This window comes from Tenacibaculum bernardetii (assembly GCF_029125915.1).
Lineage (GTDB): Bacteria > Bacteroidota > Bacteroidia > Flavobacteriales > Flavobacteriaceae > Polaribacter > Polaribacter bernardetii.
This window is the reverse complement of sequence record NZ_JAQJCU010000004.1, coordinates 1-115343: the sequence shown is the minus strand read 5'-3', so window position 1 is coordinate 115343 and position 115343 is coordinate 1. Positions and strand designations below refer to the sequence as shown.

111 protein-coding genes and 2 tRNA genes (1 of these 113 running past the window's edge) are annotated in these 115343 nt (G+C 31.3%); 57 read left to right on the top strand and 56 right to left on the bottom strand.

Annotated elements, in window-relative coordinates:
- From P2G10_RS04740 to P2G10_RS04680, 13 genes are all read right to left on the bottom strand, one after another.
- Nucleotides 1-64, bottom strand: partial view of a rhodanese-like domain-containing protein gene (locus P2G10_RS04740; protein WP_275315412.1) — the beginning only. The gene continues 320 nt to the left of window position 1, outside the view; only the first 64 of its 384 coding nucleotides appear in the window; it begins with the start codon at nucleotides 62-64; its stop codon lies off the left edge, out of view.
- Between the two features lie 6 nt (nucleotides 65-70).
- The gene (locus tag P2G10_RS04735) at nucleotides 71-1477 is read right to left on the bottom strand and encodes an MBL fold metallo-hydrolase (protein WP_275315411.1); all 1407 of its coding nucleotides are present in this window, start codon (nucleotides 1475-1477) and stop codon (nucleotides 71-73) included.
- Nucleotides 1478-1485: 8 nt separating this feature from the next.
- Complete coding sequence (locus P2G10_RS04730; RefSeq protein ID WP_275315410.1) at nucleotides 1486-3216, bottom strand: SulP family inorganic anion transporter; 1731 nt, start codon at nucleotides 3214-3216, stop codon at nucleotides 1486-1488.
- Nucleotides 3217-3251: 35 nt separating this feature from the next.
- Nucleotides 3252-4565, bottom strand: a complete 1314-nt coding sequence (locus P2G10_RS04725; protein WP_275315408.1) for a hypothetical protein — start codon at nucleotides 4563-4565, stop codon at nucleotides 3252-3254.
- Nucleotides 4566-4584: 19 nt separating this feature from the next.
- Entirely contained in the window at nucleotides 4585-5607 is a 1023-nt protein-coding gene (gene ruvB, locus P2G10_RS04720) for a Holliday junction branch migration DNA helicase RuvB (protein ID WP_275315407.1), read from the bottom strand.
- A 151-nt stretch (nucleotides 5608-5758) separates the two neighbouring features.
- Nucleotides 5759-7546, bottom strand: a complete 1788-nt coding sequence (locus P2G10_RS04715) for a cytochrome c oxidase subunit I (protein WP_275315406.1) — start codon at nucleotides 7544-7546, stop codon at nucleotides 5759-5761.
- 27 nt (nucleotides 7547-7573) lie between these two features.
- Nucleotides 7574-8581 (bottom strand): cytochrome c oxidase subunit II, encoded by a 1008-nt coding sequence (locus tag P2G10_RS04710; protein WP_275315405.1) that lies wholly within the window; start codon nucleotides 8579-8581, stop codon nucleotides 7574-7576.
- Nucleotides 8582-8615: 34 nt separating this feature from the next.
- Nucleotides 8616-10178, bottom strand: coding sequence for a quinol:cytochrome C oxidoreductase (locus P2G10_RS04705; protein WP_275315404.1), 1563 nt, complete (start codon nucleotides 10176-10178; stop codon nucleotides 8616-8618).
- 22 nt (nucleotides 10179-10200) lie between these two features.
- A complete protein-coding gene (locus P2G10_RS04700) occupies nucleotides 10201-10749 on the bottom strand; it encodes a c-type cytochrome (protein WP_218772115.1) in 549 nt (182 codons plus the stop codon).
- Between the two features lie 9 nt (nucleotides 10750-10758).
- Nucleotides 10759-11286 (bottom strand): DUF3341 domain-containing protein, encoded by a 528-nt coding sequence (locus tag P2G10_RS04695; protein ID WP_275315403.1) that lies wholly within the window; start codon nucleotides 11284-11286, stop codon nucleotides 10759-10761.
- Nucleotides 11276-12676, bottom strand: a complete 1401-nt coding sequence (nrfD, locus tag P2G10_RS04690; protein ID WP_218772113.1) for an NrfD/PsrC family molybdoenzyme membrane anchor subunit — start codon at nucleotides 12674-12676, stop codon at nucleotides 11276-11278. Before nrfD ends, P2G10_RS04695 begins: the two co-directional genes overlap by 11 nt.
- A gap of 27 nt (nucleotides 12677-12703) precedes the next feature.
- Entirely contained in the window at nucleotides 12704-15844 is a 3141-nt protein-coding gene (locus P2G10_RS04685) for a TAT-variant-translocated molybdopterin oxidoreductase (protein WP_275315402.1), read from the bottom strand.
- A gap of 31 nt (nucleotides 15845-15875) precedes the next feature.
- Nucleotides 15876-17165: a c-type cytochrome gene (locus P2G10_RS04680; protein ID WP_275315400.1), complete on the bottom strand. Its 1290-nt coding sequence runs from the start codon at nucleotides 17163-17165 to the stop codon at nucleotides 15876-15878.
- Between the two features lie 215 nt (nucleotides 17166-17380).
- Here P2G10_RS04680 and P2G10_RS04675 point away from each other — a divergent pair, with 215 nt between their 5' ends.
- Nucleotides 17381-17743, top strand: a complete 363-nt coding sequence (locus P2G10_RS04675) for an SPOR domain-containing protein (protein WP_275315398.1) — start codon at nucleotides 17381-17383, stop codon at nucleotides 17741-17743.
- 79 nt (nucleotides 17744-17822) lie between these two features.
- Here P2G10_RS04675 and P2G10_RS04670 read toward each other — a convergent pair whose 3' ends face one another.
- Both P2G10_RS04670 and P2G10_RS04665 read right to left on the bottom strand, forming a co-directional pair.
- Entirely contained in the window at nucleotides 17823-19721 is a 1899-nt protein-coding gene (locus tag P2G10_RS04670; protein ID WP_275315396.1) for an amidophosphoribosyltransferase, read from the bottom strand.
- 76 nt (nucleotides 19722-19797) lie between these two features.
- A complete protein-coding gene (locus P2G10_RS04665) occupies nucleotides 19798-20724 on the bottom strand; it encodes a PfkB family carbohydrate kinase (protein ID WP_275315395.1) in 927 nt (308 codons plus the stop codon).
- A gap of 73 nt (nucleotides 20725-20797) precedes the next feature.
- Between P2G10_RS04665 and P2G10_RS04660 the strand changes: the two genes are divergently transcribed.
- The 6 genes from P2G10_RS04660 (at nucleotide 20798) to P2G10_RS04635 (ending at nucleotide 25086) form a co-directional block, all read left to right on the top strand.
- A complete protein-coding gene (locus tag P2G10_RS04660; protein ID WP_275315393.1) occupies nucleotides 20798-21223 on the top strand; it encodes a SufE family protein in 426 nt (141 codons plus the stop codon).
- Nucleotides 21224-21234: 11 nt separating this feature from the next.
- A complete protein-coding gene (locus P2G10_RS04655) occupies nucleotides 21235-21555 on the top strand; it encodes an iron-sulfur cluster assembly protein (protein WP_275315392.1) in 321 nt (106 codons plus the stop codon).
- A gap of 83 nt (nucleotides 21556-21638) precedes the next feature.
- Nucleotides 21639-22148: a DUF2480 family protein gene (locus P2G10_RS04650; RefSeq protein ID WP_218772105.1), complete on the top strand. Its 510-nt coding sequence runs from the start codon at nucleotides 21639-21641 to the stop codon at nucleotides 22146-22148.
- 19 nt (nucleotides 22149-22167) lie between these two features.
- Entirely contained in the window at nucleotides 22168-23019 is an 852-nt protein-coding gene (locus P2G10_RS04645; RefSeq protein ID WP_275315391.1) for a DUF3078 domain-containing protein, read from the top strand.
- 69 nt (nucleotides 23020-23088) lie between these two features.
- Nucleotides 23089-23928 (top strand): DUF3078 domain-containing protein, encoded by an 840-nt coding sequence (locus P2G10_RS04640; protein WP_218772103.1) that lies wholly within the window; start codon nucleotides 23089-23091, stop codon nucleotides 23926-23928.
- A gap of 90 nt (nucleotides 23929-24018) precedes the next feature.
- On the top strand, nucleotides 24019-25086 hold the full coding sequence (locus P2G10_RS04635; protein ID WP_218772102.1) for a CNNM domain-containing protein: 1068 nt from the start codon (nucleotides 24019-24021) through the stop codon (nucleotides 25084-25086).
- Between the two features lie 343 nt (nucleotides 25087-25429).
- Here P2G10_RS04635 and P2G10_RS04630 read toward each other — a convergent pair whose 3' ends face one another.
- The 12 genes from P2G10_RS04630 to P2G10_RS04575 all read right to left on the bottom strand — a co-directional run bounded on the left by P2G10_RS04630 (nucleotide 25430) and on the right by P2G10_RS04575 (nucleotide 39832).
- Nucleotides 25430-28111, bottom strand: coding sequence for a TonB-dependent receptor (locus P2G10_RS04630; RefSeq protein WP_275315390.1), 2682 nt, complete (start codon nucleotides 28109-28111; stop codon nucleotides 25430-25432).
- Nucleotides 28112-28149: 38 nt separating this feature from the next.
- Nucleotides 28150-28881 (bottom strand): energy transducer TonB, encoded by a 732-nt coding sequence (locus P2G10_RS04625; protein WP_218772100.1) that lies wholly within the window; start codon nucleotides 28879-28881, stop codon nucleotides 28150-28152.
- A gap of 153 nt (nucleotides 28882-29034) precedes the next feature.
- Nucleotides 29035-29715, bottom strand: coding sequence for an energy transducer TonB (locus tag P2G10_RS04620; protein WP_275315388.1), 681 nt, complete (start codon nucleotides 29713-29715; stop codon nucleotides 29035-29037).
- Nucleotides 29716-30013: 298 nt separating this feature from the next.
- Complete coding sequence (gene hflX / locus P2G10_RS04615; RefSeq protein WP_275315387.1) at nucleotides 30014-31219, bottom strand: GTPase HflX; 1206 nt, start codon at nucleotides 31217-31219, stop codon at nucleotides 30014-30016.
- Between the two features lie 609 nt (nucleotides 31220-31828).
- Nucleotides 31829-32188 (bottom strand): Na(+)-translocating NADH-quinone reductase subunit F, encoded by a 360-nt coding sequence (locus P2G10_RS04610; protein WP_275315386.1) that lies wholly within the window; start codon nucleotides 32186-32188, stop codon nucleotides 31829-31831.
- Complete coding sequence (locus P2G10_RS04605; protein ID WP_255554388.1) at nucleotides 32188-33540, bottom strand: DEAD/DEAH box helicase; 1353 nt, start codon at nucleotides 33538-33540, stop codon at nucleotides 32188-32190. The genes P2G10_RS04610 and P2G10_RS04605 overlap by 1 nt, the downstream gene beginning before the upstream one ends.
- Nucleotides 33541-33777: 237 nt before the next feature.
- Entirely contained in the window at nucleotides 33778-35091 is a 1314-nt protein-coding gene (nqrF, locus tag P2G10_RS04600) for an NADH:ubiquinone reductase (Na(+)-transporting) subunit F (protein WP_275315385.1), read from the bottom strand.
- On the bottom strand, nucleotides 35091-35849 hold the full coding sequence (gene nqrE, locus P2G10_RS04595) for an NADH:ubiquinone reductase (Na(+)-transporting) subunit E (protein ID WP_218772094.1): 759 nt from the start codon (nucleotides 35847-35849) through the stop codon (nucleotides 35091-35093). Before nqrE ends, nqrF begins: the two co-directional genes overlap by 1 nt.
- Nucleotides 35850-35880: 31 nt before the next feature.
- Entirely contained in the window at nucleotides 35881-36525 is a 645-nt protein-coding gene (locus P2G10_RS04590; RefSeq protein WP_218772093.1) for an NADH:ubiquinone reductase (Na(+)-transporting) subunit D, read from the bottom strand.
- Nucleotides 36526-36527: 2 nt separating this feature from the next.
- The gene (locus P2G10_RS04585; RefSeq protein ID WP_275315384.1) at nucleotides 36528-37268 is read right to left on the bottom strand and encodes a Na(+)-translocating NADH-quinone reductase subunit C; all 741 of its coding nucleotides are present in this window, start codon (nucleotides 37266-37268) and stop codon (nucleotides 36528-36530) included.
- A 2-nt stretch (nucleotides 37269-37270) separates the two neighbouring features.
- A complete protein-coding gene (locus tag P2G10_RS04580) occupies nucleotides 37271-38476 on the bottom strand; it encodes an NADH:ubiquinone reductase (Na(+)-transporting) subunit B (protein WP_218772091.1) in 1206 nt (401 codons plus the stop codon).
- Nucleotides 38477-38479: 3 nt separating this feature from the next.
- Nucleotides 38480-39832 (bottom strand): Na(+)-translocating NADH-quinone reductase subunit A, encoded by a 1353-nt coding sequence (locus P2G10_RS04575; RefSeq protein ID WP_275315382.1) that lies wholly within the window; start codon nucleotides 39830-39832, stop codon nucleotides 38480-38482.
- Between the two features lie 157 nt (nucleotides 39833-39989).
- Between P2G10_RS04575 and P2G10_RS04570 the strand changes: the two genes are divergently transcribed.
- Genes P2G10_RS04570 through P2G10_RS04560 form a run of 3 tightly spaced genes read left to right on the top strand, consistent with a single transcriptional unit; the run spans nucleotide 39990 to nucleotide 42763 of the window.
- Nucleotides 39990-41210, top strand: a complete 1221-nt coding sequence (locus tag P2G10_RS04570) for a type IX secretion system plug protein (protein ID WP_275315380.1) — start codon at nucleotides 39990-39992, stop codon at nucleotides 41208-41210.
- Between the two features lie 51 nt (nucleotides 41211-41261).
- Nucleotides 41262-41648: a Co2+/Mg2+ efflux protein ApaG gene (apaG, locus tag P2G10_RS04565; RefSeq protein WP_275315379.1), complete on the top strand. Its 387-nt coding sequence runs from the start codon at nucleotides 41262-41264 to the stop codon at nucleotides 41646-41648.
- Nucleotides 41648-42763, top strand: coding sequence for a DUF3667 domain-containing protein (locus P2G10_RS04560; RefSeq protein WP_275315377.1), 1116 nt, complete (start codon nucleotides 41648-41650; stop codon nucleotides 42761-42763). The genes apaG and P2G10_RS04560 overlap by 1 nt, the downstream gene beginning before the upstream one ends.
- Here P2G10_RS04560 and P2G10_RS04555 read toward each other — a convergent pair.
- Nucleotides 42741-43451, bottom strand: coding sequence for an NRDE family protein (locus tag P2G10_RS04555; protein ID WP_218772086.1), 711 nt, complete (start codon nucleotides 43449-43451; stop codon nucleotides 42741-42743). The two genes, P2G10_RS04560 and P2G10_RS04555, sit on opposite strands and share 23 nt — an antisense overlap.
- 196 nt (nucleotides 43452-43647) lie before the next feature.
- On the opposite strand from P2G10_RS04555, the gene pruA reads away from it, so the two are divergent.
- The 11 genes from pruA to P2G10_RS04500 all read left to right on the top strand — a co-directional run bounded on the left by pruA (nucleotide 43648) and on the right by P2G10_RS04500 (nucleotide 56127).
- Nucleotides 43648-45273, top strand: a complete 1626-nt coding sequence (gene pruA, locus P2G10_RS04550; RefSeq protein WP_275315376.1) for an L-glutamate gamma-semialdehyde dehydrogenase — start codon at nucleotides 43648-43650, stop codon at nucleotides 45271-45273.
- Between the two features lie 149 nt (nucleotides 45274-45422).
- Complete coding sequence (locus tag P2G10_RS04545) at nucleotides 45423-48257, top strand: M16 family metallopeptidase (RefSeq protein ID WP_275315375.1); 2835 nt, start codon at nucleotides 45423-45425, stop codon at nucleotides 48255-48257.
- A gap of 118 nt (nucleotides 48258-48375) precedes the next feature.
- Entirely contained in the window at nucleotides 48376-49290 is a 915-nt protein-coding gene (locus P2G10_RS04540; protein WP_275315374.1) for a glutaminase, read from the top strand.
- A gap of 113 nt (nucleotides 49291-49403) precedes the next feature.
- Complete coding sequence (locus tag P2G10_RS04535) at nucleotides 49404-49712, top strand: helix-turn-helix domain-containing protein (RefSeq protein ID WP_275315373.1); 309 nt, start codon at nucleotides 49404-49406, stop codon at nucleotides 49710-49712.
- On the top strand, nucleotides 49702-51003 hold the full coding sequence (gene dcm / locus P2G10_RS04530) for a DNA (cytosine-5-)-methyltransferase (RefSeq protein WP_275315372.1): 1302 nt from the start codon (nucleotides 49702-49704) through the stop codon (nucleotides 51001-51003). Before P2G10_RS04535 ends, dcm begins: the two co-directional genes overlap by 11 nt.
- Nucleotides 50996-51934 (top strand): hypothetical protein, encoded by a 939-nt coding sequence (locus tag P2G10_RS04525; RefSeq protein WP_275315370.1) that lies wholly within the window; start codon nucleotides 50996-50998, stop codon nucleotides 51932-51934. The genes dcm and P2G10_RS04525 overlap by 8 nt, the downstream gene beginning before the upstream one ends.
- Before the next feature lie 31 nt (nucleotides 51935-51965).
- Complete coding sequence (chrA, locus tag P2G10_RS04520; protein WP_275315369.1) at nucleotides 51966-53087, top strand: chromate efflux transporter; 1122 nt, start codon at nucleotides 51966-51968, stop codon at nucleotides 53085-53087.
- 68 nt (nucleotides 53088-53155) lie between these two features.
- Nucleotides 53156-54394 (top strand): DEAD/DEAH box helicase, encoded by a 1239-nt coding sequence (locus P2G10_RS04515; RefSeq protein WP_275315368.1) that lies wholly within the window; start codon nucleotides 53156-53158, stop codon nucleotides 54392-54394.
- 266 nt (nucleotides 54395-54660) lie between these two features.
- Complete coding sequence (locus P2G10_RS04510; RefSeq protein ID WP_218772078.1) at nucleotides 54661-54990, top strand: ArsR/SmtB family transcription factor; 330 nt, start codon at nucleotides 54661-54663, stop codon at nucleotides 54988-54990.
- Nucleotides 54991-55038: 48 nt separating this feature from the next.
- The gene (locus P2G10_RS04505; RefSeq protein WP_275315365.1) at nucleotides 55039-55506 is read left to right on the top strand and encodes a DUF6428 family protein; all 468 of its coding nucleotides are present in this window, start codon (nucleotides 55039-55041) and stop codon (nucleotides 55504-55506) included.
- A gap of 18 nt (nucleotides 55507-55524) precedes the next feature.
- Nucleotides 55525-56127, top strand: a complete 603-nt coding sequence (locus P2G10_RS04500) for an arsenate-mycothiol transferase ArsC (protein WP_218772076.1) — start codon at nucleotides 55525-55527, stop codon at nucleotides 56125-56127.
- Here P2G10_RS04500 and rsmG read toward each other — a convergent pair whose 3' ends face one another.
- On the bottom strand, nucleotides 56128-56757 hold the full coding sequence (gene rsmG, locus P2G10_RS04495) for a 16S rRNA (guanine(527)-N(7))-methyltransferase RsmG (RefSeq protein WP_218772075.1): 630 nt from the start codon (nucleotides 56755-56757) through the stop codon (nucleotides 56128-56130).
- Nucleotides 56758-56903: 146 nt separating this feature from the next.
- Here rsmG and P2G10_RS04490 point away from each other — a divergent pair, with 146 nt between their 5' ends.
- Complete coding sequence (locus tag P2G10_RS04490) at nucleotides 56904-57995, top strand: fatty acid desaturase family protein (protein WP_275315364.1); 1092 nt, start codon at nucleotides 56904-56906, stop codon at nucleotides 57993-57995.
- A gap of 25 nt (nucleotides 57996-58020) precedes the next feature.
- Nucleotides 58021-59208, top strand: a complete 1188-nt coding sequence (locus P2G10_RS04485) for a pyridoxal phosphate-dependent aminotransferase (RefSeq protein ID WP_275315362.1) — start codon at nucleotides 58021-58023, stop codon at nucleotides 59206-59208.
- Nucleotides 59209-59297: 89 nt separating this feature from the next.
- Here P2G10_RS04485 and P2G10_RS04480 read toward each other — a convergent pair whose 3' ends face one another.
- Both P2G10_RS04480 and P2G10_RS04475 read right to left on the bottom strand, forming a co-directional pair.
- On the bottom strand, nucleotides 59298-59513 hold the full coding sequence (locus P2G10_RS04480) for a hypothetical protein (protein ID WP_275315360.1): 216 nt from the start codon (nucleotides 59511-59513) through the stop codon (nucleotides 59298-59300).
- Nucleotides 59514-59721: 208 nt separating this feature from the next.
- Nucleotides 59722-60204, bottom strand: a complete 483-nt coding sequence (locus tag P2G10_RS04475; protein ID WP_275315359.1) for a retropepsin-like aspartic protease — start codon at nucleotides 60202-60204, stop codon at nucleotides 59722-59724.
- Nucleotides 60205-60319: 115 nt separating this feature from the next.
- Here P2G10_RS04475 and P2G10_RS04470 point away from each other — a divergent pair, with 115 nt between their 5' ends.
- Complete coding sequence (locus tag P2G10_RS04470) at nucleotides 60320-61084, top strand: TatD family hydrolase (protein ID WP_275315358.1); 765 nt, start codon at nucleotides 60320-60322, stop codon at nucleotides 61082-61084.
- Nucleotides 61077-61577, top strand: a complete 501-nt coding sequence (locus P2G10_RS04465; protein ID WP_275315357.1) for a methylated-DNA--[protein]-cysteine S-methyltransferase — start codon at nucleotides 61077-61079, stop codon at nucleotides 61575-61577. The genes P2G10_RS04470 and P2G10_RS04465 overlap by 8 nt, the downstream gene beginning before the upstream one ends.
- Nucleotides 61578-61614: 37 nt before the next feature.
- On the opposite strand, the gene P2G10_RS04460 is transcribed toward P2G10_RS04465, so the two are convergent.
- Nucleotides 61615-62067 (bottom strand): nucleoside deaminase, encoded by a 453-nt coding sequence (locus P2G10_RS04460; RefSeq protein ID WP_275315356.1) that lies wholly within the window; start codon nucleotides 62065-62067, stop codon nucleotides 61615-61617.
- A 63-nt stretch (nucleotides 62068-62130) separates the two neighbouring features.
- On the opposite strand from P2G10_RS04460, the gene P2G10_RS04455 reads away from it, so the two are divergent.
- From P2G10_RS04455 to P2G10_RS04375, 17 genes are all read left to right on the top strand, one after another.
- Nucleotides 62131-62895 (top strand): UDP-2,3-diacylglucosamine diphosphatase, encoded by a 765-nt coding sequence (locus P2G10_RS04455; protein ID WP_275315355.1) that lies wholly within the window; start codon nucleotides 62131-62133, stop codon nucleotides 62893-62895.
- A gap of 98 nt (nucleotides 62896-62993) precedes the next feature.
- Nucleotides 62994-63983: an AAA family ATPase gene (locus P2G10_RS04450; RefSeq protein WP_275315354.1), complete on the top strand. Its 990-nt coding sequence runs from the start codon at nucleotides 62994-62996 to the stop codon at nucleotides 63981-63983.
- Nucleotides 63984-64057: 74 nt separating this feature from the next.
- Nucleotides 64058-64921: a DUF58 domain-containing protein gene (locus tag P2G10_RS04445; RefSeq protein ID WP_275315353.1), complete on the top strand. Its 864-nt coding sequence runs from the start codon at nucleotides 64058-64060 to the stop codon at nucleotides 64919-64921.
- A gap of 30 nt (nucleotides 64922-64951) precedes the next feature.
- Nucleotides 64952-65869 (top strand): hypothetical protein, encoded by a 918-nt coding sequence (locus P2G10_RS04440; RefSeq protein WP_275315352.1) that lies wholly within the window; start codon nucleotides 64952-64954, stop codon nucleotides 65867-65869.
- The gene (locus P2G10_RS04435; protein ID WP_275315351.1) at nucleotides 65856-66863 is read left to right on the top strand and encodes a vWA domain-containing protein; all 1008 of its coding nucleotides are present in this window, start codon (nucleotides 65856-65858) and stop codon (nucleotides 66861-66863) included. Before P2G10_RS04440 ends, P2G10_RS04435 begins: the two co-directional genes overlap by 14 nt.
- A 3-nt stretch (nucleotides 66864-66866) precedes the next feature.
- Entirely contained in the window at nucleotides 66867-67907 is a 1041-nt protein-coding gene (locus P2G10_RS04430; RefSeq protein ID WP_275315350.1) for a vWA domain-containing protein, read from the top strand.
- A gap of 17 nt (nucleotides 67908-67924) precedes the next feature.
- Nucleotides 67925-68719 (top strand): tetratricopeptide repeat protein, encoded by a 795-nt coding sequence (locus P2G10_RS04425; RefSeq protein WP_275315349.1) that lies wholly within the window; start codon nucleotides 67925-67927, stop codon nucleotides 68717-68719.
- Nucleotides 68720-68770: 51 nt separating this feature from the next.
- A complete protein-coding gene (locus P2G10_RS04420; RefSeq protein ID WP_275315348.1) occupies nucleotides 68771-70531 on the top strand; it encodes a BatD family protein in 1761 nt (586 codons plus the stop codon).
- Nucleotides 70531-71283, top strand: coding sequence for a tetratricopeptide repeat protein (locus P2G10_RS04415; RefSeq protein WP_275315346.1), 753 nt, complete (start codon nucleotides 70531-70533; stop codon nucleotides 71281-71283). The genes P2G10_RS04420 and P2G10_RS04415 overlap by 1 nt, the downstream gene beginning before the upstream one ends.
- A 57-nt stretch (nucleotides 71284-71340) precedes the next feature.
- Complete coding sequence (locus tag P2G10_RS04410) at nucleotides 71341-71640, top strand: hypothetical protein (protein WP_275315344.1); 300 nt, start codon at nucleotides 71341-71343, stop codon at nucleotides 71638-71640.
- 108 nt (nucleotides 71641-71748) lie between these two features.
- Nucleotides 71749-73617, top strand: a complete 1869-nt coding sequence (locus tag P2G10_RS04405) for a SulP family inorganic anion transporter (RefSeq protein ID WP_275315343.1) — start codon at nucleotides 71749-71751, stop codon at nucleotides 73615-73617.
- 4 nt (nucleotides 73618-73621) lie between these two features.
- On the top strand, nucleotides 73622-74257 hold the full coding sequence (locus tag P2G10_RS04400; protein ID WP_275315342.1) for a carbonic anhydrase family protein: 636 nt from the start codon (nucleotides 73622-73624) through the stop codon (nucleotides 74255-74257).
- A gap of 369 nt (nucleotides 74258-74626) precedes the next feature.
- On the top strand, nucleotides 74627-74935 hold the full coding sequence (locus P2G10_RS04395) for a hypothetical protein (protein WP_275315341.1): 309 nt from the start codon (nucleotides 74627-74629) through the stop codon (nucleotides 74933-74935).
- Nucleotides 74936-74989: 54 nt separating this feature from the next.
- A complete protein-coding gene (locus P2G10_RS04390) occupies nucleotides 74990-75754 on the top strand; it encodes a GLPGLI family protein (protein WP_275315339.1) in 765 nt (254 codons plus the stop codon).
- Between the two features lie 28 nt (nucleotides 75755-75782).
- Complete coding sequence (locus tag P2G10_RS04385) at nucleotides 75783-76538, top strand: GLPGLI family protein (protein ID WP_275315338.1); 756 nt, start codon at nucleotides 75783-75785, stop codon at nucleotides 76536-76538.
- Nucleotides 76539-76663: 125 nt separating this feature from the next.
- Nucleotides 76664-77428, top strand: a complete 765-nt coding sequence (locus P2G10_RS04380; RefSeq protein WP_275315336.1) for a GLPGLI family protein — start codon at nucleotides 76664-76666, stop codon at nucleotides 77426-77428.
- Nucleotides 77407-80079: a carboxypeptidase-like regulatory domain-containing protein gene (locus P2G10_RS04375; RefSeq protein WP_275315334.1), complete on the top strand. Its 2673-nt coding sequence runs from the start codon at nucleotides 77407-77409 to the stop codon at nucleotides 80077-80079. The genes P2G10_RS04380 and P2G10_RS04375 overlap by 22 nt, the downstream gene beginning before the upstream one ends.
- Before the next feature lie 35 nt (nucleotides 80080-80114).
- Here P2G10_RS04375 and P2G10_RS04370 read toward each other — a convergent pair whose 3' ends face one another.
- Nucleotides 80115-80648 (bottom strand): CvpA family protein, encoded by a 534-nt coding sequence (locus P2G10_RS04370; RefSeq protein WP_275315333.1) that lies wholly within the window; start codon nucleotides 80646-80648, stop codon nucleotides 80115-80117.
- Between the two features lie 114 nt (nucleotides 80649-80762).
- Here P2G10_RS04370 and P2G10_RS04365 point away from each other — a divergent pair, with 114 nt between their 5' ends.
- Nucleotides 80763-81119, top strand: coding sequence for a hypothetical protein (locus tag P2G10_RS04365; RefSeq protein WP_275315331.1), 357 nt, complete (start codon nucleotides 80763-80765; stop codon nucleotides 81117-81119).
- A 101-nt stretch (nucleotides 81120-81220) separates the two neighbouring features.
- Here P2G10_RS04365 and P2G10_RS04360 read toward each other — a convergent pair whose 3' ends face one another.
- Nucleotides 81221-82015, bottom strand: a complete 795-nt coding sequence (locus tag P2G10_RS04360) for an SDR family oxidoreductase (RefSeq protein ID WP_275315330.1) — start codon at nucleotides 82013-82015, stop codon at nucleotides 81221-81223.
- 125 nt (nucleotides 82016-82140) lie between these two features.
- Between P2G10_RS04360 and P2G10_RS04355 the strand changes: the two genes are divergently transcribed.
- Nucleotides 82141-83514, top strand: a complete 1374-nt coding sequence (locus tag P2G10_RS04355; RefSeq protein ID WP_275315329.1) for a TlpA disulfide reductase family protein — start codon at nucleotides 82141-82143, stop codon at nucleotides 83512-83514.
- Between the two features lie 55 nt (nucleotides 83515-83569).
- Here P2G10_RS04355 and P2G10_RS04350 read toward each other — a convergent pair whose 3' ends face one another.
- Together P2G10_RS04350 and P2G10_RS04345 are read right to left on the bottom strand one after the other, a co-directional pair.
- Complete coding sequence (locus P2G10_RS04350; RefSeq protein WP_218772050.1) at nucleotides 83570-83929, bottom strand: YraN family protein; 360 nt, start codon at nucleotides 83927-83929, stop codon at nucleotides 83570-83572.
- A 3-nt stretch (nucleotides 83930-83932) separates the two neighbouring features.
- Nucleotides 83933-84844 (bottom strand): S66 peptidase family protein, encoded by a 912-nt coding sequence (locus P2G10_RS04345; RefSeq protein WP_218772049.1) that lies wholly within the window; start codon nucleotides 84842-84844, stop codon nucleotides 83933-83935.
- Nucleotides 84845-85035: 191 nt separating this feature from the next.
- On the opposite strand from P2G10_RS04345, the gene metG reads away from it, so the two are divergent.
- The 4 genes from metG to P2G10_RS04325 all read left to right on the top strand — a co-directional run bounded on the left by metG (nucleotide 85036) and on the right by P2G10_RS04325 (nucleotide 91844).
- Nucleotides 85036-87171, top strand: coding sequence for a methionine--tRNA ligase (gene metG, locus P2G10_RS04340; protein WP_275315328.1), 2136 nt, complete (start codon nucleotides 85036-85038; stop codon nucleotides 87169-87171).
- 64 nt (nucleotides 87172-87235) lie between these two features.
- Entirely contained in the window at nucleotides 87236-87775 is a 540-nt protein-coding gene (locus tag P2G10_RS04335; RefSeq protein WP_275315327.1) for a type II toxin-antitoxin system antitoxin SocA domain-containing protein, read from the top strand.
- Between the two features lie 5 nt (nucleotides 87776-87780).
- Complete coding sequence (locus tag P2G10_RS04330; RefSeq protein WP_275315326.1) at nucleotides 87781-89685, top strand: hypothetical protein; 1905 nt, start codon at nucleotides 87781-87783, stop codon at nucleotides 89683-89685.
- A gap of 26 nt (nucleotides 89686-89711) precedes the next feature.
- The gene (locus P2G10_RS04325; RefSeq protein ID WP_275315324.1) at nucleotides 89712-91844 is read left to right on the top strand and encodes a Tex family protein; all 2133 of its coding nucleotides are present in this window, start codon (nucleotides 89712-89714) and stop codon (nucleotides 91842-91844) included.
- Between the two features lie 116 nt (nucleotides 91845-91960).
- On the opposite strand, the gene P2G10_RS04320 is transcribed toward P2G10_RS04325, so the two are convergent.
- The 3 genes from P2G10_RS04320 to P2G10_RS04310 form a co-directional block, all read right to left on the bottom strand.
- Nucleotides 91961-94843 (bottom strand): TonB-dependent receptor plug domain-containing protein, encoded by a 2883-nt coding sequence (locus tag P2G10_RS04320; RefSeq protein ID WP_218772046.1) that lies wholly within the window; start codon nucleotides 94841-94843, stop codon nucleotides 91961-91963.
- 29 nt (nucleotides 94844-94872) lie between these two features.
- Nucleotides 94873-95670 (bottom strand): energy transducer TonB, encoded by a 798-nt coding sequence (locus P2G10_RS04315; protein ID WP_275315323.1) that lies wholly within the window; start codon nucleotides 95668-95670, stop codon nucleotides 94873-94875.
- A 127-nt stretch (nucleotides 95671-95797) separates the two neighbouring features.
- Nucleotides 95798-96133, bottom strand: a complete 336-nt coding sequence (locus P2G10_RS04310; protein WP_275315322.1) for a single-stranded DNA-binding protein — start codon at nucleotides 96131-96133, stop codon at nucleotides 95798-95800.
- 161 nt (nucleotides 96134-96294) lie between these two features.
- Here P2G10_RS04310 and P2G10_RS04305 point away from each other — a divergent pair, with 161 nt between their 5' ends.
- A complete protein-coding gene (locus P2G10_RS04305; protein ID WP_275315321.1) occupies nucleotides 96295-96837 on the top strand; it encodes a GNAT family N-acetyltransferase in 543 nt (180 codons plus the stop codon).
- A complete protein-coding gene (locus P2G10_RS04300; protein WP_218772042.1) occupies nucleotides 96827-97177 on the top strand; it encodes a hypothetical protein in 351 nt (116 codons plus the stop codon). The genes P2G10_RS04305 and P2G10_RS04300 overlap by 11 nt, the downstream gene beginning before the upstream one ends.
- Here the strand turns inward: P2G10_RS04300 and P2G10_RS04295 are convergent.
- Complete coding sequence (locus tag P2G10_RS04295; protein WP_275315320.1) at nucleotides 97174-97644, bottom strand: CBS domain-containing protein; 471 nt, start codon at nucleotides 97642-97644, stop codon at nucleotides 97174-97176. The genes P2G10_RS04300 and P2G10_RS04295 overlap by 4 nt on opposite strands.
- 104 nt (nucleotides 97645-97748) lie before the next feature.
- On the opposite strand from P2G10_RS04295, the gene P2G10_RS04290 reads away from it, so the two are divergent.
- On the top strand, nucleotides 97749-100049 hold the full coding sequence (locus P2G10_RS04290) for a M20/M25/M40 family metallo-hydrolase (RefSeq protein ID WP_275315319.1): 2301 nt from the start codon (nucleotides 97749-97751) through the stop codon (nucleotides 100047-100049).
- Between the two features lie 58 nt (nucleotides 100050-100107).
- Here the strand turns inward: P2G10_RS04290 and pyk are convergent, their stop codons facing one another.
- From pyk to P2G10_RS04265, 5 genes are all read right to left on the bottom strand, one after another.
- Nucleotides 100108-101535 carry a pyruvate kinase gene (gene pyk, locus P2G10_RS04285; RefSeq protein WP_218772039.1) on the bottom strand — a complete coding sequence of 476 codons (1428 nt, stop codon included), beginning with the start codon at nucleotides 101533-101535 and terminating at the stop codon, nucleotides 100108-100110.
- A gap of 3 nt (nucleotides 101536-101538) precedes the next feature.
- Complete coding sequence (locus tag P2G10_RS04280; RefSeq protein WP_275315317.1) at nucleotides 101539-102009, bottom strand: IPExxxVDY family protein; 471 nt, start codon at nucleotides 102007-102009, stop codon at nucleotides 101539-101541.
- 84 nt (nucleotides 102010-102093) lie between these two features.
- Complete coding sequence (gene rnc / locus P2G10_RS04275) at nucleotides 102094-102831, bottom strand: ribonuclease III (RefSeq protein WP_275315315.1); 738 nt, start codon at nucleotides 102829-102831, stop codon at nucleotides 102094-102096.
- Between the two features lie 6 nt (nucleotides 102832-102837).
- Entirely contained in the window at nucleotides 102838-104088 is a 1251-nt protein-coding gene (gene fabF, locus P2G10_RS04270) for a beta-ketoacyl-ACP synthase II (RefSeq protein WP_275315314.1), read from the bottom strand.
- A gap of 7 nt (nucleotides 104089-104095) precedes the next feature.
- A complete protein-coding gene (locus P2G10_RS04265) occupies nucleotides 104096-104332 on the bottom strand; it encodes an acyl carrier protein (protein ID WP_068702406.1) in 237 nt (78 codons plus the stop codon).
- Between the two features lie 178 nt (nucleotides 104333-104510).
- Between P2G10_RS04265 and purN the strand changes: the two genes are divergently transcribed.
- Complete coding sequence (gene purN / locus P2G10_RS04260) at nucleotides 104511-105080, top strand: phosphoribosylglycinamide formyltransferase (RefSeq protein WP_275315307.1); 570 nt, start codon at nucleotides 104511-104513, stop codon at nucleotides 105078-105080.
- A complete protein-coding gene (locus P2G10_RS04255; protein ID WP_218772034.1) occupies nucleotides 105073-105711 on the top strand; it encodes a ribonuclease H1 domain-containing protein in 639 nt (212 codons plus the stop codon). The genes purN and P2G10_RS04255 overlap by 8 nt, the downstream gene beginning before the upstream one ends.
- Nucleotides 105712-105765: 54 nt before the next feature.
- Here P2G10_RS04255 and P2G10_RS04250 read toward each other — a convergent pair whose 3' ends face one another.
- Complete coding sequence (locus tag P2G10_RS04250; protein ID WP_218772033.1) at nucleotides 105766-106113, bottom strand: toxin-antitoxin system YwqK family antitoxin; 348 nt, start codon at nucleotides 106111-106113, stop codon at nucleotides 105766-105768.
- A 167-nt stretch (nucleotides 106114-106280) separates the two neighbouring features.
- Here P2G10_RS04250 and P2G10_RS04245 point away from each other — a divergent pair, with 167 nt between their 5' ends.
- Both P2G10_RS04245 and P2G10_RS04240 read left to right on the top strand, forming a co-directional pair.
- Entirely contained in the window at nucleotides 106281-106634 is a 354-nt protein-coding gene (locus tag P2G10_RS04245; protein ID WP_218772032.1) for a DUF1304 domain-containing protein, read from the top strand.
- A gap of 66 nt (nucleotides 106635-106700) precedes the next feature.
- Nucleotides 106701-107507, top strand: a complete 807-nt coding sequence (locus P2G10_RS04240; protein ID WP_218772031.1) for a mechanosensitive ion channel family protein — start codon at nucleotides 106701-106703, stop codon at nucleotides 107505-107507.
- Here the strand turns inward: P2G10_RS04240 and tsaB are convergent.
- The 10 genes from tsaB to cyoE form a co-directional block, all read right to left on the bottom strand.
- Nucleotides 107504-108181, bottom strand: a complete 678-nt coding sequence (gene tsaB / locus P2G10_RS04235) for a tRNA (adenosine(37)-N6)-threonylcarbamoyltransferase complex dimerization subunit type 1 TsaB (RefSeq protein WP_218772030.1) — start codon at nucleotides 108179-108181, stop codon at nucleotides 107504-107506. The two genes, P2G10_RS04240 and tsaB, sit on opposite strands and share 4 nt — an antisense overlap.
- Nucleotides 108182-108271: 90 nt before the next feature.
- Nucleotides 108272-109606 (bottom strand): TolC family protein, encoded by a 1335-nt coding sequence (locus tag P2G10_RS04230; RefSeq protein ID WP_275315306.1) that lies wholly within the window; start codon nucleotides 109604-109606, stop codon nucleotides 108272-108274.
- Nucleotides 109607-109809: 203 nt separating this feature from the next.
- Complete coding sequence (locus tag P2G10_RS04225; protein WP_218772028.1) at nucleotides 109810-110034, bottom strand: hypothetical protein; 225 nt, start codon at nucleotides 110032-110034, stop codon at nucleotides 109810-109812.
- Nucleotides 110027-110548 (bottom strand): DUF420 domain-containing protein, encoded by a 522-nt coding sequence (locus tag P2G10_RS04220; RefSeq protein ID WP_275315305.1) that lies wholly within the window; start codon nucleotides 110546-110548, stop codon nucleotides 110027-110029. Before P2G10_RS04220 ends, P2G10_RS04225 begins: the two co-directional genes overlap by 8 nt.
- Nucleotide 110549: 1 nt before the next feature.
- Complete coding sequence (locus P2G10_RS04215; RefSeq protein ID WP_275315303.1) at nucleotides 110550-111197, bottom strand: SCO family protein; 648 nt, start codon at nucleotides 111195-111197, stop codon at nucleotides 110550-110552.
- A complete protein-coding gene (locus P2G10_RS04210; RefSeq protein WP_218772025.1) occupies nucleotides 111184-111885 on the bottom strand; it encodes a hypothetical protein in 702 nt (233 codons plus the stop codon). The genes P2G10_RS04215 and P2G10_RS04210 overlap by 14 nt, the downstream gene beginning before the upstream one ends.
- A gap of 43 nt (nucleotides 111886-111928) precedes the next feature.
- Complete coding sequence (locus P2G10_RS04205; RefSeq protein ID WP_218772024.1) at nucleotides 111929-112267, bottom strand: cytochrome C oxidase subunit IV family protein; 339 nt, start codon at nucleotides 112265-112267, stop codon at nucleotides 111929-111931.
- Nucleotides 112268-112286: 19 nt separating this feature from the next.
- The gene (locus tag P2G10_RS04200; protein ID WP_218772023.1) at nucleotides 112287-113300 is read right to left on the bottom strand and encodes a cytochrome c oxidase subunit 3; all 1014 of its coding nucleotides are present in this window, start codon (nucleotides 113298-113300) and stop codon (nucleotides 112287-112289) included.
- A 56-nt stretch (nucleotides 113301-113356) separates the two neighbouring features.
- Nucleotides 113357-113941, bottom strand: coding sequence for a cytochrome c oxidase subunit 3 (locus tag P2G10_RS04195; RefSeq protein WP_218772022.1), 585 nt, complete (start codon nucleotides 113939-113941; stop codon nucleotides 113357-113359).
- Nucleotides 113941-114798, bottom strand: coding sequence for a heme o synthase (cyoE, locus tag P2G10_RS04190; protein ID WP_218772021.1), 858 nt, complete (start codon nucleotides 114796-114798; stop codon nucleotides 113941-113943). The genes P2G10_RS04195 and cyoE overlap by 1 nt, the downstream gene beginning before the upstream one ends.
- 216 nt (nucleotides 114799-115014) lie before the next feature.
- On the opposite strand from cyoE, the gene P2G10_RS04185 reads away from it, so the two are divergent.
- Both P2G10_RS04185 and P2G10_RS04180 read left to right on the top strand, forming a co-directional pair.
- A tRNA-Gly gene (locus P2G10_RS04185) sits at nucleotides 115015-115086 on the top strand.
- A gap of 53 nt (nucleotides 115087-115139) precedes the next feature.
- A tRNA-Leu gene (locus P2G10_RS04180) sits at nucleotides 115140-115223 on the top strand.
- Nucleotides 115224-115343 lie beyond the last annotated feature (120 nt).

The following is a 115343-nucleotide window of genomic DNA, read 5'->3' as shown; positions in this document are numbered from 1 at the left end:
CTTTTGAAGCACAAGACATTATTATCGTTAAAATTAATCCTAAATAAAGAATATTTTTTTTCATGTCGTTTTATTTTAATGTTGACGGACAAACATTGGCCGTTCTATTGATTGTTGTTTTTTTGATGGCTCCATAACCACCTGCTACATCAATTACATTATGATATCCTCTAGACTTTAAAATAGACGCTGCTATTACCGAACGATAACCACCGGCACAATGAATATAAAAATTTTCCTTTTTTGGAAATTCAGATATATAGTCATTTAAAAAATCTAATGGCGTACTTGGCACATCGATAATATGTTCGTTTGCATATTCCCCTGGTTTTCGGGCATCAAAAACTTTTGCTTTGTTGTTTATCGCTTCCTCTAGATCATTTGCCGATACAGAACGTAAAGTATCTATTTCTTTTCCTGATTTTTGCCAAGTCTCAAAACCACCTTCTAAATACCCTAATACATTATCAAAACCTACGCGAGATAAACGTGTAATTGCTGTTTTTTCTTCTCCTAAAGGCGTTATTAATAAAATTGGCTGAGTTACATCTTTAATTAAAGCACCAACCCAAGGAGCAAACGTTCCTCCTAAACCAATAAAAATTGATTGCGGTATAAATCCTTTTACAAAATCGAATTGATGGCGTACATCTAAAATGATGGCATCTGTTGAATTACTTACTTTTTCAAAATCTTCAGCAGATAATGCTATCGCTCCTTTTTTAATAACTTCATCTATTGATTCATATCCTTCTTTATTCATCTTTACATTTAAAGGAAAATAAGCCGGTGGTGGTGCTAAACCATCCGTTACTTCTTTTATGAATTCTGCCTTAGTCATATCTGCTCTTAAAGCATAATTGGTTTTCTTTTGATCACCAATAGATCCTACCGTTTCTTTACTTAAGTTTTTTCCACAAGCAGAACCTGCTCCGTGTGCAGGATATACAATAACGTCATCCTCTAAAGTCATTATTTTTGTGCGTAAGCTGTCATATAAAAGTCCCGCTAAATCATCTTGAGTAAGTGTTCCTTTCTGCGCTAAATCTGGACGCCCAACATCACCTAAAAATAAGGTATCTCCACTAAAAACTGCGTGGTTTTTCCCGTTTTCATCTTTTAATAAATACGAAGTACTTTCCATCGTATGCCCTGGTGTGTGCATTGCTGTAATGGTAATATTACCTACTTTAAAAACTTCCCCATCGGTTGCTATATGAGATTTGTAATTTGTTTTAGCCGTTGGACCGTATACAATTGTTGCTCCTGTTTTTTCTGCTAAGGTTACGTGGCCACTTACAAAATCTGCATGAAAATGAGTTTCAAAAATATATTTAATATTCCCGTTAGCTTCTGCTGCTTTTTTTATGTAAGGTGCTACTTCGCGTAACGGATCTATAATTGCTATTTCTCCATTACTTTCTATATAATATGCTCCTTGTGCTAAACAACCTGTATAAATTTGCTCTATATTCATAATCTTATTTATTCGTACGCTTGATGTATATACTGTGCGTATTTTTTTTGATTTTTATTATCTCCTGTTTTAAAAAAATTTACTGCGCCATTGGCACGCATAAAAAAGTGATCTATACTTGCCACTTCTAAAAGACCTCCTCTAAAAAAAGCGTCTCTAACGGGTCCTTTTACTCCTGCAAAATAAAATGCAATGTTTCTTTTATTGTAATATTTTATACGCTCTTTAAGCATTTCTACTCCGGTACTATCAACTCTATTAATACTTTCGGCATCTAAGACAATTAATTTTAATAATTTTCCTTTTTCCCCGACCATTTCATCTAGTTTTTCATGAAAATAATTTGAGTTGGCATAAAACAATTGTGCATCAAAACGAAATACTAAAATTTTATCATCAATAATTACATCTTTAAATCTGTTTTTATTTCTGTAAAAATCAGAGTTTGGCACCTTTCCTAATTCTATTACATAAGGTCGTGATGTTCTAAAAATTAAGATTACTAAAGACAAGCTTACACCTATTAAAATACCGTATTCAATACCAAAAAAGATAGTCGCTAAAAATGTTGCTATCAACAACCAAAAATCTAAATTATTAGCTGTCCAAAGTCGTTTAGCTTCTTTTATATTTATTAAATTAAATACAGCTACTATGATAATAGCGGCCAATATTGTTTTTGGTAAATGATAAAATACTGGTGTCAAGAAAAGCAATGTGAGTACAACTATTAGTACCGATACAATTGCTGATATACCTGTTTTACCACCTGCTTCTTCATTAATTGCCGAACGAGAAAAGCTTGATGTTGATGGATAGGATTGAAATAACGAACCTACAACATTGCTTAAACCTAAAGCTATAAGTTCTTGATTTGGTCTTATTCTATATTCATCTTGCTTTGCTTCTAATGTTTTTCCTATCGATATAATTTCTAAATACCCAACCATAACTAAGGTTATTGCTATTGGTAATAATTCTCTTATTAATGCGATATCTATAACCGGAATACTAAAACCTGGTAATCCAGATGGAATCCCTTTTACAATTGCTACATCTATAAAATAATCTTTAGAAAAACGAATTACCAATATCCCTATTACTACAACTATTAAAGCATTGGGTATTTTTTTATTGATCTTTCTAAAAATCATAATTATAATACATGCAATAATTCCGATTACCGCTGTGTTGGTATTAAAATATGAAACTCTTTTAAAGATATCTTCAATAAGAATATGTACCTGATCGCTCTGTAAAAAATCTACTCCTAATAAGTTTCTAAATTGATTTAACCCTATAATTAATGCTACCGCAGATGTAAATCCTACTATTACAGGTCTTGATAAAAAATTAACAATAAAACCTAAACGAAAAAGTCCCATTAAAAGCTGAATACCACCCACCATTAATGCCAATAAAATAGCAATAGCAATGTAACTTTCTGAACCCATTAAGGCCAATGTTGAAACTCCTGTAGCTACAATTAAAGAATCCATTGCTACTGGACCAATTGCTACTTGGCGAGACGAACCAAAAATTGCATACATTAATTGCGGTACCAAAGCAGCATATAAACCATAAATAGGTGGTAAACCTGCAATTAATGCATAAGCAATTCCTTGCGGAATTAAAACCGTTGCTACAGTTATACCTGCTACAACATCACCTCTAAGTTGAGATTTTTTGTAGTTTGGTAACCACTCTAAAATTGGTATGATTTTTTTTAATAATTTCATTAAAATATCAACTTTACTTTTTTTAAAAAATGAGATTAGTTGTTTGTTACTTTGTAAAACTTAATTTTCCATTTCAAGGTTTCCGAATTTTTAAGCTCTTTCATTACTTTAATAGTATGTATTCCTTTTTTTAAGTTCGAAATATCTAAATAAGAAATAATTCCTGCTTGTTTAGTTCTAGAATGTCCATGTTGCCGCAGAAAATCTGCTGTAATTTTTTCATTATCTATATAAATATGATAATACTCTTTATAACAATTTAAAGTAAAGGCATCCATTTCTTCTCTTGCCAACTCAAATGATTTATCATCCTCTTTTTCTAAAGTACCACACAGTTGAGTTCTTACGTTTTTTTCATAACTAAAAACAGGGATAAAAATCTTTAAAACATCCGAAGTTACTTTGTCTGATTCTATTTCTGGTGTTAATAAAAACGTATTTGTTTTATTTTCGTCTTTATAAAAACTTGCATAAACCTTCGTTGTATTAAAATATTTTTGATGAGATACTAAATAAAATATATTTGTTTTTATTATTTGATTCATTGTTAAAAATAAACCTACAAAAACAAATGATAAAACTAGATATACCAACGATTTCTTCTTTTTAAAATTAGAACCGAAAATCATTGTTATTTGTAAAATTGATTTATATAATGGTCCGAAAGTTAACATTGAAACAAACTTATTTATTTTAAAAGTGATTGTTTGTATTTTCTCTTTTTCTTTATTTACTTTTAAATTAGAAATAAGTGTTATGATCATTTGCAGGAATAAGCAAAACGTAAAAAAGCCTGCAGGGATTAATAAAATATATGAAGCTATATATTTTGATAAAAGGTTATATACAAACAAATAAACACTTGCTAAAAGAGACATATATGCGTACATAAACAACAATGTAAATGCTGCTGAAAAAATTACGCTACATAGCTCATCTGTTTTTTGTATTGATTCTTTTAACTTTGGTAAGACTTCTAATATTTTTTTTGTGTAAATTTTAGAATACACACTATCCTCAATACTGTAATCAGGGAAAACAGAATTCAACCCTACCAAACCTATCCAATAAGCTCGTAAAACAAAGTGTATTACAAACATTGCTGCTAACATACTTACCGCCAAAAGACCAAAAGTTACAATGAAATAAGCTATAAAATATTGATTAGGATTTAACACATCAATAAAAAAATTGGTTGCCCAACTAACAATATCAAAAAGCTTAAAAGTTCCGAAAATAGCGATAGCAGAAACCAGTAATTCAGCTTCCCAACTCTCTTCTTTTAACCTTTGTATCCATCCGTTAGATGGATCTTTAGATATATTTTTATTAATATTTTCTTTTTCCATTTAGAAGTTTAATAATTACTTAAAATAATTCACCTTGATTCTTCCCTTTAATTCGCCCTAAATGTTTGTAGGCTAAATCGGTTACTTCTCTTCCTCTCGGAGTACGCATTATAAAACCTTGCTGAATTAAAAACGGTTCATAAACTTCTTCAATTGTTTCAGTATTCTCACTAACTGCTGTTGCAATTGTACTAATTCCTACAGGGCCGCCTTTAAATTTATCAATTATAGTTACTAAAATCTTATTATCCATTTCATCCAATCCATGAGCATCTACATTCAATGCTTTTAAAGCATAAACTGCTATTTCTATAGTAATACTTCCATTACCTTTTATTTGTGCAAAATCTCTAACTCTTCGTAATAATGCATTTGCTATTCTTGGTGTTCCTCTACTTCTACCAGCAATTTCTATAGCTGCTTCCATAGAAATTGGTACGCCTAATATTTGCGAACTTCTTTGAATAATAGTAGTAAGTAATTCTGTTGAATAATAATGTAATCGACTACTGATTCCAAAACGAGCTCTCATTGGTGCTGTTAACAATCCAGATCGAGTCGTAGCTCCTACTAATGTAAACGGTTCTAAATTTATTTGAACCGTACGTGCGTTGGGTCCAGATTCAATCATAATATCGATTTTATAGTCTTCCATTGCAGAATATAAGTACTCTTCTACAATCGGACTTAATCGATGAATTTCATCTATAAATAACACATCTCGTTCATCAAGATTTGTTAACAATCCTGCCAAATCTCCTGGCTTGTCTAAAACAGGTCCTGAGGTAACTTTAATACCCACACCTAACTCATTGGCTAAAATATGTGCCAAGGTTGTTTTACCCAATCCCGGAGGACCATGAAACAAAGTATGATCTAATGCTTCATCTCGTTGATTGGCTGCTTCAACAAATATCTTTAAGTTATCAATTGCTTGATCTTGTCCTGAAAAGTCATCAAAAGAAAGCGGACGTAGTTTTTTTTCTACATCTAAATCGTCATTTGAAAGATTCGTATTTTCAGGATTTAAGTTTTCGTTCATATAGGTACAAATATACTTGAAATATAATTTTTGCTTTGTAATAATTGTTACGCAACAACATTACCAATGCTAAGGTACATAATAGCATTTAGATTTGTAAAACAAAAAAGCCTTCCAATATTGGAAGGCTTTTTTTAAATGCTTTTATTTATTAAGATGGTTCTTCTCCATCTAACAATGGTGTAGTTTGTAATACGAAATCTTTTCCGTGAACATACTCTCCAAATCTAGGATCATTTTCATCATCCCATACTTTACTATAATCATACGCCCATCTGTGAACTTCTGGAATAGCACCTGGCCAGTTTCCGTGAATATGTTCAACAGGTGTAGTCCACTCTAAAGTATTCGATTTCCAAGGATTCTGTTCTGCTTTATTACCTCTATACATTGAGATAAAGAAGTTTGCTAAAAATATTAACTGAGCAGCACCTCCTAAAAATGCCATTAAAGTCATAAATACGTTGATTTCAATTAAATCATCAAACATTGGAAAGTTTGAGTTTGTATAATAACGACGAGGTAAACCAGCTAGTCCAACAAAGTGCATCGGGAAAAATACTCCGTAAGCAGAGATAATTGTTAACCAAAAGTGCCAGTAACCTAATGTTTTATTCATCATTCTACCATACATTTTAGGGAACCAGTGATACACACCAGCAAACATTCCTAATAAAGCAGATACACCCATTACTAAGTGGAAATGCGCTACTACGAAATAAGTATCGTGTACGTTAATATCTAATGCAGAATCTCCTAAAACTAATCCTGTTAAACCACCTGTTACGAATGTAGAAACTAATCCGATAGAGAATAACATGGCTGGATTTAATTGTAAGTTACCTTTCCATAATGTTGTAACATAATTAAATGCTTTTACTGCAGATGGAATTGCAATTAATACCGTTGTAAATGTAAATACAGATCCTAAGAAAGGATTCATTCCTGTAACAAACATGTGGTGCCCCCATACAATTGTTGATAAGAAAGCAATCGCGATGATTGACCCAATCATTGCACGGTATCCAAAAATTGGCTTACGAGCATTTGTTGATATTACTTCTGAAGTAAGACCTAATGCTGGTAATAAAATAATATATACTTCTGGGTGCCCTAAGAACCAAAATAAGTGTTCAAATAATACAGGTGATCCTCCTTGGTAATGTAATACTTCTCCTGAGATAAAAATATCTGACAAGAAAAATGAGGTTCCGAAACTTCTATCAAAAATTAATAATAAAGCAGCAGATAACAATACTGGGAACGAAATAACACCAATAATAGCTGTAACAAAGAATGCCCACATTGTTAATGGCAATCTTGTCATTTTCATTCCTTTTGTACGTAAGTTTAAAATTGTTACGATGTAGTTTAACGATCCTATTAATGATGATGCAACGAAAATTGCCATAGATACTAACCATAATGTCATACCTGTACCTGAACCAGGAATTGCTTGTGGCAAGGCTGATAAAGGTGGATAAATTGTCCATCCAGCTGATGCAGGTCCTGCCTCAACAAATAATGAAATTATCATTATTACCGATGATAAGAAAAACAACCAGTAAGATACCATGTTTAAGAAACCAGAAGCCATATCACGTGCCCCGATTTGCAATGGAATTAATAAGTTTGAAAACGTACCACTTAAACCCGCAGTTAATACAAAAAATACCATTATTGTACCGTGAATTGTAACCAATGCTAAGTACATATCAGGATTCATAATTCCATCTGTTTGATGGTTACCTAAGAATGCTTCAATAATTGAAAATGATGTTTCTGGCCATGCAATTTGCAAACGAAATAACATAGACATAAAACCTCCTATAACACCCATAAATATACCCGTAACAAGAAATTGTTTCGAGATCATTTTATGATCTTGACTGAAGATGTATTTGGTTACAAATGTTTCTTTGTGATGATGATCTGACATAATCTATATATACTTTTAAAAAATATCTTATTTAATAACTTGAGCTAATGTTTTTTGTTCTGATAACCACTTGTTGTATTCAGCTTCTTCAACAACAGTAATTTTCATTTGCATATTGTAGTGAGATGCACCACAAATTTTATTACACAATAACAAATAATCAAATTCGTAAAGGTCTTCACCTTTTGCTTTTCTAATTTTATTAATTCCATCTGTTTTAGCAATTACCTCAGAGCTTTTACGCATCTCTTCAGTAGTAAACTTAGGTGTAAATGCAAATTGAGTAACCATACCTGGTACACAGTTCATTTGCGCTCTAAAGTGAGGCATATAAGCTGAGTGTAATACATCTTGAGAACGGAACTTAAATAAAATCTTTTTCCCTTTTGGTAAAACTAGTTCTGTTACTTTTTTATCATCCTGAGAATTTGGATCAGACATATCAACTCCCATTGAGTTAATACCTTTTATAAAGTTAACATTTCCTAAACCTAATTCATTATCTGCTCCTGCGTAACGTGCTTGCCAATCGAATTGTCTTGAATATACTTCAATTTCGATAGGGTTTTCGTCATCACCAACATACATAATATTATTCCAAGCCCATAAACCATAACCAATTAAGATTACAATTGTTACTGCAGGAATAGTAGTCCATATTAATTCTAATTTATGACTATCTGCATAAAACAATGCTTTATTTCCTTTTTTACCTCTATACTTATATGTAAAAAAGAAAATTAAGAATTGCATTGCAAACTGAACAACACCAATTAACCAAAATGTAATGTTAAATAAGTTATCATCATGTTCTCCTTCAATAGAAGCAGACTCTGGTAACATTACTACATTCATTGCTATTAAACAATAAACCATCATTGCATAAAGGGCTACTAAAAACCCTATAGCTAATTTACCTTGTGTTTCATTGTCTTTGTCTGTAGCTATTACAGAGCGAAAATTCATTATACGAGTAATTTGCCAGAAACTAACTCCTATTGCAATTGCTATGAAAATATAAAATAAAGCGAGCATATTATCTAAACTATTTGTTTATTAATTATAATTATTAATGGTCATTACTATCTTCACCACTGTGTTCGATATTGTAGTAATGATAAGTTTCACTTTCGTGTAAGAATGGGTTTCCTTTTGCCAATGTATTTGCTTTTGCAAACGCGCTAAAGGTAGCATAAATAAATAAGCCTAAGAAGAATAAAATCCCGCTTATTTCACCAATCCCAAATCCGTATTGAGCACCAACAGTTCCTGGCATGATCATTACAAATAAGTCTAAATAATGACCTGCTAATATTACAACTCCTCCTATTGTTACAAACCAAGGAACACTTTTAAAGTCGCTATTGATTAATAATAATATTGGAAAGATAAAGTTCATAACTACCATTGCTAAAAATGGAACTTTATATTCATTGAAACGCAATAAGAAATAAGTTGTTTCTTCTGGAATATCTGCATACCAAATTAACATAAACTGAGCAAACCATAAGTAGGTCCAGAATACTGAAAAACCAAACATATACTTCGCTAAATCATGAATATGACTATCATTTACAAAAGGTAAATGACCTTGCGCTCTTAAATATATTGTTACAAAAGCTATTACTGTTAAAGCAGATACTAAGAAAGTAGCTAAAACATACCAACCAAATAATGTAGAGAACCAGTGAGGGTCTATACCCATAATCCAATCCCAAGACATCATAGATTCTGTAATCATAAATAAGAATAAGAAAACTACAGAAATATTATAATTTCTCTTATGTAATTTTAAGTCACCATTATCTTGAGCTATAGAGCCTTTTCTAATAAAGAAACGATATACATTCCAAACAGTTAAATAAAAGATACTTCTCATTAACCAACCTGGCGTATTTAAAAACCATTTTTTTCCGTCTACAACAGCATCGTAGTTTGGACTTTGAGGGTCAAAAACACCTTCAGCCATCCAAGGGAATAAATGATTCATATGCATAAAAGTAGCGATTAAAAACACTAACATTATAGCACTTACATAGTGTAAATTCGCTGTAATAGCTTCCATTACTCTAAATAATACGATAGACCAACCTGCTTGTGCTACTCTTTGTATTGCATAAAAAGCTAATACTAATAATGTAACTCCTAAAAAGAACATTAAAGCAACAAAAAAAGCTGCCCAAGGACGGTTTTGCATTTGATGAAAAGCATGTTCTGCATGTGCATCTTCATGGTTCTCTCCGTGTGCTTGTGTAGCATCTGTATGTTTTACAGCTGCTTCAACATGCTGTTCTTTTACTTCTTCTTTATGTTCTGCATTAATTGAATCTGCTACATGTGCAACTTCAGCACTTTCTGTATGAACAGCTATACTATCAGAAACATGATTTTCTTCCTCATGTATTTCTGTTGTAGCCTGTGCTTCTTCTTTAGCGTTTTCAACGTGAGTTGTTGCTTTATGAGAATCAGCAGTAGCATGATCTCCATGATGAGCACCGTGCTGATTTGCTAAAATTTCCTTTGCTTCTTCTAATGTTTTAGGTGCACTATAAAAACTATAAACAGTTCCTATAAGTCCTACAGCCATTAAAATAATAGCAAGCATTTTTAATTTTCCTGAAAACTTGTACATATCTTAACTATCTATTATATACTTATTTTAATTCGCTTCTTAATTTCTCTACATACTGTACAACTTGCCAACGCTCTTTGTACTGTAACTGACTTGAATGGGAACCCATTAAGTTTTTACCATACATAAGTACATGATAAATATTACCTGGAGTTAGGTCTCTATCTTTGTAGTTAGGTATACCATTAAACTTATCTCTTTGAGATAAAACTCCGTTACCATCACCTTTTTTACCATGGCATGTAGCACAATAGATTGTATACAATTCTTTACCCTTTGCCAAGTTCTTTTCAGAAGCTTCGAAAGGATTCTTTAATTCAGCTTTAGCTTTCTCGTATCCTTCATTTGTATCAGGAATATCATAAGCTACTATACCGTTTCTACTTACGGTACCTGCAACAGGCAATCTGTCTGATGTACTGTTAGAAACACCTGTATCCCCATTCGCATCGTAAGGAATAGATACATACATATCAGGCATATACTGTAATTGAGGTGTACGTTTATCTCCGCATGAAATAACACTTGTTATTACAACTAAAGCGACGATTATTTTTACAAAACTTTTCATATCTCTTTATTAGTGCTTTTCTACTATGTTAATTTCTACAGCCCCAGTTGATTCAACCAATGCTTTTAACTCGTCTTCATTACCATGAACAGGAATCTCCATTAAGAAGTGATCATCGGTAGTTCTTGGATCTGGATTTTCTGCTTCTTTAAATGGCCATATTCTACTTCTCATATAAAAAGTAATTACCATTAAGTGGGCTGCAAAAAACACTGTTAATTCAAACATAATTGGTACAAACGCTGGCATATTTGTAAACCAACTAAAGTTAGGCTTACCACCAATATCTTGTGGCCAATCTTGAATCATCATATAATTAGTCATCCAAATAGCAAAGCATAAACCTGTAATTCCGTAAAAGAATGCAGTGATTGCTAAACGCGTTGGTGGTAATCCTAATGCTTTGTCTAGTCCATGAACGGGAAAAGGACAAAATACTTCTTCGATGTGGTGATGTTCTCCTTTGATTTTCTTAACGGCATCCATTAAGATATCATCATCATTATAAAATGCGTGAATTACTTTATTAGTGCTCATTGTTCTCCTCTCTTAATTTTTTATAATTCTCTCCTGAAGATTTCAAGATTGTCTTAACTTCTGCTTGTGCTATTACTGGGAATGTTCTTGCATATAATAAGAATAATACAAAGAAAAACCCGATAGTTCCTACAAAAATACCTACATCAACAAATGTTGGCTCAAAACGCCACCATGTTGATGGTAAGTGTCCTTTACTTAATACAATTGCGATAATATCAAAACGCTCAAACCACATACCAATATTAATTATGATTGAAATGATAAAAGAAAAGATAAAGCTTCTTCTTAATTTCTTAATCCATAAAAACTGTGGTAAGATAATATTACACCATAATAGTGACCAAAATGCCCACCCGTAAGGTCCTGCTTCAGCTCCAAATGATAAGTAAGTATAGTTTTCATAAGGTGATCCTGTATACCATGCGATAAAGAATTCTGTTGCATACGCTACAGCTACAATACCACCTGTTAAAAGGATTACGATATTCATATATTCAACGTGTAAACGTGTAATATAAGCTTCCATATTAGTAACCTTACGCATAATACCTAATAAGGTTTGTACCATTGCAAATCCTGAAAAGATTGCTCCAGCTACGAAGTAAGGTGGAAATATAGTAGAGTGCCATCCTGGGTTAATAGAAGTAGCAAAATCCATAGATACAATTGTGTGTACAGAAAGTACTAATGGTGTTGCTAAACCTGCTAATACTAAAGATACTTCTTCAAAACGTTGCCAGTCTTTTGCTCTACCAGACCATCCGAAAGATAATAAAGCGTAAATTTTCTTCTGAAAAGGCTTTACTGCTCTATCACGAATCATTGCAAAATCTGGTAATAAACCTGTCCACCAGAAAACTAATGATACAGATAAATAGGTTGATATTGCAAATACATCCCATAGTAACGGCGAGTTAAAGTTTACCCATAACGAACCAAATTGGTTTGGCATTGGTAACACCCAATATCCATTCCATGGACGACCCATGTGAATAATTGGAAACAATCCTGCTTGAAAAACCGCAAAGATTGTCATCGCTTCTGCCGAACGGTTAATTGCCATTCTCCATTTTTGACGGAATAGTAATAATACCGCTGAAATCAATGTTCCTGCGTGACCAATACCTACCCACCATACGAAGTTGGTAATATCCCAAGCCCAACCGATGTTTTTGTTTAATCCCCACACACCGATACCTGTACCGACCGTGTAGAAAATACATCCAAATCCCCATAGCATTGCTGCCAAAGAAATATAAAATGCGATATACCAATTTTGATTTGCCTTACCTTCGATAGGTTTTGCAATGTCTTCAGTGATATCATGGTAACTTTTGTTACCCAACACTAAAGGTTCTCTATAAGATGATTCGTAATGAGACGACATAAATCTATATACTTATTAATTATATTATTAAGCTTCGTTTGTATTTCTAACTTTTACTTGGTAAACTACATTTGGTTTTGTACCAATATAATCTAACACGTGGAAAGCTCTATTATCTTCTTTTAATGCTGTTATAGCATCTTCAGAATTGTTTACATCTCCAAACACCATTGCTCCTGTAGAACAAGCTGATGAACATGCTGTTTCAAATTCGTCTTTATTTACAGCTCTACCTTCTTTTTTAGCTTTTAAGATAGTTGCTTGAGTCATTTGAATACACATAGAACATTTTTCCATAACTCCACGAGAACGTACTACTACATCTGGGTTTAACACCATTTTACCGTATTCGTTATTCATATTGAAATCGAATTCGTTGTTTTCAGCATAGTTGAACCAGTTAAAACGACGAACTCTATATGGACAGTTATTTGCACAATACCTTGTACCAACACATCTGTTATATGCCATTTGATTTTGACCTTGACGGCCATGAGATGTTGCTGCAACCGGACAAACTGTTTCACATGGTGCGTGATTACAGTGCTGACACATCATTGGTTGGAAAGCTACTTCTGGGTTTTCAGCAGAATTTTCTAAAGCGTCAAATAAATCACCTTTACTTAATTCTAAAACTCTTTCTGTATACTTTCTTTCAACGTCTTTGTTCGCTAAATTAGGGTTCTCTGCTTTGAATTCTTCAATAGTCATTGAAGCTTCATGTTGTTTATCTGCAACAGTAGAAGAATAGTAACGATCGATACGCAACCAGTGCATATCTCTACCTACACGTACTTCATCTTTACCTACAACAGGCACATTGTTTTCTGCATGACATGCTACTACACACGCCCCACAACCTGTACAAGATGTTAAATCGATAGATAGGTTAAAGTGATGACCTATTTCACGATTATGTTCATCCCATAAATCTATTTTACTAGCCGCTGTTTCTTGGTGATCATAAGAAACCATTGCCGGTTTATTCCAAGTATGTTTTGGATCTAAATTTTTGTTATTTACTTGTTGTAATGTAGCTTCCTTTAAAATATCATGACGACCCGCTAGTGTACTTTGTACCTGAGTACAAGCAAACTTATGCCATCCTGAAGTTTTCTCGATAGCAACATTGTATTGTACATTGTTACCATCTTTTAAGAAAGGATACGCGTTGATACCAACTTGCATCTCTTCTTTTAAACCTTCAGTTCTACCGTAACCTAATGCTAAACCAACTGATCCTTTTGCTTGACCTGGTTGAATCATGACAGGAACATTCTTAATTGTTACTCCATTTACTGTTACGCTAGCGTAGTTACCATTAATTGCTCCGTTATCTTTTACTGGGTTTTCAAAACCTAATTCTCTAGCATCAGCCATAGAAACGGTTAAGTAGTTATCCCATGATGCACGAGTAATAGGATCTGGTAATTCTTGTAACCAAGGGTTGTTCGCTTGTTTACCATCACCTAATGCAGTTGACGAATATAAGTTTAATTCGAAACCTGAAGATGCGCTTGCTGCTTTAACTAATTCAGCTACTGAAGCAGCTATAGCTACTGAAGTTTCAAAAGCTTCTTCTTCTAACATCATTTCTGACTTAAAGAAACCATCATGTAATGCTTGATTCCATGATGCACCTGCTAAAACAGTAGTACTCCAAAATTCTTTTAAAGTATCATAATAGTTTACAGAACTACCTGACCATTTTAATAACACATCTTGTAACTGACGTGTATTAAATAACGGAGAAATAGTAGGCTGCATTAAACTATAAGTACCTGCTGTTACCGTAACATCTCCCCAACTTTCTAAGTTATGAGGTGCTGGTAATGTATATTGTGTTGCCTTAGCTGTTACATCATTCTGAGTAGCTATTGCAACAGATAGTTTTAACTTTTTAATTCCTTCTGCTAATTCAGATGCATTTGCTAATGTATATAAAGGGTTTGTGTTATAAGTAACTAAACCTTTAACCTTACCACTTTTAATATCTGCAACTAATTCAGCTACTTGAGTATCGTTACCTTGACGCGTTAAATTAACTGCTTTAGTATCGAAAATCTCACTATTTAATTTCTCATTAATTGCAAAAGCAATTAACTGAGCGTTTTTATCATTTAAACCTGTAACTACAACTCCTTTTGAACCTGCTTTCTTTAAATCGCTAGCTAGCTTTTTAATTTCTGCATCAAATTTAGTTGCTTTAGATGGAAGTGATTCTCCTGCTACAGCATTATATAAATTAACCAAAGCATATACTTGATCAGAAGGCTTTACAACAATTCTTTTATCAGCATTTGCTCCTGCTAAAGACATGTTACTTTCTATTTGAACATGATAAGACATTTTACCAGAATCAGCTCTACGCCCATCTGCATAAGACTTTTCATATCCACCTTGCCAGTCACCAATAAAATCAGCACCTACAGAAACAATAACTTCTGCTTTACTAAAATCGTAGTTAGGCACAGCGCGTTTACCGTACATTGCTTCAAAAGCATCGGCAGTTGCACTTTCTGAAATTGCATCATAAACAACGTGCTTAACGTTTGGATATGCTGCAGTAAAATCAACAATTACTTTTTCAGTAGAAGGACTCGCTAAAGTACCTGTTAATAAAACTACTGATTCGTTTGCTTCTTTTAATTGATTAAGTTTAGCTACAATTTCTTTATCGGCATCTGCCCAAGAAATTTCAGCTTCTCCTTTTTTAGGTTCTTTTAAGCGTAATTCGCTATCATATAATGATAAAACAGATGCTTGAGTACGTGCATTTGTTTCTCCTCCCGCTTGCTTATTAGGCATTACAAGAATAGGACGACCTTCGCGTGTTTTTACTAATACGTTTGCAAAATCAAAACCATCAGCAATTGTAGTTGCATACCAATCAGCAACACCTACAACGATATCATTTGGTTGCACTACATAAGGGATTGATTTTCTTACGGGACCTTCACAAGCAGCTAATGATGCAGCTGCCGTTGTAAATCCAACGTATTTTAAGAAATCTCTACGTGATGTAGATGATGTTTCTAATGTTTCTTTATCACCTAAAAACTCATCTGTAGGAATATCTTGTACAAACTCATTATTACGCAGCGTTTCAACAACAGAACTACCTTTAAGTTCTTCAACACTTTGCCAGTATTTTTTGTTTGAAGCCATTTATATACGTGTTTTTCTACTTTCTAATTGATTAATAGTGGCACTTACCACACTCTTTTCCTCCTAGTTGAGCAATTGTAACTTGATCAACACCATACTTTGCCGCTAATTCTTTATGAATTTTAGCATAATACTCATTACCCTTTAAATCAACCTTGGTTGCTTTATGACAATCTATACACCAACCCATTGTTAATGAAGAGTATTGATATACTTCTTCCATTTCCTCAACAGGACCGTGACATTTCTGACAAGCTACTCCTCCTACAGTTACATGTTGTGAGTGATTAAAGTATGCAAAATCTGGTAAATTATGTACTCTAACCCATTTTACAGGCTTAGTGTTACCAGTATATTCTAAGTTTTCAGCATCCCAACCAGCTGCTTCATATATCTTAGCTATCTCTTTATCTAAATCTGACTTCACTAGAGTATGATCATCCATCACCACTTTAGTATCATCTGCTACTTCAGAAATATTTTTATGACAATTCATACAAACATTTACAGACGGTATACCTGAATGCTTACTATGTTTTGCTGATGAGTGACAGTATTGACAATCTATCTTATTATCACCTGCGTGAATTTTATGAGAGAATGCTATAGGCTGTATTGGTTGATAACCTTCATCAACACCTACTTGGAACAAGGTTCCGAATAAGATATAAATCCCAATTAAAGCCCCAAATAGAACAGCTAAAACATGTAAAAAAGTATTCTTTTTAATACCTGCCCATAACTCAGCCGACTGACCAAGCATACCAGGTGTTTTAGGAGCTCCTTTTAACTCACTAATTGTTTTTAATAAATTAGCAATAATTAAGAAAGCTACAATAATAGCCGCTGCTAAAACATACAACAACCATCTTGGCGAATCTCCTTTTTCAGTATCACCAGCAGCCACTGCTACTTGACCTGGTTTAGCAATCTCACCAACAGTTGTGTAATAAAGAATATCATCGATATTCTGATCTGTTAATTGAGGAAAAGCGGTCATATTAGAACCTTTATACTCTTCAAAAATTGCAATTGCGTCTTTATCTCCAGAAGCTCTTAACGCGGCATTGTCTTTAATCCAAGACTTTAACCAATCGTTCTCTCTTCTCTCTTCAATCCCACCTAATTTAGGACCCACAAGTTTCTTGTCTAACTTGTGACATGAGGCACATAAAGACTTAAATAATTTCTTCCCTTCTTTCTGGCGAGCTTCGTCAACATCTTGAGAAAACGCTGAAAAGCTTATAAATAAAACTAAAAAGAAAGCTAAACTCTTTACGAGTTTTTGGGTTAATTTACTGTGATGTTTCACACTTTTCATACTGTTAAATATAAGTTTTGTAACTGTTTTGGCACATTTTTTTCTATAACGCTATTCTAAAAACAGCAAATAGAAAGTCAGACAAAAGTACTACTTCTCTCTAAATTGTGAAATGTTAAGAGATTGCTAATTTATAATTTATATTTATTCTAAATAACTTAAGCAGACAATCTATTAAATTGCAAGTCGTTACTTTTGTAAAAAGTTTTTATAAAATGAAAAAAAGAAGCATTATACTAAGTTTAATTTTAGGTATTATTATTGGCGTTTTTAACAGTAATGCTCAAGATAATATTACTGAAAATAAAGATATTACTGCGTTAATCAATAAAAAAAGACAATACAACAAACACAACGGAACTGGATACAGGATACAGCTCTATAACGGACTAGAAACCCGTGCAAAAAGCTTAGAAAAAAGATTCCAAATTAAATATCCGAACATCCAAACAATGTTGAAATACGAAGAACCTGAATGGAAAGTACAAGTTGGCAACTACAAAACAAGATTAGAAGCAGACAGATCTTTAAATGAAATTAGAGAACAATTTAACGGAGCGATTGTTATTCCATTATAAATTTAAAATAGTAAAACACAAAAAAAAGCGAAATCAATTGATTTCGCTTTTTTTTGTGTTTTTAATTTAATAACTATTTTTAATAAGCTCGCTGATCACTTCCTTCATAAAAGTTAATAAAAGCTTGGTTTACCACACGATTACCACCATCTGTTGGGTAATCACCTGTAAAATACCAATCTCCTAAATTATCAGGACATGCTTTATGCAAACCGCTAACAGGTTGAAAAATAACCTCTACCTCTGATTTTATTTCAGGTGTTTTTAACATTTGTGCAATTTTAGCCGAGATTTGCTCATCTGTAAAAGGCGCATAAATTTCTTTTACATAATTTACAACATCTTTATCTTCGCTAACCTCTTGCTTTTTACACTTCGCATATACCGTATCTATAATATGATATTGATTTGTTTCTTTCAACAATTCTAATGTTGCTTTAAAAGCTATAAAATCATTGATTTTTGCCATATCGATACCATAACAATCTGGATAACGAATTTGAGGAGCTGAAGAAACTACTACTATTTTCTTCGGATTTAAACGATCTAATATTTTTATGATACTTTTCTTTAAAGTTGTACCACGTACAATACTATCATCAATAATTACTAAATTATCAGTTTCTTTTACAACTCCATATGTTACATCGTAAACATGGGCCACCAAATCATTACGACTGCTATCATCTGTAATAAAAGTTCTAAGCTTTGCATCTTTAATAGCAATTTTTTCGAAACGTGGTCTTTTTGATAAAATATCTACAACTTCATCTTTCGTCAACTTACCATCACCTGCTAAAATAGCTGCTGTTTTTTGCTGATTTAAAACATCCTCAGCTGCTTCCATCATTCCGAAAAAAGATGTTTCTGCTGTGTTTGGTATGTATGAAAAAACGGCATTTTCTATATCGTTATCAATAGATTTTAAAACTTCTGGAAAAACATATTTTCCTAGATTTTTACGTTCTTCATAAATTGAAGCATCGCTTCCTCTAGAGAAATAAATACGTTCGAAAGAACATGATTTCTTTGGACGCTGCTCTAAAACTGGCGACATTGATGTTTCGCCATTCTTTTTAATAATTAAAGCATGCCCTCTATCGATCTCTTTAATTTTATCAATAGGCACATTAAATACTGTTTGAATTGCCGGACGTTCAGACGCTACAACAACTACTTCATCATCTTGATAATAAAAAGCGGGTCTGATTGCTGATGGATCTCTTAATACAAACGCATCTCCATGACCTAATAAACCAGCCATAGCATAACCACCATCCCAATTTTTTGCAGAACGTTGTAATATATTTTGAATATTTAAATTCTCTTCTATATAACCTGAAGCATCTTTTTTACTATAACCTTCTTCTTTGGCTTTGATATATAGTTCAGAAACTTCATCCTCTAAAAAATGTCCGATTTTTTCCATAACAGTAACAGTGTCTGTAAACTCTTTTGGATGCTGACCTAAATCTACCAAATCGTTTAACAACTGTTTAGAGTTGGTCATGTTAAAATTACCTGCAACAATTAAGTTTTGATGTTTCCAATTTCTTTGACGTAAAAAAGGATGTACACTTTCTATAGAATTTTTACCAAAAGTACCATAACGAACGTGCCCTAAAAAAAGATTCCCTAAATATGGCACATTTTCTTCTTGCCACTTGACATCATTTGTTTTAGCTGGATTTTCTTCTAAAACACCTGCAATTCTTTCATTAATCTTTCCAAAAATATCCTGAATAGGTTGTGATTGGTTAGATCGTATTCTACTAATATATCTTGTCCCCGGTGCTACATTAAATTTAATACTAGCCAACCCTGCGCCATCTTGCCCACGATTGTGTTGCTTCTCCATTAACAAGTACATTTTATTTACACCATAAAATGCAGTTCCGTATTTATCTTTATAATATTGTAATGGTTTTAATAATCTAACCATGGCAATACCGCATTCGTGCTTTATAGCGTCACTCATTTGAAAAATATTTAATTGTGTTGTTGTTGTTTTGTTGTAAAAAAAAATCCGCAGCAAAAAGCGCGGATTTTTTTATTTATGATAACTCTATATCAAATTGTGTTAATTCTTTAAAAGCTTGTAAACGTGTTTGCACTTCGTCTTTTGTTAGCTCTTCCATTCGTTGTGTACCGAATTTTTCTACACAAAACGAAGCTAAATTAGAACCATATATAATTCCGTTTTTCATATTCTCAAACGAAATATCTTCAGTTTTTGCTAAATACCCACAAAAACCTCCTGCAAAAGTATCTCCTGCCCCTGTTGGATCAAAAACATCTGCTAATGGCAATGCTGGTGCAAAGAACATTTTACCTTCATTAAATAATAAAGCTCCGTGTTCTCCTTTTTTAATTACTACATATTTAGGACCCATTTCATGAATTTTCTTCGCTGCATTAACCAACGAGTATTCTCCACTTAACTGACGTGCTTCTTCATCATTAATTGTAATAACATCTACACGTTTTAAAACGGTATGTAAATCAGCTAAAGCAATGTCCATCCAAAAATTCATAGTATCTAAAACTACTAATTTAGGTCTTTCGATCATTTGATCTAAAACTGATGCTTGTGTTAATGGGTGTAAATTACCTAACATTACAATACCTGCATCTTTAAAAGCATCTGGTACAACTGGCTGAAAATGCTCCAATACATTTAACTCTGTAATTAAAGTATCGCGAGAATTCATGTCATTATGATATTTACCGCTCCAAAAGAAAGTTTTACCTTCTTTAATTACTTCAATACCATCAGTATTAATTCCTTTATTATTCATCATATCTAAATATGACTTCGGAAAATCTCCACCAACAACAGAAACAACGCCTGTTTTAACACCAAATTGAGAAGCTGCTAAACCTACAAAAGTTCCTGAACCTCCTAAAATCTTATCTGTTTTACCAAAAGGTGTTTCAATAGCATCAAAAGCTACGGTACCTACTGCTAATAATTTACTCATTTCTTATTTTTTTACTGTAATTTTGCTCTTTTAAATAAAGTGTCTTTAGACACTGCAAAAATAGTTTTAAAAAATGACTATCAAAGAAATACAAGAAGAAATTATTGACGAGTTTTCTATGTTTGATGACTGGATGGGACGTTATGAATATATAATTGACTTAGGGAAATCTTTACCTTTAATAAACGAAACGTATAAATTAGATGAAAATTTAATTAAAGGATGCCAATCTAAAGTATGGTTATATTCTGAATTACAACAAGACACTATTAATTTTACAGCCGATAGTGATGCTATTTTAACAAAAGGAATTGTAGCATTATTACTAAGAGTATATTCTAACCAAACTCCGCAAGCTATTATTGAAGCTAAAACCGACTTTATTGATGAAATTGGCTTAAAAGAACACTTAAGTCCAACAAGAGCAAACGGTTTAGTTTCTATGGTAAAGCAAATAAAAATGTATGCGATTGCACAGCAATCTAAATTAACAGAATAAAGAAGTAGATTATGACCGATAAAGAATTAGAAGTATTAGGAGATAAAATTGTAGGTGTTTTAAAAACAATTTACGATCCTGAAATACCAGTAGATATATATGAGTTAGGCTTAATTTATGATGTATTTGTCTCTGAAGAATACAATGCTAAAATTTTAATGACTTTAACTTCACCTAACTGCCCAGTAGCGGAAAGTTTACCTGTTGACATTGAAGAAAAAGTAAAGTCGTTAAAAGAAATTAACGCTTGTGAAGTAGAAATTACTTTCGATCCTACATGGACTCAAGAAATGATGAGCGAAGAGGCGAAGTTAGAATTAGGAATGCTTTAAATAAATTTGTCATTGCGAACAAGAACGAAACTATCTGTTATAAAGATTGCTTCATTTTTATTCGCAATGACGTTTCAAAAAATATGGCTGAAGAAATTATAAACAAAATTGCAACCAGTAAATTAATTACTATTGACCTTGAAGATTATTATCCGAAAGGCCAACGTATTGTTTTTGATATTAAAAGTTGGTTATATGAAGAATTAATTCTTCGTGAGAAAGATTTTAGAGAACAAGTTAAAAATCATGATTGGTCGCAATATAAAGATACTTATATAGCTTTAACATGTTCTTCGGATGCTATTATTCCCTCTTGGGCCTATTTATTATTAACAGCACATTTGTCTGGATTTGCTAAAAAAATAGTTGTTGGTAATTTAGAGTTGCTAGAAACTACTATTTACCAAGAATTAATTAATGAATTAGATAGTACACAATACCAAGACAAACCCGTAATCATTAAAGGCTGTACAAATAAACCGATACCTCCATCTGCTTATACATTTTTAATACAAAAACTACAAACTGTAGCAAAAAACATCATGTTTGGTGAAGCTTGCTCAACTGTTCCGTTATTTAGAAAAAACAAATAACCTTCTTATCCTATTTTTAATGAAAAAACTACTAATAATATTGTTAACTTGGTTCTCTTTCAATATTTTTTCACAAGAAATAAAAAAAGATAGCATACCTAAAAGACTAACCGTAACTGGTAAATACACTTTTTTATTCAATCAATCTTCTTTTTCTAATTGGGCTGCCGGAGGAAGTAATACCATCGCCGGAAATATGGGACTTGAATATGATTTTAATTATAAAAAGAATAAGTGGAACTGGGACAATAAGTTAATTACAAGTTATGGGTTAAGTCATATAAGCGAAAAAGGATTAAGAAAAACAGATGATAATTTTGAATACAATTCTCTGCTAGGGTTAAAAACGTCTAAACTTTGGTTTATCTCTTTTTTTACAAACCTAAAAACACAATACACCAGGGGATATGAATACAAGGAAGGCGTAAAAAAGCCTATCTCAGATTTTTTCTCACCTGCATATTGGAGTTTTGGCCCCGGTATGTTATGGAAAAAATCCGATGAAAGACGAATAAATATTGCTCCCGCAACGGCTCGTTTTACTTTTGTTTCTCGTCAATTTTCAGGAAAATATGGAGTTAAAAAAGGTGAAAAAATAAATTTCGGTTTAGGATTCAATTTATCTGGTTACTTTAAACATGAAGTGATGAAAGATATTACGATAGAAAACGTTCTTGCTGTGTATTCTGATTATTTAAATAAGCCTTTTAATATTGACATTAACTATCAGTTAAACTTTATTGTAAAAATAAACGACTATATATCTACAAATCTTGGCCTACACACTATTATTGATGATGATGCTTCTAGTAAAATACAATTTAAAGAGATATTTGGACTTGGAGTAAATTATATCTTCCATAAAACGTGACTTTTTTATACTAACATTGTCTAAACTAAAAATAGAGATGTAATTTTACATCTTAAAAAAAACTTTATAATGAAAAAAATATTAGCTGTAGCTATTTTATTCGGTGCATTATCAATAAATGCTCAAGAAAAGAAAAAAGAAGAAACCAAAGATGGTTGGAATAAAGAAGGTAACATCTCATTTTTATTCAATCAATCTGCATTTAATAACTGGTTAGCTGGTGGAGTAAATAATATTTCCGGAACTTTAAGTTTGAATTATGACTTCAATTATACCAAAAATGATTGGACTTGGGATAATAAATTAATTGCTTCTTATGGATTAACAAAAATAAAAAAAGAAGAGCTTCAAAAAACAGATGACCGTTTAGAGTTAAACTCTCTTGTTGGTAAAAAAGCATCTAAATACTGGTATTACTCAGCGTTTTTGAATTTTAAAACGCAAATGTCATCAACCGATGTTGACGGTATACAAACATCACATTTTTTCTCTCCAGCTTATTTCCAATTAGGTCCTGGTATGTTGTGGAAAAAATCTGACAAACTAAAAGTTAATTTCGCTCCTGCTACCTCTAAACTAATTTTAGTACATTCTCATTTAACTGATCTTGGGCCAGCCTTTGGCGTAGATCAAGGAGAAAGTTCAAGATATGAATTAGGTGCTTCTATTAGTGGATATTACAAGGCAGAAATTATGAAAAACGTTAGCATTGAAAATATTTTAAACCTATATAGTAACTATCTAGAAGATGCTCAAAATGTAGATATTGATTATACTTTAAACATAGTAATGAAAGTAAATAAATATTTATCTGCCAATCTATCTATGCAAGCTATTTATGACGACAATGCTTTTCAAGGATTTCAGACAAAAGAAGTATTCGGTTTAGGTATAAATTACGGATTCTAACAAACAATTATTCAAAAAAAAAGAAAACCTTAAAGAGTCATATCTTTAAGGTTTTCTTTTTTGCTTACTTTTGCTTAAAATTTAAAAAGAATGACTTTACTACTAATATACGCAACAGTATCAATATTTTTCTCTTTCATATGTTCCATATTAGAAGCTGTTTTACTGAGTGTAACACCAACTTTCGTTAATGTAAAAAAGAAAGAAGGTGTAGGTTTTGCTACTCAGCTAGAAGCATTAAAAAAAGATGTAGACAAGCCTTTAATTGCCATTCTAACCTTAAATACTCTTGCACATACCGTAGGAGCTATATTAGTTGGTACTGAAGCTAAAAAGATATTTAATGACGATGGTTACGGTGTATTTATTGTTTCTGCAGCAATGACTATATTAATTTTAGTTGCTTCAGAAATCATTCCGAAAACAATAGGTGCAACCTACTGGAAACAACTTGCTAGCTTTACCACAACAGCTTTAAAAGTAATGATATTCCCGTTAAAGTGGACAGGTATTTTATGGATACTACAATTAACTACAAAATTGATTGGTGGTAAAGGCGGTCACGGCGAAAGTATTTTAAGCAGGGAAGATTTCACTGCAATGACTGATATTGCTGAACAAGAAGGTGTTTTTCAGCAAAATGAAAGTAATGTAATAAGGAATATGCTTAATTTTAAAGATATACAGGCAAAACATATTATGACACCTCGCACAGTTATTAAAATTGCTGATGAAAACGAATCTATTGAATCTTTTTTTGAAAATAATAAATTATTGAATTTCTCTAGAATACCTGTTTTCTCTAAAAATCCTGATAATATAACTGGCTACATATTAAAAGATCAACTTTTATTAGCTTTAATTGATAAAAAAGGAGCCGAACCGTTAAAGTCAATTAAAAGAGATATTATTATTGCAGATAGAGATTTATCAATTCCGGGCTTATTTAAGAAGCTAATTGAACAACGAGAACACCTAGCTTTAATTGTTGATGAATATGGCTCTGTAAGCGGATTAATAACTCAAGAAGACGTAATAGAAACCTTATTAGGTTATGAAATTATGGATGAAAGTGATAATGTTGCTAACTTACAAAGCTTAGCTAGAAAAAATTGGAAAAAGAGATTAGGAATTATAAATGATTTAGAAAAGAAATAATCCTAAAAATAAGTTATGCTATAACACATACCACTATAAATAATTAAACCAGTGATATAAATCTCTGGTTTTTTATTGTGTTAAAATAAGTGCATTTTAAAAAACTGAAATGTACATATATTACATCTATGCTTCACTTACTGTGCCCTTAATTTAACCAAAACAGTTATAGTTATTGATGTCATTTATAAATTTATAACTGATTACAAGAGACGATAATCATCTCTATAACCAATAAATAAAATAACTTGAATCTATTTTCCAGTAATACTGATACTAAGTAAATAGCAAAAAAAAGGGAGTGATTTACATCACTCCCTTTTTTATATAATTGTATTTTCAATTAATCATTAATCGTCCAAGATATGTAATACATAGAACCTATTAATCCAGATCCTGGTGCAACAGCATATTCTTTTTTGGTTAAATTAGTTCCACCAACTTTAATTCTTGATTTTAAAGAAGGAATTCTATAATTAATTTGTGCATCTAATACTGTTCTACTATCAACATTTCCACTTAAGAAACCAGACTGCCATAAAAATTCATTTTGCCACCTAGCATTTACATTAAATCCAAAATTATTAAATAAATTTTCATTTCCAAACATCACCTTTACTTGATGCTCTGGTGTATTAAACCCTGGTTCGAATTCTACATCTTCTTCTTGGTCGAAAACTAGCTTACTTAAAGTATAATTGGCTCCAAAGTTAAATGTTCTAAATAATTTTGTATTTAATCCAATACCAATACCATATGATTGAACATCTGCTGTTGTATTAGAGTTTAAGGCAAATTCTGTCGCATCGACTGGACTACCAAGAGGACCTGTAAGAATAGTGTTTCCATAATTAGGAACAATTACATTCTTAGTCGCCACAAAATTTTCATATTGATTATAATAACCATTTACGTCTAACTCTAAAATATTAGTATCTGTTATATTTACTATACTTCTATAACCTAATTCGTAAGATGATACTCTTTCTGGCTTAATAGCCGTAGGTGTTACACTTACATAAGCCCCATTATCTAATACAAATGCTTTTTCAAATACTTGCGCTCCTGTAATAGTATTTGTTGTACCATCATTGTTTAATACTTGCGCAGAAAAACGTTCGATATTATCTAAAGATGTACCTAAAAGAAATTTATTAGGACCAGATCTCAATCCGAAATACTGCTCTATTGTACTAGGTGTTCTAAATCCTGTTTGGTATGAAATTCTTAGTATTTTATTTTCTTTAATTGAGTAGTTTAATGCTACCCTTGGAGAAAAATCCCCTTCAAAATTAGATGATTTATCATAACGAACAGAACCTGTGAACTTTAAACGTTCATCTAAAAACTTCTTTTGTATCTGTGAATAAACACCATACATATCAAATTCAATAGGGCTATTCTCATCAGTAAATAAAGTACCTTGAGAGTTAATATTAAATTTACGGTATGAACCACCAATTTGTATTTCACCCCATTTAATTAAATCTCTAAAATTATAATTTGCGTCTGCATGGTAAAAACTTGTTTCATCTTTAACACCTGCTCCACCCTGTGATATAGGTGTTGTAACAGCTTCATCTAATGCTTGATTAAAAGCTGCGGTTCCTGGCTGTAACCTATTTCTATCTGCAAAAGCTCTTGCTGATGCATCATTACCAGGAGTCACTCCAGGAACACGATTTGCAAATGCAGCTCCATAATCACTGAACCAAGTTCTATTATCTTTAAATTTAGAGTTTAAAGCAAGACCTAAAAATCGAATATCATGTGTTCTGTCTCCTCCATCATTACCATTAAAATATCCACGGACAAAAAAGTTTTTACCCAATACTTCTAATTTGTGTTGCTCTACATAATAATCTTCTTGCGAAAATCTGTTTGCAGCCTGATACAAGTTATTTCCTTTTGAAAAACGAGAGTTATAAACTATTTCTAGCTTATCATTACCCATTGGTCTAAAATGTAATGATCCGTCAAATTTTAATCCGTAACCATCGTAATCGTATAAATCAGTTTCAGCATATCCTGTCCTACTTACTTTTCCAATACCAGGAAAAGTAAAAGTAGCTTCATCTCCATAAAAATTTACACCGTCATAATCGGGAGTATTATTTCTATTTCCTGCAATAATCTCACCTCCAACACCTGTTGTATTAGAATCATCATTTGCATGCCATTCTTCAGCTTTATAAACTGTTAAATTAACTTTTGCTGCGAAATAATCACTAAATTTATGAGCCATTCTAATACCTACATCATAAAACTGATCAGATCCTGATTGCTCTTGTTCAATAAAACCTGTTTTAAAATACGTACTAATTCCATCATATTTAAAAGGGTTTTTACTTCTCATTAATAAGATACCATTAAATGCATTTGCACCATATAAGGCAGAAGAAGCTCCTGGTAATATCTCAACATCTTTTACATCTAACTCAGATAAACCAACTATGTTACCTGCCGAGAAGTTAAGTGCTGGTATTGATGTTTCAACACCATCTACTAACTGTACAAATCTTGTATTATCAAAACTAGAAAAACCACGTGAGTTTACAGATTTAAATCCATAACTTGCTTCTCTAGAGGTTATCCCTTTTAAGTTAGTTACACCATCATAAAAAGAAATTGAAGTTCCTTTTTTAATATCATTAATACCTAATCTTTCAATAGTTACTGGCGATTCAATAACTCGTTCAGGAGATCTAGAGGCAGAAATTACAACTTCATCTAGACTTGTATTTTCTTTTAATATAATATTTATCTCTTGATCTTTAGATGTTACTTCTATAACCTCTGTTTTATACCCAAAAGCTGATACTTGAATTGAAAAAGGAAAATTTGACTTTACAGACAAGGTGAAATTTCCGTCAATATCAGAAGTAGTTTTACCTTGTAAAGAATTTATTAAAGCACTAGGAAAAGGCTCTAAGTACTCATCATAAACTTTTCCTGTTACTGCAACTTGTGCTGATAATGCAATACTGCAAGTAACAAAAAAAACTAATAGTAGTTTTTTAAGCATATTATTTGGTTTTAATTGATTGTTCTTATTTGTAAAAATTACTCTTCTAAAGCAAAAGCTATAGGAAAACCATACTTAACCGAGGTTCTACCTCCGTCTTTCTTTGCAGGAGTAAATTGAGGCAATTTAGAAACTACTCTAACCGCTTCTCTATTTAAAATTTCTCCGTTCTTTGGCCCTAAAGTTTTTATGTTCTTAACTTCCCCGTTCTTATCGATCACAAAACGAACCCATACTTCTCCTTGAATAGATTCCTTAATTGCATCACTAGGGTATCTAAAATGCTTAGATATATGATTCACCATTTGTTCATTAAAACAATCTACTTGCTCTCCTTTTTTCACATTTTTACAAGAGTTAAATAAAGGAATTTTATCGACTGTACTAAATTTAGATGCTTTTCTTAATTCCTCTGCAGACATCTTATTTTTAATATCTTCGATATTATTTTTCAACGATTCTACGGGCTTTACAACAGCTATTTGCTCTGTTGTTTTCTCAATTTCAGCAACGCTTAAAGTTCCAAGACCAGCTGCTTTTTGTTTTTTAATAGGTTCTCTTTTTTTAAGGTACCTTCTGCTTGCAGATACCTTTACTGTAATCTGTCTTGATTTTTTATTTTTCTTGTCTTTTTCTTTAATAGTACACTTAGTTATACTAATACTATTTAAATCTAATTCTGCTTCATCAGGGGTTTCACAAACCTCTTGCTGAGACATAATGCTAATAGGGAAAGCACATACCAATATTAATAATAATAATTTCTTCATCACTTTGGGGTATTACAATCTAAATCAAACACTTACAAGAAACATACCTGCAAGCTGAATTAGCCCAGAAATATATTTATTTTTTTTTATAAAAAAATGTTAAAATGTAAAAAACAGGAAAAAACCCTATATATTTTATAGGCTATTATTATTTTAATCTAACGTAAAGTTTATAGGGAATTTATAGGAAACAGATATTTTACGCCCTTTATGCTCTCCAGGTATAAAATTTGGCAATAATAACACTATTCTTTTTGCTTCTTTCTTTAATAGACCACTATTGTCAGCTCCCTTAACTTCAACTTTACTTACTATCCCATTTGCATTAATAATAAAACTAACCTCAAGATTACCTTCTATCTCTTTTTCTAACGCCTTTTTAGGATAAATAAAATTATCTATTAAGTGCTTTTGCATTTGATAATTAAAACAATCAACCTTATTTAAATCACTTTCTTTACAAGATATAAATAAAGGTATTGTTTCAACAACATCAAATGATACTTCTTCTACTATTGGTTCTTTAATTAAAACCGCTAATAATTTATCATCTACTTTATTTTCAGCCGTTATATTTACAACTGCTTTTGATTGTAAGTTACTTGCAGAATACACCGTTTGATTTAGATACACTCGCTTTTTTAAATACCTCCTACTTGACATTTGAATATCTTTAGTAGTTTTTACTTTCGGTTTATTTTCCGATATCTCACATTTATTGTTATCAAGAGCATTAACATCAATTAACATCTTCTCCTCAACGACGCACAATTCTTGGGAGAAAAGTTGCTGCACACATAAATTAAATAACGCTATTATAATTAATTTTTTCATTACAATTCTTTTTAAGAACCAGAGATAATAATCCTATATTTTAAAACACAGCATATTATCAAACTGAATTAATTTAAAATATTAGATAAGAATATGTAATTGAAACTTTACTTTGAATGGTATTGTCGATAAAAAAATTTGACAACCCGAAGTGGTTGGAGTTATTATTTTTCATTTTCTGGGGGGATAAAATGTTAAAATATTATTGTAAATTCTCGCTGAGCGAATATAAATATAAGCAAAAAAGAATAAGAACACAAAATTCTTATTCTTTTTTCATTCAAAATACAGTTTTAATTTACCCTAAATCATCCTGATACAAGAAATTATTATAAGGAAAACGTTGAATATGTATCTTTTTTACCTCTTCATAAACTCTATCTTTAAAGTCTTCTAAATTATCTTTATTCAAGGCAGATATAAAAAGACTTTCTTGACCAAGGTCATTCATCCATGTCTTTTTCCAATCGTCAAGCGTATAATGAATTTTTGATTTCTCAGTAATTAAATCATCCTCTGCAATAGTTTCATGCGTATAAGCATCAATCTTATTAAAAACCATAAGAGTAGGTTTATTTGCACTACCTATTTCATCTAAAATTTTATTTACTGATGCTATATGATCTTCAAAATTAGGATGACAAATATCTACCACATGTAATAATAAATCTGATTCACGAACCTCGTCTAAAGTAGATTTAAAAGATTCTACTAATTGCGTTGGTAATTTTCTAATGAATCCAACAGTATCTGTCATTAAAAAAGGAATATTTTTTATAACAACCTTTCTTACTGTCGTATCAAGAGTTGCAAATAGTTTATTTTCTGCAAAAACATCACTTTTACTAATTACATTCATTAAGGTTGATTTACCAACATTGGTATACCCAACTAATGATACACGTACCATTTTACCTCTGTTTTTTCTCTGAACTGCCATTTGCCTATCAATGGTAGCCAATTTTTTCTTTAACAAAGTAATCTTCTCTCTAATGATACGACGGTCTGTTTCAATTTCTGTTTCTCCAGGTCCACGCATACCAATTCCACCCTTTTGCTTATCAAGGTGTGTCCAAAGTCGTGTTAATCTTGGTAATAAATATTGACATTGCGCCAGCTCTACCTGTGCTTTTGCAGAACTTGTTTGAGCTCTTCCTGCAAAAATATCAAGAATTAAATTTGTTCTATCTAACACTTTACAATCTAATTCGTTTTCTATATTTCTTAGCTGTGCAGGTGATAATTCATCATCGAAAATTGCGGTACCAATACCATGAGATTCTATATATGCTCTTACTTCTTCTAATTTACCTGTTCCTAAGAAGGTTTTAGGATTAGGTTTTTCCATTTTTTGCACAAAGCGTTTTACAGCAACTCCTCCTGCTGTTAAAGTTAAAAACTCTAACTCATCTAAATATTCGTCAGACTGTTTTTCGTTTTGATGCTGGGTTATAATACCAATTAAAACCGCTTTTTCTGATATTGCTTCACGTGTTTCTACCATAGAATGCAAAAGTACAAATTTATCAACTTAAGAAATCTAAATTATCAATCTTACTTTTCTTTTTAATTATGGGGGTACATCTTTCTTAAACTATGAGTTTTTTATGAACCAAAATCTATTTCTAGTTGATGGATATAATGTGCTAAAATTAATCACGATCAATCTTTCAATATATTACTTGTTTATTTTATCATCCAAGCTTTAAAACTATAAATAAGGCATAAAAAAAACACTCGCCTTTCTTAAAGCGAGTGTTTTTCTTCAAAACTATGTTTTAATTAATGGTTAATTGCATAACCTGCACCTTTACCAAATTCGGCTAGTTGCTCTAAAATGTTTCTGAAAAAGTTTTGAATCCCCTTAAATAATTGTTTTTTCATAATTGTAGTTTTTAATTTCCCCACTACAAATATACATACTTAAACAACTAACATAAACATAAACACCTAACAATGTGTGAATTACATTAAATCATGTATAATTGGTTATGTATATCGTCTTTTTCTACAGAAATTAAAAATTATCTAACACAAAAAAAACATAAAAACCTTGTTAACAAACAATTACCCTATTAAATATAAGGATAAAATTAAGGTTTTATGGTCGTGTTTAAATTTTAATAAAGTCGTTAAACGCTATATAATGAGGTTTATCTTTAAACACAGGTAAATCAATACTTTCTGAATTTGCAATACCAATACCCGCAAACCACACTTTTGCGTTTTGCTTTTTAGCATGTTCTTTAAATGTTTCCATCCATAAAACATCATATTCTTCTGGTGATTGAATATTATTTGTGGTTTTTACTAAAACGAAAATGGTAGGCTCACTTTTTTTAAATAAAACAAACTGCGGATGTTTTTTAAGTTCGCTATTAATAGCTACAAACTCATAACCCATTTCTTGTAGTTTTTTACCTACAATATTCATCCCTAAATTATGAAGTTCTTGCTTTGTAAGTGCCTGCATTATTTTCTCTTGCGTCGTAGGTTAAAGTTTTTATCTCCCTTTGTTTTGGGTTTCTTATATTTTTTAGCAATCTCCCTACGATAAGAACCTCCCTGGTTTGTTTTGCTGTTTTTTTCACTCTTTTCATGAAAAGCAGGACCAGGTACATACTCTAAAGAAGTTCTGTTTTTATTGCGTTCTCCTTCTTCTTTCGGCCTCTCTTCTTCTGTTAATTGCTTAGTGATTTCAACTTGTTCAGGAATTTCAGCTTTCGGGATTTCATAATTCATTAATTCCTCTATTCTAGCCTTTGCTTCTTGTTCCTTTTCGGTTGAAAAAAGAATTGTTTTCCCCTCATGCTCTGCACGACCAGTACGACCAATTCTGTGCATATAATTTTCAGGAAAATGTGGTGTATTAAAGTTAATTACGTGTGTAACTTCTTCTAAATCTAATCCACGAGCAATAACATCGGTAGCTATTAAAATTCGTTTTTCACCTTTATTAAACTGCTCAATAGAACGCATACGGTAGTTTTGCGTTTTATTAGAGTGAATTACACATGTCTCTGAAGGGAATTCTTCTTTCACACATTCAAATAACCTGTCAGCGTTTCTTTTATTCGGCGCAAAAACTAGCACTTTACTAAATTCTTGTTTACTACGCAGTAATTCACTTAATAAATTAACCTTTGTATAAAAGTTTGGTACATCGTAGCTAATTTGTTGAATATTATCTAGTGGTGTTCCACTTACAGCTATAAAAATTTTCTTAGGTGCTGTAAAGAAGTCATCAATCAATGCTTCAACATCTTCTGTCATTGTTGCAGAAAACATGATGTTTTGACGGCGTTCTGGCAATAAATCAAAAATATTTAATAGTTGAAATCTAAATCCTAAATCTAGCATTACATCAACTTCATCAATCACTAACTTCTGAATTGACCTAAGTTTTAACATATTACTAACCGCTAAATCATACAAACGTCCTGGAGTAGCTACAATAATATCTGCACCTTGGGCAACGGCTTCTTTGTGTCTGCTTAAAGGAATACCTCCAAACACACCAACCGTATGTATGCTCATAAATTCTGTAAGCTTTTCAATTTCACTAACAACTTGCACTACTAATTCACGTGTTGGTACAACAACTAAAACTCTAGGGTGCACTTGCTTCGAAAATTTTAAATCGCGAAGTATCGGTAACATATAGGCAAACGTTTTACCTGTACCTGTTTGTGCAATACCTACAACGTCTTTACCCGATCGTATAATCGGAAAAGCTTCTTCTTGAATTGGTGTTGGGTTAACAAAACCTAATTCTTCAATTGAATTTCGTAATGGATTTGATAAATCTAAATCTTGAAAAGTAATCATTTACAGTAATTTGCCGCAAAGGTACGCTTTCTATACTCAAATACCATAAGTATATTACTTTGCCTGAATCTGTAACAGAAAGTCTTACTGTTATACAAGAATTAAGACAGTGATAATAGTTACAAAAGCAAAAAACCGATACATTTCTGTATCGGTTTTTTATATATTATAAAATAATCTATTTATTATTGAAAAGATTACTTCGTCATACTTCCTCGTAATGACATTGAGTTCTTATCCTCCAAAGTCATCAAAACGGATATTCTCGTCTGCAAGACCGAAATCTTCTCCCATTTTCTGAACAGCATTGTTCATTAATGGTGGACCACAGAAATACAATTCTAAGTCTTCTGGTGCTTCATGGTGATTTAAGTAGTTTTCTATTACACAATTGTGAATAAACCCTACAAACCCGTCTCCATCTTCATCACTAATGTCTTTTTTAACTTTCCAATTATCAGCCTCTGTTGGGTCAGATAATGCGATATAAAACTTAAAGTTTGGAAAATCTTTTTCTAATGCTCTAAAGTGTTCTATATAGAATAATTCAGCCTTAGAACGACCACCGTACCAATATGTTACTGTTCTTCCTGTTTTTAATGTTCTGAATAAGTGATATAAATGTGAACGCATTGGCGCCATACCTGCTCCACCACCTACATATAACATTTCTGCTTCAGATTCATTAATAAAGAATTCACCATAAGGTCCAGAAATAGTACACTTATCACCCTTCTTTAAGTTAAAAATATAAGAAGAGGCAACTCCTGGATTTACATCCATCCATCCACCTTTTACTCTATCGAATGGTGGTGTTGCAATACGTACATTTAACATAATTTCTCTCCCTTCGGCAGGATAAGAAGCCATAGAATATGCTCTTTCTACAGTTTCAGAGTTTTTCATTACCAATGGTCTTAAACCAAATTTATCCCATTCAGCTTCAAACTTATCTGGTGTATCATGCTCTTCTGGGTGTGCAGTTATATCCATATCTGAATACTTTACTTCACAGTTTGGAATTTCAATTTGAATATACCCACCTGCTTTATAGCCCATATCTTCTGGAATTTCAACTACAAATTCCTTAATAAATGTTGCTACGTTATAGTTTCTTACAACTACTGCTTCCCATTTCTTAATTCCGAAAATTTCTTCTGGAATAGAAATATCCATGTCTTGTTTTACTTTTACCTGACAAGATAAACGTACTCCTGCTGCTAACTCTTTACGAGTAAAGTGTGGTGTTTCTGTTGGTAAAGCTTCCCCACCACCAGAGTTTACATGACATTCACACTGTACACAAGATCCACCTCCACCACAAGCTGATGGTAAGAAAATCTTTTCATTTCCTAAAGTAGATAACAATGTACCTCCTGAAGCAACTTCAATTGTTTTATCTCCGTTAATTGTAATTTTTACGGGTCCTGATGGTGCTAGTTTTTGTTTTACAAATAATAACAATCCTACTAAAATTAATAAGATTATTAAAAAAGATATAACTGTTACAGCTACTGTACCTCCTGTACTTACTTCTAAAAATACCATTATTCTATAATTTTTTTAGGGTTATCAGCTAATTTTTCAGCTTCTTCTTTTTGTGCTACTTCCTTTACAGCTTCGTTCTCATTTATATTAGAAGTTACTACTGATGTTTTAGGAGCTTCTTCTTTCTTTACTTCATCATCGCCACCTGTTAACATACCTCCAAAGCTCATAAACCCTATTGCCATTAAACCTGTAATGATAAAAGTAATTCCTAATCCTCTTAAAGCTGGTGGTACAGATGAATATCTAATTTTTTCACGAATTGCTGCAATGGCAACAATTGCTAAAAACCATCCAATTCCAGAACCAATACCATAGGTTAATGATAAACCTAAAGTTGGTATTTCACGAGATTGCATAAATAAAGACCCTCCTAAAATTGCACAGTTTACTGCAATTAATGGTAAGAAAATACCTAAAGAGTTATACAATGCTGGTGCAAACTTCTCTACAATTATTTCTACTAATTGTACCATGGTTGCAATCGTTGCAATAAACATGATAAATGATAAGAAACTTAAATCGTAATCTGCATATTCTGCTCCTAACCAAGATAATGCTCCTGGTTGTAGTAAATATTGATCTAATAACCAGTTAACAGGTACTGTTACGGCTAATACAAAAATAACTGCAGCTCCTAAACCTACGGCTGTTGTTACTTTTTTAGATACTGCTAGGTAAGAGCACATTCCTAAGAAGGTTGCAAATACCATGTTATCAATAAATATCGACTTGAAAAATAATTCTATATGTTCCATTTTTCTATATTTTTAATGATTCCTAACAAGGTTAGTCTTCAATTAGTGCTTTGTTTTTACTACGCTGTATCCAAATAATAATACCTACAACAATTAATGCCATTGGTGATAATAACATGAATCCGTTGTTTTCATATCCTAAAGCATACAATCCTGTTAATTCAATTGGATCTCCTAAAACTTTAAACCCTAATAAGGTACCAGAACCTAATAATTCTCTAAAGAAACCTACTGCAATTAAAATAGCTCCGTAACCTAATGAGTTTCCAATTCCATCTAAGAAAGCCCTCCATGGCCCGTTTCCTAAAGCAAAAGCTTCAAAACGTCCCATAATAATACAGTTAGTAATAATTAACCCTACAAAAACGGATAATGTTTTACTCAATTCGTAAGCAAACGCTTTTAATACTTGATCAACAATAATTACTAAAGCAGCAACTACGATTAACTGTACTATAATTCTAATTTTTGATGGAATGATATTTCTCATTAAAGAGATTACTACGTTTCCTATACCTAATACAAATAATACAGAAACTGCCATTACTATAGAAGCTTTAAGCTCTGCTGTAATTGCTAATGCTGAACAGATACCTAATACTTGAATCGTAATTGGGTTGTTATCCAATAACGGATCTGTGATTAATACTGCGTCTTTTTTTGATAAAAGTCCCATATTTATTTCAATGTTTTAAAGTAAGGCACGTATAAACCTAATTCAGATTTAATCATTGCTGCAACACCATCACCTGTAATGGTTGCTCCTGCAATTGCATCTACCTCGTTATCATTTTTATCTTTGTTCTTCGGATCGTTGTTTGATTTAGAAACTGTAATTCCTTTAAAAGAACCATTGTTCATTAAATCTTCTCCAATAAAATCATCCATAAAATAGCGTTGCTTAATATTTGCTCCTAAACCTGGTGTTTCTCCTTTATGATCGAAAAAAGCACCCTGAACTACCATATTCTTATCCATTGCAACATATGCCCAAATAGCATCCCATAATCCTTTACCTCTAATTGGTGCGATATAAAACGCTTTACCGTCTTTTTCACCAACAAATAATGGTAATTTCCTTACTTCTCCTGCTTTTGCTGCTGTTTGCTGCTTTTTCACATCAATTAAATACGCTTCAGCATCTTCAGTAGTTTTATCACCTTCAATAACTAATTGCTTTTTGATGTATTTTGAAAACTCGTCAGCTACTTTGTCTTTAGAAACAAAAACTGCACTGCTTTCATCATTGTCATTTACACCCATAGCATACAAAATGTTTTGTTGCTTTTCGATACGTTTATTTGCATCTATCATTGGGCGAAGCGATGAAGCTGTAAAAGCTAACAACGCACCTACTACTAATACCATACCAATGGCAAAAAGTAGCGTATATCCATTACTGTCTGTATTTTTACTCATAATTAGGCAGTTTTAACTTTAGCACGTTTTAATCTTCTCTTTACATTTCCTTGAACCACATAATGGTCAATAGTTGGAGCAAAAACGTTCATTAATAAAATAGCTAACATTACTCCTTCTGGATAGGCTGGGTTGAATACACGTATCATAATCGAAATAAACCCGATTAAGAAACCGTAAATCCATTTTCCTTTATTGGTTTGTGATGCTGATACAGGATCAGTTGCCATATAAACGGCACCAAATGCAAAACCTCCAATTAATAAATGCTTCCAAAAATCTAAGCTCATTAATCCGTAAAACTTACTTGTTTCACCAATCCATCCTAAATCAACTACTTGATTAAAAATGAATCCCATTACTAAAGCTCCGATTACTGCAGATAACATAATTCTCCAGCTTCCTATCTTCGCAAAGATTAAGAAAAGCCCTCCTAATAAAATTAATAATGTTGATGTTTCTCCTACTGATCCCGGAATAAACCCGAAGAACATATCAGAAACTGAATGTGTTAATGGTTGTGATTGCGCTAAGCTTCCTAAAACTGTCTCACCAGAAATAGCATCAGCAGTTCCTGCCAATTCTCTTGCGCCTTCTACCCATACTTTATCTCCCGACATCCAAGTTGGATATGCGAAGAATAAAAATGCACGTATAGTTAAAGCTGGGTTTAAGATATTCATCCCTGTACCACCAAACACTTCTTTACCGATAACTACACCGAAAATTACGGCTACAGCTAACATCCATAAAGGTAAATCGATTGGTACAATTAACGGTACTAACATACCTGTTACCAAATACCCTTCTTCTACTTCGTGACCTTTGATTACAGCAAAAATAAATTCTACTACTAATCCTACCACATATGATACAATTACTAATGGTAAAATTTTAACTAAACCTATTAAGAAATTATCCATATTCCAGAAATCTCCACTAAAGAAAGACATTCCTTCTGTAAATCCGTTTACAGCAGCGTTATGTTGATAACCTGCATTGAACATCCCGAAGATTAAACATGGTACTAATGCCATAATAACTATGTTCATTGTACGTTTTAAATCATCGGCCGCCTTTATATGAGTTCCTCCGTGAGTCGTCTCATTAGGTAAATATAAAAAGGTGTGGATTGCGTTAAACGCAGGTGCCATCTTAGTACCTTTATATTTTTCTTTTAAATTATGTAAGTTTTGTTTTAAGCCCATATCTTATCCTAGTTCTTCTCTCATTAAATCTAATCCTTCACGAATTATCTTCTGGTGAGGTTGTTTAGATACACAAATAAATTCTGTTAAAGCGAAATCTTCTGGTGCAACTTCGTAAGCTCCTAATCCTTCCATTTCGTCAAGATCTTTGTACATACTCGCTTTTAATAATTGCATCGGATAGATATCTAACGGAAACACTTCTTCATACGACCCTGTAACCACAAATGCTCTGTGCTCACCGTTTGTATTCGTATTTAAGTCGTATTTTTTCTTTGGTGTTAACCAAGAGAACGTAAATGCTCTAGAAGTAGAAACTTTATCAAAAACTGGCTTATTCCATCCAAAAAATTCATAATCATCTCCTTCAGGAATTGCAGTTACTATATTTTCGTAGTATCCTAAATATCCTTCTTCGCCAACCTGCGTTCCACTTAACACATTACCGCTAATTACACGCGCATTATCAGCATCTAAATTTCCTTTTACCAAACCAGCAATACTTGCTCCTGTTATGGCAGTAACGTATTGTGGCTTATTAAATTTAGCTCCTGCTAAAGCAATTGTACGCTTTGCGTTAAATTTACCTGTTAACAATAATTCGCCGATTACCACTAAATCTTGCGGAGTAACTACCCACACAACTTCTCCTTTATTAATAGGATCTATTTGTGCTATTTGAGTACTTACATTACCAATAGGATGCGGGCCAGAAACTTTATGCAATTCAACTCCTTTTAGCTCTTTAAACGGAGATAAATTTGAGTCTTTTGCAACTGAAACATGTACTTTACCTGCTGTTAACTTTGTTAACGCTGTTAAAGCAGCTTGTAACTCAGCTTCTTTACCTTTTAGTGCATAATCATAATCTGCTGCTAAAGGTGCACTTGCGTATGCAGATACAAAAATTGCTTTTGGAGCTTGATTCGGATTTGCAACAACATCGTAAGGACGTTGCTTTACAAATGGCCAACAACCTGAAGCAAATAAGTGATTTTTCACTTCTTCACCAGACATTGCATCAATATCTTTTTTACCAAAATCTTTGTATTGCTGCTGTGCATCAGCAGTGATTTTAAATGCTAAAACTTTTCTTCTGTCTCCACGAACGATCTCTGTAACTTTACCACTTACCGGACTAGGAAATAAAATACGCTCATCACTTTTTGAATAAAAAAGTGCTTCACCTGCTTTTACTTCGGTACCTTCTTTTGCTAAAATTTTTGGAATAACGCCATGAAAATCGCTAGGCTTAATTGCAAATGCGCTACCCAACGAAAGTTCAGTAGTGATTTGCTCTGCGTCGCCAACGAGCTTGATGTCCAAGCCTTTCTTAATACGGATGTCTTTTGACATAGGAACTGATTAAATTGATTTTCTAAAAACACGCAAATTTACAGATTTTCATTTTTTCGGGTAAGTATTTACATTTTTATCTTTTCGATAGCTCTTTATTTATATCTATTCTAAATAAATATTTGTCTTTGGTCTACATTTTGATACCTTTGCATTTATGATAAAACATCTTGTAATCTTCCTATTCAGTGCGTTATACATAACTGTAAATGCTCAAAATATTAAAACAATTCAACTACAACCTAAGCACAATACTAATCAGTATTCTGCAATTGTAAGGTTAGGTGAGGTTTTAAAATTGTCTTTTGATGATTTAGATGCCGATAATAAAGAATACAAGTATAAAATTGAGCATATGACGCATGATTGGAAACCAAGCAACCTAACTTCTAATCAGTATATAAACGGATTTAATGAAAATGAAATCATTAATATTTCTAACTCTTTTAACACCTTACAACCTTACACGCATTACTCGGTTGAAATACCAAATCAGAATACCGTTATTACGAAAAGTGGTAACTATCTACTTTCTGTTTTAAATGATGATTACGAAATAGTATTTTCTAGACGTTGTGTTTTTTATGAAGACATTACTACAGTTGGCGTTGCAGTTTTTAGAAGTAGAGATACCAAACATAACATGCAAAAACAAACAGTTCAATTCTCTGTAAATCATCCAGAATTGGTAATTAACAATCCAAATCAAGAAATTAATATTTCGTTATTTCAAAATCATAATTGGGCAACCGTTATTAACAACATTCAACCTCAATTTATAAAACCTCAACAATTAGTATACAATCACCTCCTTAAAACAGATTTTTGGGGTGGAAATGAATTTTTAAATTTTGATAGCAAACACATTCGTAGTACAAGTTTAAACATTGCAAAAACCGAAAGAAAAGACATTTACCACAGTTATTTATATACTGATGAACAAAGAGCTGATAAAATTTACACTTACAACCCTGATATTAACGGACAGTTTGTTGTTAGGACTTTAGAAGCAAACGACGCTAAAACTGAAGCCGATTACTCAATGCTTCATTTTTCTTTAGATGCTTTTGAGCCTTTTTACGACAAACAAGTATTTGTATACGGAGCTTTTAATAACTATAAATTATCAGACGAGAACAAAATGAAATACAATGCTGTTGACGAAAGATATTACACCGAAATTAAATTTAAACAAGGGTTTTACAATTATAGTTATGTTACTTTAGATAAAAATAACACGATTGATTTAAATGAGGTAGACGGCTCTTTTTATCAGACAGAAAATGAATATACTGTAATCGTTTATTATAAACCTTTTGGCGGAATTTACGACAGAGTTATAGGCGTAGGAAACGGTTATTTAAATCAAAACAGGTAATTTAATTTTAAAATAATTGACTAAAATCCCAAAAAAGTTTATATTTAGACAATGTTTCAACAAATAACTAAAGGCATAAAAATATCTGTCAAGACCACATTTAATGGTCTAATTTATCGTGGCTATCAACAATATTATTCTTTTAGCTATTATGTTTTTATTGAAAACAACTCAAAAGACACCGTAAAACTTTTAGAACGTTTTTGGGTAATTTTCGATTCTCTTAACGACACCGAATACATAGAGGGTGAAGGCGTTATTGGAGAAACTCCTGTTCTTAAACCTAACGAAACCTATAATTACCGATCTAACTGTTTTTTACTCTCTACAGCAGGCGCTATGAAAGGAAATTACAAAATGATTAATCCAGATACCTTAGAAGAGTTTCTGGTAATCATACCAACATTTCAATTAACTACCACTCCTACTTTAAACTAATGGCTAAGAAAACCAAGGTTGCAATTATAAGAGAACCTAATTGCTTAAATTGCGGATATCCGTTTTCTCAAAACGAAAAATTCTGCCCAGAATGTGGTCAAAAAAATAAAGGTAAAAAAATTACATTAACTAGTTTTATTCGCGAAGTATTTGCGGGTTTCTTTTCTTGGGATGCAAGGTTTTGGAGAACATTAGTTCCACTTTTAATAAAACCCGGAAAAGTATCTAAAGATTATATCAACGGAAAAAGAGATCGCTATTCTAATCCTTTTCGATTTTACTTAACCGTTTCTATTTTGTTCTTTTTAATTATAGGAGTTACCGAAAGCTACGATAAGTTTAACGAATTACAGAGTGGTATTATCTCTAAAAACACCACATCGCAAATAAAAATTAACGAAAACGGCATAAAAGCACTAGAGGTAGATTTAGATTCGATTCAAAAAGAAATCTTTAAAGAAATAAACAAACAAGACTCTACAAAAGCTAACTTAATTAAACAAAGTATTGACTCTTTAAAAATTGACGGAAACTCTAAACAACCAATAGTAAACATTGGATTTGGAAATTCTAATCAACTATCAAAAATTATTAAATTCCAAAAAAAACACCCAAATATTCATGTTAACAATGCATTAGATAGCTTAGAAATGGACAAAACTTTTACGAATAGATTCCTCTATTCACGTACCGAAGTTTTAAATTCATTTTTATCTAAAAGAGGAGAAACCGATAAGTTTTACCGCCAGATACTATCTTACGCGTCGATAGCCTTATTTATCTTATTACCGCTTTTTACATTATTCTTAAAAATAATTTACATCCGAAGAAAATACACCTATGTAGAGCATTTAGTTTTTGTTTTTCACACCCAAACAGTCTTCTTTTTACTCTCTTCTGTGTTTTATTTAATCGGTTATTTTAAAGAAGCTGAATTTTTATTAGGTATTTTCTTATTGCTTTTTATTATTTATTTATTCATGGCTATGAAAAGGTTTTATGGGCAAGAATATTTTAAAACTTTTGTAAAATACCTTATGGCAAACTTTGTATTTACTATGCTTGCTTTAATAGGTTCTTTTATAATTTCATTTATTGCTTTTGCATTGTATTAGTTCTGTTTTCATTTATAACATCAATATAATCAACTGCAACCTTTTCTGCCGTTTTTTGCACTGAAGTAACACTTACAGTTTCTACCTGTGGGCGTTTCATTTTTAATGAAATTTCCTTATTTCCTTTTGTTTCATCTTTATGAAAAGCAATTATCTTTTCTTGTTTAAAAACAGGGTTTTCCCTTTGCCAATCTGCAAACCAATCGCGTCGTAATAGCTTCACTTCTTCGGTATATAATGTTGATGATGACCATATTTTTGGTGCACTATCTAATTCTTGAAAATGCTTTTTTACGCCATCCCAAACCAACTCATAAGCATTTAAGTTCTTTTCCCAATCAACTAAAACAATCGTAAAAGGCTCAATTCCTTCAAAATTAAAATGATTTATAATTTCCACAGGGTTATCAACCTTTAATAGTTGTTTTACAATTACACCTCTACTTAACCTATAACTATCTGCTCGTTTATGTTTTTCGAAACCACCATTTAGCAAACAAATTAATCGATTTTTATCAGATAAGCCAATCCACGTTCCGCCAGCAAGTTCATCTTTTGGATATATTAATTTTACTCCATCTTCATCATATTCTTTCGGTGCAATAGTTTTTCTTTTTGGGTCTTCATCTCTATTTGATGTTAATATAAAATCCTGACCTCCTAAAGGCAAATAAGTTACCGTACACATATTGTATTATTTTTTGATAAATGAGATATAAAAACAGCTTAGTATTTCTTAAAATAAATGCTAACTTTGTTCTATATAAAAATTATAGCTTTTTTGATTAAAGCAACAACATAATCATTGCAAATTAATGCCATTAGATTTTGTTTATTCGTTTTTAATTAAAAATATTTTTTAAACATACAAACAACATACTAAAATGACAAGAGGATTTTTTAATGTTCCAAAAGCAGTAAACGAACCTGTAAAAGGGTATGCTCCTGGATCTCCAGAAAGAGAAGAGTTATTAGCAACATACAAATCGATGTTTAACAGTAACGTTGATGTGCCTATGTACATTAACGGTGAAGAAGTTAGAACCGGTAATACAAAAAACATCACACCACCACATGATCATAAACATGTAGTTGGTCAATATCATACCGCAGATAAATCGCACGTAGATACTGCAATTTCAACTGCATTAGCAGCAAGAGAAGCATGGTCTAACGTTAGTTGGATGGAAAGAGCTTCTATTTTCTTAAAGGCTGCTGAATTATTAGCTGGTCCTTACAGAGCAAGAATGAATGCTGCAACAATGATTGCACAATCTAAAAACGTGTTTCAAGCAGAAATTGATGCTGCTTGTGAAATGATAGATTTCTTCCGTTTTAACGTAGAGTATATGACTGATATTTTTAAAGATCAGCCAACATCTTCACCAGGAGTTTGGAACAGAGTTGAATACAGACCTTTAGAAGGTTTTATCTATGCAATTTCTCCATTTAATTTTACATCTATTGCTGCAAACTTACCAGCATCAGCTGCCTTAATGGGTAACGTTGTTGTTTGGAAACCATCTGATCACCAAGCATATTCTGCACAAGTAATTGTAGATTTATTTAAAGAAGCTGGTTTACCTGATGGTGTAATTAACGTTGTATACGGAGATCCAGTTATGATTTCTGATACTGTTTTAGCGTCTCCAGATTTTTCTGGATTACACTTTACAGGATCTACACATGTTTTTAAAGAATTATGGAAACAAATTGGTAACAATATTCATACCTATAAAACATACCCAAGAATTGTTGGAGAAACTGGTGGAAAAGATTTTATTTGGGTTCACAACTCTTCTAACCCATTACAAGTTGCAACGGCAATGACAAGAGGTGCTTTCGAATACCAAGGTCAAAAATGTTCTGCTGCTTCACGTTCTTACATTCCTGCATCACTTTGGCCAGAAGTCAAAAAACATTTAACGGCGCAAGTAGGGGAATTAAAAATGGGTTCTCCAGAAGACACCTCTAACTTTGTAAACGCAGTTATTCACGAAGGTTCTTTCGATAAAATTGCCAGTTATATAGATGCAGCTAAAGCTGATAAGGATGCAGAAATTATTATTGGTGGAAACCACGATAAATCTGTAGGTTACTTTATAGAGCCAACTGTAATTGTTACTACATCGCCTAAATATGCAACTATGCATACAGAGTTATTTGGCCCTGTAATGACAGTTTATGTTTACGAAGATGCTGATTGGGAAGCTTCATTAAAATTAGTTGATGAAACTTCTGAATACGGATTAACGGGTGCTATCTTTTCTACAGATAGATATATTGTTGAAAAAGCATCTAAAGCTTTAGAAAACGCTGCAGGAAACTTTTATATTAACGACAAGCCTTCTGGTGCAGTTGTTGGTCAGCAACCATTTGGTGGCGCAAGAGCTTCAGGTACAAATGACAAAGCAGGTTCTGCGCAAAACTTATTACGTTGGACATCTGTTCGCTTAATAAAAGAAACATTAGTATCGCCTACAGATTATAAATACCCTTTCTTAGGATAAGAAAATAAATATATAGTTTTTTAAAACCTCATCAGCTTCTGGTGAGGTTTTTCTTTGGCATAAATTCTAGCATTTATTTAACAATATTGATTTTCAATATTATGTATCTTTATCAACATCAAAAAACAACTCTTATAAACAACCAAACAATGATAAAAAAAGTGCTACTATTTACAGCTGTAATATTCTTTATTGCCTGTAATACCGAACAAAAAGAAAAGAAAACCGCTTTAAATGTTCCTTTTGAAAAATTTGAATTAGATAACGGATTGCAAGTCGTTTTACATACCGATAAATCAGATTCCGTGGTTGCTGTAGAATTGATGGTTCACGTTGGTTCAGCAAGAGAAATCGAAGGAAGAACTGGTTTTGCTCATTTATTTGAACATTTATTGTTTTTAGAATCTGAAAACCTTGGTAAAGGCGGTTTAGATAAAATGAGCGCACGTATTGGTGGTTCTGGTGCCAACGGATCTACATCAAGAGACCGAACAAACTATTTACAAACCGTACCAAATGATGCTTTAGAAAAAATGATTTGGGCAGAAGCGGATAAACTAGGTTGGTTTATAAACACCGTAACTGAACCTGTTTTGGCAAAAGAAAAACAAGTTGTTAAAAACGAAAAAAGGCAAAGTGTTGATAACCGTCCGTATGGATTCAATCAACAAATTATCGATCGTAATTTATACCCTAAAGATCATCCATACAATTGGCAAGTAATAGGTTCGTTAGAACATTTACAAAATGCTACTTTAAGCGATGTAAAAGCATTCTTTAAAAAATGGTATGTTCCTAACAATGCAACTTTAGTTTTATCAGGAGATTTTGATTCTGCGAAAGCAAAAGAATGGGTTCGTAAATATTTTAACGAGATTCCTAGAGGTGAAGAAATTACGCCTTTGGTTAAAAAATCAGGAAAAGTTAATGAATCGAAATCTTTGTATTTTGAAGATAACTTTGCACGATTACCAATGTTAACATTGGCATGGCCAACGGTTGAACTGTATCATAAAGATTCATATGCTTTAGATATCTTAACAGAATATTTATCACAAGGAAAAAAAGCACCTTTAAACAAGGTTTTAGTAGATGATTTAAAACTTACCGCAAACACAAGTATGTGGAACTGGTCATCGGAATTAGCAGGACAATCGCAATTAAGTATCCGCGGATTTAATAACGTTGATTTAAATAAAATTAATGACGGAATAAAAACAGCGTTTAAAAACTTTGAAGAAACAGGTATTTCTGATAAAGACTTAAACAGAATTAAAGCTGGTTTAGAAACTAGTTTTTACAATAGCTTATCTAGCGTATTAGGAAAAGGAACAAACTTAGCTTCTTACAACACTTATGCCGGTGACCCTGGATTTATCAATAAAGAAATTGATTTAACCTTAAACGTTACCAAAGAAGATGTAATGCGTGTTTACAACACCTATATTAAAGACAAAAACTTCATTGCAACTAGTTTTGTACCTAAAGGAATGGCAAAACTTGCGTTAAAAGGTGCTAAAGAAGCAATTATAAAAGAAGAAAAAATTGTTATTGGAGCCGAAGAAAAATTCGATGCTAAAGTTGCCGCTCAATACGAAAAAACACCTTCTAAGATTAGCAGAGCAACCGAACCTGCGTATGGTAAATCATCTGCTTTAAGCGTACCAAATGTATGGAATGATGAATTAGCAAACGGAATTAAAGTATTTGGTATTAAAAACAGTGAAGTTCCTTTAGTTCGTTTTAACTTAGTAATTGACGGTGGTCAGTTATTAGAAAAAATGGATAAATTAGGTGTTGCTAACTTAACTGCTCGTTTAATGAACCGCGGCACAAAAAACAAAACAGTAGCAGAGCTGCAAGAAGCTATTCAAGAATTAGGTGCATCTATTGGCGTATATTCATCTAAAGAAAATATTACTATTAGCGGAACTACTTTGGCTAAAAACTATACAGAAACCATAAACTTGGTTGAAGAAATGTTATTAGAACCACGTTGGGATGCTACAGAATTTGAATTGATTAAAAAATCGGTTGTAGGTAATTTACGTCAGCAAGAAGCAAACCCAACTACGGTAACACGAAATGTGTATAATGAATTGATTTACGGAAAAGAGAATATTCGTTCTAAAAACACCTTAGGAACTATTGCTTCGGTAGAGAAAATTAGTTTAGACGATTTAAAAGCATATTATACTAATTATATCTCTCCATCTGTAGCAAAAATGCATATTGTTGGTGATGTAAATCAAGAAAAAGCTTTGGCTTCTTTAACAAACTTAACCACTAAATGGACTGCAAAAGAAGTAACGATTCCGGTTTTTAAAACTCCACAAGCTCCTAATAAGCCAACTGTTTATTTTTACGACGTACCAAAAGCAAAACAATCGGTAATTAGTTTTGGCGCACCAGCTTTAGCAGTAACTGATGAAGATTATTATCCGGCAACGGTTATGAATTACATTCTTGGTGGTGGTGGTTTTGCTTCTCAATTAACACAAGAGTTAAGAGAAGGAAAAGGGTATACGTACGGTATTTATTCTCAATTTTCAGGCACAAAAGCTAAAGGTCCTTTTACTATTTCTAGCAGAGTAAGAAGTAATGTTACCCTAGAGTCTGCTCAATCAGTAAAAGACATCATTACAAATTACCCAACCAATTATTCTGAAAAAGATTTAGCAACAACCAAAGGTTTTTTAATTAAAAGTAACGCTCGTCGTTTTGAAACCATGGGTGCTAAATTAAACATGTTAGAAAACATTAGCGCTTACAATTTAAATGCCGACTATGTTAAAGATAGAGAGAAAATTGTAAATGAAATGACTATTGAAAAAGTACAAGAATTGGCAAAGAAATATGTGAACCCTAATAAAATGATTTGGTTATTTGTAGGAGATGCAGAAACTCAATTAGAGCGTTTAAATGAATTAGGTTTTGGTAAACCTGTTTTATTAAACAACACCAAAGAAGAAATTAAACTATAAAACAAGTTTTACTTATTTTTAAAAAACAACCTCAGCTGAGGTTGTTTTTTTATGACTTTAAAAGCAATTCCTATTAATTTTGTTTTTATTATTGCCTACCTAAAGTGAACTCAACAACATGAATCATCAAAAAATAATACAAGAAGTATTTTCTAAAGTTAATACATTAGAAAGCAAAGGAAACCCTGCTTCTTATATACCAGAATTAGCCAATTTAAATCCTGATAAATTTGGTGTTCATATTTCTACCACTTCTTCCATAAAATATGGCTTAGGAGATTATAAAGAAAAGTTTTCTATTCAAAGTATTGCTAAAGTGTTATCACTTTGTTTAGCTTTTAAAACATTTGATGGTAATATATGGGAGCGCGTTGATGTTGAACCTTCCGGTACGGCATTTAATTCGCTTGTACAATTAGAAAGTGATAACGGAATACCAAGAAATCCTTTTATAAATGCTGGTGCCATGGTTATTTGCGATATTCTTATTAGCAATCTTAAAAACCCTAAAGAAGATTTACTTGCCTTTATTAAAAGTCTTTCTGCTAACAACGACATTAACTATTCCGCCAAAATAGCTGCTTCAGAAAAATCTGTAGGATATAGAAACGTCGCGCTATGTAATTTCATTAAATCATTCGGCAACATTAAAAACGACCCCAATGAGGTCCTCGACTTTTATTTCGATTTATGTTCTTTAGAATTAAGCTGCGAGCATCTTTCTGACTTGTTTTTGTTTTTAGCTAACAACGGTAAAACGCCTCATAATAATAAACAAATATTAACAAAAGCACAATCTCAAAGAGTTAATGCACTAATGCAAACTTGTGGTTTTTACGACGAATCTGGCGAATTTGCTTTTAAAGTAGGCTTGGCAGGTAAAAGTGGTGTTGGCGGCGGTATTATTGCCATATTACCAAACGAATATAGTATTGTGGTTTGGAGCCCGAAATTAAATGAAAAAGGAAATTCTTATAAAGGGATGAAGTTTTTAGAGAATTTTACAACATTGACGGAGCAGTCTCTTTTTTAGATTAAATACAAGACACTTAAATTATTATAGTTTTATAAATTTACTTTCAAACTTTATAATGTCAGAAAATAAATTTATTTTTGGACATTATTAGTCTAAAATTAAATTGTCCAATGAAATCATTAGGGAATATTTTAAAAAATGCAAGAGAAGAAAAGGAAATGATTTTGAGAAAAGTATCTGCAGAAGTTGATATTGATCAATCCTTAATAAGTAAATTTGAAAAAGACGAAAGAAAACCCACCAAAGAACAACTTATTAGACTAGCAGATTTCTACAACATACCAGAACAGGAACTCATCATCAATTGGTATTCTGAAAAAATAGCTGCTGATTTAAAATATACACAAGAAACATCTCAGATATTAAGAGTTGCAGAAGAAAAAATTAATTATTATAGATCTCAAGAAAATGGCAAATAAAAAAATAAAAGTAGCAGAATTGTTTGCGGGTGTTGGAGGTTTTCGACTTGGTCTTGAAAAAAACAATAATTATGATATTGTTTGGAGTAATCAATGGGAACCATCTACAAAAGTACAACATGCTTCAATGGTTTATGAAAAACAATTTGGCAAAGACAATCACTCAAATGAAGATTTAAATGAAGTGGTGACAAGAAATGTTGAAGAAATTCCAAATCATGATTTATTGGTGGGAGGTTTTCCTTGCCAAGATTATTCAGTAGCTACAACCCTACATAATTCAAAAGGATTAAAAGGTAAAAAAGGAGTTCTATGGTGGGCAATTCATAAAATTTTAGAAGCCAAAGAGAACAAACCAAAATATTTGTTTCTAGAAAATGTAGATAGATTATTAAAATCACCTGCATCGCAAAGAGGTCGTGATTTTGCAGTAATGCTGAAAAGCTTAAATGATTTAGGGTATGCTGTAGAGTGGCGAGTTATAAATGCTGGTGAATATGGAATGCCTCAAAGAAGAAGAAGAATTTTTATAGTTGGTTATCACAAATCAACTGAAGTATATAAAAGAATTTCTAAATCTAAAAAAACAGATTGGATTCAAGAAAAGGGTACAATTGCTAATGCATTTCCATTAGAAGAAATAAATAAATCTCTCGAATTTGAAATCAAAGGTAGTTTAGAAGAAATAACAACTGATTTTAATAAAGACGGTAAACTTTCTCCTTTTCACAATACAGGATTATTATTTAATGGAAAAATATTTACAGCTAAAACAAACCCTAAATACAATGGGGAAAAAGTTGTTTTAGGAGATATTCTTCAAAATGGAGAAGTGACTGATGAATTTTTCATCAAAGATAATAAGTTAAAAACGCCAAAATCTATTTTAGAAAAAGATGGAAGTGAGAAAATAATTACAACCGAAAAAGAAATGTGGGAGTATTTAAAAGGGTCTAAATCAATCCTAAGAATTTCTAAAGATGGTTTTAAATATAATTATTCGGAAGGCGGAATGATCTACCCAGACGCTTTGGACAATGCTTCAAGAACTATAATTACAGGTGAAGGTGGTAAATCTCCTTCAAGGTTTAAACACGTAATTGTTTCCGACAGAGGCTTAAGGCGATTAACACCTGTAGAATTAGAAAGATTAAATATGTTTCCTGATGACCATACAAAATTAGAAGGAATTACAGATACTAAACGAGCTTTTTTTATGGGCAATGCACTTGTAGTTGGAGTTATTGAAAAAATTGGGGAAGCACTTTATAAACAAATAAATAATGGATAAAAGAAGTAATAGAGCACAACCAATAAGATTAACTGCTGAGTTTTTCCCGCTAGACATACATAAATCAATGTTTATAAATGACCTAACCATTACTATCCCTTCCTACTATGTTAAGAACTGGGGAGCTGAATTAATAAATAATCATAATGAAGAAAATTTTAAATGGGATGTCGAAATTATTTATGAAAGTCCAAAAGAACTTGGCAAAATAAAATCTAAATTTAAAGCAAAAATATGGTTGTCTTTTGCAAAAAAACGCTCAAAAGAAAGTAGTTATCGTATTAAGTGGGATAATCAATTTGCAGTTATGTTAGCAAAAGATTACCCCAAGAGTTTCGTAAGAGCTTTAGAGTATCACATAGGAGATGAACACTATAAAAATTTGAAATACACTGAATTTGACATTGGCGGTTTTAAAGAGCAACTACAGGTCAAAATAAAATGGATTAATGAAAAACCTGTAGTGTTTATAAAAGAGTTCTTTAGAGTTAAAGATGAATCACAAGGTTTTCCTAAGGTTTTTAAAGAGCTTAGTTCTTACTTAATTGCTGACTACCTTTTAAGTGATGAAGGTGAAATTTTGAGAAGAATTCAAGTTGGTGATTGGCAACCAAGAATTAATTTACCTAAAGAGGTAAATGAAAATAATATTTATTTACTCCTTAATAGAGACAGTCAGGAGTTCTATATTGGAGAAACTAAAAAATCACTATCACAAAGATACCCCTTAAACCAAAAGCATCATTCATTTGAAGGTTGGAGTGAATACTCAATTATTCAACTACCTCCAGAAACTTCAGACCATACAAGGTTATTAATTGAACGAATTTTGATAGCAACTGGAACAAAATTATTTACAAACACCTTAAGAAATGAAGCTCCTATACTAGGTCAGGAAGGCGGCCTAACATTAATGAATAGAAAAAAATAATAGAGTAGTAATAAAAACAAACAACTCAAAAATGCCTCAAAAAAACGACTTAAAAGAAATAGCTAAACTCTTTTTTAAATTAGGGAGCATCGCTTTTGGTGGTCCGGCAGCTCATATTGCTATGATGGAAGATGAAGTGGTGAAAAAGAGAAAATGGATGACCCAAGAGCATTTTTTAGATCTTATTGGAGCTACCAATTTAATTCCTGGGCCAAACTCTACAGAAATGACCATGCATTGCGGTCATGAAAGAGCAGGTTGGAAAGGGTTAGTCGTTGCAGGCTTCTGTTTTATTTTTCCTGCGGTGATTATCACTTCAGTATTTGCTTGGCTCTATCAAGAATACGGACAGTTACCAAAGGTTGAACCTTTTATTTACGGTATAAAACCGGCAGTAATTGCTATTATAATTATGGCAGGCTACAGGCTTGGTAAAAAAGCAATTAAAAATACCGAATTGGCCGTTTTAGGAGCCATCGCATTAGTAGCTTGTTTATTAGGCACTAATGAAATTCTAACACTTTTTGGGTGCGGTATACTTGGTTTAGGTTTGTATTTCTTCAAAAGAAACAAAAACAATTTACATAGTTTTGTTCCGCTTTTACTATTTCAAGCAAGCGAATTTGCAAACTTAAACAACATAAAAATTCTTTTAACTTTCTTAAAAATCGGAGCGATTTTATACGGTAGTGGTTATGTACTATTTGCTTTTTTAGACTCCGAATTAGTGGCAAATGGTTGGTTAACGCGCCAAGCTTTAATTGACGCTGTTGCTGTGGGGCAAATTACTCCCGGACCTGTTTTATCTACCGCTACTTTTATCGGATGGCAACTAAACGGAATAACGGGCGCAATTGTAGCAACTTTAGGTATATTTTTACCTTCTTTCGTTTTTGTTTTAGTGTTGAATCCGCTAATGCCAAAAATGAGAAAATCTACTATTATTCGCGCTATTTTAGATGCTGTAAATGTTGCTGCTGTAGCTTTAATTATAGCTGTTTGTATAAACATGGCAAAAGATACTTTAGTAGATTGGCAAACAATTGTTATTGCTATTGTAAGTTTAATTGTTGTTTTTGGTTTAAAAAAACTAAACAGTGCTTTTATCGTTTTAGGAGGATCTATACTGGGTTATGCATTGACTTATATTTAGATTTTTGCTCACACAATAATCGAACCTATATTGTTTGATTTAGAGTATCTTTGCAAAAAAAATAATCAATGCAATTTTCAGACTTACATCTTAATCCATCTATTTTAAAAGCATTAAGCGAAGAAAAATATCACACAGCTACGTTAGTGCAGCAAAAAGTGATTCCGTTAGCACTAGATAAAAAAGATGTAATTGTTGGTTCGCAAACAGGATCGGGTAAAACAGCAGCTTTTGCATTGCCTATTATCCATAATTTATTCGAAGAATTAACTTTAGTTCCTGAAAGAGGACCTAAAAAAATAAAAGCCTTAGTTGTAAGTCCTACCAGAGAATTGGCGATACAAATTGAAGAAAGCTTTAACACTTACGCGAAACATACAAATATACTTACCGGTGTTGTATACGGAGGAATATCAACAAAAGCGCAAAAAGAAATTTTAGCAAAAGGAGTAGATGTTTTAGTAGCAACACCAGGACGTTTAATCGATTTACATGAACAAGGAAGTGTAGATTTAACGACCTTAAAAACTTTTGTTTTAGATGAAGCTGATTTAATGTTAGACATGGGTTTTATTCAAGATGTAAAAAAGATTGAAGCCTTATGTCCGCGTAAAAAACAAACGCTTTTATGCTCGGCAACCATGCCCGAAAAAGTGAGTGATTTGGCTAAACAAATGTTATATAAGCCAGAAACAGTTAACGTGATTCCTACTGATAACACGGTTAACAAAATTGGGCAGTTATTATATTACACGCCTAAAAAACATAAGGTAGATTTATGTTTGCATTTATTACGCAACACGATTCAAGGTCGTATTCTTATTTTTAGACGTACTAAATTTGGTGTTGATAAATTAGAGCAAACACTTATAAAAAACGGATACAAAGTAACGAGTGTTCACGGAGATAAAACACAAATTTTACGTAACCAAGCTATTGAAGATTTTAAAAACAATAAAGCTAATATTTTAATTGCTACAGATGTTGCTGCTCGTGGTATTGATATTCATAAAATTGATGCTGTTATTAATGTAGATATACCAAATGTACCTGAAACCTACGTTCACCGAATTGGTAGAACTGGTAGAGCAGGAAAATCGGGTATCGCATTTTCTTTTTGTAGTGCCGATGAAACTAGCTACATAAAAGGAATTCAGGAATTTTTAAAGAGACCGATAAAAATCATTGAAGATCACCCGTTTCTTTTAGTAAAACCAAAACACATAAAACAACCGAATACCATCAGTAAAAATAAAAAAGGACGAAAGTCTGACGCTTCTAAAAAGAAGAAAAAACGCTGGTATTAATATCTTAAGAGATAAAAAAAACCTTACGCTAAACAGCTATAGTTTTATATTACGATGTCTGTTCGAGCGAAGTCGAGAACTTTTCTTAGTACCGATATATTCTAAACCCTGCTCTAATTGACAAGATTAACTAAATATTTAGCAGTAATTATTTGCTAACAAATGCTGTTTATAAAGTAACAAAATGCTTCGATAACAAAATATTATCGGAGCATTTTGTTTTAAATCAATTATTAATCGTAATATTGCAATATAATAATTAAACGATGGGAGTTACCAAATCAGAAAAATTTACACCACAGCAAAACGATCTTGCTAAAATAGCTAAAGTACTAGGTCATCCTGCTCGTATTGCTATTTTGCAACACTTATTTAAAATAAACTCGTGTGTTTGTGGCGATTTAGTAAATGAAATCGGCTTGGCGCAACCTACCATTTCTCAGCATTTAAAAGAGTTGAAAAATTTAAAATTGATAAAAGGTAACATCGAAGGAACCAGTGTTTGTTATTGTATTGATCAAGAAAATTGGACAACCATAAAATCTTTATTAAACAACTTTTTAAACCTCGACAGCGAATCGAATAATTGCTGTTGAAAAAATTTACATTAATCCATCGCAATATTACAATTAAAATAAAAAGACATGAAATTATCAGAAATTAAAAAACATTTAGCATCCTTAAAAACAATTGCTTTTCAATTACCAAATGGAGATTTAGTACCAAACCATTTTCACGTAACAGAAGTTGGTCGTGTAACTAAAAACTTTATCGATTGTGGCGGAACTTTAAGAAACGAAGAAGTAGCAAACTTTCAGTTATGGGAAGCAGATGATTATGATCACAGATTGCATCCAGAAAAATTAACACATATTATTGAGCTGTCTGAAAAAGTATTAAATATTGCCGATTTAGATGTTGAAGTAGAATATCAAGGAGCTACCATTGGTAAATACGGATTAGATTTTGACGGAACAAACTTCGTATTAACAGCAACTAAAACGGATTGCTTGGCAAAAGATAATTGTGGTATTCCGCAAGAAAAACCTAAAATGAAGCTAGCGCAGATACAAACACAAAATGCTTGCTCACCAGAATCAGGTTGTTGTTAATTTTATAAATTGATAAAAATGTATCCAGCTATAAATAAAACAATATTGGATTTACCTTTTGTTTCCGAAGAAAGAAAACAAATATTAAATCCTTTACTACAATACATTCAAGAAAAAGCGACTAAAAAAGAACCTATAAATCTTAATTTTATATGTACTCATAACTCAAGGCGAAGTCATTTAGCACAAGTTTGGGCGCAAACTATGGCGCATTATTATGCGGTTTCTTTTGTAAATAGTTATTCGGGCGGTACCGAAGCTACAAGTATGAATAGTACAATTGTTGCGACATTAAGAGATAACGGATTTAAAATTGAATCATTATCAGCAAACACAAACCCAGTTTATGCTATTAAACACAGTGATAACTTGCCTGCTATAATCGGTTTTTCTAAAAAGTATGATGATGACTTTAATCCGGTCTCGGCTTTTTGTGCAATCATGACGTGTTCACAAGCAGATGATGGTTGTCCGTTTATTTCTGGAGCAGAAAAAAGGGTCCCAATTACTTTTGAGGACCCTAAAATATATGATAACACTCCGCAAGAAAAAGAAAAATATTTAGAGCGTAGTTTACAAATTGCAGCAGAAATGCATTATGTGTTTTCTACTATAAAATAATTATGCTTTAAATTTCATTCCTAAATGGACAACTTTTTTAGTTTCAAAGAATTCTTCTTCAAAGAAATCTGGTAAATCATAAATAGTTGCAGATGTATATTTCTCTAACTCTTCAGTTAAATCACCACCTTTTAAATACAGAATACCGTTTTTTAAATCGTGGTTTTGTTTTTTAGCAATTTTTCCTTTTGTCCATCCCACAAAAGTTTCCATTTGCGCTACTGCTCTACTTACAATAAAATCATACGTGTCTTTTACTTCTTCAACACGGCCATTCGTAGTTTTAACATTTTGCAAACCTAAACCTTCAGCTACTTCATTTACTACTTTTATTTTCTTACCAATAGAGTCTACTAAATGAAACTGCGTTTCAGGAAATAAAATTGCCAACGGAATACCAGGAAAACCTCCACCTGTACCAACATCCATCACTTTAGAACCTGGCTTAAACTGCATAACCTTTGCTATTCCTAATGAATGTAATACATGTCGCAAGTACAATTCATCAATATCTTTACGCGAAACCACGTTAATTTTTAAGTTCCAATCTTCGTACAATTCTTGTAGTTTAGAGAACTGTTCTAACTGTGTTTCAGTTAAATCGGTAAAGTATTTTTTTATAAGTTCCATTGATTATTTTTTTCGTTGCAAAAGTAAAAAACTAATTCGTAATAGTCATTTATCTATCAAAAGATATGTTTATTGTTAAAAATTTGCCACTAAGCAATAACCATAGGCTAAAAACGTTTATTTTTGCGATCCCTAATATACAATAAATGAAAACAATAAATTTTTCAAGAATAGATAACGCTAAGTTCTTTAGGACTCTAAACAAGCGTGTTAACTCATATTTTAAAGAAAACAACATTAAGCGTACAGGTAATTGGAAGTTATATTCTAAGGCAATTATCATGTTTGCTACCTTTTTAATCCCTTTTATTTTAATTTTAACCGTAACAATGCCACAATGGGTAATGCTATTACTTATAACAATTACCGGTATTGGTATGGCTGGTGTTGGTATGAATGTAATGCACGATGCTAATCACGAATCATTTTCGAGCAAAAAATGGTTGAATAAATTAATGGGAAGTAGTATTTACATTTTAGCAGGAAACGTATATAATTGGAAAGTACAACACAATGTATTACACCATACGTTTACCAACGTTAAAGGACATGATGAAGATATTGATGCAGGTAGAATTATTCGTTTCTCTAAGCACTCTAAATGGTTACCAATACACAAGTTTCAAAAATTTTATTCTATATTTTTATATGGATTATTAACAATTAACTGGGCTATAACTACCGATTTTAAGCAAATGAGTAGTTATTTAAAACGTAAATTATCGTACGGTAAATTTCCGAACCCTAAAGTAGAATGGACAAAGTTAGTAATCTCTAAAGTGGTATATTATTCTTTGTGGATTGTATTACCTTTAGTGGTAGTAAATATAGCTTGGTGGAAAGTTTTACTAGGTTTTTTTATTATGCATTATACAGCGGGTATGATTTTAAGTGTTGTTTTTCAATTAGCACACGTAGTACCAAATACAAAAATGCCTTTACCTGATAAAGAAGGAAACTTAGAACATACTTGGGCAGTTCACCAACTATATACAACCTCTAACTTTGCTCCTAAAAACTGGTTAGTTAACTTTTATACCGGTGGATTGAATCACCAAGTAGAACATCATATTTTTCCACATATTTCGCATGTTCACTATAATAAATTAGCTAAAATTGTAAAAGAAACAGCACAAGAGTTTAACTTGCCATATAACGAATATAAAACAATGACAAGAGCCCTTGCCGAGCACTTTAAGCAATTAAGCTCTTTAGGTAAAGAACCTCAACTAGCATAAACAACACACAACATAACAACACACAATGTCAAACGCATTATCAAACAGAATTAACAGCTTACCGATATCACAAACTTTAGCAATGGCTGCTAAAGCAAGAGAATTAAAAGCAGCTGGTAGAGATATTATTAGTTTAAGTTTAGGAGAACCTGATTTTAACACTCCTGATTTCATTAAAGATGCTGCTATTGAAGCAATTAATCAAGATTATAATTCATACACTCCAGTTGATGGATATGTAGAGTTAAAGGAAGCTATTTGCGTAAAGTTTAAACGTGATAATGATTTAACATATAATCCTAACCAGATTGTAGTATCAACAGGAGCAAAACAATCTATTGCAAATATTGCTCAGGTATTATTAAATCCGGGTGATGAGGTTTTATTACCTGCTCCTTATTGGGTAAGTTATTCTGCAATTGCTACTTTATGTGAAGCTAAATTTGTTGAAATCCCTTCTTCTATCGATAGTGATTTTAAAATTACTCCAGCGCAATTAGAAGCAGCGATTACGCCTAAAACAAAAATGATTTTCTTTAACTCGCCAAACAACCCAAGTGGAACTATTTACAGTGAGGCAGAATACAGAGCGTTAGCAAAAGTATTAGAAAATCATCCGCAGATATATATATTATCTGACGAAATTTACGAACATATTAATTACGGAACAAAACCATTTAGTTTTGCGGCTATCGAAAACATGTTCGATCGTACTATTACCGTAAACGGATTGGCAAAAGCTTTTGCTATGACAGGGTGGAGAATTGGTTTTATTGGAGCTCCTGAGTGGATTGCTAAGGCATGCACTAAGATGCAAGGTCAAATTACATCAGGAACAAACTGTATCGCGCAACGTGCTGCAATTACAGCTGTTTTAGCGGAGCCTGTTAAAGTACAATATATGGTTGATGAATTTAAAACTCGTAGAGATATGATTTTAGGTTTATTAGGAGAAATAGACGGATTTAAACTAAACGTACCTGAAGGCGCTTTTTATGTTTTTCCAGATATTTCTGCTTTCTTCGGAAAAACGATTAAAGGAACTGAAACTAAAAATGCAAACGATTTTTCTATGTTATTATTAGAAGAAGCAAATGTTGCAACCGTTACTGGTGAAGCTTTTGGTGCACCAAACTGTATTCGTTTATCATATGCTGCTTCTGAATTACAATTACGCGAAGCTGTAAAAAGAATTAAAGAAGTATTATCGTAACATCATTACAAACAAAGTGACGTAATTTCTTTACAGTATGCTTATAAATTTTAAAAATCTCATAACATCACGTTGTGAGATTTTTACTTTTAAAATACAATTACAACTAAAGCTACTACAAACATAGCAACCTTTAAAATAGTAGCCGTTTCACTATACAAGTTAGTGCTACTACTTCTTAATTTATTTTTAATTCTAAATAAAGATTCAATCTTCATAGAATTTATATTAGCTCTTATTTCTTGTTTATACGCTGATGTTAAGATTCCTCTTTCTACGACTAAATTACTTGCTCTTGATTTCATGGTTGTTGATTTTAATTGACTACACTAGTTCGACGGTAGTCAGCAAAAAATGTTACAACCATTTTTATCGCAACACTCAATTAATCAACAATAAATCTATATGAAATTCATGCTATAATTCAGTAATAATAGTTTACTCTAATTATTTTTTAACATCAAAAAGCACTATTCAAACAATTTAATTTTAACACTTTTTAACTAATCTGTTTTAAAACGGAATCTTAAATAACGCCTCTTTTTTCGATTTTTTTAACTTTTTTAAGTACAATACTTTTTTATCATAATCAATAAAAGCTTTTCCACTTTCTAAAATATCTGCACCAATAATTCCGTCTACTTTTTTAGCTTTATGTAATGTTAAGGCTGTGTTTACATGGGTTAAATCAAACAATACTAAATTACATTGATTCGTTTTCCATTTTCCTATTTTCAACGAGTTATTTTCCGATTTTCTTGTTTCCATATCAGTTGCTCCTGCTCCTGCTGCTTTCACTTCACTTTCTTCTGATATCAACTTAAACCGTTCAATTAAATCTAGTCCAACACACGAATTTGATGCGCCAGTATCTAAAATAAACTTCCCCTTAACACCATTTATTTCTGCCTTGAGTTCTAAATGATTGGTGACTATTTTTTTAAGTTTTATTTTAATGTATTTCTTTTTCTTTAATATTTTTTTCAGACTTGCCATTTCTTGTACTTTTGTAACGTATATACAAACATACGTCATTACGAACAAAGTGAAATAATCTGAATATTCAGATTGCTTTGGTTCATTTCAATTGCAATGACAAATAACATTAAAAATGATCACCGATACTCACACTCACCTATACTCAGAACAATTCGACGAAGACAGAAACGAAATGATACAGCGCGCTAAAGAAGCCGGTGTTTCTCGCTTTTTTATTCCTGCCATAGATAGTTCTTATACAGAGCGAATGCTCGATTTAGAAAAAAACTACCCGAAAGACGTGTTTTTAATGATGGGCTTACACCCTACTTCTGTTAAAGAAAATTATAAAGAAGAACTGGCACATGTAAGAGAATGGATTGATAAACGTAATTTTTATGCAATTGGTGAAATCGGAATTGATTTATATTGGGATAAAACATTTTTACCCCAACAGCAAGAAGTTTTCAGGACTCAAATTCAATGGGCGAAAGAAAAAAAATTACCCATCGTAATTCATTGCCGTGATGCCTTTGATGAAGTTTTTGAAGTGTTAGAAAGTGAAAAAGGAACTGATTTATTCGGAATTTTTCATTGTTTCACAGGAAATATAGAACAAGCCAAAAAAGCTATTTCTTACAACATGAAATTAGGAATTGGAGGTGTAGCAACTTTTAAAAACGGTAAAATAGATAAATTCTTAAACGAAATTGACATTAAACATATCGTTCTAGAAACTGACTCGCCATATTTAGCGCCAACTCCCTACCGAGGAAAACGCAACGAAACTTCATACATTACAAATGTAGTTGACAAGTTGGTTGATATTTACGGATTAACTTTCAATGAAATTGCTGAAATAACCACTCAGAATTCAAAAGATATTTTTGGTGTCTGATTTACAAACCACATATTATAAAACACCTATAGGAACCGCAAAAATTGTGGGAAATGAAAACGGAATTCAAAGTGTTTCTGTTTTAGATAATGAATTCTCGACTCAGCTCGAAGTAACAAGCACTAAAGACATTTCAACTTGTTTGCAAAATTGCGTAACACAATTAGAAGAGTATTTTACAGGAACAAGAACTGAATTTAATCTAAAATTGAATCCGCAAGGCACAGCGTTTCAACAAAAGGTTTGGAATGAATTATTAAATATTCCTTTTAATAAAAGTAGTACTTACTTAAAGCAAACCAAACAAGTTGGTGACCCGAAAGCGATTAGAGCCGTAGCATCTGCCAACGGCAAAAATCCTATTTGGATAATCATTCCCTGTCACCGAGTAATTGGCTCAGATGGTTCTTTAACAGGATATGCTGGCGGAATATGGCGTAAAAAATGGTTATTAGAACATGAAAGCGGTTGCAAACAACAAACCTTGTTTTAAATTACCATCGTCATTACGAACGTAGTGAAGTAATCTGTTAATTCAAATTACGTTTTTCAACAAAAAACTTCTTTAACAACAAACCACACGCTTCTTCTAAAACACCTGTTACCACTTTCGTTTTCGGATGTAGTTTTGTTTGCAATACGCTAAAACCTAATTTTGGCTCACTAGCTCCATATACTATTTTCCCTATTTGTGTCCAATAACTTGCCCCTGCACACATCTGGCAAGGTTCTAACGTAACATATAGCACACAATCTTTTAAATATTTTCCACCTAAAAAATCTGCAGCTGCAGTAAAAACTTGCATTTCGGCGTGCGCAGTTACATCATTTAACATTTCTGTTAAGTTATGAGCCCTTGCTATTATTTGATCTTTAAAAACCACCACTGCACCTACAGGAACTTCTCCTTTATCAAAAGCTGTTTCAGCTTCTTGCAGCGCTTTTTTCATAAAATAAGTATCGTCAAACGGATTTATTTCCATGGTATTGGTAGTGTTTTCTACAAAAGTAGCTCAAATTAGTTATTTTTACCAAAAATTACAATTTTGATTTCTATCAACACCACCAAAAATAAAAAAGTTTATTTCGCTTCTGATCAACATTTAGGCGCACCAACTGCCGAAGCTAGCTTTCCTAGAGAGCAAAAGTTTGTTCGCTGGTTAAATGAAGTTAAAGAAGATGCTGAAGCTATTTTTTTATTAGGTGATTTATTTGATTTTTGGTTTGAATATAAAACCGTGGTTCCAAAAGGGTTTGTTCGTGTTTTAGGAAAATTAGCCGAAATTAAAGATAGCGGAATTCCGATTTATTTCTTCGTGGGAAATCACGATTTATGGATGGCGGATTATTTTGAAAAGGAATTAAACATCCCTGTCTTTCATAATCCACAAGAATTTTCTATAAACGGAAAAACTCTATTAGTTGGTCATGGTGACGGCTTAGGCCCAGAAGACAAAGGTTATAAACGCATGAAAAAAGTGTTTACCTTTAAACCTTTTAAATGGTTGTTTCGCTGGTTACATCCAGATCTAGGAGTTCGCTTAGGACAATACATGTCTGTTAAAAATAAAATGATTTCTGGTGATGAAGATTTTAAATTTTTAGGAGAAGATAAAGAATGGTTAGTTCAATATTGCAAGCGCAAATTAGAAACAAAGCATTATGATTATTTTATTTTTGGTCACCGACATCTTCCTTTAGAAATACAACTACAAGAAAATAGTAGATACATAAACACGGGGGATTGGGTACAATATTTTACCTATGGTGTTTTTAACAATAATACTATTCGCTTAACTACTTATAATTAAAATTTTGTTAACTCAATACCTTTAACCAACTTTTAACATCTAAAAAAGACGTATTATTGTAGCTTTGTTTCACAAAATTATAATATACTTTAATTACTATGGATGTAGATGTAAGAGCTATTAATGAAAAGATAGAAAGAGAAAGCGCATTTGTTGACTTATTAACAAATGAAATGAGTAAAGTTATCGTTGGTCAGAAATACATGATTGAACGATTACTTATAGGACTTCTTGGTAACGGACACATTTTACTAGAAGGTGTGCCTGGTTTAGCAAAAACTCTTGCCATTAACACACTATCTAAAGCAGTACAAGGTAGTTTTAGTCGTGTTCAGTTTACGCCTGATTTATTACCTGCAGATATTGTTGGAACGATGATCTATAACATGAAAGAAAATGATTTCATGATTAAAAAAGGTCCAATCTTTGCCAATTTTGTTTTAGCTGATGAGATTAACCGTGCGCCTGCTAAAGTTCAATCTGCTTTATTAGAAGCAATGCAAGAGCGTCAGATTACCATTGGTGATGAAACTTTTAAGCTACAAGAACCTTTTTTAGTAATGGCAACTCAAAATCCTGTTGAACAAGAAGGAACATACCCGCTTCCTGAAGCTCAGGTTGACCGTTTTATGTTAAAAACAGTGATTGATTATCCGAAATTAGAAGATGAACAAACAATTATGCGCGCCAATCTAAGCGGAACTTTTGAAAAAGTTAATCCGGTTATCTCTGTAGATCAGATTATAAAAGCTCGTGAAGTTGTTAACGAAGTATATATGGATGAGAAAATAGAAAAATATATTCTAGACATCGTATTTGCCACTCGTTATCCTGAACGCTATAATTTAGAAAAATTAAAACCTTTAATTAGTTTCGGAGCTTCGCCTCGTGGAAGTATCAATTTAGCAAAAGCAGCAAAATGTTACGCTTTTATTAAACGAAGAGGTTATGTAATACCTGAAGATGTTCGCGCAATTGTAAACGATGTTTTACGTCACAGAATTGGAATTACCTACGAAGCTGAAGCCGAAAATATTACTTCTTTAGATATTATAAACTCAATAATTAACGAAGTACAAGTGCCATAATCAATTATCAAGAAACAACAATCAGTATTAAAAACTACTGAATATAAAACTTGTTAATTGACAATTGAAAAGAAATGGATACAAAAGAATTACTAAAAAAAGTTCGTAAAATAGAAATTAAGACACGTCGTTTGTCTAATCATATTTTTGGAGGAGAATACCATTCAACCTTTAAAGGACGTGGTATGACTTTTTCTGAAGTACGCCAATATCAATACGGAGACGATATTAGAGCGATTGATTGGAATGTAACTGCGCGCTATAACGAACCTTATATAAAAGTTTTTGAAGAAGAACGTGAACTTACCATGATGTTGGTTGTGGATATTTCTGGCTCTGAATCTTTTGGTACTTCTAATCAATTTAAAAAAGATACCGTTACCGAGATTGCTGCAACACTAGCTTTTTCAGCCACACAAAATAATGATAAAGTCGGATTGATCTTGTTTTCTGATCAGGTAGAACTTTATATTCCTCCTAAAAAAGGGAAAAGTCATGTATTGCGTATTATTCGAGAATTAATCGAATTTAAACCTAAAAGCAAACAAACAGATATTAGTGAAGCTTTAAAATTTTTATCAAATGTTATGAAAAAGAAAGCCATTGTTTTTATGCTTTCTGATTTTATGGATGACGGTTATGAGCGCACACTAAAACTCGTTGGTAATAAACATGATGTTACTGGTATTAGAGTGTATGACAAACATGATGAGGAAATTCCGAATTTAGGAATGGTTCCAATGCTTGATGCCGAGACTGGAACTACACATTTAGTAAACACAAGTTCGTCATCTGTAAGAAATCAATACAAAGCAAATGCTTTAAGATTGACTGACTATTTCGAAACTACTTTTAAGAAAAGTGGTTCAGGAACTATAAATACACGCGTAGATGAAAGCTATGTAACAAAATTATTAGGCTATTTTAAACGAAAATAAAAACTACCTATTTTAATCGACAAGATAAAAATGAAGACTAAATTACTCTACATATTCTTACTTATTTATGGTGTTGGATTTTCACAATCTAACAAAATAAAAGTTGAAATTGATACTACCAATATTAGAATTGGAGAGCAATTTCAATACAAAATTTCGGTAGATGAAACTGAAAACGTTATCCTTCCTAAATTAAATAATTTAAAAGGATTAGAGGTAATTGACACTTTAAAAATAGATACTGTTAAAAATAAACTGATTCAAAAATATATTTTAACAGGTTTTGATAGTGGTGCTTTTTACATTCCGCAGCAACAAGTTTTTATTAAAAACCAACCTTATTTAACAGATAGTTTATTAATTAATGTAGCAACAGTTGCTATTGACACCACTAAAATTAAAAAATTTCCTATTAAGGCAATCAAAGGAGAACCATATCAATTTGATGATTTTAAAAATTATTTCTGGTGGACATTAGCTATCCTTATTGTAATAGGATTGTTACTTTATTTCTTTGTTATCAAAAAGAAAAAAGAAGTTAAAGAAGAAATTATTGTTCCGTTATTACCGCCTTATGAAGAGGCGATTGAAAAACTGCAAGAATTAGATAAAAAACTATTGTGGCAAAACAATAAAATTAAAAAATACTACAGTGAACTAACCGAAATTGTAAGAGGTTATATAGAAAGGGAATTAAACATACCTGCACTAGAAATTACTACGGATGAATTGGTAGCTATTTTAGACGATTTAAACGAAATAAAATCGATTGAAACAGATAAAGAAACAATTTATAAGTTACGAAAATTATTACAAGAATCTGATTTAGTAAAGTTTGCGAAGTCGAAACCAATGGCACATCAAATTGAAGGAGATCGTAAAGATGCCAAGAGTGTATTAGATAATTTGAAACCTAAAAAAGAAGTAAAAGAAGATGAAGTGGAATAATTTTGAATTTCATAATCCCGAATTTTTATGGTTGCTGATATTAATTCCGTTATTAGCTTTCTGGAATTACTATTCTAGAAAAAAAGATAGTGCACAATTAACAATATCTAGCGTTAAAGGTTTTAAAGTACAAGGTTCTATTTTATCGAAATTAAAGCCTTTATTGTACTTATTACGACTAGCAGCTTTAACATGTTTGGTTATTGCTTTAGCAAGACCAAGAAACGTAGCGGTAAGTAAAAAAACGAAAACAAATAAAGGTATTGATATTGTTATGGCAATTGATGTATCTGCAAGTATGTTGGCTAAAGATTTAAAGCCAAATCGACTAGAAGCCCTTAAAAAAGTGGCGGTTGATTTTGTAAATCGTCGACCAAATGACAGAATCGGTATTGTAGTATATGCTGGTGAGAGTTTTACTCAAACACCAATTACAAGCGACAAATCTATCATTAAAAGAACCATTTCTGAAATTAAATGGGGACAATTAGAAGGAGGAACCGCTATCGGTATGGGATTAGGATCTGCTGTAAACAGGTTAAAAGAAAGCAAAGCAAAAAGTAAAGTTATTATTCTTTTAACCGACGGTGTAAACAACGCTGGTTTTGTAGATCCGAAAACAGCAACCGAACTAGCCAAAGGAAACGATATTAAAGTGTACACTATTGGGATAGGAACAAACGGAATGGCTGATTTCCCTTGGGCGAAAGATCCTCGAACAGGTAAAATTTCTTTTAGAAAACAACAAGTTGAAATAGATGAAGATTTATTAAAACATATTGCTAAAGAAACAGATGGTAAATATTTTAGAGCAACCGATAACTCTAAATTAAAAGCTATTTATGATGAAATTGACAAACTAGAAAAAACAAAAATAGAAGAATTTAAATACTATAATTACACCGAAAAATACCGATTACTAGTGTTTTTAGCAGGTATCTTTTTGTTAGTAGAATTCACATTAAAAAACACATTATTTAAAAGTTTTATATAAAAAATGTATCGTATAGAAGAACCAATATATTTTTATCTGTTTGCAATTATTCCAATAATAGTTGTTATTTTCTTGTTGGTTTTATGGTGGAAAAAACGCACTCAGAAAAAATTTGCAAGCGCTAAGTTATTAGCAAAAATTGCTCCGAATTCATCTACATTTAAATCGGTTGTAAAGTTGATTTTCTTTTTAATCGGACTTTCTTTTTTAATTATCTCATTGGTAAACCCTAAAATGGGAACCAAATTAAAAACCGTAAAAAGAGAAGGTGTTGATGTTGTTTTTGCCTTAGATGTTTCTAAAAGTATGTTGGCTGAAGATATTGCGCCAAACAGATTAGAAAAATCAAAGCAAATTATTTCTAAAATTATTGATAAGTTAGGAAGTGACAGAGTCGGAATTATAATTTATGCAGGTAATGCATATCCGTTATTACCTATTACAACCGATCATGCTGCCGCTAAAATGTTTTTACAAAATGCGAATCCAGATATGGTTTCGAGCCAAGGAACAGCAATTAACGAAGCTTTAAACTTAGCTAAAACCTATTATAATAATGATGAGCAAACCAATCGTTTTTTAATTATCATTTCTGACGGTGAAGATCATCAGGAGGAAACAAAACAAGTTGCTCAGAATATTTCTAACGAAGGTGTAAAAGTATACACCATTGGTGTTGGCACAGAAAAAGGAGGACCTATTCCTATAAAATTAAATGGCGCACTTATTGGTTATAAAAAAGATAGAAAAGGAGAAACCGTAATTACCAAAAGAACAACAACTGTTTTACAAGATATTGCGGAAGCATCCGAAGGAAAATATATTGACGGTAATAGAACTGATAATCCTGTTGATATTATTGAAAACATTATTACCAATGCTCAAAAAAGTGAGTTTGAAACAAAACAATTTTCTGATTATAAAGATCAATTTCAGTGGTTTTTAGGAATCGGATTGCTATTTTTAATTATTGATTTATTCTTTTTCGAGAAGAAAACTAAATGGGTTAAGAAAGCAGATTTATTTAACGAAGAAGGTTCATAGAACTTATTTTATAAGAAATGAAACAACTACAAAACATACTATTACTATTTTTAATGTTGATTACTATAAATGTATCAGCACAGATAGACACCTTAAAACTGCAGCGTGAAGCGAGGAGCTTATTGCGTGAAGGTAATAAGTTATATAATAAACAAAAATTTAGTGATGCCGCAATTTCTTACCGAAAAGCACTAGGAAAAAACAGCACCTATGATAAGGCAAGTTACAATTTCGGAAACACGTTGTATCAAGAGAAAAAATATAAAGAAGCTGTTGCGCAGTTTGAAGTAACAGCAAAAACATCGAAAGATAAGTTTGATAAAGCAGAAGCGTATCATAATATTGGAAATGCACAAATGGAGCAAAAACAATATCAACAAGCTGTAGATGCTTATAAAGATGCTTTAAGAAGAAATCCGAATGACGATGAAACCCGTTATAACTTAGCTGTTGCTCAAAAAGATTTAAAAAAACAACAAGAGCAAGACAAAAAGGATAAGGATAAAAAAGACGACAAAGATAAAAAGGATCAGAAGGACGACAAGGACAAGAAGAAGGATCAGAATAAAGATAAAAAAGGCGACGATAAGGATAAGAAGGACGACAAAAAAGATCAAGAAAACAAAGACAAACAAGATCAAAAAAAGCCTGAAAAGAAAGATCAAAAACCGCAGCCAAAACAAGCACAAATGTCTCCTGAGCAAATGAAGCAATTGTTAGAGAGTTTGAATAACGAGGAAAAGAAGACACAAAAGAAAATGAATGTTAAAAAATCGAAAGGAAAAAAGGTGAAACAAGAAAAAGATTGGTAATCTTATCTTTTTTTACACTTAACTCTTTTTAATGTTTTTTTGAAAATGAATATGAAGTTGAAACTATATACATCATTATTACTCCTTTTTATAACCTTAACTATTAATGCGCAAGAATCAGCATTAAAAGCAACTGTTAGTAAAAACAAACTAGGTGTTAACCAACGTTTACGTGTTGAGTTTTCGACCAATAAACAAGGAGCAGATAATTTTAAAGCACCTAACTTTAAAAACTTCAAAATAGTTGGAGGTCCAAGTCAATCTGTTAGTCAATCTTGGATAAACGGAAAAGTTACCTTCTCTAAATCTTACACCTATATTATTCAGCCCAAACGAAAAGGAGAATTTAATATTCCACCAGCAACTATAGAAATTGGTGGGGAAATTATAAAATCGAATACCGTAAAAGTTATTGTTTTAAGCGCTGTTGATATTCCTAAAAACCCTAACGATCCGAATTATATAGCACAACAAAACATCCATTTAGTTGCAGAACTTTCTAAGTCGCAACCATATGTTGGTGAAAGTGTTTATGTTGAATATCGCCTTTATTTTAGTGATAACGTTGGTATTTATGACAATGCAATTACAGAGGCTCCGCAATATAACGGCTTTTGGAATCAAGAAATAAAAAGAAACGGAACACCTGTAAAAACAGGAATGTATAATGGTGAACGTTATAGATATGCGGTACTGCATAAAGCATTATTAGTACCAACCAAAAACGGAAGATTAACAATAGATCCTATGAAAATGGATATTATTGTTGCCGTACCTACAGGTCGTGCTGATTTTTTTGGAAATGTAATTACAAAACAAGTTAGAAGAGAGTTTTCATCTGCTAAAAAAGTAGTTCGCGCAAAAGCCTTACCTCTAACTAATAAACCTGAGAATTTTACCGGCGCCGTTGGTGATTTTTCTTTTGATGTTTCACTTAACAAAGGCTCTTTAAAAGCAAACGAATCTTCATTAATAAAAGTAGAAGTTAACGGAAAAGGAAACTTAAAACTATTTGAGCTTCCTAAAGTAGAAACACCTGAAGAACTTGAAATTTATCAGCCAGAAAGAAAAGAAAAAATTAGCGTTACTTCTAGCGGAATAAGAGGTTCTGTTAGTGACACATATACTGTTGTGCCAAAATTTAAAGGGAAATACAAGATTCCGAGAACGAGCTTTTCTTATTTTGATCCGAAGGAAAAAACCTATAAAACTATAGTTACAGATGATTTATATGTTGATGTTTTAGAAGGTAAACCACTACCAAAAAATCAATCAGATGTTGTTGTGAAACAAGATGTAAAAATTACTGGGGATGATTTTAAATACTTACAATCTACTACAAGCTTTGAGCCTGTAAAAACAACCAATTTTTTTAATTCTATCTTATTTTACATTTTATTATTCTTACCAATAATTTCGATTCCTGTTGCTATTTTTATCAATAAGAAAAAAGAAGAACGAGATGGTGATGTTGTTGGAAATAAAAAACGAAAAGCAGATAGGTTGGCTAAAAAGTATTTATCGGAAGCACAAAAAGAATTAGGAAATAAAGAAGCATTTTATGAAGCTTTAGAAAGAGCATTACATAATTATTTAAAGGCTAAATTAGGTATAGAAACTTTGGATATTAGCAGTGAAAAAATCACCTTTTTGCTACAAGATAAAAAAGTAGATGATATCAGTATAAATAGCTTTATAGCTGTTTTAAACGATTGTGATTTTGCTAGGTATACGCCAATTACAAACCTACAAATGGAGCAAGAATACGAAAAAGCAAAAGAAGTAATAACACAATTAGACAGACAATTATAATGAGACAGGTTATTGTATTAATATTGTTTTTTATATCAACCGTTGTATTAGCGCAAAGCGCTAATGAATTGTTTGTAACTGCAAATGCGCTATATAAAAACGGGAAATACCAAGAAGCTATTAAATTATATGAAAAAATAGAAGCTTCTAAAAAGGTTTCATCTGAATTGTATTATAATTTAGGAAATGCTTATTATAAATTAAATAAAGTAGCACCTTCTATTTACAATTACGAAAAAGCAATTCTTTTAAGCCCTTTAAATGAAGACGCTAAAAATAATTTAGTTATAGCAAAGAAGTTAACTTTAGATAGAATTGAAGCATTACCTGAATCTATTTTTCAAAAAATAAATAAAAATATATTACAAAAAATCACTTATAATACTTGGGCTATAATCGTTCTTTTGCTTTCTTTTTCTGCGGCAACTTTATACTTGTTTTTTTACTTTTCGGATACTCCGAATAAAAAAAGGTTTTTTTTTACTACTAGTATTTTATCTTTTATACTATTGATTGCTGCTTTCGCAATTACGTACTCACAATATAATCAATCTAAAAATACAATAAAAGCGATTGTTTTTTCAGAAGAAGTTGATGTAAAGAATGCACCAACTAAAGATGCTGATGAAATATTTATGTTGCATGAAGGCACCAAGGTTAAAGTATTAGATACGGTTGATAAATGGAACAAAATTAAACTAGTCGATGGAAAAATAGGATGGTTGCTTTCTAAAAATTTAAAGGAATTATAACATTTTAAGTCTATAAAATTGGTTAATTTCGCTTTTCATAAAAGAAACTAGTTTCATTTGAAATCTAAAATAGCAATTTTCTTTATTATTTTATTCGCAGGTATTATTATTACACCTACGGTTATATCCTTGGTTGATAAAAACCAAGACATTACTGTTTTTTTAGAATTAAATGAAGAAGAAGAAAATAAGAGTCATAAAGTACTAAAAGTTTTAGACTTAAAAACCTCTCTATTAGCTAACAATACTTCTGTTTTTTTTAATGATGTTCAAAAGAAGAAAAATGTTCGTTTTAAATCAAAAAACTACATTTCTCAATACCCTAAAATATTAACTCCACCTCCCGAGTTAACATAGTTTATTACATTTTTTAAAAGTAACTCTCATTTTTTTTGAGATTACAAACACTTTTCACTATCTTTTTTCTTTAAGAAAAAAGATCAAACAATCGATTATATTTAATTTATGAAAAAATTATTCTCAAATTTCAAAGGAGATTTATTTGGTGGTATTACTGCCGGAATTGTAGCCCTACCCTTAGCATTAGCCTTTGGTGTTAGTTCTGGTTTGGGCCCAAGTGCTGGTTTATATGGTGCTATATTTATTTCGTTTTTTGCTGCTCTTTTTGGTGGTACAGACACACAAATATCAGGACCTACCGCACCAATGACAGCAGTAAGTATGGTAGTTATTGCTGGTATTATAGCTGCTAATGAAGGTGATGTATCAAAAGCTTTACCTGCAATTTTAACAGTATTCTTATTGGCTGGTTTGTTTCAGGTTGCCTTAGGAGTTTTAGGTTTAGGTAAATATATACGATATATTCCCTACCCAGTGGTCTCAGGATTTATGACAGCCATTGGTGTAATTATATTAGTTACACAACTTTTACCATCTGTTGGTTATTACGCAAAAGAAGATGCTCAGTTTGTAGAACAATTTAAACCTTTAGCGGAAGAGTTAATCTTAGAAAACATTTTAAAAGATGAAGCTGGAGAAAAAATTTTAGTGTTAGAAAACTTTGAAGAGACAGTTTCTAGAGCACAAAAAATAACGCAGGCAGATATTTTAAAAGAAAGTGAAACATTAGCAGGTAAAGAAGCTTCAGGTGTTTTAGGAACCTTTAAAGTATTGCCAAGAGCTTTAAAAAATATAAATTGGCTTGAACTAATACTATCATTAGGAACTATATTTATTATTTACGGTTTCAAACGAATTACAACAGCAGTACCAAGTACATTAGTTGCTTTAGTTGTTATGACAAGTATTGCCATTGGTTTTTCATTGCCTTATCGTGCAATTCAAGAAATACCAGGTGGTTTCCCTGTTCCAAATATAGATATTTTTACCAATTTTAATTTTTCTAGTATTACTCCATATATTTTCACTGCCTTAACCTTATCGTTATTAGGAGCAATTGACTCTTTATTAACATCGGTAGTTGCAGATAACATGACAAAAACAAAGCACAAACCAAATAAAGAATTAATTGGTCAGGGTATTGGAAACAGTATTGCTGCAATTTTTGGTGGTATTCCTGGTGCAGGTGCAACAATTCGTACGGTTGTAAACATTAATTCTGGTGGTAAAACCAAATTATCTGGTATGGTAGCTGGTATTATGTTATTAGTTATTTTATTAGGGTTAGGACCTATTGCTTCTAAAATTCCTGCAGCAGTATTAGCTGGTATTTTAATTACTGTTGGTATTGGTGTTATGGATTATAAAGGTTTAAAGGCAATACCAAACTTACCTCGTGATGCTAAAATCGGGCCTTTTAAAATAAGCTCTGAAGTTATTATTATGTTGGTGGTAATGCTATTATCTACTTTCTGGAATTTAGTATATGCTGTAGGTATTGGTTTAGTAATTGCTTCTTTAATGTTTATGAAAAAAATTGGTGATTTAACTGCCGATCGTTCTGATGTAAAATCGTTAGATGAAGAAGCTTGGCCAGATGAAATAGATTTTCCGAAAGAATTAAAACAAGAAATTTTCATAAAACATATAAAGGGTCCTTTATTTTTTGGGTCTACAAGCGATTTTCAAGCACTTTCTCAGCAAATACCAGAAACAGCATCTACAGTAATTATGCGTTTAGGTAGAATGCAATATATGGATCAATCTGGTTTATATGCGATGGAAGATATGTTACAAGATTTAAAGAAAAAAAATATTGATATCTTGTTTGTAAACTTATTAAAGCAACCAAGATATATGATGGAACGAATAGGTATCATTCCAGAATTTATTCCGAAAGAACACATCTTTAAAAATTTTAATACTTGTGTACAATGGATAAAAGAAAATGTAAAAGACGAATTTAAAAAATAAAAAAATGCCACATAGAAATAAAGCAATAACAAAAGATGTTCAAGACAAACTAACACCCATGATTGTCTTACAAGATTTTATAGAAGGTAACTCTCGTTTTATTAGAGATGAAGTTCATACGATAGATCATAAAGCACTAATTACTCAAACAACAGACGGTCAGCACCCTAAAGCAATTGTACTTTCATGTATCGACTCTAGAGTTCCTGTCGAATTAATTTTCGATCAAACTATTGGCGATGTTTTTGTAGCTCGTGTAGCAGGAAACTTCGAAAATACAGACATTTTAGGAAGCATGGAATACTCATGTAAAGTTGCAGGAAGCAAATTGGTTTTTGTATTAGGTCACGAAAGTTGTGGTGCAATTAAAGCAGCATGTGATCATGTTGAATTAGGAAACATAACATCAATGTTAAATAATATTCAGCCTGCAGTAAAAAAATCTACTGAAGAAGTTTCTGGAGATCATAACTCTTCTAACACTGAGTTTGTTGATAGAACAATTGAAAACAACGTACAGTTAACCATTCAGAGAATTAGAGAGAAAAGTCCTATTTTAAATGAAATGGAAGAAAGTGGAGAAATTAAAATTGTTGGTGGAGTTTACCACATTAGTAGCGGAAAAGTAACTTTACTATAAACTATAATAATTTTTAAACTTAAAAATCCGAAGCTAATAACTTCGGATTTTTTTATGTCTTAATTTCTTACCGCCTTGCTAGTAACGCAACAACAAATGTTAAAGAAAAGTTAACAAAAACAGGGTTAACCCTATTTGACTACCCAATACCCCTAACAAACAAATAGGGGTATTGGGTATTGTGTACTGTATGTTTGAACTATATGTTTGAACTATATGTTTGTAGAAGTAATAATTATATTCATTAAAAGAATTCTTACTGTACAAATACTAGTCACTTGTTAAATGTAGATTTAAAATGAATAATCTATTACTTGGTCACAAACTAACCGCTCTAGACCATAATGGAGTATTAATTTTTTAAATATTATGAAAAAAGTAATTTTTATCTTAGCTTTTATGCTAATGGGAACGTATGCAAATGCTACTACAGAAAACCCAATTATTGACAACACAAAAACTGAACTTATTAAAAGTGATGTTTTTAATGATTTAAGTGTAGTTACAATAAATAACTCTAATAAAAGTATAGGAACTTGTAGTTATTCTATTGAAGTTGTTAGATTTTATGATACTGGACCTGTATCTACGACTTATTATTTTACAGAAGAAACTAGTAGTTCTGATGGCTGCAAATTAGCTGCAAGATTAAAGGCTTTTGAAATAATGTACACATAAACAATAATAACTAACACCTTGACATAATAAGGTGTTAGTTTTAATTATCACCAAATGAAAACAACAACAACAATCCTATTATTATTCATCGTACAAATTACTATTAGTCAAACAAAAAATATTTTTGTTGAATATGATTATTACAATGGCTATTTCACAAATAAAGTTACGCTGATCGCAAACAACGAAAATGCAATAAAAATAAAAGGTGCTATTAGTATAACAAATAATGAGAACGTAACTTTAAATGAGGATGAGAGCTACTCAGTAGTTCAAAAAAATGTTTCGATAAAAGGTGCAAAAACATATGCAACAATTAAAAATAACACTGTTAAGATAAAACAACCTTTTAAAAAAGAAATACTATTTATAAAAGATAGCATTTCAAACTTTAACTGGGAGCTAATTCCAAATAAAACAAAAGAAATTTTAGGTTATAAATGTAATTTAGCTAAATTACATTTTAGAGGAAGAGACTATTTTGCTTATTACACCACAGAAATACCAATTCCGTTTGGCCCTTGGAAATTCAAATCATTACCTGGTCTTATTTTGTACATATATAGCGATACTGGAGTTAACAAAATAAAATGGACTGTTAGTAGAATAAAATATCCATATAGCCAGAAAATAAACTTAAAGTGGAATGAAAATTTGGATACTAAATTAATTACTTACTATGACTACATAAGAAAAGTTCATAATAAAATTAAGGGCGATAACCAAATAATTTCATCTCGAGTAAAAAAAGGAACAAACGTTACAACATCTAAACCAACAAGATTAGGTATTGAACTTGTATATGATTGGGAAAAATAAAATTTTAATAATATATTCGGATAAAAAAATGAAAAAAATAATTATACTAATATCATTATACTTTATAACCTCAACTATTTTTGGACAGAATTCTATAGAAGCGACCTACCAAGTAATTAGCAATACAAGTTACAAAGCAGTAGCTATTTTAAAAATAGATAATGATAAATCTCATTATACTGTTTTAAAAAACAAAAATGGATTAAAAAAAATTAAAGAAAGAGTTATAGATGGGCAATTAAATCTTTTAATTCCTGATTCTGATAGAAGACCTCAAGTTTTTACAGACATTAGCACTAAATTACTTATTAGTTCAGTACCAATGTTTAGAAAAAACAACATTCTAAAGGAACAATTACCAAAAATTAATTGGAAAATAGTTGATGAATTTAAAAGAATAGGAGACTATAAATGCCAAAAAGCAATAGGATACTTTAGAGGCAGAACCTATACAACATATTTTACGACTAAAATACCTGTACCATTTGGCCCATGGAAATTACAAGGTTTACCAGGTTTAATTTTAGAAGCCACAGATGAAAAAGCACAATTTTCATTTAATGTTACTTCTATTCGTTTTAAAGAAAATGAACTTATTATTAATATACCTAGCAAAGAAAAAGCAATACCATTTAGAAAATTTTTTGAAGTTATTGTACCAAATAAATTTAAAGCTTTAGATTCAAAATTTAATTCAAGAAATGGTGATAGAAATACAACTGTAACTTCAAAAATTCATAGAGATACAGATAAAGAAATGATACACGACTGGGAAGAAAAATAAAATTAAGGGCGACAACCAAATAAGTTCATCTCAAATAAAAAAAGGAACAAAAATTGCTACAACTCAATTAATAAAATTGAATAATGAATTATATCTAATTGAAAAAGTAAAATTTCTTTAAAAAAATGAAAAAAATAACTCTAAATCTATTTTTATTTTTAATAACAGCAACTGTTATGGGGCAAAACTCATTAGAGGTACAATATGATGTTATTACAAATATTAGTCACTTGTATAAAACTACTGGAGTTTTAAAAATAGATAATAATAAATCGCATTATATTGTATTAAAAACAAGTAATGGATTTAAAAAAGAGACTAAAAAAAGGGTAAATGGAAATCTTAATATTACCCTAGCCGACTCTGATAATAGACCGCAAGTTTTTACTGATATTAATAAGAATCTATTAATATTTAGACGTACCAATACAAAGTCATCTCTTAAAGAAAAATTGCCAAAAATTAATTGGAAAATAACAAATGAGTTTAAAAAGATAGGTGAATATAAATGCCAAAAAGCAACTGGCTACTTTAGAGGCAGAACCTATAACGCCTGGTTTACAAGTGCAATACCAGTGCCTTTTGGCCCATGGAAATTACAAGGATTACCAGGTTTAATAATTGAAGTAAAAGATGATAAAAAAGAAGTGTATTTTAGGGTTACTAAAGTGAATTTTAAAGATACTATAACTATTAACAACTTCCCTAATGAAGAAAAAGCAATACCTTTAAGAAAGTATATTGAGGTTATTGTTCCTAATAGAGACAAAGAAAGAACTGCAAAAATAAATGCAAAAAATAGCGATAGAGGCACAACTATAATAAAATCGTCTACAGATAGAAATTCTACTAAAGAGATTATATACGAATGGGAAGAAAAACAAAAGTAAATACCTTCTTTTTTTTCTTAATATGTACTTATAGTTTTTCACAAACTATAATTTCAGGTACTTTAAAAGATAGCAAGAATAACATAATAGCAGGAAATGTAATTTTAAAAGATAGTTTACTTAAAGAATATATTTCATATACTTATTCAAACAACAAAGGTTATTATCAACTTAAAACAAATAAAACAGGAAGTTTTAATTTAGTTTTTTCATCCTTAGGATTTAAGCCTAAAACAACCCCAATAGTAATTAATAAAAACCAAGCTAAAATTACTGTTAATGTCGTTTTACAAGAGGATGCTATCAGTTTAGATGAAGTAATTATAAAAGCAGAGAAAGCTGTTTTTATAGAAAAAGATACCATTCGTTTCAGAACAAAAGCATTTACCAATGGTACTGAACAAACTGTAGAAGATTTACTAAAAAAAATACCTGGTTTAAATATTGATAGCGAAGGGAGAATAAAAGTTGGTAACCAAGAAATAGAAAAACTAATGGTTGATGGCGATGATTTTTTCGAAAAAGGCTATCAAATACTATCTAAAAATATGCCCGCACATCCTATTGAAGAAGTAGAGGTATTAAAAAGATATTCTAATAACCATCTTTTAAAAGGCATAGAAAATAGTGATAAAGTTGCTTTAAATTTAAAATTAAACGAAAAATCAAAACGTATTTGGTTTGGTAATATCAGTTTAGGCTATGGCTTGTTTTCTGAAAATCGTTACGAAACAAAAGCCAACCTTATGAACTTCGGAAAAAAGAATAAATACTTTTTTTTAACCAGCCTTAACAATACAGGTATCGATGTTACGGGTAACATAAATCACTTAATAAACCCTACTAGTTACAACGAACCAGGAGGCATTGGTGATAATCAATCTACCAGAAACTTATTAAACTTATCTATTTACAATTCATTTTTCGATAAAGAAAGAACCAATTTTAACAATACCGAATTGGCTTCTTTAAACGCCATTTTTAATCCATCAAAAAAACTAAAAATAAAAGCCTTAAGTTTTTTAAATTGGGATGAAAATAGTGACACCAAAACAAGTATTGATAATATAAATACTGCCAACACCAATTTTACAAACACTGAAAACACTGAGTTAAATAATGAAAGTAACATTGCTTTTGGTAAAGTTGATGTAATTTATAACATCGATAAAGATAAAATGCTAGCAGCTACCACCAAATATAAATATGGTGCTTTAAATGATACTTCTAATTTAACTTTTAACGGTAATAGTACTATCGAAAATTTAAAACATCAAAATAATATTTTTGATCAAAAAATAACATTTACAAATAAGCTCAATCAAAAAAACGTTTATGTAACAACAGCACGTTTTATCAATGAAAAATCACCTCAAAATTATCAAACAAATCAATTTTTATTTCAAGATTTATTTCCAAGTTCTACTAATGCAAATAACATACAACAATTAAGCGATAGCGAAATGACATTTGCTGGTTTTAATACACATTTACTAACCAGAAAAGAAAATGGTGATTTATTAGAGCTGCAATTAGGTAATGAATATAGAGCCGATAAATTAAACACACAACTTACTTTATTAGAAAATAATACAATTGTAAATACTCCAGCTGCTTATAAAAACACAACTGAGTACAAGGTTAATGATGCGTATTTAAAAAGTAAATATCATTTAAAAATTAAAAATTTGAGTCTTATTGGTAAATTAAACTTTCACAACCTTACTAACAGTTTAAATGACAATACTCTTAGTAAAAGTGAAAACTACTTTTATATAAATCCAAGTATTGGTATTAATTGGAAAATAAATGATAGCAATAAAATAACCTCTTCAATTTCTTACAATACTACAAATGCAAAAATAGTAGATGTTTATAACAATTTTGCATTAACAAGTTTCCGGTCTTTTTCTAAAGGTACCGGTAATTTTAATCAATTAAATTCATCAACTGCAAATTTAAACTACTCGCTAGGTAATTATAGTGATCGCTTTTTTGCTTATTTTAGTTTAATGTATACCAAAAATTACGATTTCTTTTCGAGCAATAGTTTAATACAACAAAACTATAATCAAGCTGAAAAAATTGTAGTAAAAGATAGAGAATATGTAAGCTTAAACTCTAAAATAGATTATTATTTTAAATCGATTTCTTCTAACCTTAAATTAGATGTTGGCTATACTAAAAGCGAGTTTAAAAATAGTGTAAACAATACTGGCTTAAGAAAAGTAACTTCTAACAATTATAATTATGGTGTAAACTTACGCTCTGGCTTTAGAGGTTTTTTTAATTATCACTTTGGTACAAAGTGGAACACTTCTAAAATACAACAATCTGGTTTTAAGAATTCATTTACAAATAATAAAAGCTTCTTAGATTTATCTTTTATTTTTAGCAAGAAATTTAATGCTGATATACAATCTGAACGCTATTATTTCGGAAACTTAGAAAAAGATGCTACTTATAATTTTGTAGATGCTAGTCTTACTTACAACCTTATAGAGAATAAATTAACACTTTACCTAACGGGTAAAAACTTATTAAATACTAAAACATTTAAGAGTTTTTCTATTAGTGATATCGGAACATTAACAACAGAATACAGGCTTTTACCAAGGTTTGCATTGCTAAAATTAAAATATAGATTTTAAACAAAAAATCCGAAGTTAATAACTTCGGATTTTTTTTATACCTCAACTTCTAAAGTTTCTTCAATCTCAGGAATTGTTACTTCTCCATCATCTTTAATTATTGATGGAAAAATTGTTGGTGCTATCTTTTTAACAGGAGCATATAAAATAGATTCCTCTAAATTTTCTTTGTTTACAAACGGAATCATATCATTCATTTTTCCGAAGAAAATAAAAACAACACTTAAAATCAATCCGATTTTTAAGGCGCCAAAAACACCGCCTAAAATTTTATTAATTATTCCTAAAGAAGCAAAATCGGCTATTTTAGTTAATATTTTACCCAATAGAGAAATTGTAATTATAATAACAATAAATGTTGCAGCAAAAGCAGCTAATGAAATATATTTCTCGTCCCAAGAAACGCTATCTTTTAACCAATCGGCAATAAAATACGAAAAATGTATTGCACCATAAACTCCAGCTACTAAAGCAACCAAAGAAGCAACCTCAACAAATAACCCCTTCATTAATCCTCTTATAAAACCGAAAAGAAGTAAAGCTGCAATAATAATATCAAACGTATTCATAAATATAAAATAATAGCATTTTAATGAAAATATACACACTAAATAATTATGTGTGCACATTCTGCACCAAATATACACAACTCATTTGTATCTTTGCTAACTCAAAAAAAACAGATGGAGAAAGAAGTTAACTTAAAGGAAAAATGGGATTTTCTGGTAAAAAATTTATCAGATCAATTTGCCGACGGTGATGAGTTAAATGTAGATGCGGTTATTTATTTAATTGGTGTACAAGAATTAGGACAAGGGCAACGTAAATTTAAAAAGGATGAAAAAGTAAATCTAATGCATATTGCTATTTGCAAGCTTTTAGAACCTTACGGATATTATGAATTTGATTTTTTTGATGAAGATGGTTGGCCTCATTATAAAACTTTAACTGAATTACCAAGTTTAAAACCCGGTGAACAATCCGTTTTAATAAAAGAAGCAATTATTAATTATTTTGAATTGATTGACTTTTTTAAGTAGTTTTTATAAACTCTTCATTACGAGGAAGAATAACGAAGTAATCTTTATCTCAATTAAAAAGATTGCTTCATTTTCTTAGCAATAAATTATATACCTTTTATTTAAGTAACACTTAGTTTACGAATCATTTTTGATAAAATTTTAGGAAAAAAACGTTTTACATATACGGCTAACCTTTCTTTGGCTCCGCCGATATATACTTCTTCTCGTTTATTTTTAATAGCTTTTAGCATTAGTTTAGCAAAACGGTCAGGATCAATTCCGTTTGCCGTTGCGCTGTCCATTTTATTTTGCGGAGTTCCATCTCCTGTAAGTGCATTTTTAGAAACATTGGTGGTTACAAAACCCGGACAAACTAAAGTTACCGAAATAGAATCCTTATAATGTTCGGCTCGTAAACTATCAAAAAAACCATGTAATGCATGTTTTGTTGCCGCATAAGATGATCGTAACGGAGTACCAATTTTACCTACAATACTTGTAGTTACGACAAAATGACCAGATTTATTTTTAATAAAATAAGGTAATAATGCTTTTGTTAACGCCACGGTTCCTAAATAATTAACATCCATTAAGCGTTTATCTACAGAAATATCAGTGTTTACAACCAATGAACGTTGACTTAAACCTCCGTTATTTACCAGAACATCAATCGCTCCAAAGCACAATAATGCCTCTTTAACTTTAGAATTCATATTTTCATATTTCTCTAAATCAAGCGTAACTATTTTTACTTTCGATATGTTTTTACACTTATTTTTAACCTCTTCCAACGCATTTTTATTTCTTGATGATAAAATTAAATTCACATCGTAGTTAGATAATTCTATTGCTAGAGATTTACCAATGCCCGATGAAGCTCCGGTAATCCAAAACACCTTATTTTTCAGCTGCATATTTCTATTTTATAAATAAACTTTTCTAAAAATAAGCAAGAAAAAATAAAATTGGTACACTTCTTGGAAAGAAGTTAGCAAATGATTAGTTTTAAATCATATTTACAAACCTTTAAATTATAATGATGAAAAAATTACTGGCGCTATTAATACTTGCCACTTCTATAGCTAACGCTCAATATACAGTTAAAGGAACCTTAACTCCACCTGAGAAAACCGACTGGGTTATTCTTTATAAAATAGAAGGAGCTAAGCAAAAATTCGTAGCAAATACGACTATAGAATTTGATACTATTGCAGTTGGTGGAGAAAATCAAGTGTTAGGTAGGTTTCAATTCGAGTTAAAAGACGATGCTAAACCTGGTGCATATAGAGCTACTTACAGAAATAAAGGTGCTGGTTTTGTAGATTTTTATTTTAATAAAGAAAATGTAGAGTTTATATTCAACCCTAAATACCCAGATCAATCTGTTGTATTTACTGCTTCTAGAGAGAACAAATTATTAAACGAATACTCAATAGCTTACGCAGAAATTCAAAATAAAGTTGACCTAAACCAAGCAACTTTTATAACTGAAGAAAATAAAGATGCCAAAAAAGCTTACAAAAAAGCATTAGATGAGCTTGAGGATTTACAAGACATGTATGAGAATAAATCGGAAGGTATGCTAGTAAATCACTTTATTAAAGCCTCTCAAAGATACAATGAGTCTAATCCGTTTGATAATATGGAAGAGTATTTAGCTGCTACAAATGAGAACTTTTTTAAATATATTGATTTTAAAAGTGATGCTCTTTACAATTCTTCTTTTTTAGTTGATCGTATTTCTGATTTTGTTTTTTACCTAAATTCATCTGAAGATAGCCAAATGCAAAGAAAGTTATTAAGACGATCTATTCTTAAAGTTATGGATGAAGTTCCTAATGGTAAATTAAGAAAAGCTGTTACCGAATTTTTAATTACTTCTTTAACAGATAAACGTAATGGTGAAGCTGTAGATTGGTTATTTGAAAAATACTATGATGTTTTACCAGCCGATCAGTTTGATGCTGAATTTAAAAAAGAAAAAGTACAGTTATTAAGTGCAACTGTTGGTAGAATTGCTCCTGATTTTTCTTGGAAAGAAGGTGATAAAGAAATGAAATTATCTACTTTAAATGATGGTGAAAAATACTTATTAGTATTTTGGAGTACCGGTTGCCCTCATTGTGTTGATGAAGTTCCTGAACTACATGATTATATGAATGCAAACCATGAAAATGTTTCAGTAATTACATTCGGAATTGAAAATGACGAAGCAGATTGGACAGAGTTTATTAAGAAATTACCACATTCTCATAACGCAATAGGAACGCATCCTGATTATAAGTTTGATAATGAAACAGTGCAAAAATATAATTTATTAGGTACGCCTTCTTATTTTATATTAGATGCCAACAAAAAAATAATTGCAATGCCTAACTTGTTAGATGATGTAAAAAATTATTTAAATAAGTAATCCTACTTAACAAAAACAAAAAGCTCAACAATTTAATTGTTGGGCTTTTTTGTGTTTAAAAATATAAGAAAGCGTCTTCTATATGATGTATCTTATAAGTATCTTTATTTTTTAATACAGCAATAATATCAAACCGAACCTCTATATCCAAATCTTTTTCGATTACATAATTATCTATCGCCATAACTAGTAATTTTATTTTCTTTGGGTGTACAAAATCTTGTGGATTTCCGAAATAAGTACTCGATCGTGTTTTAACTTCTATCGCTACTAAAACACCTTCTTTTTGTGCAATAATATCAACCTCAGCTTTTTTAAATCGGTAGTTTTTTTCAATAATAGCATAGCCATTATCCTGCAAATAAGTAATTGCTAACTCCTCCCCTTTTTTACCAAGATCGTTATGCTGTGCCACTATTTAAAAATTTACCGTTGCTGTTTTTTCTTTGATGTTTAACGTAATATTTCTTCCCATAATTAAAGCTCTATTATCAGGTTCATGACCTGCAGGGAAATTAAATAATACTGGTACATCATTCGGAATCACATCTAAAATTAATTGCTCTATTGAAGTTCCCCAAAGCGTAGTATTTTTCTTAACCTTAGTCATATCACCAACAATAATTCCTTTTACTTTCGTAAAATAGCCTGCACGCTTTAAGCTTTGCAGCATACGATCAATAGAATATTTATATTCGCCTATTTCTTCAATAAATAAAATTTTACCATCCGTAGACATTTGACTCGTTGATCCTAACATAGATGCTAAAATGGCAATATTCCCTCCTACTAATTCTCCATTTATTCTTCCTAATCGATTGTGTTTTGAATTCGAAATTTCATACGCTAAACTCTCTCCAAACAATGCTCTTTTAAGCGATTCAACACTTTTTGCTATTACTTCAGGCGCATCTTGCATGCTTGTTCCCATAATTCCGTGAATGGTTTCTACACCCACATTATGAATATGATTATGAAAAGCTGTTATATCAGAATAACCAATCACCCATTTCGGCTTTTCTTTAAACTTCGTGAAATCTAATTTATCTAATATCCGAACAGAACCATAACCTCCTCGAGCCGCCCAAATTGCTTTTATATTCGGATTATCTAAAGCTTTTTGAAAATCTTCACAACGCTCTTCATCAGTTCCTGCAAAATGATGCGCTTGGTTAAACAAATGCTTTCCGTACACAACTTCTAAACCCCAACTTTGCGCTAATTTCTTTGCTTTATCTATAACATGCTTTCTGTTTTTTAATATTCCTGCAGGTGCTACAATCGCAATTGTATCTCCTTTTTGTAAAGAAGGCGGCGTTATTAATTTCATAGTTTTTGTTTGCGAAAAAGCTATTAAAGCTGTTAAGAAAAAAGATAATACTAGTACACTTCTCTTCAAAATAGTGTCTTATTTTTTTATGCTATTAATATATAAAGTCTAATCTATCAAATGTACCCATTTTATAACAGTTTAAAAAATTGCTTTTTCGTACTTTTGCACTTTAATTTTAGCAGAAGAAAATGAGTACACCAAAAAGATATACAATTACAGCAGCATTACCTTATACAAACGGACCAATTCATATTGGTCATTTAGCAGGTGTGTATGTTCCTGGAGATATTTATACACGTTTTTTACGTCAAAAAGGTAAAGATGTAATTTACATTTGTGGTTCTGATGAACACGGTGTAGCGATACCGATGCGTGCAAAAAAAGAAGGTGTTACTCCGCAAAATATTATTGATAAATACCACGGAATCATCAAAAAATCTTTTGTTGATTTCGGAATTTCATTTGACAACTATTCTCGTACATCATCTGAAATTCATCATAAAACAGCCTCTGATTTTTTCATTAAAATGTACAATGATGGCGAGTTTATCGAAGAAGTTACAGAGCAGTTATACGATGCCGAAGCGAACCAATATTTAGCAGATCGTTTTGTTGTTGGTACGTGTCCGAAATGCGGAAACGAAGAAAGCTACGGAGATCAATGTGAAAAATGTGGTACAAGTCATAATGCTACAGATTTAATCAATCCTAAATCGGCAATTACAGGAAATGTTCCTTCCTTAAAAGAAACAAAACATTGGTTTTTACCGTTAGATAAACACGAAGATTTTTTACGTAAATGGATCGTTGAAGGTCATAAACATGATTGGAAACCTAATGTTTTAGGACAATGTAAATCTTGGATTGATGACGGATTACGCCCTAGAGCCGTAACCCGTGATTTAGATTGGGGAATTCCGGTACCTATTGAAGGAGCAGACGGAAAAGTTTTATATGTTTGGTTTGATGCGCCTATCGGATATATTTCTGCTACCAAAGAATGGGCAGCTCGTGAAGGCAAAAACTGGGAAGATTATTGGAAAAAAGACGACACAAAATTAGTACACTTTATTGGTAAAGATAATATTGTATTTCACTGTTTAATTTTTCCATCGATGTTAAAAGCACATGGCGATTTTATTTTACCAGAAAATGTGCCAGCAAACGAGTTTTTAAATTTAGAAGGAAATAAATTATCAACGTCTAAAAACTGGGCGGTTTGGTTACACGAATATTTAGAAGATTTTCCGAATCAGCAAGATGTTTTACGTTATACTTTAACGGCAAATGCTCCAGAAAGTAAAGACAACGATTTTACTTGGAAAGATTTTCAAGCAAAAAATAATAACGAATTAGTAGCTATCTTCGGTAACTTTATAAACCGTGTTGTTGTTTTAACAAATAAATATTACGACGGACAAGTTCCTGCCGCTAATGAATTATCTGAAGTTGATGAAGATACTTTAGCGAGCTTAAAAGAATTTCCGAATGTAATTGCAAAATCTATTGAACGTTACCGTTTTAGAGAAGCGTCTCAAGAATTAATGAATTTAGCGCGTTTAGGAAACAAGTATTTGGCAGATGAAGAGCCTTGGAAAATGATTAAGATTGATGCAGAACGCACCAAAACAATTATGAATGTAGCTTTACAAATTGCTGCTGGATTAGCCGTTTTATCAGAACCTTTTTTACCGTTTACTTCTGCTAAATTGAAAAACATCTTAAATATTCGTCATAACGAGGAGTTTTCCGACGAAGTTATCTCTTCTGATAATGAGATTGCCACATCAAGCAGAAAAAACTTGACTCGCAATGACGAATTAACTTGGTCAGCTATTTCTGAAAAAAATATTTTAATTGCTGATAATCATCAAATAAATAAAGCTGAATTATTATTCGCTAAAATTGAAGATGCTGAAATTCAGGCGCAATTAGATAAGTTAGAAGCTACCAAAAAAGCAAACGAAGCTGAAAACAGAGTTTTAGAGCCTCAAAAAGAAACCATTGAATTTGATGATTTCACAAAAATAGACATTCGTGTTGGTACAATTATCGAAGCTGAAAAAGTAGCTAAAACTAAAAAGCTTTTAAAACTTACAGTTGATGTTGGTTTAGACACAAGAACCATCGTTTCTGGTATTGCCGAAAGCTTTAAACCTGCCGATATTATTGGACAACAAGTTAGTGTAGTTTGTAATTTAGCGCCACGTAAATTAAAAGGCATCGAAAGTCAAGGAATGATTTTAATGACAGATACTCCTGATGGCAAATTAACCTTTGTACAACCTTCTGAAAAGGTAACTAACGGTGAATTTATTTCTTAGATAAAAAATTAAAGCGCTATAAAAATTGTTTTTTCTCACAAAAATTCATATATTTAAATAAAAAATGCCTCACGATATTAATATTTTTAAAAATATATTTTCCCTTTTAAAGGAATGGTATAAAGAAGAATTAAATTATAGTGAAGACGATTTCAATCTCCACAATGATTTTAGTATTTTGAAATTAATTAAACTTCAATTTTTTGTAGCAGCTATAAATTCAAAAGAAAATGATTCTATATTAAGTGGGTATGACTTCTTTGCGATGCCTTATGGGCCTGTTGAAACTGATACTTACAAGAAAATCAAAAGTTCTGGCATAGAAGGGTTAAATATAGACAGGTATTCTACAAAAATATTAAGTAACTTTTCTTTTGTTGAAAGCCACCTACATGAAGAAATAATAAATTCCATAGGTATTTTAAAAAAGAACGAACCTAAGTTAATAATTGCTGATGCTAGTGATTTAGTTGAACTGTCTCATAAATGGAATTCTTGGAAAAGAAATTATTCTTTAGCTAGAATAAAAGGTAATTTTTCAGCTAGAATCCCCAACGAAGAAATTGTTAATGATAATAAAACTTTAAGCCTAGATCTAGTTTAACATTCATGAAAGATTTTTGGATAAGTAAAATTTCTTCTCACATAGATGAATTAGATAAAAATTGGCTTAAAGAAATTTACGATACGGCAAATTCAAATTACCTGAACAGTAAAATAGAATTTGACAAATCTAAAAACGAGGTTTTTTTAAAGTTTTTTAAAATAAATTTTAAAACTTATGTTAATAGAAATCTCATTATTTTATTTGAGTACTTAAATCGTTCAATTATAGTTGGAGAACCTTTTAAAAATGGTTTTAAAACTGAAATTGATAAGGTTATTATAGATTCCCATTTATTATTAAATGTTGTTGATTTTGATGATTCTTTTGATGATGATTTAATTTTAACTATAACGGATTATGTGATAAATCACAACCCTTTTAAACTGCTAAAAGATTGTTTAATTGAATACAGGTCTAGCTCAAACTATTTAATTAGACAATTTAAAAATCCTTCTCTGCATACTTTATTTGATATTTCAGATAATACTGATAACCTTCTTAAAGAGCTTAAAAATGAAACTCAAAAAAACCTTTTAAAACTTACTAAAGGGAATTTAGACTTATTAAGAAAAGACTTTAGTCTAAAATACAATATAATTGAACTTCAAAACCTTCTTCTAATAAAGAACAGACTTAATGAGCCTCGTTCTTTTTTTGAAAACGGTACCAATTTAGATGTTATATCTAACATCTTAATCGAAAAATGTGTCTTTCTTATTAGAAAGTTGGTCATAAGAAAGTCTACAGAAAAAAATGTTTTAAATGAAAATTATGTTTTTTTAGGTAATGAAATTGAGTTTAACTTAGACTCTCACATATTAAATTTAGATACATTTAAAGATTATGATGCTTATTCTCAAAATCATTTTTTATGTGATGAGAACAGAGAAAAAAGACTTGTTTTGATTAAAAATGCAGAAAAAATAATTCTAGAGGAGAAGACAAAACACACCGCAAAAGAGATTCACACTATAGTCAAATATTACAAAGACTTAGATGAAAACAATTATAAATTAGAACAAATCGATAAATTAACGACTTTATCAGACAATGATTTTGATAAATATGCTATAAATATTAAGCGAAACTATATAACAAATAATATTTTTTCTGAAAAATTAAAACACTTACCTAATGAATCTTTAATAGAAGCAATAAAAGATCATCTCGAAGAAATAAATTTAATACAACAGAAAACAAGTATTAACAACTTCTTTCCTTATTTTAAAGCCTGTCTTTATTTAAATAAATATATAGATAATGAATTAAAATTAATAAATAAAAACAATATCAAACTTGAAAAAATAAAGGAACTGGAGGATGTCTTAAAATATTTCAAAAAGGTTTATAATGTATATGTAGATAATTTAAAATGGTCTAAAATTCATCTAAATTATGCTTATCAATTACCATATAATGAAAGTATAACTAAACATAAAGAAATAGAAGTTTTCACCTCTTCTTCTTTTTCTTTACCAATAGACTACTTGATTTATGATAATTTAATTGAAAAATTAAAATCATATATTCCTCAAACGGAGAACACTATAAAAAATTTCTACAATATAAATTCTTTAATAAAAGTCTATGATGAAGAAAAAAACAAATTGCAAGGAACAATTAGTAAAAATTTAAAAAGTAATATTGAAATATTAGGTATTTTTAGTGCGATAATAACAATATCTTTTAGTGCAATTTCTATTTCCGCTGCAAAAATAAATTTTAAAGAAAAATTTTTTGTTTTCATAAGCTTATTTAGTATCCTTTTTCTCTTTATCATATTACTTAAGTCATATAATAAACCTGAAGAAAAATCTACTTTTAATATTGTTTGGTTATTTATTGGTTTTATGATTTTACTAATGTCGATTATGACAATTATGTATAATTATATTATAGTACAGTAAGAAACTTACATCATTATATTAATTCTATGCAACTCATTTCCTACATTTCATCTATTACAACTATTTCACAAAAATCAATTCAAAGCACCATTGAATTGTTAAATGAAGATTGTACCATTCCGTTTATTGCGCGTTACCGAAAAGAAAAAACTGGGAATTTAAACGAAGTTGAAATCGGACAAATAGTACAGTTAAAAGAACAATTTGAAGCTTTAGAAAAAAGAAAAGCTACAATTCTTAAAGCGCTGGAAGAACAAGATGTTTTAACCAATGAGTTAAAAGCGAAAATCGAAAAAACTAGCGATCTTACTGCGTTAGAAGATATTTATCTTCCATATAAAAAGAAACGTAAAACCAAAGCCGAAACTGCACGTAAAAACGGGTTAGAACCGTTGGCGAAGATGATTATGAGTCAGCGCGTAAATGATTTAAGTTTTACCGCTTCGAAATATATAAATGATGCAGTAGATTCGGAAGACAAAATTTTAGAAGGTGCTCGCCATATTATTGCTGAATGGATTAATGAACGTACTGATATTCGTAACAATATCCGTCATCAATTAGAACGTTATGCTTCCATTTCTACAAAGATCATCAAAACTAAAATAACCGAAGAGAAAGCACAGAAATTCAAAGATTATTTTGAATGGGAAGAGAATTTAAACCGCATTCCGTCACATAGGTTATTAGCCATTCTTCGTGCCGAAAAAGAAGGCTTTATCCGTGTAAAAATCGCTATTGATAATGAAAGAACGCTTCAGAAAATTGAAGATAGAGTTATCAACTCTCAAAACGATTGTGCTACTCAAATTGAGTTAGCAGTTGCAGATGCTTATAAGCGATTACTATTACCTTCTTTAACCAACGAAGCAATGACGCTTGCAAAGGATAAAGCGGATGAAAACGCGATAACCGTATTCGCTAAAAATTTACAACAATTGTTATTAGGTTCTCCTTTAGGTGAAAAACGAATTTTAGCAATAGATCCTGGTTTTAGATCGGGTTGTAAAGTGGTTTGCTTAAACCAACAAGGTGATTTATTACATAACGAAAATATTTACCCGAATGCACCTCAACATCAATCATCAGAAGCTAAAAATAAAATTAATTCACTAGTTGATAAACATCAAATAGAAGCAATTGCAATTGGTAACGGAACTGCATCAAGAGAAACTGAACAATTAATAAAAAGTATTCCGTTTAAAAACAACGTTGATATTTTTGTGATAAGTGAAGCCGGAGCTTCTATTTATTCAGCCTCTGAAATTGCAAGAGATGAGTTTCCTGATTATGATGTTACCGTTCGTGGAGCAATTTCTATCGGAAGAAGATTGGCAGATCCTTTAGCTGAATTGGTAAAGATTGATGCAAAATCAATCGGAGTTGGGCAGTATCAACACGATGTAGAACAATCAAAATTAAATAAATCGTTAGATACCGTTGTAGAGCATTGTGTAAATAAAGTAGGTGTTAATATAAATACAGCAAGTGCTTCGTTGCTAAGTTATGTTTCTGGTATTGGCCCGAAATTAGCAGAAAACATTGTGAATTATCGAAATGAAAATGGCGCATTTAAAAATAGAATTGCCATTAAAAAAGTGCCTCGTTTAGGCGGAAAAGCATTTGAGCAATCTGCCGGATTTTTACGTATTAAAAACAGCGATAATCCTCTAGATAATTCTGCCGTACACCCAGAACGTTATACTTTAATAAAACAAATGGCAAAAGATGCTGGTTGTAAATTAGCAGATTTAATAGGCAATACAACTGCTTTAAAACAATTAAAACTACAACACTATATTACTGACTCTTTCGGCTTACCTACGTTACAAGATATTGTAAAAGAATTAGAAAAACCCGGACTAGATCCGCGGGAAAAAGCAAAAGCATTTAGTTTTAACGAACATATTAAAACCATCGATGATGTAAGATCTGGAATGATACTTCCGGGAATCGTAAACAACATTACTAACTTTGGTTGTTATGTAGATATTGGCGTTAAAGAAAGTGGCTTAGTACACGTTTCTAACCTTTCTAATACATTTGTTAAAGATGTTAGTAAGCATGTAAGCTTGCAACAACATGTAGAAGTAAAAGTGATAGAAGTTGATGTTCAAAGAAAAAGAATACAGCTTTCTATGAGTTATAGCCATTCTTAAAAAACTGTTTTATCTCTCTAAATAACCTTAACACCTCAATTTATTATAAAAAAATAAGCTCAGCGTTAAAATTAACGCTGAGCTTATTTATATAAAAATATTACTTTCTTGTTACCTTAGTTATTAATTATCCATGAAAAATAATATAATTTACCAATTTGTCCAGTTCCTGGAGCAACAAAGTATTCTTTACCAAACAAGTTCGTTCCACCTATTTTAAATTTAGATTTCATTGATGGTATTTTATAATTTAATTGTGCATCTATAACTGTTCTTGCATCTACTTGACCTTTTACAAAAGTTGAAACCCATCTAAATTCGTCTTGCCATCTTGCATTTACATTAAATCCAAAATTTTTAAAAAGCTTCTCATTTCCAAATTGAGCTTTTACAGTGTGCTTAGGTGTATTAAAATTTGGCTCAAATGATCCAAAATCTAAATCCTCTTTCATTTCATAATTTGCGAAATTATAGTTGAAACCTAAACTGTAATTTTTAAACATTTTTGTTTGCACACCTAAACCTAATCCATATGAGTGCACTTGTGATTTAGCATTTGTAATTAAATTAAACTCACTTACATTACCAATTAATACTGCATTATTTGCATCAGCATCTAATTGTCCTGTTGCTATAACTTCACCAATATTAGGAACAGTAATATCTTGATAAAATACAAAATCGTTATGAAAACTATAATAAGTATTAAAATCTAAATATAAATTTGACCCTGCAACATTTAAAAGCCCTCTATAACCTAGCTCAAAAGTTTTAACTTCTTCTGCCACTATACTATTGTATTCTGACTTAATTAAGAACTGGTTATTTGTTATAAACTCTTGGTCATAAATTGATCTTGTTAACAATGCGTTATTAATTAAATCACCCCCCGTTACAGCTGTTGTAGTTCCATCAATTCTTCTTAGATTGTCATAAACAGAACCTACAGTAGTTTTCCTTGCTGAAGGAGCGAACATATATTGCTCTTGAATAGTAGGGTTTCTAAATCCCGTCTGAAAAGAAGCTCTTACAATTTGATCATTGCTTTCTCCTAATGCATAATTAAGTGCAACTCTTGGTGAATAATTGGCTTTAAAATTTTCAGACTTATCATAACGAATAGACCCTGTGAACTTTAATTTATCATCTAAAAATTTCTTTTGAATTTGCGTGTAAAAACCATACTCTTCAATACTAATTTCTTCTACGGCATCATTAAAAATAGTTCCTTTAGAATCAGGATTGTAATTTCTATAAGATCCTCCTAACTGAACGTCAGCCCAATCATCCAATAAACTTTTAAGGTTGTAATTACCATCAACATGCGAATAAGAACTTCTGTCATAAATCTTACTTCCTCCTTCAGTTACCAATGTTGAAGTAACTGAATTAAACCCATTATTAAACTCTTGCGTACCTGGGTTTAATCTATATTGATCTGCTGATGCTCTAGCTAATATCCTTACACTCTGGTCCACATCACTCACATTAAATGGATTACCTGAAGGTCCAATAAGTCCTGAGTAATTAGAAACTAAAGCATCTATATAGTTAACCGCATAATTATCACCCCAAGTTGGTATGTAACCTGTTGTACCAGCTAAAACTGGTATTTTAGCATCTGCTAATCTATTTAATCCTTGAGCTGTTCTTGTTAAATCATAAGTATCTCCTGCATCATTACGAGTGTAATATCCTCTAACAAAAAAGTTATCTCCTTTTATTTCTAACTTAGATTGGCCTATATAATAATTACGTTGTGCAAATCTTGATGTTATTCCTTGAAACATATTATCTCCCTTAGCCAATCTCGTTGCTAAAATAACCTCTAATGATTCATCTTTAAAAGGACGGTAATGTAAAGATGTTGAAAACTTCAAATTCTTAGATTTATAATCTCTTAGTAGCTCTCTTTCTGTATATCCTTTTCTACTTACATGAGTTCCTGTAGGGAAATTAAACGTTGAGTCTGGATCTGATGATGAAGCTGGTAAATAACCTAAAAAAACAAGTATTGGAGTCGAGCTTGCTAAATCAGCAAAATCTTCATCGCCATAAGTATTAATCCCGTCATAATCCACTGGAGTATCAAGACGTCCATCAATCATTTCATTAGTATCAATCTTCTTATTTCTAGAATCCGTAGCATGCCATTCTTCAGCCTCGTAATATGAAAAATTTACTTTAGCTGCAAAAGCATCACTAAACTTATATGCCATACGAACTGTAGCGTCATAAAAAGGGTTATTACCTGCTGCTTTCTGACTAGTAGTACCACTTTTTAACAAGAAACTTATTCCTGAATAATCAAAAGGGTTCTTAGTATTCATTAGCATAATACCATTATAAGCATTTGCACCATATAATGCTGAAGATGCTCCTGGTAATACTTCTACACTCTTAATATCTAGCTCTGAAATACCTGATAAGTTACCTGCACTAAAGTTTAAAGCAGGTGCTGCCGTATCCATACCATCAACTAATTGCACAAATCTTGAGTTACCAAAATCTGCGAAACCTCTAGTGTTTATAGATTTGTATCCATAACTAATTTCTCTAGCATCTACTCCTTTTAAATTGGCTAATCCGTCGTAAAAAGAATTTGAACTACTCTTTTTTATATCTGTTAAACCTAATCGTTCAATTGTAACCGGAGATTCTATAATTCTCTCTGGCACTCTTGATGCAGATATAACTACTTGATCTAATAAAAGATTTTCTTTAAGAATTACATTTACACTATTTTCTGATGTAACCACAATAGTCTCTGTTCTATAACCAAAAGCAGAAACATTTATTGTTTGAGGAAATTTACCATCTAATAAAATTGTAAACACACCCTCTTCATCTGATGTTGTACCTTTATTACCTCCTACAATTTCAGCACCGTAAAATGGCTCTAAATACTCATCATATACTATTCCTTTTATTTTTACTTGTGAATACATTGTTGCAATGCACAAAGTAAAAACAATAATCATTAATTGTTTTTTTAACATTTTTTAAATTATTATAAAGTTTTGAAAAATTATTCTTCTAATGAAAAGTTTATAGGAAAACCATATTTAACAGATACTGTTTTTCCATTGTTTTTGGCTGGTTTGAAATTAGGTAATTCAAACACAACTCTCTTTGCTTCTTCGTTTAATATCTCCCCATTATTTGGGCCAATAGCTTTTACGTTTCTTACATAACCGTTTTTATCGATTATAAAACGAACCCAAACCTCACCTTGTATTTGGCTTCTAATTGCCTCACTAGGATAAACAAAATACTTGTTAATATGTTTAATCATCTCTGCATTAAAGCAATCTAACTCCTCACTTTTTTTAGTATTTAAACACCCTTTAAATGTAGGAATATTATCTACGTAATAAAGTTTTGATGCTTTCATAACCTCTTCCTTCGATAACTTCTCTTTTAAGCTATTAATACTTTTTTTCAGAGTATAAATAGCTTTTTGACCATTATTCTTATTGATACTTTCAGAAACATTTACCGCTGTTTTTTTAGCTTCTATTATTTCTGTTGGCTCAACAGGAACATTAGCCTTTATTCCATTCTCTAGTAATTTTACTGGCTTTGCAATTTGTGCTATTTTTACAACCTTTCTTTTCTTTAAAAATCGTCTGTTTGCTGATATTTTAACTTTTATCTGCCTATTTTTATTTTTATTTGAATCTTTAACAGGCTCAATAGAACATTTTGTTACAGATATACTGTTCATATCTATAGAAGATTCATCTGGGGTTGAACAGACCTCGTTTTGGCCATAAAAGTTTAAAATAGTGAACATAAACACTATAAGGGAAAATTGTTTTTTCATTTTTTTATATGTAATGTTAATTCATTTATTAAAGGGGGGGTGCAAATTTACATTTAAATAAATTCATAAAAAATAAAATAAAACACTATTAATCAGCAACTTACTAAAAGTGTCTATTTTTAAAAACCTACTTATTACCTAACATTAAAAGTTCGCTTACCACAACTTCGGTTATATAACGTTTTTCACCTGCTGAAGTTTCATAAGACCTTGATGTTAATTTACCTTCAATCATTACTTCTCTTCCTTTAGTTAAATACTTTTCTACAATATCTGCTGTTTTATTCCAAGCAACTAAATTGTGCCATTCTGTATCTGTAATTTTTTCTCCTGCAGCATTTTTATAAGTTTCATTAGTTGCTATTGATAGCTTTGCTACTTTTTTCCCGCTTTCTAAAGTAATAATTTCTGGGTCATTACCTAAGTTTCCTATTAACTGTACTTTGTTTCTTAACGTATTCATAAGATAAGTTTTAAATGGTTATTATTTGCCAATTCGTTTTGACACTGCAAAGATGAAGTACCATGCTAATTAAAAACGGTTAGTAATCATTTGTTTTCGTTTGTAAATGAATGTAAATGTTTAATTAGATTTAATATCTTTGTTTATCAAACACTTAACTTATGGAATTTCATTTAGAAACTGATCGATTAATTTTAAGAGAAATACGAAAAACAGATACTAACGGAATGTTCGAGTTAGATTCTAATGAAAAAGTGTACGAATATTTAGGCAAAAACCCCATAAATACAATTCTACAAGCTGAAGAGAATATTCAGTTTATTCATCAGCAATATCAAGAGTTAGGTATCGGGCGATTTGCCTGTATTGAAAAAGAAACTGGAGAATTTATAGGTTGGTCTGGCTTAAAATTAAATACAGGCACAAAAGAAGCGTTAAACGGTTATCAAGATTTTGTGGATATCGGTTATCGTTTTATTCCGCGTTTTTGGGGTAAAGGATATGCCTCTGAAACTGCTTTTGCTTCTTTAGAATTCGGATTTAAAAAAATGAATTATGATGTTATTTACGGTGCCGCAGACACCAATAATATTGGGTCGAATAAAATTTTAAACAAAATCGGATTGCAGTTTGTAAATCAATTTAATTACAAAGATGTAAAAGTAAATTGGTATGAACTTAAAAAAGCTAACTATGGAAAATAAAAAATGTTTAGAGTGCGAAGAAAAAGTAATTGGGAGAGTTGATAAAAAATTCTGCTCAGATTATTGCCGAAATTCTTACAATAACAAAGTAAATAAAGACAGTAAAAACCTTATTAGAAATACCAATAATCGCTTACGAAAAAACTATAAAATTCTTACAGATTTAAATATTTCTGGTAAAACAAAAGTAAGCAGACGTAAGTTGTTTGATAAGGGTTTCGACTTTAAATTTATTACCTCTATTTATCACACAAAAACAGGCAACACTTATTACTATGTCTATGATCAAGGTTATTTAGAACTCGAAAGTGAATTGTTTTTATTGGTAAAACAAGATTAACTTCCCCAAGTATTTCCTTTAATTTTTAATGCTGCTTTTAACACATCCTTCTGGCTAATTTGCCCAACTAATTTTCCGTTTTCCACAATAGGAAAACGCCTTCTCTTAGATTCTAAGAACTTATTTGCAGCATCAAATATGTTCATATTACCATCAATGGTTTCTACTTTTTTAACCATTGCTTTTTCAACTGTATTATTTTTATCAATAGGTAAATTATGATACCTACTATCTGATATTTGTTTTAAACAGTCTCCTTCAGAGATAATACCAACCAACTCATTATTTTCATTTACTACCGGACCACCAGAAATTTTATTTTTAATTAATAAATCAATAACTTGCTCTATAGATTCATTTTCTTTAAACGTAATTAAATCTTTGGTCATATAGTCTGAAACCAAAAATGGTTCTGTTTTATTTTCTGATTGATTTGTTCGTTTTCCTTGAAAATTTTTAATTGCCATAAATATTATTTTTTACACTTTAAATATACTCATTTTTAGTCGGTTAATTATTCAACCACTTAAAAGATAATTTTCCTTATTTTTATACTCACATAAAATCTACTATGAAATCATCAAACAATTTTATTGCAGTAATAATTATTCTTTTAACTGTTTATTGGAGTTTTAGCGATATAACACCTACAGTTATGACTGCTGATGAAGAATTAAAAACAACTGATTTCTCATTAGTTAACGCGCTTTATCATTTAAAAAACATCTCTCAAAAAACACACCATACAGGTTCTCCTGAACATAAAGTAGTACAAGATTATATTGTAAACGAACTTCATAAATTAGGATTAGAAACTGAAATTCAACAAAAAACTGTCATAAATAAAAAATGGAGAGCAAGTACAACTCCCCAAAATATTATTGCCAAAATTAAAGGTACCGAAAACGGAAAATCATTGTTGCTTTTAACGCATTACGATTCGAATCCGCATTCTTCTCTAGGTGCCAGCGATGCTGGTTCTGGCGTTGTAACAATTTTAGAAGGTCTTCGTGCTTTTTTAGCTAAAAAAGAGCAACCTAAAAACGATATTATTATCCTTTTTTCTGATGCTGAAGAATTAGGATTACTCGGTGCTCAGGCTTTTGTGAAAAACCATCCTCTTGCAAAAAATATTGGATTGGTTTTAAATTTTGAAGCCAGAGGTAGTGGTGGTGCTAGTTATATGCTAATGGAAACAAACGGTAAGAATAAAACAATATTAACCGAATTTTTAAACTCTAATCCTAAGTATCCTGCTGCAAATTCTTTAATGTACAGCATCTATAAAAAATTGCCAAACGATACAGATTTAACGGTTTTTAGAGAAAACGGAAACATAAACGGCTTTAATTTTGCCTTTATTGATGATCACTTTGATTATCATACAGCGCAAGATTCTTATGAAAGACTCGATAGGGAAACACTACAGCATCAAGCAGAATACTTTACAACATCGTTAAATTATTTTTCGAATTCTGATTTAACAAACACCAATAGTGATAAAGATTATATCTATGTAAATTTTCCTTTTACAAAGCTTTTAACGTATCCGTTTTCTTGGGTTTTACCCATGTTTATAATCGCTTTACTATTTTTTATAGCTTTAATTTTCTTCGGATTAAAAAGAGAAAAAATAACTATTAACGGGTTATTAAAAGGTTTTATTCCTTATACCATTGCACTAGTTCTTTGTATTGGTTTATCATATGGATTATGGTTATTAATTTTAATGATACATCCCCAATATGCCGATATGTTACATGGTTTTACCTATAATGGATATCAATATATAATGGCATTTGTATGTTTAAATAGTTGGATTTTGTTTAAAATATATAACACCTGTAAAGAAGCTAAAACTACCGATTTATTTATCGCTCCGATTTTTATGGGGCTTGTTTTAAATTATGTAATAACACAATATTTACCAGGCGCAGGATTTTTTATCATTCCTATTTATGCTTCTTTATTAATGCTAGCTATTTTAATTTTCCTGAATGTTAATACCAGAACAAGTGCTACCTTATTTGCCATTATAGCAATACCTACAATATATATAATTGCACCTATATTACAATTATTTCCTGTTGCATTAGGTTTAAAAATACTATTTGTATCTGCTTTTTTATTGGTACTAATATTCGGATTTATTTTACCTGTTTTTCATCAACAAAAAAGGAAAAACAACTGGCAAAAAATTACAGGATTAACAACTATTTTTCTCTTCGGATTAGCAACTTTTAATAGCGGGTTTTCAATTGACAATAAAAAACCCAACAGCATTGTTTTTATACAAAACTCTGACACCGATACTTCTTATTGGGCGACCTACAACAAAACCTTAGATGGTTTTATAAAACAAGTTTTTAAAGATGATTTTACAGAAGGAAACCTACCTTCTATAAAAGGAAAAAGCAAATACAATACGAACTTTAGTTTTCATAAAAAAACAGCAAACAAAAACTTTAGCACTTCTATTATAACCATAAACGAAGATGTTGTTATTGGTAATGAAAGAAAATTAATTTTTACGATAACACCTACTAGAAAAATAAATAGATACGAGTTTAACAACAATGAGACTATTCCTATAAAAAACCTAAAAGTAAATGGTGCTTTTTATGATAATGGAAAAGAGTTTATTGCTGATGAAGGGACGCTTTTAATTTATCAAATGGCAAATTCAGATAAAAATATTACGATGTCTTTTACAATTGATAAAAACGTAAAACCTAACATTACATTAAATGAAATATCATACGATTTGTTATCTAATAAGAAAATGAATTTAAAACCGCGAAGTGAAATTATGATGCCAATGCCATTTATAATAAATGATGCTATTATTGTTTCTAAAAAATTAACGTTTTAAAACAAAAAAGCGCTTAACTAAAATTAGTTAAGCGCTTTTTTGTGGTTTTTATAGTTTATTAATCTATGTGAGAAACACGTAATGTGTTTACCATTCCTTTTGCTTTTACAGGCATAGATGATAAATTAATCATAAAGTCACCAGTTTTAACAAACCCTTTTTCTTTACATATTTCATTAATATCTTCTAGAGTATCATCAGTACTTAATTCACGATCGTAATAATAAGCTCTAACACCCCATAATAGATTTAACTTACCTAATATTCTTTTTTCTGAAGAAAAGGCTAGTACGTGCGATTTTGGCCTCCAGGCTGAAACCTGAAAAGCAGTATATCCACTATTTGTTAAGGTAGTAATTGCAGCTGCATTAATATCATCAGCCATTAAAGCTGCATGATGACAAACCGATTTTGTAATAAATCTGTTCGTACGAATATGTGGTGCTTCTTGTGGCACTTTAATTAAATCAGAAAATTCAACACTACCAATAATTTCTGTCATCTTTTTAATAACACGTATTGGGTGTTTTCCTACAGATGTTTCTCCAGAAAGCATTACTGCATCTGCTCCATCCATAATTGAATTTGCAACATCATTTACCTCTGCTCTTGTTGGCACCGCATTTTCAATCATTGTTTCCATCATTTGCGTTGCAATGATTACAGGAATTCTTGCTTGCTTTGCTCTTCTTACCAACATTTTCTGAATCAACGGAACGTCTTGCATTGGTACTTCTACGCCTAAATCTCCACGAGCCACCATTAATCCATCACAATACGGAATTAAAGCATCAATATTTTCAACAGCTTCTGGTTTTTCAATTTTTGCAATTACCGGAACTCTGTATCTTGATTTTTGCTTAATTAAATCGCGTAACATTCTTAAATCCTCTGGGTTTCTAACAAATGATAATGCAATCCAATCTACTTCTTGCTCTAAAGCAAAAACAGCATCTTTTTTATCTTTTTCTGTTAATGCTGGTAATGATATGTTGGTGTTTGGTAAATTAACTCCTTTTTTAGATTTTAAAGCACCACCTACAATAACCTTGGTAACAACTTCTGTTCTCTTATCTGTAGAAACTACTTCGAATAATAATTTACCGTCATCAACTAAAATTTGTTCACCTGCTTTTACGTCTTTCGGAAAACGCTGATAGGTCATAAAAGCTTTTTCTTTGGTTCCTTTACATTCTTCTGTCGTAAAAGTAAAAGTATCTCCTGCTTTTAATTCTACTCCATCATTCATTACTCCAACTCTAAGCTTAGGTCCTTGTAAATCTGCTAAAATAGCTACATTATAACCTTGCTCTTCATTAATTTCTCGTATTTGACGAATACGTTGTTTTACATCTTCATAATCGGCATGAGAAAAATTAACTCTAAAAACATTTACTCCAGAAGCTGCCATTTCAGCTAAAATTTCTTTTGTATTTGTTGCAGGTCCTAGGGTTGCTACAATTTTTGTTTTTTTGTTATGTGGCATAATTTAAAATATTAAAAAATCTTTCGACTTTAGGGATTCTACTTCTATTTTATAAGAAGTAATAATTTGAGGTATTTTATTTATCATATCAATTGTTTTCACAATGTATTCTAAATCAAAATCTCCTTCTATTTTTAAAAAGAAATCAACTTTTTTTTTCTCAGGAACAAGATGTGTTATTGAGTCGCTCTCAGAGAAAAAACCTGTTGCTACTGTTTTTTGGGTTAACTTATAAACATTGGCTATTAAAAACCAATCGTTATCTAACTCTGTATTTGTATATTCATATACCGAGTAAAAAGATTGCGTATTTTTTTTTGTGAAATCTAAATCATAACTCGCTTTACTAAAACTGGTATGTAAATACTTATTTAGTAAATACGCTAGTTTATACTCATTAAGTACCGTATGAATACCTATTAATGCATAATCACTTGCACAAAACTCGTTAATATTCAATGTATAAGTAGCCATAAAAACAACTATTTGCTTTTGGCTAAATTACTGAATGTATCTAAAATATAATGTGAAATTTATGAAAACGTTTTCGTACTAATGTTAAGAATTTTCCATTTGACTTTGCATTGCAAAATATACTCTTTTTGCAGCAATTTCTTCGGCTTTCTTTTTAGAGGTAGCTCTTCCTTTACCTATAATGTTTCCATCAATACTAACGCGCACACTAAAGTGTCTCTTACTTTGGTTTCCGGAATCTTCGTATGATTCGAATTTATACTTTTTCTTATTCTTTTGGCACCATTCTATAACAAATCCTTTATAACTAGATATTTTTCCCTCTAACCTTTCAATATCTACATAAGGCAATACTACTTGATCGTAAATAAATTGATTACAATAATTATAACCTCTATCTAAATAAATAGCACCAATTAGTGCCTCAAATATATTACCGTAAATATTATTACTAATATTAGCTGGTGGAATGTTACTTTTTACAAAACGAAGTAATTCTAAATCTTTACCTAAAGTATTTAAATGTGCCCTACTTACAACTTTAGATCGCATTTGAGTTAAATATCCTTCATCTCCTTCCGGAACTTTTTTATACAGGTAAGATGCCATTACTGACCCTAAAATAGCGTCACCTAAAAACTCTAATCGTTCGTAATTAATGGGGCGTCCTTTTTCATCCACTAATTTTAATGACCTATGTGTAAACGCTTTCTTATAATGTGAAAGTGTTATAGGTTTAAAGTTGAGCAGCTCTTTTAATTCGTAGTAAAAATTTTCATCCTCTTTATTTTGTGGCTTAACTATTCTACGAAGAAAATTCATAAGAAATTAATCTAATTTTCTAAATACTACACAAGCATTATGACCACCAAAACCAAACGTGTTACTCATTGCTACTTTAACCTCTCTCTCTTGAGGTTTGTTTAACGTTAAGTTTAACTCAGAATTGATATTTTCATCAACATTTACATGATTAATTGTTGGAGGGATAACTCCGTGTTCCATCGCTAATATAGAAGCAATCGACTCTACCGCTCCAGCAGCACCAAGTAAGTGTCCTGTCATAGATTTTGTTGAATTAATATTGATGTTTTTAGCATGCTCACCAAAAACTTCAGATATCGCTTTTAATTCTGCAACATCACCTAAAGGTGTAGAAGTACCATGTGTATTAATATGGTCTACATCTTCTGGCTTTAAACCTGCATTTTCAAGACAATTTTTCATTACAGCTATTACACCAATTCCATCAGGATGTGGTGCTGTCATATGGTAAGCGTCAGATGACATTCCTCCACCAATAACTTCTGCATAAATTTTTGCTCCACGTGCCTTAGCATGTTCGTATTCTTCTAACACAAGCGCTCCTGCTCCTTCTCCTAAAACAAAACCATCACGTTCGCCATCAAAAGGTTTTGAGGCTGATTTATAGTTTTCATTATTTGTAGAAAGTGCGTGCATTGCATTAAAACCTCCAACACCTGCATATGTAATAGCAGCTTCACTACCACCTGTTACAATAACATCACAGTGTCCGAGTCTTATGTAATTTAATGCATCGATCATCGCGTTTGCTGATGATGCACATGCAGATACCGTTGTATAATTAGGTCCCATAAATCCATTTTTAATAGAAATATGACCTGGTGCGATATCAGCAATCATTTTAGGAATAAAAAATGGGTTAAATCTTGGTGTACCGTCTCCAGCACCAAACTCCATAGCTTCGTTTTGAAAAGTTTCTAAACCTCCAATACCAGCTCCCCAAATTACTCCTACTCTAAACTTGTTAATTTCGTCTAGGTTTAGTTTCGAATCTACTATTGCTTCATCAGAAGCTACCATAGCATATTGCGTAAACCTATCCATTTTACGCGCATCTTTTCTGTTGATGAAATCTGTTGCGTTAAAGTTTTTTAACTCACATGCAAAACGAGTTTTGAACTTGGCAGCATCGAAATACGTTATAGGCGCAGCTCCGCTAACTCCGTTAACCAAGCTATCCCAATACTCTTCTATATTGTTTCCTATTGGCGTTAATGCGCCAAGTCCAGTTACTACAACTCGTTTTAATTGCATATAAATATTATTTTTTAGCTTCTTCGATATAGCTTACTGCCTGACCTACTGTACCAATGTTTTCTGCTTGATCGTCTGGAATTTGGATATCAAATTCTTTTTCGAATTCCATGATTAATTCAACAGTATCTAAAGAATCTGCTCCTAAATCATTTGTGAAGCTTGCTTCGTTTGTTACTTCGTTATCGTCTACTCCTAATTTATCTACGATAATCGCTTTTACTCTTGATGCTATGTCTGACATAATTTGTTTGTTTTAAAATTTAAAATCGATGCAAAAATACAAATCTTAGTTATTAATTCTAACTTTTGCTCGAAAATGTGTGGTCTAATATAAAAAAAATATTGAATATTTTGCTACAAACACCACCGTTGTTAATAATTATTCTTTTTTTTGTAGTAACAAAATACTTCTATTTATCATGAAACGTATCGTAATTTTTGCTTCTGGTTCTGGTTCTAATGCCGAAAACATCATAAAACACTTTCAAAATTCCAATATTGCTACTGTTACTCACGTGTTATCTAACAATGAACATGCCAAGGTTTTTGAAAGATGCGAACGTTTAAATGTAAATGCATCTTTGTTTGATAAAGAAAATTTTGAGAAAGAAGATACTGTTTTAAACTTTTTACATGTTGAAGCTGATATAATTATACTCGCTGGTTTTTTATGGCGTATTCCTGCTAAAATAGTTGCTGCTTTTCCTAATAAAATAATTAATATTCACCCTGCATTATTACCGAAATACGGCGGAAAAGGCATGTATGGCATGAATGTTCATAAGGCTGTAAAAGAAAATAATGAAACAGAAACGGGAATTACAATTCATTATGTAAACGAGAATTATGACGAAGGTGCTATTATTTCTCAAACAAAAACTGCACTTACAAATACCGATACTACTACTGATATTGCAAATAAAATTCACCTGTTAGAACAAGAGCATTTCCCTAAAGTTATTGAAAATATAATTTTACAAAATGTCTAAAAAGAAAAAATACTACGTTGTTTGGAGAGGTAAAAAAACAGGTGTTTTTAACTCTTGGGATGTTTGCAAAAAACAAATCACAGGTTTTGAAAACGCACAGTATAAAGCCTTCATAGACAAAACTGCTGCTGAAATTGCTTTTACAAAAAGCTATAATGAATACATAGGTAAAGACACTAAAAAAGTTATTTTATCTGCTGAAGAAAAAGCCAAATGCGGAATTCCTGATTTAGAAAGTATTTCTGTAGATGCTGCTTGTGCTGGAAATCCTGGCGTAATGGAATACCGAGGAGTTTTAACAAAAACTAAAAAAGAAATCTTTAAAATGGGACCTTATAAAAAAGGAACCAATAATATTGGTGAGTTTTTGGCTTTGGTGCACGGAATTGCGCTCTTAAAGAATAAAAAAATGGACAACTATCCTATTTATTCAGATTCTAGAACAGCAATGAGTTGGGTTAAAAAAAAACAATGTAGAACTAACGTAACTTTTGACGCCAGTAATAAAGAGATTTTAGATCTAATAAAACGTGCCGAAAAATGGCTCAAAGAAAACACCTTTACAAACCCAATATTAAAATGGGAAACGAAGGCTTGGGGAGAGATTCCTGCTGATTTTGGTAGAAAATAAAATAACCGAGTAAAAAACTCGGTTATTTATATAAATCAATAAACTAACTAAATACTATTTAACTGCCATTTTTGTTTCTTCTCTCCAGGTCTGAACACTCGCTATAACATTATCTGAGTAATCAATTTCCTTTAAACCATCTTCTTTCCACATAAACCACTTCCCTACTTTTTTACCAGCATTGTAGTGTGCAATTGTTTTTTTATTTCCACTGGCATCAAAAGACGTCCAAGTTCCTGATAATTTTTTATCCTTAAAAAACCCTTGCTCTTTTACCTTACCATCTTTATAAAAATAAGTTGCTTTTACTAAATCACCTGATTTTTCAAATTTTGGTTCTATATCTTGAGCTTGTAGTAATGATACTGATAAAATACAAGCTGCTATTATTAATTTTTTCATATCTAAATTTTTATAATTAACACTTATAATCCAAATATATAAAAATATTTACACAATACAAACATTTAGATAACATTAATTTAACATTGCGATTATTCCTTTATGAATGAGTATTAATTTTTAAATTTGATTTTTTAATGACTTAATCTTATAATTTTATTTACAACATGAATATTTCACAATATATTTTAACAGGGTTGGTTGCTTTAATTCATATATACATTATGATTTTAGAAATGGTTTTATGGACAAGACCTAAAGGAATAAAAACGTTTGGTTTAAAAAATAAAGAATTTGCTGAAGAAACAAAAGTACTCGCAGCAAACCAGGGTTTGTATAATGGTTTTTTAGCTGCTGGTTTAATTTGGGCTATATGCTCACAAAAAACAGATGTCGCTATTTTCTTTTTAACTTGTGTTTTTATAGCAGGTATTTATGGTTCTTATTCTACAAAAAAGCCTAGAATTTTTATTATTCAATCTGTACCTGCTTTAATTGGTATTGTCTTGTTGATGCTGTAAATTGCAGTCACATAAAAGAAATAGTACTCGATACTAACTTTATTTATTAATTTTTAAATTATATACATGAAAGAATATTTAGATGAACTTCAAGTTTTATTAATAGAATACACTCCAAAACTTATAACGGCTATTGCTATTTTAGTTATTGGTTTGTTTATGATTAAAATGATGGTTAAGCTTTCTAAAAAAGTAATGACCAAACAAAATGTCGATCTAACGCTTCAAAAGTTTCTAGGTGATTTAGTTAGCTGGTCACTTAAAGCCTTATTGTTTGTTACCGTTATATCTCAACTAGGTGTTGCAACTACATCTTTTGCTGCTATTTTAGGAGCCGCTGGTTTAGCCGTTGGTTTAGCATTACAAGGATCACTTGCTAATTTTGCTGGTGGTGCTTTAATTATGATGTTTAAGCCGTTTAAAATTGGTGATTTAATAGAAGCTCAAGGAATAACTGGTGTCGTAAAAGAAATACAAATCTTTAAAACCCATGTAAATACTCCTGGCAATAAATTAGCTATTATTCCTAACGGATCATTATCTAACGGAAACATTATTAATTATACTGCAGAAGGAAACTTAAGAGTAGATTTAACTTTTGGTGTTTCTTACGATGCCGATATTAAAAAGACTAAAGAAGTTTTTATGAAAGTTTTAACTTCTAATCCTAAAGTATTAAAAGATCCTGCACCGACTGCAAAAGTATCTGAGTTAGCAGATAGTTCTGTAAACTTTGCAGTTAGACCTTGGGTAAAAACTGAAGATTATTGGGAAGTACATTTTGAAACTATCGAAAGTGTAAAACTTGCATTAGACGAAGCTGGAATAGACATTCCTTATCCACATACTGTTGAAATTCAGAAACAAGGTTAAACTTTCTTTTTTTCAGGAATAGCAATAAAATCTTTTAAGTAAAAGGGTTCAAAATAAGCGACATCTTCGATGTCGTTTTTTTTATACTTATTGTAACTCAATACTGCCATTTCTTTGGCTGACGGAAATTCATCTTCAATAAATACAGCGTTATCATGAATAATTACCTCTTTACATTTAGCTGCTCCATCACCTAAAAAATAAACTTTTCCTTTTGATAATTCCTCTTTAAAAGAATCTTCAGTAATTATTTCTGCTTTAATTTCTCTTACTTGCTCGTAAATTGAATTATAAACAGCTGAATATACTTCCATTCTTCGCGCATCTAGTAATGGCACTATCAATCCTTCTTCAATAGAAATACTATGTGCAAGTGATTTTAAAGTTTCTATAGAAATTAATGGCTTATCAATAGCAAAACACATTCCTTTTGCTGCAGAAACTCCTATGCGAAGCCCTGTATAAGACCCAGGACCTTTACTAACTGCTACTGCATCAAGATTACTTGTTATTACGTTAGCTTCTTTTAAAAGATCTTGAATAAAAGGGTGTAATTTTTCTGCATGAGAATAATTACCATCATTTAATTCTCTAATAGCTAAAACTTCTCCGTTTTTAGCCAAACTAACCGAACAATTTTTAGTTGCAGTTTCTATGTTAAGTATCAATGCCAAGTTGTAAATTTTTGAGCAAAGATAGTCTTAAAAAACAAAAAACTCATCAGCTAAAAAGCGATGAGTTTTATTAAAATATTGATTATGTTTTTAATCTAATAGAATATCTTCTCCGTAGTAAAACTTTAATACTTTGGTTGTAAATACGTAGTTATACTTTGCTCTAATCATTGTTCCTTCAGCGTTTACTAAACGATTACGAACCTGATCATAATCAAATTGTGTCATAGAACCATAATCATAACTTACCTGTGCATTTTTAAAAGCTTCTTTCTGTGCTCTTAGTGAAAGTTCTGATGCCTCAAATGATTTTGCCGCTGCTTTTGCATCCTGATAAGATTGCTCTATTGTTTGTTGTAATTGTAATTTTTGGCTATCTAATCTTGTTTCTGTAATTAGCTTACTAATTTTAGAACGTTGCACACTAGCATCCGTTTTAAAACCGTTAAAAATCGGAATATTAACATTAAAACCAACTCCATAACCTAAATTATTATCTAATTGAGTTAAAAAATCAGGATTAGAAAAACCTGTTGGTAAGTCTAAATTATATCCATAATTTGTTCCAACACTACCCGAAGCTGTTACAGATGGCATATATGCCGATCTTGCGATTGCAATAGAAAGATCTGCATTTTTAATATTTAATTTTGCTCTAGCAATTTCTGGCCTATTTGTTAAAGCCTTTTTATACACCTCTTCTGAAGTACTATATAACATTGCTGAAGATGGTGAATCTATTTCTATTTTCGCTACATCAAAATTATTAAAAGGCACTTGTAATAACTGTGATATATTAAGTAATGCTAAATTCAAAGCATTTTCTTGAGTAATTACGTTTTGTGCATCATTTGCCGCGGTAGACTGTACGTTTAACAAATCGCTTTTAGGAACTGCGCCAGCATCAAATTGTGCTTTTGCTCTCTCTATTTGCTTCTGGCTAATAGTTGCTTGAGTTGTTGCTACAAGTAAGTTTTCTTTAGCAAACAAAGCATTTAAATAAGAATTAACAACTCGTAAAGCTATATCATTCTCAATTACTTGTAAATCTAACTTACTTCCTTCTACACCTAATTGTGCTTGTTTATAGGTATTTAAAACTCTGTAACCATTAAAAACAGTAATACCCGAAGACAAACCAAAAGAACCACCAAAGTTACTTGTAGAAACTCTGTTGTTTGTAACAGGATCAAAACCTGAACCAAATCTTAAATTACCTCCTGTAGAAGCATTTAAAGATGGTAATTTATTTCCTTTGGCATTTTTAACATCTGTTTCTGCAATATCAATATTAAGCTGATTCTGCTTTATGGTAATATTGTTTTCTAGTGCGTGAGTAACACACTCTTTAAGTGTCCATTGTTTCTGAGAAAAACCAGCTAACGTTGTAAATAAAGCTGCTACTAATACAAATTTTGTTTTCAAGACGAATATTTTTTTGTTCATTATAGTTAGTCAATTTGTGTTCCAAAAAAGAAACAAAACATAATTACCTATATGAGAGATAATTACGAAAATTAAAATCTTTTTAACTGTTTGATTATGAACGTTAATAGTCACAAAATCGAACAATTACTTTTTAGATTTTTTTATATGACGACTAAAAATAGAATTTGTTACAAAAACTCTTAGTTTAAAGTTTTATTTTTTGTCTTTTTATTATATCTGTAAATAAAGTATGCTAAAGTACCCACTAAGATATATGGAAAAACCATTAAATAGGTGATTCCGTTGTTAACTCCTTCAGCAATATCCTCACTACCACCTTCAACAACTGCCTTACACATAGCACATTGTGCTGATGCACTTGCGGAAAGAATTAGCAGAACAATAATTGAAAAATTTTTATACATAGTATGGAGATATCATTAAATATACAATTACACCAGTTACAGCAACATACAACCATAAAGGAAAAGTAATTTTTGCTATTTTTTTATGCTCAGGAAAATTCCCTAACCGTGCTCTCATAAACGTTATTAAAACAAAAGGAATTACTACGATAGATAGTATAATATGAGTTATTAAAATAAAAAAATAAATATATTTTACTACTCCTTCACCCCCAAAATTAGTAGAATTTGAGGTCATATGGTACGCTACATACATCACTAAAAATAATGCTGAACAGATAATTGCTAAGGTATTTAATTGTTCGTGTAACTTTTTATTTCCTTTTTTTATTGCAATAACTGACGCTACTAATAATACTGCTGTTAATCCGTTTACACTCGCATATATTGGAGGCAAAAATGACAACGGCTCAACGTTTGGAATTTTAATTCCGAATAAAGCTGCAACAGCTAACGGAATTACAATTGAAACGATGGTTATTAATCTTTTATATTTTTTTTCTTCAGTATTCATTTTATTCCTTCAATAATAATTTAATATCCTGTTTCAATTCTGTAATTTGATTTCCAAAACCGTGTTCATCTAATGCGCGATAATACATAATCGGGTTTCCATGTTCGTCATAACGAGAACGTATGTATCCATTTTTATCAACTAAAGCAAATAAACCTGAATGTTCAAATCCGCCATGAGAAACCTCTCCTTTACCTGCAAACAATTTAAAACCTTCGTTAGATAAACCATATACTGTCTCTTCTGATTTGCCAGTTAGTAAGTGCCAATTTTTATGGTTAATTCCATTTTTTTGGGCGTACATTTTTAATTGATTTGGAGTATCAATTTCTGGTGTGATAGAAAAAGAGGCGATTCCGAAGTTAGGATTCCCCATAAATTCATTCTGAATGGTAACCATTTCAGCATTCATTAAAGGGCAAATTGTTGGGCAGGTAGCAAAGAAAAACTCGACAACAAAAACCTTATCATCAAAATTCTTATTCGTAATTGTTTTACCATCTTGATTTATAAATTCAAAAACAGGAACTTTATTGAATTTGTGTAAATCAGCAGTTTGAAAATGTTTTATAATCTTTGGTACGGCATAGATACCAAACAATAAAATAATAAAAGAAATACCTACGTATGAATATTTATTTTTTTTCATTTGAAATGCTGTTTTTTCTTCGATCATCACTACTGTTATTCTTCTTCAATGCTAACTTATATTCTACTAAAACAACGCTGATATCATCAATCATATCGTTTTTAAGTTCTGCTACAGATTTCATTGTATAGCCAAATAAGTTTTTATCTTCTAAACTATTAATAGTTGATTTACCTCTTCTTAAATTAAGTTCTTTATCTATAATATAAGCTTTTGGTGAATGAAAATTTTCATCTAAGGTACTTTTAGTTTTAAAACTTTCATGTAACGCCTGCATCTCTTCAGGAGAAGCAAATACAAAGTTCCATCGAGTTAAATCGGTATTAACACTTAACATTTTTTTCAAGTCTTCTACTGCTTCTCTTTGACTCTCGTCAACTAAAGAAATCATTTGAAAACTTACATAATTAGAAAAATTATTGTAAATTTTTTCCTTTAAATTATAAACCTCTCCTTTTACGAAGTTAATATCGTTTCCTAAAAAAGTAACTACGGTAACTCTTTTATCAAAAGAAATGCTTTTATCAATTAAAGAAATATCTATAACATCTTTAGATACTATTGGTAATTTCCCAAAATTATGTGTTCCTAATTGTAATAATACATAGAATAACAATGGCACTATAAATAGTGCAAACAAGACAATAAATTTTTTAGCTTTACCCATTTCAGTTCTAATTAAAGTCAAAAAAAGGTGGTTAAAACCACCTTTTTTTAAAAATATTATTTGATTACCATTTTACTAATGGCGCCAATGTTTCATGTAAATAACCTCCTTCTATTAAAACTATAAATAATAGATAAGAAACTAAAAAGACTAATACCCAAACAATTGCTCTTCTAAACCATGTTTTTTCACCCTCTAAGTGCATAAATGCCCAAGCAATATAGTATGCTTTTACTAGCGTTAAGATGATAAAAAACCAGTTTAACCAGCTCGTTCCCCATCCATGTAAATGCATTGCATCTGGTTTAACAATACCAAAAGCTACTTCTACAGTCGTTATAATTGTTAAGATTGCTAAAACAATCCAAATTCTTTTTTTATTTGATTCGTGTGCGTGACCCATTTTTAATATCGCTTTTAAATTATACTAAGTAGAAGAAGGTAAATACAAATACCCAAACTAAATCTACAAAGTGCCAATATAAACCTACTTTTTCTACCATTTCATAATGTCCTCTACGCTCGTATGTACCTAGTACAACGTTAAAGAAGATAATGATATTAATGATGATTCCTGATAATACGTGAAAACCATGAAAACCTGTGATAAAGAAAAAGAAATCTGCAAAGATTGGATTACCATATTCATTCACCTCTAAGTTTGCTCCTTCAACAACTTGATTTGCTAAAGCTAATTTCGCTAAACTTTCTGCTCTTGATAAAATTACTTTTTGCTTCGTTTCAGGGTTTAATTGCTCTGTTCTAATTAACAAAGATGGATCTGCTTTAAAAGCTTCTTGAACTTGTGCTACTGAATACTGAGAAATTGTTTCTTCTTTTTCAAACCACAATCCGTTTTCACGAGTATGCTCTACTCTATCATCTTTTCTCTCAACATGTACAAAGTCAGCTAAAGCGATTTGATGGTACTTAGGTTTACCTTCATCATCAACACCATCTTGCTTTGCAAACTGTAAAATATGATTGTTAGAAGTTTTAACCGCTCCGTAAGAACCGTTAATAAAATTTTTCCATTCCCATGCCTGAGATCCAACGAAAATAATTCCGAAAATAATGGTAGCAAACATGTACCAAGCTACTTTCTTCTTTTTCATTTGATGACCAGCATCAACAGCTAATACCATTGTTACCGATGATATAATTAAAATAAATGTCATTAGCGCAACATAATACATCGGTGCATGTACACCATGTAGTCCCGGAAAGTGAGTAAACACCTCATCGGCAATTGGCCATGAATCAATAAATTTAAAACGTGTTAAACCATACGCTGCTAAAAAACCTGAAAAAGTTAATGCATCAGAAACGATGAAAAACCACATCATCATTTTACCATAACTAGCGCCAAATGGTTTTTCACCACCTCCGCTCCAAGTTTCTTTGTTATCAGAATTTACAGCATTATTTGCTTCCATAAATCTCTTTTTGTTAATTTTTGTTAAAACAGTGCGCCAAAATTACGCATTTTTCATCATCTTATGAAATAGAAAAAGAAAAATAGATAAATCCATAAAACATCTACGAAATGCCAAAAGATTCCACCTAGCTCAAACCCAAGCATATCCGATGCTGAATATTTCTTTTTAAAATGATTATAAATAACCACCAAGAGCACAATTATACCCGCTAACAGGTGTAAAACGTGCATAAATGTTATTCCTAATATAAAAGATGTAGACACAGTACTCTCTGGCCCGGTAAAATATAACCCTACAGATTTTAATTCATTAAAACCTACATATTGATACCATACAAACCCTAAACCCAATATTAAAGTGACCAATAAAAGCCCTAATGAAGCTTTTAAATTATCTTTTTTTAAAAATTTTTGAGAGAAAATTAAGGTAATACTGCTTAACACAATTAAAACAGTACTAATATAAAAAGCTTGAGGTAAATCGAAACTAACCCAATCATCACGCTTCATACTTATAACATAAGCACTTGTTAATCCTGCAAAAAACATTACCATACTAATCATCGAAACCCATAACATTGGTTTTGCTGATTTTCTCTTACCTGCTTTTAATTCTTCTTGTAACGTTTGTTTACTCATTAGTGTAAAAATTTATCTACCACATAAATTATGGGTACGATTGTAATATAAAAAACACTGGCTAGCATTAATTTTCTAGCATCTGTATTTTCTTCTGATTTGTATAATTGAAAAGCGTAATACAACATTAACACACCTAGCAATAATACTATTACTGCTGTTAATGGATAAATGTAAAAACTACCTGTTACTTTTAAAACCGGAGCAACCGACATTAAAATCATAATACAGGTATAAAAAATTATTTGCACAATAGCTCCTTTGTTTTTTTTATCCATAGGAAGCATATGAAGACCTGCTTTATTATACTCTTCAAACTGTAACCAACCTATTGCCCAAAAATGTGGGAATTGCCAAAAAAACTGAATCATAAATAAAAAACCAGCTTCAACACCAAACTCGCCTGTTGCAGCAACCCATCCTAGCATAAAAGGAATTGCACCAGGAATGGCACCTACAAAAACAGCTAAAGGTGTTACAGCCTTTAAAGGCGTATAAGCACTTGTGTATAAAAAAATAGAAATTGCACCAAACAAAGCACATTTAGGATCTATTACATATAATATACCAATACCTGCAATCGTAAAAACAATTGCAATTGTTAACGCTACCGTTACGCTCATTCTACCTGCTGGCAAAGGGCGATTTTTAGTACGCTGCATTAACGAATCAATATCTTTCTCTATAACTTGGTTAAATGCATTAGATGCACCTACCATTAAGTACCCTCCTAATGACAATAATAAAACTATAGTATAATCAATTGTTTCTGCCCCCAACAAATAACCTGTAACTGATGTAAAAACAACACTTATAGACAAACCAACCTTGGTTAATTGTTTAAAATCGTTAAACATTGATTTGAAAGAGGGTTTAATATGTACTGGTGAGATAGAATCCACTTCTAGTTTTATTTTTCGCAAAGATATTTCTTTCTTCTTTAATGACCATAAAAAAAAATAGTAATCGAAATATAAAAAAATTAAAAAATTATTTTGCCGTTTAAAAAAAGGTGTTATATTTGCACCCGCATTGAAAGCAATGCAACGTTCTTTAAAATAATTTTTGACTACGCGAAAGTAGCTCAGGGGTAGAGCATCACCTTGCCAAGGTGGGGGTCGCGGGTTCAAATCCCGTCTTTCGCTCTGAGACTTTCTTAAAAAATATACCAAGTTTGATTGTAATGCAATCAAATCACGCTGAAGTGGTGGAATTGGTAGACACGTTGGACTTAAAATCCAATGACCCTTGGGTCGTGCGGGTTCAAGTCCCGCCTTCAGTACTAAACCTCGCTTTTATTAGCGAGGTTTATTTTAAGAAAGCAGTCAAAAACATATACATATACCAGCTGAAGTGGTGGAATTGGTAGACACGTTGGACTTAAAATCCAATGACCCTTGGG

Excerpts from the sequence above, each read along its gene's own strand:
- P2G10_RS04685 (WP_275315402.1), bottom strand. The coding sequence starts at position 15,844 with ATGGCTTCAAACAAAAAATACTGGCAAAGTGTTGAAGAACTTAAAGGT.
- P2G10_RS04580 (WP_218772091.1), bottom strand. The coding sequence starts at position 38,476 with ATGGGCTTAAAACAAAACTTACATAATTTAAAAGAAAAATATAAAGGT.
- P2G10_RS04330 (WP_275315326.1), top strand. The coding sequence starts at position 87,781 with ATGAAAGATTTTTGGATAAGTAAAATTTCTTCTCACATAGATGAATTA.
- P2G10_RS04205 (WP_218772024.1), bottom strand. The coding sequence starts at position 112,267 with ATGGGTCACGCACACGAATCAAATAAAAAAAGAATTTGGATTGTTTTA.
- P2G10_RS04475 (WP_275315359.1), bottom strand. The coding sequence starts at position 60,204 with ATGGCAAGTCTGAAAAAAATATTAAAGAAAAAGAAATACATTAAAATA.
- P2G10_RS04360 (WP_275315330.1), bottom strand. The coding sequence starts at position 82,015 with ATGCAGCTGAAAAATAAGGTGTTTTGGATTACCGGAGCTTCATCGGGC.
- P2G10_RS04450 (WP_275315354.1), top strand. The coding sequence starts at position 62,994 with ATGGATGTAGATGTAAGAGCTATTAATGAAAAGATAGAAAGAGAAAGC.
- P2G10_RS04545 (WP_275315375.1), top strand. The coding sequence starts at position 45,423 with ATGATAAAAAAAGTGCTACTATTTACAGCTGTAATATTCTTTATTGCC.
- metG (WP_275315328.1), top strand. The coding sequence starts at position 85,036 with ATGAGTACACCAAAAAGATATACAATTACAGCAGCATTACCTTATACA.
- P2G10_RS04425 (WP_275315349.1), top strand. The coding sequence starts at position 67,925 with ATGAAACAACTACAAAACATACTATTACTATTTTTAATGTTGATTACT.
- rsmG (WP_218772075.1), bottom strand. The coding sequence starts at position 56,757 with ATGGAACTTATAAAAAAATACTTTACCGATTTAACTGAAACACAGTTA.
- P2G10_RS04610 (WP_275315386.1), bottom strand. The coding sequence starts at position 32,188 with ATGCAGGCACTTACAAAGCAAGAACTTCATAATTTAGGGATGAATATT.
- P2G10_RS04320 (WP_218772046.1), bottom strand. The coding sequence starts at position 94,843 with ATGTTAAAAAAACAATTAATGATTATTGTTTTTACTTTGTGCATTGCA.
- P2G10_RS04650 (WP_218772105.1), top strand. The coding sequence starts at position 21,639 with ATGGCTGAAGAAATTATAAACAAAATTGCAACCAGTAAATTAATTACT.
- apaG (WP_275315379.1), top strand. The coding sequence starts at position 41,262 with ATGTTTCAACAAATAACTAAAGGCATAAAAATATCTGTCAAGACCACA.
- P2G10_RS04620 (WP_275315388.1), bottom strand. The coding sequence starts at position 29,715 with ATGAAAAAATTAATTATAATAGCGTTATTTAATTTATGTGTGCAGCAA.
- P2G10_RS04535 (WP_275315373.1), top strand. The coding sequence starts at position 49,404 with ATGAAATCATTAGGGAATATTTTAAAAAATGCAAGAGAAGAAAAGGAA.
- P2G10_RS04445 (WP_275315353.1), top strand. The coding sequence starts at position 64,058 with ATGGATACAAAAGAATTACTAAAAAAAGTTCGTAAAATAGAAATTAAG.
- fabF (WP_275315314.1), bottom strand. The coding sequence starts at position 104,088 with ATGCAATTAAAACGAGTTGTAGTAACTGGACTTGGCGCATTAACGCCA.
- P2G10_RS04395 (WP_275315341.1), top strand. The coding sequence starts at position 74,627 with ATGAAAAAAGTAATTTTTATCTTAGCTTTTATGCTAATGGGAACGTAT.
- P2G10_RS04250 (WP_218772033.1), bottom strand. The coding sequence starts at position 106,113 with ATGAAAAAATTAATAATAGCAGCTTGTATTTTATCAGTATCATTACTA.
- P2G10_RS04570 (WP_275315380.1), top strand. The coding sequence starts at position 39,990 with ATGATAAAACATCTTGTAATCTTCCTATTCAGTGCGTTATACATAACT.
- P2G10_RS04675 (WP_275315398.1), top strand. The coding sequence starts at position 17,381 with ATGAAAAAAAGAAGCATTATACTAAGTTTAATTTTAGGTATTATTATT.
- P2G10_RS04265 (WP_068702406.1), bottom strand. The coding sequence starts at position 104,332 with ATGTCAGACATAGCATCAAGAGTAAAAGCGATTATCGTAGATAAATTA.
- P2G10_RS04460 (WP_275315356.1), bottom strand. The coding sequence starts at position 62,067 with ATGGAAATAAATCCGTTTGACGATACTTATTTTATGAAAAAAGCGCTG.
- P2G10_RS04310 (WP_275315322.1), bottom strand. The coding sequence starts at position 96,133 with ATGAATACGTTAAGAAACAAAGTACAGTTAATAGGAAACTTAGGTAAT.
- rnc (WP_275315315.1), bottom strand. The coding sequence starts at position 102,831 with ATGAATTTTCTTCGTAGAATAGTTAAGCCACAAAATAAAGAGGATGAA.
- nrfD (WP_218772113.1), bottom strand. The coding sequence starts at position 12,676 with ATGTCGTCTCATTACGAATCATCTTATAGAGAACCTTTAGTGTTGGGT.
- dcm (WP_275315372.1), top strand. The coding sequence starts at position 49,702 with ATGGCAAATAAAAAAATAAAAGTAGCAGAATTGTTTGCGGGTGTTGGA.
- P2G10_RS04420 (WP_275315348.1), top strand. The coding sequence starts at position 68,771 with ATGAAGTTGAAACTATATACATCATTATTACTCCTTTTTATAACCTTA.
- P2G10_RS04385 (WP_275315338.1), top strand. The coding sequence starts at position 75,783 with ATGAAAAAAATAATTATACTAATATCATTATACTTTATAACCTCAACT.
- P2G10_RS04400 (WP_275315342.1), top strand. The coding sequence starts at position 73,622 with ATGCCACATAGAAATAAAGCAATAACAAAAGATGTTCAAGACAAACTA.
- P2G10_RS04680 (WP_275315400.1), bottom strand. The coding sequence starts at position 17,165 with ATGAAAAGTGTGAAACATCACAGTAAATTAACCCAAAAACTCGTAAAG.
- P2G10_RS04700 (WP_218772115.1), bottom strand. The coding sequence starts at position 10,749 with ATGAAAAGTTTTGTAAAAATAATCGTCGCTTTAGTTGTAATAACAAGT.
- P2G10_RS04220 (WP_275315305.1), bottom strand. The coding sequence starts at position 110,548 with ATGAATACTGAAGAAAAAAAATATAAAAGATTAATAACCATCGTTTCA.
- P2G10_RS04295 (WP_275315320.1), bottom strand. The coding sequence starts at position 97,644 with ATGGCAATTAAAAATTTTCAAGGAAAACGAACAAATCAATCAGAAAAT.
- P2G10_RS04195 (WP_218772022.1), bottom strand. The coding sequence starts at position 113,941 with ATGAGTAAACAAACGTTACAAGAAGAATTAAAAGCAGGTAAGAGAAAA.
- P2G10_RS04585 (WP_275315384.1), bottom strand. The coding sequence starts at position 37,268 with ATGAGTAAAAATACAGACAGTAATGGATATACGCTACTTTTTGCCATT.
- P2G10_RS04390 (WP_275315339.1), top strand. The coding sequence starts at position 74,990 with ATGAAAACAACAACAACAATCCTATTATTATTCATCGTACAAATTACT.
- P2G10_RS04225 (WP_218772028.1), bottom strand. The coding sequence starts at position 110,034 with ATGTATAAAAATTTTTCAATTATTGTTCTGCTAATTCTTTCCGCAAGT.
- P2G10_RS04480 (WP_275315360.1), bottom strand. The coding sequence starts at position 59,513 with ATGAAATCAAGAGCAAGTAATTTAGTCGTAGAAAGAGGAATCTTAACA.
- P2G10_RS04510 (WP_218772078.1), top strand. The coding sequence starts at position 54,661 with ATGGGAGTTACCAAATCAGAAAAATTTACACCACAGCAAAACGATCTT.
- P2G10_RS04315 (WP_275315323.1), bottom strand. The coding sequence starts at position 95,670 with ATGAAAAAACAATTTTCCCTTATAGTGTTTATGTTCACTATTTTAAAC.
- P2G10_RS04515 (WP_275315368.1), top strand. The coding sequence starts at position 53,156 with ATGCAATTTTCAGACTTACATCTTAATCCATCTATTTTAAAAGCATTA.
- P2G10_RS04660 (WP_275315393.1), top strand. The coding sequence starts at position 20,798 with ATGACTATCAAAGAAATACAAGAAGAAATTATTGACGAGTTTTCTATG.
- hflX (WP_275315387.1), bottom strand. The coding sequence starts at position 31,219 with ATGGTAGAAACACGTGAAGCAATATCAGAAAAAGCGGTTTTAATTGGT.
- P2G10_RS04415 (WP_275315346.1), top strand. The coding sequence starts at position 70,531 with ATGAGACAGGTTATTGTATTAATATTGTTTTTTATATCAACCGTTGTA.
- pyk (WP_218772039.1), bottom strand. The coding sequence starts at position 101,535 with ATGCCACATAACAAAAAAACAAAAATTGTAGCAACCCTAGGACCTGCA.
- P2G10_RS04560 (WP_275315377.1), top strand. The coding sequence starts at position 41,648 with ATGGCTAAGAAAACCAAGGTTGCAATTATAAGAGAACCTAATTGCTTA.
- P2G10_RS04470 (WP_275315358.1), top strand. The coding sequence starts at position 60,320 with ATGATCACCGATACTCACACTCACCTATACTCAGAACAATTCGACGAA.
- P2G10_RS04525 (WP_275315370.1), top strand. The coding sequence starts at position 50,996 with ATGGATAAAAGAAGTAATAGAGCACAACCAATAAGATTAACTGCTGAG.
- P2G10_RS04300 (WP_218772042.1), top strand. The coding sequence starts at position 96,827 with ATGGAAAATAAAAAATGTTTAGAGTGCGAAGAAAAAGTAATTGGGAGA.
- cyoE (WP_218772021.1), bottom strand. The coding sequence starts at position 114,798 with ATGTTTAACGATTTTAAACAATTAACCAAGGTTGGTTTGTCTATAAGT.
- P2G10_RS04635 (WP_218772102.1), top strand. The coding sequence starts at position 24,019 with ATGACTTTACTACTAATATACGCAACAGTATCAATATTTTTCTCTTTC.
- purN (WP_275315307.1), top strand. The coding sequence starts at position 104,511 with ATGAAACGTATCGTAATTTTTGCTTCTGGTTCTGGTTCTAATGCCGAA.
- P2G10_RS04370 (WP_275315333.1), bottom strand. The coding sequence starts at position 80,648 with ATGAATACGTTTGATATTATTATTGCAGCTTTACTTCTTTTCGGTTTT.
- P2G10_RS04590 (WP_218772093.1), bottom strand. The coding sequence starts at position 36,525 with ATGGGACTTTTATCAAAAAAAGACGCAGTATTAATCACAGATCCGTTA.
- P2G10_RS04505 (WP_275315365.1), top strand. The coding sequence starts at position 55,039 with ATGAAATTATCAGAAATTAAAAAACATTTAGCATCCTTAAAAACAATT.
- P2G10_RS04335 (WP_275315327.1), top strand. The coding sequence starts at position 87,236 with ATGCCTCACGATATTAATATTTTTAAAAATATATTTTCCCTTTTAAAG.
- P2G10_RS04555 (WP_218772086.1), bottom strand. The coding sequence starts at position 43,451 with ATGTGTACGGTAACTTATTTGCCTTTAGGAGGTCAGGATTTTATATTA.
- P2G10_RS04710 (WP_275315405.1), bottom strand. The coding sequence starts at position 8,581 with ATGCTCGCTTTATTTTATATTTTCATAGCAATTGCAATAGGAGTTAGT.
- P2G10_RS04730 (WP_275315410.1), bottom strand. The coding sequence starts at position 3,216 with ATGAAATTATTAAAAAAAATCATACCAATTTTAGAGTGGTTACCAAAC.
- P2G10_RS04735 (WP_275315411.1), bottom strand. The coding sequence starts at position 1,477 with ATGAATATAGAGCAAATTTATACAGGTTGTTTAGCACAAGGAGCATAT.
- P2G10_RS04280 (WP_275315317.1), bottom strand. The coding sequence starts at position 102,009 with ATGGCTACTTATACATTGAATATTAACGAGTTTTGTGCAAGTGATTAT.
- nqrE (WP_218772094.1), bottom strand. The coding sequence starts at position 35,849 with ATGGAACATATAGAATTATTTTTCAAGTCGATATTTATTGATAACATG.
- P2G10_RS04255 (WP_218772034.1), top strand. The coding sequence starts at position 105,073 with ATGTCTAAAAAGAAAAAATACTACGTTGTTTGGAGAGGTAAAAAAACA.
- P2G10_RS04655 (WP_275315392.1), top strand. The coding sequence starts at position 21,235 with ATGACCGATAAAGAATTAGAAGTATTAGGAGATAAAATTGTAGGTGTT.
- P2G10_RS04440 (WP_275315352.1), top strand. The coding sequence starts at position 64,952 with ATGAAGACTAAATTACTCTACATATTCTTACTTATTTATGGTGTTGGA.
- ruvB (WP_275315407.1), bottom strand. The coding sequence starts at position 5,607 with ATGAACGAAAACTTAAATCCTGAAAATACGAATCTTTCAAATGACGAT.
- P2G10_RS04345 (WP_218772049.1), bottom strand. The coding sequence starts at position 84,844 with ATGAAATTAATAACGCCGCCTTCTTTACAAAAAGGAGATACAATTGCG.
- P2G10_RS04305 (WP_275315321.1), top strand. The coding sequence starts at position 96,295 with ATGGAATTTCATTTAGAAACTGATCGATTAATTTTAAGAGAAATACGA.
- P2G10_RS04695 (WP_275315403.1), bottom strand. The coding sequence starts at position 11,286 with ATGAGCACTAATAAAGTAATTCACGCATTTTATAATGATGATGATATC.
- P2G10_RS04500 (WP_218772076.1), top strand. The coding sequence starts at position 55,525 with ATGTATCCAGCTATAAATAAAACAATATTGGATTTACCTTTTGTTTCC.
- P2G10_RS04435 (WP_275315351.1), top strand. The coding sequence starts at position 65,856 with ATGAAGTGGAATAATTTTGAATTTCATAATCCCGAATTTTTATGGTTG.
- P2G10_RS04215 (WP_275315303.1), bottom strand. The coding sequence starts at position 111,197 with ATGAAAAAAAATAAATATTCATACGTAGGTATTTCTTTTATTATTTTA.
- P2G10_RS04640 (WP_218772103.1), top strand. The coding sequence starts at position 23,089 with ATGAAAAAAATATTAGCTGTAGCTATTTTATTCGGTGCATTATCAATA.
- P2G10_RS04430 (WP_275315350.1), top strand. The coding sequence starts at position 66,867 with ATGTATCGTATAGAAGAACCAATATATTTTTATCTGTTTGCAATTATT.
- P2G10_RS04490 (WP_275315364.1), top strand. The coding sequence starts at position 56,904 with ATGAAAACAATAAATTTTTCAAGAATAGATAACGCTAAGTTCTTTAGG.
- P2G10_RS04645 (WP_275315391.1), top strand. The coding sequence starts at position 22,168 with ATGAAAAAACTACTAATAATATTGTTAACTTGGTTCTCTTTCAATATT.
- P2G10_RS04540 (WP_275315374.1), top strand. The coding sequence starts at position 48,376 with ATGAATCATCAAAAAATAATACAAGAAGTATTTTCTAAAGTTAATACA.
- P2G10_RS04575 (WP_275315382.1), bottom strand. The coding sequence starts at position 39,832 with ATGTCAAAAGACATCCGTATTAAGAAAGGCTTGGACATCAAGCTCGTT.
- P2G10_RS04665 (WP_275315395.1), bottom strand. The coding sequence starts at position 20,724 with ATGAGTAAATTATTAGCAGTAGGTACCGTAGCTTTTGATGCTATTGAA.
- P2G10_RS04365 (WP_275315331.1), top strand. The coding sequence starts at position 80,763 with ATGGAGAAAGAAGTTAACTTAAAGGAAAAATGGGATTTTCTGGTAAAA.
- chrA (WP_275315369.1), top strand. The coding sequence starts at position 51,966 with ATGCCTCAAAAAAACGACTTAAAAGAAATAGCTAAACTCTTTTTTAAA.
- P2G10_RS04355 (WP_275315329.1), top strand. The coding sequence starts at position 82,141 with ATGAAAAAATTACTGGCGCTATTAATACTTGCCACTTCTATAGCTAAC.
- nqrF (WP_275315385.1), bottom strand. The coding sequence starts at position 35,091 with ATGGTATTTTTAGAAGTAAGTACAGGAGGTACAGTAGCTGTAACAGTT.
- P2G10_RS04245 (WP_218772032.1), top strand. The coding sequence starts at position 106,281 with ATGAATATTTCACAATATATTTTAACAGGGTTGGTTGCTTTAATTCAT.
- P2G10_RS04240 (WP_218772031.1), top strand. The coding sequence starts at position 106,701 with ATGAAAGAATATTTAGATGAACTTCAAGTTTTATTAATAGAATACACT.
- P2G10_RS04405 (WP_275315343.1), top strand. The coding sequence starts at position 71,749 with ATGAAAAAATTATTCTCAAATTTCAAAGGAGATTTATTTGGTGGTATT.
- P2G10_RS04715 (WP_275315406.1), bottom strand. The coding sequence starts at position 7,546 with ATGTCAGATCATCATCACAAAGAAACATTTGTAACCAAATACATCTTC.
- P2G10_RS04380 (WP_275315336.1), top strand. The coding sequence starts at position 76,664 with ATGAAAAAAATAACTCTAAATCTATTTTTATTTTTAATAACAGCAACT.
- P2G10_RS04725 (WP_275315408.1), bottom strand. The coding sequence starts at position 4,565 with ATGGAAAAAGAAAATATTAATAAAAATATATCTAAAGATCCATCTAAC.
- P2G10_RS04705 (WP_275315404.1), bottom strand. The coding sequence starts at position 10,178 with ATGTACAAGTTTTCAGGAAAATTAAAAATGCTTGCTATTATTTTAATG.
- P2G10_RS04325 (WP_275315324.1), top strand. The coding sequence starts at position 89,712 with ATGCAACTCATTTCCTACATTTCATCTATTACAACTATTTCACAAAAA.
- pruA (WP_275315376.1), top strand. The coding sequence starts at position 43,648 with ATGACAAGAGGATTTTTTAATGTTCCAAAAGCAGTAAACGAACCTGTA.
- P2G10_RS04485 (WP_275315362.1), top strand. The coding sequence starts at position 58,021 with ATGTCAAACGCATTATCAAACAGAATTAACAGCTTACCGATATCACAA.
- P2G10_RS04290 (WP_275315319.1), top strand. The coding sequence starts at position 97,749 with ATGAAATCATCAAACAATTTTATTGCAGTAATAATTATTCTTTTAACT.
- P2G10_RS04200 (WP_218772023.1), bottom strand. The coding sequence starts at position 113,300 with ATGGAAGCAAATAATGCTGTAAATTCTGATAACAAAGAAACTTGGAGC.
- P2G10_RS04630 (WP_275315390.1), bottom strand. The coding sequence starts at position 28,111 with ATGCTTAAAAAACTACTATTAGTTTTTTTTGTTACTTGCAGTATTGCA.
- P2G10_RS04670 (WP_275315396.1), bottom strand. The coding sequence starts at position 19,721 with ATGAGTGACGCTATAAAGCACGAATGCGGTATTGCCATGGTTAGATTA.
- P2G10_RS04375 (WP_275315334.1), top strand. The coding sequence starts at position 77,407 with ATGGGAAGAAAAACAAAAGTAAATACCTTCTTTTTTTTCTTAATATGT.
- P2G10_RS04625 (WP_218772100.1), bottom strand. The coding sequence starts at position 28,881 with ATGAAGAAATTATTATTATTAATATTGGTATGTGCTTTCCCTATTAGC.